80 protein-coding genes and 5 pseudogenes (2 of these 85 running past the window's edge) are annotated in these 115343 nt (G+C 72.3%); 40 read left to right on the top strand and 45 right to left on the bottom strand.

What is annotated here, in order from left to right; translation table 11 throughout:
- A protein-coding gene (locus ACFPIH_RS24560) for a hypothetical protein (RefSeq protein ID WP_381168788.1) crosses the window boundary here: on the top strand, positions 1–156 show its 3' portion. The gene continues 93 nt to the left of window position 1, outside the view; the window shows 156 of its 249 coding nt (coding positions 94–249); the start codon falls outside the window, past its left edge; its stop codon occupies positions 154–156.
- On the opposite strand, the gene ACFPIH_RS24565 is transcribed toward ACFPIH_RS24560, so the two are convergent.
- Positions 101–1450, bottom strand: a complete 1350-nt coding sequence (locus tag ACFPIH_RS24565; RefSeq protein WP_381168786.1) for an MFS transporter — start codon at positions 1448–1450, stop codon at positions 101–103. The two genes, ACFPIH_RS24560 and ACFPIH_RS24565, sit on opposite strands and share 56 nt — an antisense overlap.
- Positions 1447–2082: an ArsR/SmtB family transcription factor gene (locus tag ACFPIH_RS24570; RefSeq protein WP_381168784.1), complete on the bottom strand. Its 636-nt coding sequence runs from the start codon at positions 2080–2082 to the stop codon at positions 1447–1449. The genes ACFPIH_RS24565 and ACFPIH_RS24570 overlap by 4 nt, the downstream gene beginning before the upstream one ends.
- 174 nt (positions 2083–2256) lie before the next feature.
- On the opposite strand from ACFPIH_RS24570, the gene ACFPIH_RS24575 reads away from it, so the two are divergent.
- Positions 2257–3792, top strand: a complete 1536-nt coding sequence (locus tag ACFPIH_RS24575) for a multicopper oxidase family protein (RefSeq protein WP_381168782.1) — start codon at positions 2257–2259, stop codon at positions 3790–3792.
- Positions 3793–3874: 82 nt separating this feature from the next.
- Here the strand turns inward: ACFPIH_RS24575 and glpK are convergent, their stop codons facing one another.
- The 5 genes from glpK to ACFPIH_RS24600 all read right to left on the bottom strand — a co-directional run bounded on the left by glpK (position 3875) and on the right by ACFPIH_RS24600 (position 12307).
- A complete protein-coding gene (glpK, locus tag ACFPIH_RS24580) occupies positions 3875–5392 on the bottom strand; it encodes a glycerol kinase GlpK (RefSeq protein WP_381168780.1) in 1518 nt (505 codons plus the stop codon).
- A 27-nt stretch (positions 5393–5419) separates the two neighbouring features.
- The gene (locus ACFPIH_RS24585) at positions 5420–6265 is read right to left on the bottom strand and encodes an MIP/aquaporin family protein (protein WP_381168778.1); all 846 of its coding nucleotides are present in this window, start codon (positions 6263–6265) and stop codon (positions 5420–5422) included.
- A 115-nt stretch (positions 6266–6380) separates the two neighbouring features.
- Positions 6381–7874, bottom strand: a complete 1494-nt coding sequence (locus ACFPIH_RS24590) for a family 43 glycosylhydrolase (protein WP_381168776.1) — start codon at positions 7872–7874, stop codon at positions 6381–6383.
- The gene (locus tag ACFPIH_RS24595; protein ID WP_381168774.1) at positions 7871–11131 is read right to left on the bottom strand and encodes a discoidin domain-containing protein; all 3261 of its coding nucleotides are present in this window, start codon (positions 11129–11131) and stop codon (positions 7871–7873) included. The genes ACFPIH_RS24590 and ACFPIH_RS24595 overlap by 4 nt, the downstream gene beginning before the upstream one ends.
- Positions 11132–11278: 147 nt before the next feature.
- Positions 11279–12307, bottom strand: coding sequence for a LacI family DNA-binding transcriptional regulator (locus ACFPIH_RS24600; RefSeq protein WP_381168772.1), 1029 nt, complete (start codon positions 12305–12307; stop codon positions 11279–11281).
- A 169-nt stretch (positions 12308–12476) separates the two neighbouring features.
- Here ACFPIH_RS24600 and ACFPIH_RS24605 point away from each other — a divergent pair, with 169 nt between their 5' ends.
- Genes ACFPIH_RS24605 through ACFPIH_RS24625 form a run of 5 tightly spaced genes read left to right on the top strand, consistent with a single transcriptional unit; the run spans position 12477 to position 19621 of the window.
- A complete protein-coding gene (locus tag ACFPIH_RS24605) occupies positions 12477–13787 on the top strand; it encodes an ABC transporter substrate-binding protein (RefSeq protein WP_381168770.1) in 1311 nt (436 codons plus the stop codon).
- Positions 13788–13833: 46 nt separating this feature from the next.
- Positions 13834–14709 (top strand): carbohydrate ABC transporter permease, encoded by an 876-nt coding sequence (locus ACFPIH_RS24610; protein WP_381168768.1) that lies wholly within the window; start codon positions 13834–13836, stop codon positions 14707–14709.
- Between the two features lie 29 nt (positions 14710–14738).
- Positions 14739–15560, top strand: coding sequence for a carbohydrate ABC transporter permease (locus ACFPIH_RS24615; RefSeq protein WP_381169202.1), 822 nt, complete (start codon positions 14739–14741; stop codon positions 15558–15560).
- A gap of 4 nt (positions 15561–15564) precedes the next feature.
- Positions 15565–17493 carry a glycoside hydrolase family 127 protein gene (locus ACFPIH_RS24620; protein ID WP_381168766.1) on the top strand — a complete coding sequence of 643 codons (1929 nt, stop codon included), beginning with the start codon at positions 15565–15567 and terminating at the stop codon, positions 17491–17493.
- A gap of 13 nt (positions 17494–17506) precedes the next feature.
- Positions 17507–19621, top strand: a complete 2115-nt coding sequence (locus ACFPIH_RS24625) for a glycoside hydrolase family 127 protein (RefSeq protein WP_381168764.1) — start codon at positions 17507–17509, stop codon at positions 19619–19621.
- Between the two features lie 12 nt (positions 19622–19633).
- Here ACFPIH_RS24625 and ACFPIH_RS24630 read toward each other — a convergent pair whose 3' ends face one another.
- The 3 genes from ACFPIH_RS24630 to ACFPIH_RS24640 all read right to left on the bottom strand — a co-directional run bounded on the left by ACFPIH_RS24630 (position 19634) and on the right by ACFPIH_RS24640 (position 24658).
- Positions 19634–22843: a glycoside hydrolase gene (locus ACFPIH_RS24630; protein WP_381168762.1), complete on the bottom strand. Its 3210-nt coding sequence runs from the start codon at positions 22841–22843 to the stop codon at positions 19634–19636.
- An 86-nt stretch (positions 22844–22929) separates the two neighbouring features.
- The gene (locus ACFPIH_RS24635) at positions 22930–23736 is read right to left on the bottom strand and encodes an SAM-dependent methyltransferase (protein WP_381168760.1); all 807 of its coding nucleotides are present in this window, start codon (positions 23734–23736) and stop codon (positions 22930–22932) included.
- A 46-nt stretch (positions 23737–23782) separates the two neighbouring features.
- A complete protein-coding gene (locus ACFPIH_RS24640; protein ID WP_381168758.1) occupies positions 23783–24658 on the bottom strand; it encodes a helix-turn-helix domain-containing protein in 876 nt (291 codons plus the stop codon).
- Positions 24659–24972: 314 nt separating this feature from the next.
- Here ACFPIH_RS24640 and ACFPIH_RS24645 point away from each other — a divergent pair, with 314 nt between their 5' ends.
- Positions 24973–25413, top strand: coding sequence for an ATP-binding protein (locus tag ACFPIH_RS24645; RefSeq protein WP_381168756.1), 441 nt, complete (start codon positions 24973–24975; stop codon positions 25411–25413).
- 61 nt (positions 25414–25474) lie between these two features.
- Here the strand turns inward: ACFPIH_RS24645 and ACFPIH_RS24650 are convergent, their stop codons facing one another.
- The 8 genes and pseudogenes from ACFPIH_RS24650 to ACFPIH_RS24685 form a co-directional block, all read right to left on the bottom strand.
- Positions 25475–26878 carry a PP2C family protein-serine/threonine phosphatase gene (locus tag ACFPIH_RS24650; protein WP_381168754.1) on the bottom strand — a complete coding sequence of 468 codons (1404 nt, stop codon included), beginning with the start codon at positions 26876–26878 and terminating at the stop codon, positions 25475–25477.
- A 127-nt stretch (positions 26879–27005) separates the two neighbouring features.
- Entirely contained in the window at positions 27006–28703 is a 1698-nt protein-coding gene (locus ACFPIH_RS24655; protein ID WP_381168752.1) for a SulP family inorganic anion transporter, read from the bottom strand.
- A 47-nt stretch (positions 28704–28750) separates the two neighbouring features.
- A complete protein-coding gene (dacB, locus tag ACFPIH_RS24660; protein ID WP_381168750.1) occupies positions 28751–30130 on the bottom strand; it encodes a D-alanyl-D-alanine carboxypeptidase/D-alanyl-D-alanine endopeptidase in 1380 nt (459 codons plus the stop codon).
- Positions 30131–30318: 188 nt separating this feature from the next.
- Positions 30319–32790 carry a carbohydrate-binding protein gene (locus ACFPIH_RS24665; RefSeq protein ID WP_381169200.1) on the bottom strand — a complete coding sequence of 824 codons (2472 nt, stop codon included), beginning with the start codon at positions 32788–32790 and terminating at the stop codon, positions 30319–30321.
- Positions 32785–33786: pseudogene (locus ACFPIH_RS24670) on the bottom strand (LacI family DNA-binding transcriptional regulator); the annotation flags it as partial. The pseudogene ACFPIH_RS24670 and the gene ACFPIH_RS24665, both read right to left, overlap by 6 nt.
- A 120-nt stretch (positions 33787–33906) precedes the next feature.
- Positions 33907–34482, bottom strand: coding sequence for an AMIN-like domain-containing (lipo)protein (locus tag ACFPIH_RS24675; RefSeq protein WP_381168748.1), 576 nt, complete (start codon positions 34480–34482; stop codon positions 33907–33909).
- A 91-nt stretch (positions 34483–34573) separates the two neighbouring features.
- Positions 34574–36139 carry a hypothetical protein gene (locus ACFPIH_RS24680; RefSeq protein ID WP_381168746.1) on the bottom strand — a complete coding sequence of 522 codons (1566 nt, stop codon included), beginning with the start codon at positions 36137–36139 and terminating at the stop codon, positions 34574–34576.
- 102 nt (positions 36140–36241) lie between these two features.
- Positions 36242–36661 (bottom strand): MarR family winged helix-turn-helix transcriptional regulator, encoded by a 420-nt coding sequence (locus ACFPIH_RS24685; protein ID WP_381169198.1) that lies wholly within the window; start codon positions 36659–36661, stop codon positions 36242–36244.
- A gap of 233 nt (positions 36662–36894) precedes the next feature.
- Between ACFPIH_RS24685 and ACFPIH_RS24690 the strand changes: the two genes are divergently transcribed.
- Positions 36895–37857, top strand: coding sequence for an alpha/beta hydrolase (locus tag ACFPIH_RS24690; protein WP_381168744.1), 963 nt, complete (start codon positions 36895–36897; stop codon positions 37855–37857).
- A gap of 10 nt (positions 37858–37867) precedes the next feature.
- On the opposite strand, the gene ACFPIH_RS24695 is transcribed toward ACFPIH_RS24690, so the two are convergent.
- Complete coding sequence (locus ACFPIH_RS24695; protein ID WP_381168742.1) at positions 37868–38662, bottom strand: AraC family transcriptional regulator; 795 nt, start codon at positions 38660–38662, stop codon at positions 37868–37870.
- A 55-nt stretch (positions 38663–38717) separates the two neighbouring features.
- Here ACFPIH_RS24695 and ACFPIH_RS24700 point away from each other — a divergent pair, with 55 nt between their 5' ends.
- Positions 38718–39287, top strand: coding sequence for a class I SAM-dependent methyltransferase (locus tag ACFPIH_RS24700; protein ID WP_381168740.1), 570 nt, complete (start codon positions 38718–38720; stop codon positions 39285–39287).
- 1 nt (position 39288) lies between these two features.
- On the opposite strand, the gene ACFPIH_RS24705 is transcribed toward ACFPIH_RS24700, so the two are convergent.
- The gene (locus ACFPIH_RS24705) at positions 39289–41445 is read right to left on the bottom strand and encodes a GH92 family glycosyl hydrolase (protein ID WP_381168738.1); all 2157 of its coding nucleotides are present in this window, start codon (positions 41443–41445) and stop codon (positions 39289–39291) included.
- Positions 41446–41745: 300 nt separating this feature from the next.
- Between ACFPIH_RS24705 and ACFPIH_RS24710 the strand changes: the two genes are divergently transcribed.
- From ACFPIH_RS24710 to ACFPIH_RS24720, 3 genes are all read left to right on the top strand, one after another.
- A complete protein-coding gene (locus tag ACFPIH_RS24710) occupies positions 41746–44538 on the top strand; it encodes an AfsR/SARP family transcriptional regulator (RefSeq protein ID WP_381168736.1) in 2793 nt (930 codons plus the stop codon).
- Positions 44528–46648, top strand: coding sequence for an AfsR/SARP family transcriptional regulator (locus ACFPIH_RS24715; protein WP_385877492.1), 2121 nt, complete (start codon positions 44528–44530; stop codon positions 46646–46648). The genes ACFPIH_RS24710 and ACFPIH_RS24715 overlap by 11 nt, the downstream gene beginning before the upstream one ends.
- A gap of 90 nt (positions 46649–46738) precedes the next feature.
- Positions 46739–47611 carry a helix-turn-helix transcriptional regulator gene (locus ACFPIH_RS24720; RefSeq protein ID WP_381168732.1) on the top strand — a complete coding sequence of 291 codons (873 nt, stop codon included), beginning with the start codon at positions 46739–46741 and terminating at the stop codon, positions 47609–47611.
- On the opposite strand, the gene ACFPIH_RS24725 is transcribed toward ACFPIH_RS24720, so the two are convergent.
- The 4 genes from ACFPIH_RS24725 to ACFPIH_RS24740 are packed head-to-tail and all read right to left on the bottom strand — an operon-like array spanning position 47608 to position 51446.
- A complete protein-coding gene (locus tag ACFPIH_RS24725; protein ID WP_381168730.1) occupies positions 47608–48339 on the bottom strand; it encodes a YoaK family protein in 732 nt (243 codons plus the stop codon). The two genes, ACFPIH_RS24720 and ACFPIH_RS24725, sit on opposite strands and share 4 nt — an antisense overlap.
- Positions 48320–48844, bottom strand: a complete 525-nt coding sequence (locus tag ACFPIH_RS24730) for a DoxX family protein (RefSeq protein WP_381169196.1) — start codon at positions 48842–48844, stop codon at positions 48320–48322. Before ACFPIH_RS24730 ends, ACFPIH_RS24725 begins: the two co-directional genes overlap by 20 nt.
- A gap of 18 nt (positions 48845–48862) precedes the next feature.
- Positions 48863–49525, bottom strand: coding sequence for a hydrolase (locus ACFPIH_RS24735; protein ID WP_381168728.1), 663 nt, complete (start codon positions 49523–49525; stop codon positions 48863–48865).
- A gap of 58 nt (positions 49526–49583) precedes the next feature.
- Complete coding sequence (locus ACFPIH_RS24740; protein ID WP_381169194.1) at positions 49584–51446, bottom strand: amidohydrolase; 1863 nt, start codon at positions 51444–51446, stop codon at positions 49584–49586.
- Between the two features lie 230 nt (positions 51447–51676).
- Here ACFPIH_RS24740 and ACFPIH_RS24745 point away from each other — a divergent pair, with 230 nt between their 5' ends.
- Positions 51677–52648: an alpha/beta hydrolase gene (locus ACFPIH_RS24745; RefSeq protein ID WP_381168726.1), complete on the top strand. Its 972-nt coding sequence runs from the start codon at positions 51677–51679 to the stop codon at positions 52646–52648.
- Positions 52649–52668: 20 nt separating this feature from the next.
- A complete protein-coding gene (locus ACFPIH_RS24750) occupies positions 52669–53388 on the top strand; it encodes an alpha/beta fold hydrolase (RefSeq protein ID WP_381168724.1) in 720 nt (239 codons plus the stop codon).
- A gap of 63 nt (positions 53389–53451) precedes the next feature.
- Here ACFPIH_RS24750 and ACFPIH_RS24755 read toward each other — a convergent pair whose 3' ends face one another.
- Entirely contained in the window at positions 53452–54684 is a 1233-nt protein-coding gene (locus ACFPIH_RS24755; RefSeq protein WP_381168722.1) for a cytochrome P450, read from the bottom strand.
- 75 nt (positions 54685–54759) lie between these two features.
- Between ACFPIH_RS24755 and ACFPIH_RS24760 the strand changes: the two are divergent.
- Positions 54760–55179, top strand: a pseudogene (locus ACFPIH_RS24760) (IS200/IS605 family accessory protein TnpB-related protein); the annotation flags it as partial.
- Between the two features lie 222 nt (positions 55180–55401).
- Here the strand turns inward: ACFPIH_RS24760 and ACFPIH_RS24765 are convergent.
- Both ACFPIH_RS24765 and ACFPIH_RS24770 read right to left on the bottom strand, forming a co-directional pair.
- Positions 55402–56355 carry a TIGR01777 family oxidoreductase gene (locus ACFPIH_RS24765; protein ID WP_381168720.1) on the bottom strand — a complete coding sequence of 318 codons (954 nt, stop codon included), beginning with the start codon at positions 56353–56355 and terminating at the stop codon, positions 55402–55404.
- Positions 56356–56439: 84 nt separating this feature from the next.
- A complete protein-coding gene (locus ACFPIH_RS24770) occupies positions 56440–58440 on the bottom strand; it encodes a flavin monoamine oxidase family protein (RefSeq protein ID WP_381168718.1) in 2001 nt (666 codons plus the stop codon).
- 285 nt (positions 58441–58725) lie between these two features.
- Here ACFPIH_RS24770 and ACFPIH_RS24775 point away from each other — a divergent pair, with 285 nt between their 5' ends.
- The 6 genes from ACFPIH_RS24775 to ACFPIH_RS24800 all read left to right on the top strand — a co-directional run bounded on the left by ACFPIH_RS24775 (position 58726) and on the right by ACFPIH_RS24800 (position 65628).
- Positions 58726–60780, top strand: coding sequence for a galactose-binding domain-containing protein (locus ACFPIH_RS24775; protein ID WP_381168716.1), 2055 nt, complete (start codon positions 58726–58728; stop codon positions 60778–60780).
- A 22-nt stretch (positions 60781–60802) separates the two neighbouring features.
- Positions 60803–61399 carry a TetR/AcrR family transcriptional regulator gene (locus ACFPIH_RS24780; RefSeq protein ID WP_381168714.1) on the top strand — a complete coding sequence of 199 codons (597 nt, stop codon included), beginning with the start codon at positions 60803–60805 and terminating at the stop codon, positions 61397–61399.
- A gap of 72 nt (positions 61400–61471) precedes the next feature.
- Positions 61472–62230, top strand: a complete 759-nt coding sequence (locus ACFPIH_RS24785) for an IclR family transcriptional regulator (protein WP_381168712.1) — start codon at positions 61472–61474, stop codon at positions 62228–62230.
- Between the two features lie 144 nt (positions 62231–62374).
- Positions 62375–63463, top strand: coding sequence for a PP2C family protein-serine/threonine phosphatase (locus tag ACFPIH_RS24790; RefSeq protein ID WP_381169192.1), 1089 nt, complete (start codon positions 62375–62377; stop codon positions 63461–63463).
- Between the two features lie 30 nt (positions 63464–63493).
- Positions 63494–64279 (top strand): hypothetical protein, encoded by a 786-nt coding sequence (locus ACFPIH_RS24795; RefSeq protein ID WP_381168710.1) that lies wholly within the window; start codon positions 63494–63496, stop codon positions 64277–64279.
- Positions 64276–65628: an alpha/beta hydrolase gene (locus ACFPIH_RS24800; protein WP_381168708.1), complete on the top strand. Its 1353-nt coding sequence runs from the start codon at positions 64276–64278 to the stop codon at positions 65626–65628. Before ACFPIH_RS24795 ends, ACFPIH_RS24800 begins: the two co-directional genes overlap by 4 nt.
- Positions 65629–65649: 21 nt before the next feature.
- Here the strand turns inward: ACFPIH_RS24800 and ACFPIH_RS24805 are convergent, their stop codons facing one another.
- From ACFPIH_RS24805 to ACFPIH_RS24835, 7 genes are read right to left on the bottom strand one after another with little or no spacing between them, the layout of a single operon-like run.
- Positions 65650–66984 carry a protein phosphatase 2C domain-containing protein gene (locus ACFPIH_RS24805; protein WP_381168706.1) on the bottom strand — a complete coding sequence of 445 codons (1335 nt, stop codon included), beginning with the start codon at positions 66982–66984 and terminating at the stop codon, positions 65650–65652.
- Positions 66981–67850, bottom strand: coding sequence for a hypothetical protein (locus ACFPIH_RS24810; protein WP_381168704.1), 870 nt, complete (start codon positions 67848–67850; stop codon positions 66981–66983). Before ACFPIH_RS24810 ends, ACFPIH_RS24805 begins: the two co-directional genes overlap by 4 nt.
- Complete coding sequence (locus ACFPIH_RS24815) at positions 67843–69918, bottom strand: hypothetical protein (RefSeq protein WP_381168702.1); 2076 nt, start codon at positions 69916–69918, stop codon at positions 67843–67845. The genes ACFPIH_RS24810 and ACFPIH_RS24815 overlap by 8 nt, the downstream gene beginning before the upstream one ends.
- Positions 69918–73715: a hypothetical protein gene (locus tag ACFPIH_RS24820; RefSeq protein ID WP_381168700.1), complete on the bottom strand. Its 3798-nt coding sequence runs from the start codon at positions 73713–73715 to the stop codon at positions 69918–69920. The genes ACFPIH_RS24815 and ACFPIH_RS24820 overlap by 1 nt, the downstream gene beginning before the upstream one ends.
- Positions 73712–76339 (bottom strand): dynamin family protein, encoded by a 2628-nt coding sequence (locus ACFPIH_RS24825; RefSeq protein WP_381168698.1) that lies wholly within the window; start codon positions 76337–76339, stop codon positions 73712–73714. Before ACFPIH_RS24825 ends, ACFPIH_RS24820 begins: the two co-directional genes overlap by 4 nt.
- Positions 76340–76365: 26 nt before the next feature.
- Positions 76366–76905, bottom strand: coding sequence for a hypothetical protein (locus ACFPIH_RS24830; protein WP_381168696.1), 540 nt, complete (start codon positions 76903–76905; stop codon positions 76366–76368).
- Positions 76902–78917 carry a hypothetical protein gene (locus ACFPIH_RS24835; RefSeq protein ID WP_381168694.1) on the bottom strand — a complete coding sequence of 672 codons (2016 nt, stop codon included), beginning with the start codon at positions 78915–78917 and terminating at the stop codon, positions 76902–76904. The genes ACFPIH_RS24830 and ACFPIH_RS24835 overlap by 4 nt, the downstream gene beginning before the upstream one ends.
- A gap of 169 nt (positions 78918–79086) precedes the next feature.
- Between ACFPIH_RS24835 and ACFPIH_RS24840 the strand changes: the two genes are divergently transcribed.
- Positions 79087–80403 (top strand): hypothetical protein, encoded by a 1317-nt coding sequence (locus tag ACFPIH_RS24840; RefSeq protein WP_381168692.1) that lies wholly within the window; start codon positions 79087–79089, stop codon positions 80401–80403.
- 5 nt (positions 80404–80408) lie between these two features.
- On the opposite strand, the gene ACFPIH_RS24845 is transcribed toward ACFPIH_RS24840, so the two are convergent.
- The 4 genes from ACFPIH_RS24845 to ACFPIH_RS24860 all read right to left on the bottom strand — a co-directional run bounded on the left by ACFPIH_RS24845 (position 80409) and on the right by ACFPIH_RS24860 (position 85467).
- A complete protein-coding gene (locus tag ACFPIH_RS24845; RefSeq protein WP_381168690.1) occupies positions 80409–80768 on the bottom strand; it encodes an HIT family protein in 360 nt (119 codons plus the stop codon).
- Between the two features lie 608 nt (positions 80769–81376).
- Positions 81377–82651, bottom strand: a complete 1275-nt coding sequence (locus ACFPIH_RS24850) for a helix-turn-helix domain-containing protein (protein ID WP_381168688.1) — start codon at positions 82649–82651, stop codon at positions 81377–81379.
- A 244-nt stretch (positions 82652–82895) separates the two neighbouring features.
- Entirely contained in the window at positions 82896–84602 is a 1707-nt protein-coding gene (locus tag ACFPIH_RS24855; RefSeq protein WP_381168686.1) for an acyltransferase, read from the bottom strand.
- Between the two features lie 19 nt (positions 84603–84621).
- Positions 84622–85467, bottom strand: coding sequence for a helix-turn-helix transcriptional regulator (locus ACFPIH_RS24860; protein ID WP_381168684.1), 846 nt, complete (start codon positions 85465–85467; stop codon positions 84622–84624).
- A 101-nt stretch (positions 85468–85568) separates the two neighbouring features.
- Here ACFPIH_RS24860 and ACFPIH_RS24865 point away from each other — a divergent pair, with 101 nt between their 5' ends.
- Positions 85569–86321, top strand: a complete 753-nt coding sequence (locus ACFPIH_RS24865) for an SDR family oxidoreductase (RefSeq protein ID WP_381168682.1) — start codon at positions 85569–85571, stop codon at positions 86319–86321.
- A gap of 33 nt (positions 86322–86354) precedes the next feature.
- Here the strand turns inward: ACFPIH_RS24865 and ACFPIH_RS24870 are convergent, their stop codons facing one another.
- Entirely contained in the window at positions 86355–87548 is a 1194-nt protein-coding gene (locus ACFPIH_RS24870) for a hypothetical protein (RefSeq protein ID WP_381168680.1), read from the bottom strand.
- 140 nt (positions 87549–87688) lie between these two features.
- On the opposite strand from ACFPIH_RS24870, the gene ACFPIH_RS24875 reads away from it, so the two are divergent.
- Positions 87689–88192 (top strand): hypothetical protein, encoded by a 504-nt coding sequence (locus ACFPIH_RS24875; protein ID WP_381168678.1) that lies wholly within the window; start codon positions 87689–87691, stop codon positions 88190–88192.
- Positions 88193–88238: 46 nt separating this feature from the next.
- Here the strand turns inward: ACFPIH_RS24875 and ACFPIH_RS24880 are convergent, their stop codons facing one another.
- Positions 88239–88859: a TetR/AcrR family transcriptional regulator gene (locus ACFPIH_RS24880; RefSeq protein WP_381168676.1), complete on the bottom strand. Its 621-nt coding sequence runs from the start codon at positions 88857–88859 to the stop codon at positions 88239–88241.
- Positions 88860–88943: 84 nt separating this feature from the next.
- On the opposite strand from ACFPIH_RS24880, the gene ACFPIH_RS24885 reads away from it, so the two are divergent.
- Entirely contained in the window at positions 88944–89612 is a 669-nt protein-coding gene (locus ACFPIH_RS24885) for an O-methyltransferase (protein WP_381168674.1), read from the top strand.
- A gap of 55 nt (positions 89613–89667) precedes the next feature.
- Positions 89668–92076, top strand: coding sequence for a SpoIIE family protein phosphatase (locus tag ACFPIH_RS24890; RefSeq protein ID WP_381168672.1), 2409 nt, complete (start codon positions 89668–89670; stop codon positions 92074–92076).
- Between the two features lie 12 nt (positions 92077–92088).
- On the opposite strand, the pseudogene ACFPIH_RS24895 reads toward ACFPIH_RS24890, so the two are convergent.
- Positions 92089–92643: pseudogene (locus ACFPIH_RS24895) on the bottom strand (response regulator transcription factor); the annotation flags it as partial.
- Between the two features lie 177 nt (positions 92644–92820).
- Here ACFPIH_RS24895 and ACFPIH_RS24900 point away from each other — a divergent pair.
- From ACFPIH_RS24900 to ACFPIH_RS24950, 11 genes and pseudogenes are all read left to right on the top strand, one after another.
- Positions 92821–94002, top strand: coding sequence for an ROK family protein (locus ACFPIH_RS24900; protein WP_381168670.1), 1182 nt, complete (start codon positions 92821–92823; stop codon positions 94000–94002).
- An 81-nt stretch (positions 94003–94083) separates the two neighbouring features.
- Entirely contained in the window at positions 94084–95613 is a 1530-nt protein-coding gene (locus ACFPIH_RS24905; protein WP_381168668.1) for a sugar ABC transporter ATP-binding protein, read from the top strand.
- Positions 95610–96632 carry an ABC transporter permease gene (locus ACFPIH_RS24910; RefSeq protein ID WP_381168666.1) on the top strand — a complete coding sequence of 341 codons (1023 nt, stop codon included), beginning with the start codon at positions 95610–95612 and terminating at the stop codon, positions 96630–96632. The genes ACFPIH_RS24905 and ACFPIH_RS24910 overlap by 4 nt, the downstream gene beginning before the upstream one ends.
- Positions 96633–96649: 17 nt before the next feature.
- On the top strand, positions 96650–97687 hold the full coding sequence (locus tag ACFPIH_RS24915; RefSeq protein WP_381168664.1) for a substrate-binding domain-containing protein: 1038 nt from the start codon (positions 96650–96652) through the stop codon (positions 97685–97687).
- A 52-nt stretch (positions 97688–97739) separates the two neighbouring features.
- On the top strand, positions 97740–98903 hold the full coding sequence (locus ACFPIH_RS24920) for a Gfo/Idh/MocA family protein (protein WP_381168662.1): 1164 nt from the start codon (positions 97740–97742) through the stop codon (positions 98901–98903).
- Positions 98904–98917: 14 nt separating this feature from the next.
- Complete coding sequence (locus tag ACFPIH_RS24925; RefSeq protein WP_381168660.1) at positions 98918–99916, top strand: sugar phosphate isomerase/epimerase family protein; 999 nt, start codon at positions 98918–98920, stop codon at positions 99914–99916.
- A 19-nt stretch (positions 99917–99935) separates the two neighbouring features.
- Positions 99936–101063 (top strand): annotated as a pseudogene (locus tag ACFPIH_RS24930) (sugar phosphate isomerase/epimerase family protein).
- A 67-nt stretch (positions 101064–101130) separates the two neighbouring features.
- On the top strand, positions 101131–101514 hold the full coding sequence (locus ACFPIH_RS24935) for a DUF2795 domain-containing protein (protein WP_381168658.1): 384 nt from the start codon (positions 101131–101133) through the stop codon (positions 101512–101514).
- A gap of 85 nt (positions 101515–101599) precedes the next feature.
- Positions 101600–102145 (top strand): type 1 glutamine amidotransferase domain-containing protein, encoded by a 546-nt coding sequence (locus tag ACFPIH_RS24940; RefSeq protein ID WP_381168656.1) that lies wholly within the window; start codon positions 101600–101602, stop codon positions 102143–102145.
- A pseudogene (locus ACFPIH_RS24945) lies at positions 102142–103790 on the top strand (catalase). The gene ACFPIH_RS24940 and the pseudogene ACFPIH_RS24945 overlap by 4 nt, the downstream one beginning before the upstream one ends.
- A 69-nt stretch (positions 103791–103859) precedes the next feature.
- Complete coding sequence (locus ACFPIH_RS24950) at positions 103860–105134, top strand: MFS transporter (RefSeq protein ID WP_381168654.1); 1275 nt, start codon at positions 103860–103862, stop codon at positions 105132–105134.
- A gap of 38 nt (positions 105135–105172) precedes the next feature.
- On the opposite strand, the gene ACFPIH_RS24955 is transcribed toward ACFPIH_RS24950, so the two are convergent.
- Positions 105173–107038 carry a transketolase gene (locus tag ACFPIH_RS24955; protein WP_381168652.1) on the bottom strand — a complete coding sequence of 622 codons (1866 nt, stop codon included), beginning with the start codon at positions 107036–107038 and terminating at the stop codon, positions 105173–105175.
- 4 nt (positions 107039–107042) lie between these two features.
- The gene (locus ACFPIH_RS24960) at positions 107043–108482 is read right to left on the bottom strand and encodes an NAD(P)/FAD-dependent oxidoreductase (RefSeq protein ID WP_381168650.1); all 1440 of its coding nucleotides are present in this window, start codon (positions 108480–108482) and stop codon (positions 107043–107045) included.
- Between the two features lie 148 nt (positions 108483–108630).
- Here ACFPIH_RS24960 and ACFPIH_RS24965 point away from each other — a divergent pair, with 148 nt between their 5' ends.
- Entirely contained in the window at positions 108631–109125 is a 495-nt protein-coding gene (locus tag ACFPIH_RS24965; RefSeq protein WP_381168648.1) for a VOC family protein, read from the top strand.
- Positions 109126–109128: 3 nt separating this feature from the next.
- On the opposite strand, the gene ACFPIH_RS24970 is transcribed toward ACFPIH_RS24965, so the two are convergent.
- Positions 109129–110562, bottom strand: a complete 1434-nt coding sequence (locus ACFPIH_RS24970; RefSeq protein WP_381168646.1) for a phytoene desaturase family protein — start codon at positions 110560–110562, stop codon at positions 109129–109131.
- A 4-nt stretch (positions 110563–110566) separates the two neighbouring features.
- Positions 110567–113791, bottom strand: a complete 3225-nt coding sequence (icmF, locus tag ACFPIH_RS24975; protein WP_381168644.1) for a fused isobutyryl-CoA mutase/GTPase IcmF — start codon at positions 113789–113791, stop codon at positions 110567–110569.
- A 631-nt stretch (positions 113792–114422) separates the two neighbouring features.
- Between icmF and ACFPIH_RS24980 the strand changes: the two genes are divergently transcribed.
- Positions 114423–115343 carry the 5' portion of a purple acid phosphatase family protein gene (locus ACFPIH_RS24980; protein WP_381168642.1) on the top strand. 690 nt of this gene lie beyond the right edge of the window, so only the first 921 of its 1611 coding nucleotides appear in the window; it begins with the start codon at positions 114423–114425; its stop codon lies beyond the right edge, outside the window.

Genomic DNA, 115343 nt, shown 5'->3' on the forward strand with positions numbered 1-115343 from the left:
GCCTGGTTCACGCTCCTGATCCTGGGCACCGAGCGGCTGCGAGCGCTGCTGCGGCGCCTGCGGGTGGACCGGCGAACGGCGCGGCGGTCCCTGGACGCGGTCACCGGAACGGTTCTGATCGGCTTTGGTCTGGAACTGGCGCTGTCCGAGCGGTAATGACCGCCGTCCGGCCGGGTCGACGCGTCCACAGCAGGGCCCCCGCCAGCAGTACGGCCCCTCCCAGCAGCCAGGGCGCCGGGCCGGGCGGAAGGGGGCCGATGGCCAGGCCGGTCAGGGCCGCGGTCAGTTGCAGGGCGAGGGACTGGACGGACAGCACGGTGGCCCGGCCCGAGCTCGGGACTCGGCGGTGCAGCAGGGCGTTCTCGCTCGGGCCCGCCGCGCCGAGCCCGAGGTAGACCAGGCAGTAGCCGAGGACCGCCAGGACCAGAGGGGCCGTGCCATGGGCGGCGGCGGTGGCTCCCAGCAGGAGCAGGCCGCTCGCGCCGGTGCCGAGACCCACCAGGACCGCGCGCTCGGTGCCGCCCGTGAGCCGGGCGGTGAGCGGTGCGAGGTGGCTGCCCACGGCCGAGCAGACGAATCCCGCGCAGGCGAGTGCGGAGAACAGCACCGCGCCCGACTCCGCGGCGCCGGTGAGGGAGGCGGCCCGGCCCGGTGTGAGCAGCTCCATCGCGGCCAGGGCGCCACCCGCGGCCCCCGCGCCGAGCAGCACCCGGCGGACCAGCGCGTCCCGCCCTCCCACACGCACTCCGTCGACGATCGTGGCCGGGATGCCGCGAAGGACGGCGCCCAGGGTGGCCGACGGCCGGGGCGGCTCGGGCAGGGCTGTCAGGACGTAGAGGACGAAGGCGGTTTCGACCGCCGCGCCCAGGAGCAGCGGGACGGACAGCGGCAGGACCAGTCCGGACGTCGATGCGCTCAGCCGGGCGCCGGGGTCCGGGCCGGACCCCAGCAGCCAGGGCAGGGCGCCGCCGAGCAGGGTTCCCGCGGCGAGTGCGGCGGAGGTCGCGGCGGAACCGCGGGCCAGCCCGGTGTGCAGGTCGGCTTCGGGGCCCTGGCGTGCCTGGACGGTGTCGACGTACCAGGCCTCGGCGGGACCGCTGGACAGGGCGCGGCCCGCCCCCATCAGACCCATACCGAGGCCCAGCACCCAGGCGGTGGTGCCCAGACCGACCAGGACCAGTGCGGCGAGATCCAGCAGACCTGCGGCGGCGAGGACGGCGCGGCGGCCGAGGACGTCGGACAGACCTCCGGTGGGCAGTTCCAGCGCGGCGGCGGTGAGGGAGTGCGCGGCGAAGAAACCGGTGATCGCGACCATGGAGACACCGCGCTCGGTGAACAGCAGGACCAGCGGGGCGAGGCTCAGCCCCAGCGGGAACCAGAAGAGAGCGCATACCGTGACGTAGCGGCGGCGTGCGGCGCGTAAGTCCAGGACGTCCGAAGCCTGCGTCATCCCCTGGCCTCGTCCCGGTCGGCGTCGCGCGGTGCCAGCGGCAGCCCCGCCGCGACGAACACGACCTGCCTGGCGCGCGGGTCTCCCGCGTCCCGGGCGGCCAGTTCCGCCACCTTCCGCTCGATCGTCTCCTGGAGTTCGGTGAGCGACTCGGGGGTGAGCGAGGGCAGCATGTCGTCGATCCCGGACGCCTCCACCCACTCCCGACCCAGCCGTCCCTCGGCCATGTCGGCCTCGTGCCGCAGCAGCGAGGCCTCCAGGTGCTCGATCTGCGTTCTGCGCGCCAGCCCGACGAAGGCGTGGCTGTCCGGGGACGCCTCCATCGCCTTGTTGCTCCAGGACGTCACGGAGTGCACCGCCCGCCAGCGCCGCTCGCGCCCGTCGCGGTGCTCGGCCTCGGCGATGAACGCGTACTTCGCCAGAACCCGCAGGTGATAGCTGGTGGCGGCGGACGACTCCCCGGTCCTGACCGCGAGTTCACTGGCGGTGGCCGGCCCGTCCTGCCGCAGCATCCCGAGCAGACGGATCCGCAGGGGGTGCGTGAGGGCCTTGAGGGCCGCCGCGTCCTGCTCCGGGTCGAGTACACGCCTCTGCCCTTCGTCTCGCTCGTCGTTCTGCTCGTCGTCCGCCATGAGCGGGAGCGTAGGGGGAGCCGAGGGCTTTCCAAAAGTATTTTTGCAGAACTATTTTTGCAGAACTTCTCTTGGGGATCTGTCCGGAGTCGGTGCCCCGACTGTGTGGTTACGCCACGTACACTGCCGCCACGTTCCGTAATGGGCTGGTTTGGATGGTTATGGAGGCGTTGTATGTCGGCTCTGCACCGTCGTGGGGTTCTGAAGGGGCTGCCCGTCGCCGCCGGGGTGGCCGTGGCGGGGCTGGCCGCGGGGCCGCGTGCGGTGGCGCGCAGCGGAAACGATCCGGCGTTTCCGCAGCCCGAGAAACGGGCGTCTCTGCCGGACACGGGCCGGCTGCGGACCCGGCTGACCGTGGCGTTCACCGAACAGGTGCTCCCGGGCGTCGGCAAGGTGCTCACCCGTACCTACGAGGGCACGATCCCCGGGCCGACGCTGCGGGTGCGGCCGGGGGACACCATGGAGATCACGCATGTCAACGCGTTGCCGCCGAACACCGGGGCGATGCACGAGGACATGAACATCCCGCACCACTTCAACACCTTCAACCTGCACACCCACGGTATGCACGTGGATCCGACCGGTGAGAGCGACAACGTCTTCCGTGCCTTCGAACCGGCCGAGACGGCGGGCGCCGTCACGGTCTACCGCAGCACCGTCGTCGTCCCGGAGAACCATCCGGCCGGCACTTTCTGGTACCACCCGCACCACCACGGATCCACCGCGACCCAGCTGCTCGGCGGCATGGGCGGAGTGGTCGTCGTCGAGGGCGACATCGACCGGGTCCCCGAGATCGCCGCCGCCAAGGACGTCGTCGTCTGCGTCAACGAACTGAAGCTGTCCGACGGCCGGGTCCCGGACCTGACCTCGGCGGACGTCTACGACCGCATCACCTCGACCTTCCTGGTCAACGGCGCGACGAACCCCGTACTGACCATCGCCCCCGGCGAGGTCCAGCGCTGGCGGGTGGTGAACGGCGGAGCCATCACCGCCCTCTTCCTGAGCCTGGGCGGGCACGAGATGCACCAGATCGCCCGCGACGGCATCACCCTCATGAGCCCCGTAGCCACCACCGGCGGCGTGAACCTGCCGATGGGCGGCCGGGTCGACCTCCTGATCCGCGGCGGGAAACCCGGCGTCTACCGGCTGACCGGGGGCGGCGCCGGCGCCCGGCCCCTGATGACGATGGTCGTCACCGGTGACGCCCGCCCGATGGACCTGCCCACCAGCCTGCCCGGCAGGCCCACCACCCTGCCCGAGCCCACCCGCACCCGGTCCCTCACGTTCCGCAGCTACGAGAACGTCTTCTCAGGCGATTTCCGCAACGCCTACCGCATCCTCGGCGAGGGCGAGACCCCGTACGCCGACGCGAAGGCCGGGCAGAGCGACCTCGCCTGGGGCCGCCTCAGCGCCGACTACGTGAACCACCGGGTCCGGCTCGACGAGGTCGAGGAGTGGACCGTGGCCAACGACTCCCGCACCCACAACCACCACCCCATCCACCTCCACACCAACCACTTCCTCCTCACCGCCGTCAACAGCCGGCCCCTCGCCACTCCCGTCTGGCACGACACCGTCGGTCTGCCCCTGCGCGGCACGGTCACCTTCCGGCTGCGCGCCGAGGACTTCACCGGCCGCACCATGCTCCACTGCCACCAGCTCCAGCACGGGGACGAGGGCATGATGCAGATCGTCGACAACGTACGGTGACCATGCGGGCGGACATACGACGACCGGCGGTCCGCCGCAGAACGGCCGACCGCCGGTCGCCTCCCACTTTCCCCGGCCAGGTCTACTCGACCTTGACCCAGCCGAGCGTGCGTTCCACCGCCATCTTCCAGCCCGCGTACCCCTCCGCCCGCCGGTCCTCGGACCACTGGGGCTCCCAGCGCTTGGACTCCTGCCAGTGGGTGCGCAGTTCGTCGGTGTCCCGCCAGAAACCGGTGGCCAGCCCGGCCGCGTAGGCGGCGCCGAGCGCGGTGGTCTCGGCGACGACCGGACGGCTCACCGGGACGCCGAGCACATCGGCCTGGATCTGCATGCACAGATCGTTGGCCGTGACGCCGCCGTCCACCTTCAGTACGTCGAGGTGGACACCGGAGTCCTGCTCCATGGCCTCGACGACGTCACGGCTCTGGTAGCAGATCGACTCCAGGGTCGCCCGCGCCAGATGGCCGTTGTCGTTGTACCGCGCGAGGCCGACGATCGCGCCGCGGGCGTCGGAGCGCCAGTACGGGGCGAACAGTCCGGAGAAGGCCGGTACGAAGTACATACCGCCGTTGTCCTCGACGGTACGCGCCAGCGTCTCGCTCTCCGCCGCGTTGGTGATGACCTTCAGCTGGTCCCGCAGCCACTGCACCGCGGACCCGGTCACCGCGATCGAGCCCTCCAGGGCGTAGACCGCGGGGCTGTCGCCGAACTGGTACGCCACCGTGGTGAGCAGCCCGTGCTGCGAACGGACCAGCTCCGTACCGGTGTTGAGCACCAGGAAGTTGCCGGTGCCGTAGGTGTTCTTCGCCTCGCCGGGCGCGTAGCAGACCTGTCCGACCGTGGCCGCCTGCTGGTCGCCGAGCATGCCGGCGATCGGGACGGCCTCGCGCAGCGGCCGGGAGGTACGGGTCGTGCCGTACGCCTCCGCGTGCGACGACGGGTTGATCTTCGGGAGCATCGCGCGGGGGATGTTGAAGAACCCCAGCAGCTCGTCGTCCCAGTCGAGGGTCTCCAGGTCCATCAGCATGGTCCGGCTGGCGTTGGTCACGTCGGTGGCGTGGATGCCGCCGTCGGGACCGCCGGTCAGGTTCCACAGGACCCAGGCGTCCGTGTTGCCGAACAGGGCGTGACCCTGCTCCGCGGCCTCGCGGACGCCGTCGACGTTCTCCAGGATCCACTGGATCTTGCCCCCGGAGAAGTACGTCGCCGGCGGCAGCCCCGCCTTGCGGCGGATGACGTCGCCCTTGCCCTCGCGCTCCAGCGCGGCGGCGATGGAGTCGGTGCGGGTGTCCTGCCAGACGATGGCGTTGTAGTACGGCCGCCCGCTGCGCGGGTCCCACACCACGGTGGTCTCCCGCTGGTTGGTGATGCCGATCGCCGCCAGGTCGGTCGGCGCCAGGTTGCCGTGCCGCAGGGTGTTCTGGATCACTGAGTTGGTGCGTTCCCAGATCTCCACCGGGTCGTGCTCGACCCATCCCGACTTCGGCAGGATCTGGGCGTGCTCCAGCTGGTGCTTCGCCACCTCGTTGCCGGAGTGGTCGAAGATCATGAAACGGGTGCTGGTGGTGCCTTGGTCCACCGCGCCGACGAAGTCCGCCATGGGATGCCGCCTCCTGTCTCGGTGGGGTCATTCCTCGGGGGCGGGGACCCGCCCGGGAGGCTCCGGCTCCGCCGTCGGGAGGAACCAGCCGACGAAGAACTTGTAGATGGCCGCGCCGATCAGGCCGCCGATCAGTGGCGCGACGATCGGCACCCAGAAGTAGAGATCTCCGTACTGATCTCGCCAGGCCGTGCCGTACCCCGTGATGAAGCTGGCCAGCCGGGGCCCGAAGTCACGCGCCGGGTTGATCGCGTAGCCCGCGTTGGTGCCCCAGGCCATGCCGATCCCCACGACGATCAGGCCGACGATGAACGGGGCCAGATTCGCGCCGGGCGGGGTGTTCAGCAGGTCCGTGACGGCGAAGATCAGCAGCACCAGAATGGCGGTGCCGATGATCTGGTCGCGGAACGCGCCCCAGTCGTGGACCGGCAGGTTGGGGTTGCCGTTGGCGGGGAGCGTGGAGAACACGCCCTGTGTCTTGATCGTGTGCCCGGGGTCGGCCTTCGCCAGCGCCTCGGTGTAGTTCCAGCGCACGATCAGGGCCGCGACGAACGCGCCGGCCGTCTGGGCCACCGCGTAGGGCGCCACCTTCTTCCACGGGAACCCCTTGAACGCGGCCAGCGCGAGCGTGACCGCGGGGTTGAGATGCGCGCCGCTCAGCCGTGCCGCCACATAGACACCCAGCGTGACGCCGATGCCCCAGGCCCAGGCGATGCTGTCGTGGTTGCCGAGGCCGCCCGGCGGTGTCGTGAGCGCTCCACCGGCGACCACCTGGGCCACCACGCCACAGCCGAAGAGGATGAGGATCATGGTTCCGGCGAACTCGGCCGACAATTCGCCGACCAAGCCCCGCCTTTTCAGTCGCTCAGCCATGGAAACTCGATTCCCGCCGGCCCAGGACCGGCCGTCCATTGCCCGAGTCTGTCTGGATCAGAATAGGACGATCAAGCGATATGTGCATATAGAGCACATAAAGCCAGGCTATGGACTATTCGCCCGACGGTGCCGGCAGGCTGACGCCGAGGGACACGGGGGTGCCGAAGTTCGGGGTGCCGTCGGCGTTCCAGGTGAACTTCTGCGCCCGGGTCGTACGGTTCATGTCGCAGCCTCCGCTCGTGGAGCTGTTGGCGTGGTAGACGATCCAGTCCTCGGTGCCGTCCGGAGACTTGAAGAAGCCGTTGTGGCCGGGGCCGTACACCCCGTTCGCGTTCGACCGCTGGAACACCGGGTTCGGCGACTTCGCCCAGGAGGACGAGTTCAGCGGGTCGCCGCCGTTGTACGTCAGCATGCCCAGCTTGTAGTCGGGTGTGGAGCAGTGGCTGGCCGAGTAGACGATGAACGTCTTCCCGTCGCGCTGGAGCACCTCGGCGCCCTCGTTCACCGCGCCGCCCACCGTCTCCCAGCTGTACGTCGGGGTCGACAGCACCCGGCGGGTACCGCTCGCGGTCCACGGGTTGGACAGCGGCCGGATGAACATGGGCTGGGAGCCGTTGTAGTACGTGCCGAGGAGATACAGGTTCCCGTTGAGTTGCAGGATGCCCGGGTCCAGCTCCCAGGTGTTGTCCTGGGCCGGGTCGAGCAGGTCGGCCTTGAAGCTGTAGGGGCCCATCGGGTCGAGCCCGGCGCTCTCCAGGACATGGATCCGCTGGGTGCCCAGGTCGTACGGCTCCCGTCCGGCCGTGTAGTAGAAGTACCACCGCTTCCCCGTAGGACCGTCGAGCAGATGGAACTCCGGCGCCCACATCGTGCCCGCCCCGTTGGGCCGGGTCAGATTGAAGATCACCTGGTCGGTGGCCGTGGCGAGCCCGGCCAGGGTGCTCGCCTTCCGCATCGTGACCGTCGAGTTCCACGTGGTGGTGGCGAGGTAGTAGAAGCCGTCGTAGTACGTCAGCCAGGGGTCGGGCCCGTGCTGCGAGAGCGGGTTGGTGAAGGTGTGCGGGGTGGTGCCGCCGCCGGTGAACCCGGGCAGCCGCCACACCCTGCCGTTCGCGGCGGCGCACGGCAGCTGCACCAGGTTGGTGTTCGAGGCCGACGAGCCCCCGCTCGGCGTGACGCACTTCCCGGAGCCGACGGAGACCAGGTTGAAGGTCTTGTCCGTCCCGGAGACCGTCACGGGGACGAGCCGCCACTGCTGGTTGGCCCCACCGTGACAGGGCCACTGGATCACCGCCGCGTTGTCCGCCGTCGACGCGCCGTAGACGTCGACGCACTGCCCGGACTGCGTGGTGACCGTGTACGTGTCGCTCGTCCCCGCGACCAGCGTGTAGCCGAAGCTCTGGTTGGCGCCCGAGGAGCAGGAGAACGCGCGCAGTTGAGCACCCGCGGTCGTCGAACTGCCGGGCAGGTCCAGGCAGTTGCCGCCGTTCTGGTTCACCCCCGGCGAGCTGAACGCGACGGCGGCGGACGCGGGCGGCGCCGTCAGGAGGGCGACCGGAGCGACGATCAGGGCGAGCAGCGCGGAGAGGCATCTGGACCGGGTCACGGGCTGTACACCTTCGCTTCGAGGAGGCCGACGGAGTTGGTGCCGTTGCCGGTGAGCAGCACCCGCAGCCGGGTGGTGCTCGTGGCGGTGAAGGTGACGGTGTTGTACTGGTTCCTCGCCAGCGGATAGCCACTCGCGCCGGGGACGTCGACGTAGGAACCGCCGTTCCAGTACTGCACCTTCCAGGAGGCCGGCATGTCGATGCCCTGGTCGTCGTCGAAGAAGTACACCTCGGCCCTGTCCAGGGTCTTCGCGGCCGGCCAGGTCAGTTCCGCCCACTGCTGTCCGGTCTCCGGCCAGGTGCCCCAGCGCGGGTTCGCGGTGTCGTTGGAGGACGACGGGTCGATGCCGTCGTTGACGGCGGTGACGCTCTCCCAGGGAGAGGTGTACGACGCCGAAGGGGTCGCGGTGTTCGCCTGGTTGGCGGGTGGCTGGACCCCGCCCCGGTTGAAGACCTTCACCTCGGTCAGGCCCGTCTTCGCCCCGGAGGCGTTGGTGGCCAGTACACGTACCCGCTGGGCGGTGACCGCCGGGAACCTCACCAGGTTGTAGTTGGCGCGCGGCACCGCCGGACTCTTCGTCTGGCTCGGCATGTCCACCCATGAACTGCCGTTGTGGTACTGGATGGTGTACGCGGACGGCGCCCGGTACGTCGCGCTCGCCGGGCGGCTGTCCTTGAAGTACAGCCGGACCTCGTTGAGCTGGCGGGCGGTGCCGAAGTTCAGCTCGTACCAGTCCTGGGCGCCCGGGGAGCCGCCCGCGCCCCAGAACGGCTCGTTGGTCGGATAGCCGTCCACCGCGCCGGAGGCGGCGGCGTCGGAACCGGTGTGGGAGGCGGACACGGTCGCCCCGGCGGCGAGGTTGGTCAGGTCGGCGGTCAGGTCCACGCCGGCCTTGGCGAGCATGTCGGTCATCCGGGGGCTGTCCTGCACCACCTGGTTCGGCGCCCGGAGACCGGGGACGGCCGTGTGGTAGCCGACCGTGCCGCTCGTCGTCACCTCACCCGTGGCCGGGTCCCAGGTGAACGGCACCAGCGAGTTCACGGTCGCGGCCCGGCTGCCGTTGACGTAGATCGAGTAGCCCTCCGGCACGCCCGGATAGCGCACCACCCCGTCGGACGGATCGTCCCAGACGACCGACAGATCGGCGCCCCGGTAACGGAGGTTGTTGACCGTGAAGTGGCTCCAGCCGATGTCGATCGGGGACAGCTCGACCTTGGCGTCGTTGCGCGGACGCAGCCCGGCCACGTCCTCGATCACCGTCCAGTTGCTGCTGCCCAGGATGTTGTGGTGGATCCAGGAGCGGTAGGTGATCGCGCTGCCGTTCCAGTCCGCCCAGAACTCGTTCGCGTCGGGCCACTGGGTGTTGCCGCCGACGTACTGCGCCCATGTGTTCCAGTAGAGGAGCTTCTTGTAATCGGTCGCGCTCATCCAGGAGTTGGGGTAGTTGCGCAGCACCGAGGAGTAGAGCCGGAACTGGACCGTGGAGTTGATGGTCGAGAAGTTGTTGGAACCCGGCTCCCCGGCGTCGGCCGCCGCCTGCTTGTCGACCTGGTTCGCCGTGTAGAAGGGGAACACGGGGTACTGGGCCGGGTCGTCGTACAGCCGCAGAGCCTGCCTGTACGTCGCGGTGTCGGGGACCGCGCCGACCGAGAACGGGTAGTAGTTGTTGATCTCCTTCCAAGGCACCCATTCGTTGGTCGACTTGAGCCGGTGCTCGAACAACTGCCGGCTGGGATTCCACAGTACGTTGACGATCGCGTCCTTGATCTGGGTCGCGAGCGTGCGCATCTCGGTGGCCTTGGCGGTGTTGCCGGTCGCCTCGTAGGCCTGGGCGGCGGCGAGCGCGCCGCTGTACTGGTAGGCGGACTCGGCACGGTCCATGTTCCCGGGCTTCCAGTGGAAGGACACCGCGTCGGCGTCGTTGCCGGTCAGCGCGCCCCAGTCGTACTCGATCAGCTTGTTGTCGTCGTGGTCGTAGTAGGCGAGCTGGCCCTTCACATCGCCCTCGGCGTAGTGGGCCAGGTTTCCCGCGACGGCCGGCTGCCCGCCGTGGATCTGGTAACTGCGCCACGCCGCCTCGGCGATGTACTGCGTGTAGCTGTTGGACCAGTTCTCCGGGTCGCCCGGGTTGTCGAGGAACCGGCCGCCCTTGGAGACCTGCCCGGCGCTCAGCCAGTCCCCGTACGCGTAGGACGGGTCCCGCAGGTACTTCAGGTCGTCGATGTGCATCGGCTGGGTGAGCGCGATGGCGTTGTTGTAGCCGAGCACGCCCTCGGTCGACGTCGGGAACTGGAAGGTCTGCCCGGGGATGTCGGCGTCCAGGTTGTTGAAGCGCATCAGCCACCAGCGGTAGTAGACGTTCTTCTTGATCGCCGGTTCCGGTACGTCGATGTAGGGCACGTTCTTCGCCCACCACAGGTTGTAGGCCCGCACATGGGTGGCGAACGCGGTGGCGCTGGAGTACCCCGCGTAGGCGTTGTAGTCGGTGAGCGACTCCGGGATCTCGTCGGTGACGAAGCCCATCACCACCTTGGCGGTCACCGTGGCCCCGGCCGCGACCGTCACCGACCGGTTCAGCCCGCCGCCGGAGACGGCGAACCCGTCCCCCGTGAGCCGGGGGCGGATGGCGGTGAGGTTGTTGTAGGCGTTCACCTGACCCGTCAGCTCGCTGCCGGACCCCGTGGTGGCGTACGGCGAGGTGGCCCGCAGTTGCAGGGTCGTGGCGGCGCTGCCGTTGTTCCTGATCGACAGGTTGGTCACGGCGACGTTGTTGTCGGTGATGAACTTGGTCTGGGTGACCGCGACCGACCCGGCCGTGTGCACGCTCTTCCAGTAACTGGGCGCCTGCCAGCGCTGCGACACCTGCTCGGTGAAGGTGCCCGGCGTGATCGCGACCGTGTAGGCGTTGTTGTTGCTGATGCTCTCCCAGTAGGCGACCTGGCCGCCGAAACCGAGCACCGACGGGTTGTGGGTCTTCATGAAGAGCGCGCGTCCGCGGCTCATCAGCCAGGGCCCGGCCGGATCGTCACCGGCGCGGGCCAGCAGGCGGTCCATCCAGAAATCGGTTCCGGAACTCTCCGCGTCGTAGATGCTCCGCATCATGTCGCCCGGCGTGTAGGCGACCGGCGGGGCCGGGACAGCGGGCCCGCTGAACGTGGGGAACCCGATGGTCTGCGCGGCATGCGCCGACGGCGCGGCGAGCAGCGAGGCGAGCATCAGCACCAGGGCGACGAACAAGGCGTGCGGTCTTCTCATCGGAGGCTCCCTGAGTGGGGGTGACGAGAGGCACGGAAAGGGCACCTGAAAGGTTTTCGCAACGTAGGAGCGAGCTGACGCAGTGTCAAGACAGCTGGGCGAGAACGGTGTTCACTTCACGGAGCTCAGTCCGGGGCGGTGCTCACTTCAGGACAGCGGAGCCGTCGATCCCCTGATCACGACCCGGCAGCGCACGGTCTCCACCCCAGAGCGCCACGCCCCGGAGATCGCCGTGAACAACGCCTGCGCCGCCGCCCGGCCGACCTGCTCCAGGTTCATGTCGACGCTGGTCAGCGGCGGACGGGAGGCGTCGGTCAGTACGTGCCAGTTGTCGAAGCCCATCACCGACACGTCCTCCGGCACCCGGAGGCCGCGCTCCCGCAGCACCTCCATCACCCCGCGGGCGATCTGGTCGCTGCCGCACAACACCGCGTCGACCTCCGGATGCCGGTCGAGCAGCAGCGCGGTCGCCGCCCGGCCCCACCCCTCCGACCAGGCACCGAAGCGGGGTTCGCCGACCGGCGAGAGCCCGGCGTCCGCGAGCGCGGCGCGGGCCCCCGCCACCCGGTCGTGCGCCGCCGCGTACCCGGGGTCGCCGGTGATGTGCGCGATCCGGGTGCGTCCGCAGGCGAGCAGGTGCTCCACCGCGATCCGGCCGGCGTCCACACTGTCCGGGACGATCGACAGATCCTGCGGGTCGTCCGACGGCGCGTACGCGTACACCACCGGAACGGACAGCCCACGGCCCAGGGAGGGGCGCGGATCGGTCCTGCTGCCCACCACGATCAGGCCGTCGACCCGGCGCCCGAGCAGCGCACGCACATGGTGCTGCTCACGGATCGCGTCGCCGCGCGCGTCGCACAGGAACACCGCGACCTCGCCCGCGCCGAAGGCGTCCTCGGCGCCCATGAGGATCGGGATGCTGAACCGGCCCTCGAGGTCGCTGGTGAGCAGCCCCACCGTGCCGGTCTGGCCGGACAGCAGACCACGGGCCAGCTGGTTGGGCCGGAACGACAGCCGCTCGGCCGCCTCGATCACCCGCTGCCGGGTCTCGGCGCGTACCTGACTGCGGCCGTTGAGGGCCTTGGACGCGGTCGCGAGGGACACACCCGCGAGCCGGGCGACATCGCCCAGCGTGGCCGGATGCGAACGTGAGGGGCCGGTGGCCTGTGCCATGGGGGTACTCCTGTCGCGCGTCGCGTGCGTAAACGGTACGCGAGAAGTTTCGGCAAGCCGTCGGTTTCCGGTGCGAAAACCGTTTCGTGCACGGGGGATTGACGGGTTGTCAGCATGGTTCTAGCTTTCAGAAAACCTTTTCGGTTCATTTCTGTCGAGGGGGATCGTCATGGGGAGCACGACCGGACCACGTGGACGGCTGCACAGGCTCGTTACCGGCACCATCGCGCTCCTCGCCACCGCCGGCCTCGTCACGGCCTGCGGCTCGGGAGGCGGAGACGACACCCGCAGCGGCGGGGTGGCGGACGCCAAGGGCGTCGACGACGGCACCACGCTGACGATGTGGACCCGGGCCGCGACCCGCCCGCAGAGCGAGGCGCTGGTCAAGGCGTACAACGCGAGCCACAAGAACAAGGTCGAGCTGACCGTCGTCCCCACCGACGACTACCAGGCGAAGGTCGGCGCCGCCGCCGGATCCCGCGACCTGCCCGACCTCTTCGCCTCCGACGTGGTGTTCGTGCCGAACTACACCACCAGCCGGCTCTTCGCCGACCTCACCGACCGCATCGACGCGCTGCCCTTCGCCAAGGACCTGGCCCAGTCGCACATCAAGGCCGGCACCTACGACGGGAAGAAGTACGTCGTCCCGCACACCCTCGACCTGTCGGTGCTCTTCTACAACAAGGAGCTGTACCGCAAGGCGAAGCTCGACCCCGAGAAGCCGCCCACCACACTTGCCGAGTGGGACGAGCAGGCGCGGGCCGTGGACGCGCTCGGCGGAGACGTCAACGGCACCTTCTTCGGCGGCAACTGCGGCGGCTGCGGCGTCTTCACCTGGTGGCCGTCCATCTGGGCCGCGGGCGAGGAGGTCCTCGACAAGGACGGCACCGAGGCCAACCTGGCCTCCGCCACCGCCAGGAAGGTCTACGACACCTACCGCGGCTGGGTGCGCGACGACATCGTGGCCCCCGGCGCGAAGGACGAGACGGGCACGACGTGGACCGGCCTCTTCCCCAAGGGCACGGTCGGGGTGATGCCGATGCCGTCCACCACCCTGGGCCTGATGCCCAAGGACCTCGACCTCGGTGTCGCGCCCATCCCCGGGCCGGACGGCGGCAGTTCCACCTTCGTCGGCGGCGACGCCGTCGGTATCGCCGCCACCAGCAAGTCGGCCGACCAGGCCTGGAACTTCCTCGCCTGGTCACTGGGCGACGAGGCACAGGTCGACGTGGTCGCCGCGCACAAGGACGTGGTGGCCCGCACCGACCTCGCCGCCAACAAGTACTCCGCCGCCGACCCGCGCCTGGTCACCGTCAACAAACTGGTCGCGCGGGGCCGCACCCCGTACGCGCTGAAGTTCGGGCAGACCTTCAACGACCCCAACGGACCCTGGCTGTCCCTGATGCGCGACGCCGTGTTCGGCGACGGAACGTCCGTCGACAAGGACAACAAGGCGGTCTCCGCGTCCCTGGCCGACTGACGCGTCCTCGCCGACCGACGCGTCCTCGCGGACTGAGAGGAGAGCCATGTGGCACTCCCGTCGGCTCCAGGGGCTCGGCTACGCCGCCCCCACCGCCGTCTTCGTCACCGTCTTCTTCCTCCTCCCCCTGCTGCTCGTCGGCCGGATGTCCCTCAGCGACTGGCCGCTGCTCGCCGGCGACCAGGGCGGCAACGCCCCCGAGAACTACACCGACGTCACCGACGGCACCCTCTTCTGGCCCGCCGTCCGCTTCACCCTCCTCTACACCGTGGTCGTCACCGTCGTCCTCCTCGGCCTCGCCCTCCTCCTCGCCCTGCTCGTGCAGGAGTCCCGCCCCGGCGCCGGCTTCTTCCGCACGGTCTACTTCCTGCCCGGAGCCGTCGGCCTGGCCTCCGCCTCCCTCCTCTTCTGGGGCCTGTACAGCCCCACCACCGGCCCCCTCAGCAGCACCCTGGAGCGCCTCGGACTCGTCGACGAACCGGTGTCCTTCCTCGGCACCCCGACCGCCGCCCTGCTCTCCACGGTGTTCCTGGTCGTCTGGAAGTTCGCCGGCTTCTACATGCTGATCCTGCTCGTCGGCCTCCAGCGCATCCCCCACGAGGTGTACGAGGCGGCCCGTATGGACGGCGCGAGCCGCGGCCAGATCTTCCGCCGGATCACCCTGCCGCTGCTGCGCCCGTCGATCGCCCTGTCCCTGCTGCTCTGTGTGACCGGATCACTGCTCGCCTTCGACCAGTTCTTCGTCCTCACCAAGGGCGGACCCGACAACAGCACTGTCACGGTCGTGCAGTTGATCTACCGCGAGGCCTTCCAGCGTCTCGACCTCGGTACCGCGGCGGCCCTGTCGATCGTCGTCCTCGCCGCGCTGCTCCTGCTCAACGTCCTGCAGTTCCGCGGCCTGCGCCACGCCGACGAGTCATGACCCGCACACCGGGCAGAAGGGACACCACGGTGCTCACCCGCGCCCTCGGCCGGACCCCGCACTACGTCGTCGCCGGCGGCCTCGCCGTCATCTTCCTCTTCCCGCTGGTGTGGAACGCCTGGGCCTCGGTCAGCGCCCAGCCCGGCACCGCCCAGGAATCCGGCTACGGCCTCGGGAACTACCGCACACTCCTCGACTACGACGCCGGCCTGTGGCGCTACCTCCTCAACAGCACCCTCGTCTCCGCCCTCACCGTCGCGCTCACCCTCGGGGTGTCCCTGCTCGGCGGCTACGCCTTCGCCCGCTTCGAGTTCCCCGGCCGGAACCTGCTGTTCCTGCTGACGCTGGCCATTCTCATGGTCCCGTACGCCACTCTCCTCATCCCGCTCTACGTCCTCCTCGGCAACCTCCACCTGCAGAACTCGCTGCTCGGACTGAGCCTCGTCCTCGCCGTGTTCCAACTCCCGTTCGCCACCTTCATGATGAGGATCTCCTTCGAGGCGGTGCCGCGCGAACTCGAGGAGTCGGCGCTGGTCGACGGCTGCGGATCGGCGGGCGCGCTGCGCCGGGTCCTCCTTCCGGCGGTGCGCCCGGGCCTGATCACCGTGGGGCTGTTCGCCTTCCTCGCGGCCTGGAACGACTTCATCGCCCCCCTGATCCTCATCTCGGACAGCGCGAAGGCACCCCTGCCGCTGGCCGTCGCGAACCTGCGCCAGCAGAGCATGGGCGCCGTGGACTACGGCGCCACCGAGGCGGGCGTGGTGGTCCTCGCCGTGCCCTGCCTCCTGCTCTTCCTGCTCCTGCAACGGCACTACGTAAGGGGCTTCATGTCCGGTGCGCTGAAGGGATGATGCGGTGAAGCGGAACTCAGCGGGGGTACCCGTGCTGCCGGTGGCACCCACCCGCGGCCGGCTGCGGCCCCTCGGCCTCGGCGAGGTCAGGATCACCGGCGGCTTCTGGGCCCGGCGGCGCCACGTCAACGCGACCGCCACCCTCGACCACTGCCGCGACTGGATGGAACGCGTCGGCTGGACCGGCAACTTCCGGGCCGCCGTCGAGGGCCGGATCGACCGCGACCGGCGCGGCCGCGAGTTCGCCGACTCCGACGTCTACAAACTCCTCGAGGCCATGGCCTGGGAGAGCGGCCACAGCGTCGACACCTCCCTCGTCGAGACCATCGCCGCCGCCCAGGAACCCGACGGCTACCTCAACACCGCCTTCGGCCGCCCCGGCCAGCAGCCCCGCTACAGCGACCTCGAATGGGGCCACGAGCTGTACTGCTACGGCCACTTGATCCAGGCGGGCGTGGCCCAGCTCCGGGCCCGGGGCGACGGCGAGTTGGCGAAGATCGCCCGCCGGGCCGCCGACCACGTGTGCGCCGCCTTCGGCCCGAACGGCGACCAGGGCGTCTGCGGACACCCCGTGATCGAGACCGCCCTCGTCGAACTGGCCCGGGCGACCGGCGAGCAGAACTACCTCGACCAGGCAGCCCTGTTCATCGCCCGAAGGGGCCGAGGCAGCCTCGCCGACTCGGAGTTCGGCCGCGCCTACTACCAGGACGACCTGCCCGTCCGCGAGGCCGGCGTCCTGCGCGGACACGCCGTCCGCGCCCTCTACCTCGCGTCCGGCGCCGTCGACGTCGCCGTGGAGACCGGGGACGAGGACCTGCTCGCAGCCGTCGTACGGCAGTGGGAGGCCACCGTCGCCCGGCGCACCCATCTCACCGGCGGCATGGGTTCGCACCACCGCGACGAGTCCTTCGGCGACGACTTCGTCCTCCCGCCCGACCGCGCCTACGCGGAGACCTGCGCCGGAGTCGCCTCCGTGATGCTCAGCTGGCGCCTGCTCCTGGCCACCGGCGAACCGCGCTTCGCCGACCTGGCCGAACGCACCCTGTTCAACGTCGTCGCGACCTCCCCGTCCGAGGACGGCCGGGCCTTCTTCTACGCCAACACCCTGCATCGGCGCCGCCGCGGCACCCCACCGGCCACGGACGTGGACAGCCCACGCGCCGAATCCGGCCTGCGCGCCCCCTGGTTCGCCGTCTCCTGCTGCCCCACCAACGTGGCCCGCACCCTCGCCCAACTCCCCGCGTACCTGGCGACAGTCGACGACCACGGCCTCCAACTCCACCAGTACGCAGACGCGGAGATCTCCACCGACGGCCTCGCACTGAGCGTGCGCACCGACTACCCCCACGGCGGGAGCGTCACCGTACGCGTCGACCGCACCCCGGACCACCCGTGGACCCTCTCCCTGCGCGTCCCCGACTGGACGCGGGGCGACACCGCGTGGCTGACCGCCCCCGAAGGGCCCCGCCGTGCCGTCACCCCGGGCACGGCCACGGTCACCCGCGTCTTCCGGCCCGGCGACGAGATCCGGCTCGACCTGCCCGTACGGCCCCGCTGGACCGCGCCCGACCCGCGCATCGACGCCGTACGCGGCACCCTGGCGGTCCAGCGCGGTCCCCTGGTGTACTGCGCCGAGTCGGTGGACCTCCCGGACGGCCACGAGGTCGACGCGATCCGCGTGGACGCGTCCGCCGCACCGCAGGACGGACCTGGCCAGGCCGTGGTGGCCGTGGGGGAGGTGACCGCTCACGACGCACAGCCCGCCGAACCCTGGCCGTACCGTCCGCTCGACACCCCGACCCGTCCGCCGGCCGCCGAGCGCGCGGGGATCGTCCTGGTCCCGTACCACTCCTGGGCGAACCGCGGCCCCTCGACGATGCGGGTGTGGCTGCCGACCCACGGCCCACGGCCGGGAAGCACCGACGACCGATGATCGGAGTCCGAGCATGTCCCCACAACCCCCCACTCGCCGCCGCGTGTTGAAGCTCACCGCCGGGGCCGCGGTGGTCGGACCGTTCGCCGCGACGGCCACCGAGGCCCACGCCGCACCGAACCCGCCCAGCTGGCCGGTCCACCCCTTCCCCCTCGGCCAAGTCACCCTCGGCGACGGCGTGTTCCGCCGCAAGCGGGACCTGATGCTCGGCTACGCCCGCGCCTACCCGGCCGACCGCATCCTGGCCGTCTTCCGCGCCAACGCGGGCCTCGACACCCGGGGCGCCCGGCCGCCCGGCGGCTGGGAGACCGCCGACGGCAACCTGCGCGGCCACTACGCGGGCCACTTCCTCACCCTCGTGGCCCAGGCGTACGCCGACACCCGCGAGGCCGCCCTCAAGGCCAAGCTCGACCACCTCGTCGCCGAACTCGCCGCGTGCCAGCAGGCGTTCGCCGACCACGGCTCCCCGAAGCCCAGCCACCCCGGCTATCTGGCGGCCTACCCGGAGACCCAGTTCATCCTGCTGGAGAGCTACACCACCTACCCCACCATCTGGGCCCCGTACTACACCTGCCACAAGATCATGCGCGGGCTGCTCGACGCGCACACCCTGACCGGCAACGCCCAGGCCCTGACCGTCGCCTCGAAGATGGGCGACTGGGTGCACAGCAGGCTCGGCCACCTCCCGCGGGCACAGCTGGAGCGCATGTGGTCGATCTACATCGCCGGTGAGTACGGGGGGATGAACGAGGTCCTCGCGGACCTGTACGCCCTCACCGGCCGGGCCGAACACCTCGCCGCCGCCCGCTGTTTCGACAACACCGCACTGCTCGACGCCTGCGCCGAGAACCGCGACGTCCTCGACGGCCGCCACGCCAACCAGCACATCCCGCAGTTCACCGGCTACCTGCGGCTGTACGACCACACGGGCGACGAGGACTACGCCGCAGCGGCCCGCAACTTCTGGGGCATGGTCGTCGGCCCCCGGACGTACAGCCTGGGCGGTACCGGCCAGGGGGAGATGTTCCGGGCCCGGGGGGCCGTCGCGGCCACCCTGGGCGACAACAACGCGGAGACCTGCGCGACGTACAACATGCTGAAGCTGAGCAGACAGCTGTTCTTCCGGGAACCCGACGCCGTCCACATGGACTACTACGAGCGGGGCCTGACCAACCACATCCTGGCCTCCCGCCGGGACGCGGCGAGCACGGACAGCCCGGAGGTCACCTACTTCGTGGGCATGGGGCCGGGCGTCGTGCGCGAGTACGGCAACACCGGCACCTGCTGCGGCGGCACCGGCATGGAGAACCACACCAAGTACCAGGACTCGGTGTACTTCCGCTCCGCCGACGGCACGGCGCTGTACGTCAACCTGTACCTCGCCTCCACCCTGCGCTGGCCGGAGCGGGGCTTCGTCGTCGAGCAGACGAGCACCTTCCCGGCCGAGGGCGTCCGCACGCTCACCTTCCGCGAGGGCGAGGGCAGCCTCGACCTCAGACTGCGGATCCCGTCCTGGGCCACGGCAGGCGTGACCGTCACCGTCAACGGCGTCGCCCAACCCGGGGCGGCGGTCCCCGGCACCTACCTCACCCTGACCAGGTACTGGCGGCCCGGCGACCGCGTCGAACTCTCCATGCCCTACCGGCTGCGGATCGAGCGGGCCCTGGACGACCCCACCGTCCAGTCGCTGTTCCACGGCCCGGTGCTGCTGGTCGCACAGAGCCCGGCAACCGGTTACCGCCCGCTGTCCCTCTACAGGGACTTCACCCTGCGGGGCGATCTCGCGTCCGCCGTCAGACCCGAGGGCCGGCCGCAGTACTTCACCACCAACGGCCTCACCCTCGCGCCCTTCTTCGTCGCGGACACCACCCGCTACCACGCCTACTTCCGGCGGACCGAGCCCGTCGTGGTGTTCGGCACGGCCGACTCGGGCGTCCCCAACCGCGCCCGCGCCGACGGGCTGACCTTCCTCGACGTCCTCTGGGCCCGGGCGCCCTTCGCCACCCAGACCCAGTTCGTGACGGCGGTACGCACCCTCGCGGACGGCTGGCTGACGGAGGGCGGATTCACCCGGACCGAACGGGACGCGGTGGTCGCCGCCGCGGTCCGGGCGAATCTCAGAAACTGACCGACGGCGGGCTCATCGCCGTACGAGTCGGATCCGGTACAGCGTCGTCCGTGACCCGTCCTCGGCGGTCACGGCGACGACCGCGAAGTTCCGGCCGGAGGCGCGGGTCCGCTCGACCTCAACGGTCGCGTAGGGGTCGCGGGCCGTCGCCGTGACCGTGGCCCGGGCCGGATCGCGGGTCACCACGCGGTAGTCGGTCGTGCCGGGGTCGAAGGACGCGACCGGGACCCCGGCCACCTCGACCGACGCGGCGGCGGCGTCCGAGGAGACGCCCGGGGTCCTGGCGTACACCTCGATCTCGCTCATGGTGAGGTAGCCACCCGATCGCGCGGTCATGACGACGCGCACCCCGGTGACCGGTTCCGTCCCCTCGATCGGCACGTCCACCACGGGCGTGCCCTCGCTGCCGACCGCGATCTCCCCGCTCGCGTCGGCCCACACCCCGTCGGCGGCCCTGCGGACCTGCGCCCTGAGGCTCGCGGGGAAGGAGAGCCCGGACCCGTCGCGGTAGAAGTGCGCCACGACCCGGTTCAGGTCGCGGGCCGCCGGCAGGGTGAAGGTGACGGTGTCGGACGGGTTCTTGGTGTTCCCGGGTTTCCAGTTGGACCACGCTTTCTCCGCCGTGTCGCCGTTGCGCAGGCGCTCGGCGGAGTAACCGCTCTCCGTGAAGCTCGCCGCGACCGAGACACCGGCGTCGGGCGCGATGTTGGCCTCCGCCGGCTCGCTGACCTGGACACGTACGGTCGCGTCGACCGCGCTGCCGTCCACGACCCGCGCGGTGCCGTGCAGCGTCACGACGCCCGTCGTGTCGTACGCCCCCTCGGACGCCGGATCCCAGGTCACCGGAAGACCGGTCCGGCCGCCGTGCGCGCCCACGCCGACGACCGTTTCCGGGAGTTGCGGGGTGCCGCCGGCGTAGGTCTTGGCCCGGCCGGGCACGGTCGTGGCGATCGTGTCGACGGTGACGACCGCCCTCGCGGGGATCTCCCGGCCGAGCGGATCGGTCGCCCGGCCCGTGACCCGTACGGTCCCGGGTTTCCGCCAGCTGTGGTCCGACGGCGGGTCCCACACCACCGGCAGGGCGCCGCGGGCGCCGTCCCGGTACACCGGCGTCACGGTCGCCGGGAGCCTCGGCGGCCTCCCGGGTACGGTGAACACCTCGGCTGCCTCGGTGCGTTGCACGGTCTCGTCGATGACCGTCCAGCGCTGGTTCGCCGCCGAGGTCGGGGTGTACGTCGACACCTTGGCACCGTCCGCCGTGGACTGCCCGGTGACGTCGAGCAGCCGGCCCGTGGCCGCGTTCACGAAGGTCCAACTTCCGTCGCCGGTCGTCGACATGATCCACTGGGCGGCTTCGTCGGGAGCGCTGTCGGCCGGGTCCTCCAGGACTGCCTGGTTGTCGCGCACCGCGAGTCGCCTGCCGGTCGTGGCGCCGACGACCGCGTAGCGCTCGCGGTTGCCGGTGCCGGGCGTCAACTGCCGTACGGTCCACAGCTGTTCGGCGACGGACGGGTCGGTCGTACGGATCACGGCGCCGTCGGCCGATGGGGCGAGGGACTTGCCGCTCTGCGTGCCCTGGAGCCGGTAGACATGGCCGGGCCGCACCAGGGCGGCGTCCTTCGCCACGCCGCTGACGCCGTCGACCAGGAAGGTGGTGACGGACTTCGCGGGGACGGTGAGTGTGGCCGACCGGTCGGCGATCCGGACCGGGGCGCCCCGGACGAGGGCGCCGTCCGCGCTGGTCACGACCGGGGTGACGGTGGCGTGCGGGGCGATCCTGGCGAAGCGGGAGAGGTCGAGGCCGACGGAGCGCGCGGACGTGCCGCCGTTCACATGGACCACGGTCGCCCCCCGGCCGGAGGCAGGGACAGCGGCGACGCTGGAGGTGTCGTCGACCTTCACGAAGTGGTCGCCGGGGCGGATGTAGTGGGTGAAGTTGCGGATGGTGTGGAACTTGGAGTTGGTGCGGACCGGGCAGGTCTCCAGGGTGTCCGATGCCGTGCAGTTGAAGGGCACGTGGATGCTGCCCCAGTTCTTGCCCGCCGCCGCCTGCGGGATCGCGTCCTCGACCGGCTGCCAGAACACCCAGGCGGAGGGCTCCAGTTCGCGCATGTCGTCGACCATCCGGGTGGCGATGCCGAGCCCCGGTTCCATGCCGGTGAAGTCGGTGCCGGTGCCCCAGGTGCCCTCGACCTCGCTCATCCACAGCCTGTTGTCCGCGCCCTTGGCGATGTCCCGGGCGCTGGTACGCATGCCGGTGCCGTAGGTGTGCACGTTGAGCTGGTCGACGGCGGCGCGGGCGGCCGTTTCGTAGGCGTTCCAGTTCTGGGTGAAGATCGTGGGGTTGGTCTCGTCCATCGCCGAGACCTTCGCGTCGGTCGTCGCGCCCTCAAGTGCCTTGTCCAGGGCGAGGATCACCTTCTGCTGGAGGGCCGGACCCGCGTGCGCGCCCTCCTGACGGCCGCCCGTGGGCTGGCCGTCGGCGTCCAACTGGGTCCCCCAGTAGGTGGTGTTGGGCTCGTTGAGCGGGTCGACGGTGTCGAACTCGATGCCGTGCTCCCGCTCCAGGCGTTCGGTGACGCGCACGAGGTAGGCGGCGAAGTCGTCGACGCGGTCCGCGCGGATCTGGTCGGCGCCGGAGTCGAGGCCGCCGGAGACATAGCCGCTGACCGTCTGGAACCAGGGCGGCGAGTTGCTGAACGCCTCCCACGCCGTGACCTTGTCCTTGATCTGGTCCACCCACCAGCGCTGGCCCGCGTCGGCGTCCCAGTTCCAGTGGTCCGGGTCGTTCGGGTCCCACCAGTCCGTGTCCGTACGGGTGGTGCCCTCGGGGGCCTTCCAGAAGCCCTCCATGGTCGCGCCGGCCTTCATGTAGTCCGTGCGGACGTCGGGGGCGTTGCCGCCGCCGATGTTGTAGCGCGCGATGTTGAGGCGGAGCCCGTCGTCGCCGAACAGCAGGTCGGCCAGGCGTCTTCGGACGGGCTCCGGATAGCCGCCGGTGGCGTTGGCGAACCAGACCAGGCTCGTCCCCCAGCCCTCGAACTCCTGCTGCCGGTACGACGGGTCGACGCGCACCGTGACCCCGCTCGCCGCCGGGCCGTCGGCGACGGAGGCGACAGACGCGTCGGCGGCGGGGGCCGTGACCAGACCCGCGCCGAGCACCAGGGGGACGGCCGGGGCCAGTGCCCGGGTGAGACGAGGGCGATGTCGACGAGTGGACACGGAACCCCTTCCAAGACGGAGGTAATGAACACGTCAAGGTCATGGAAAGGGCTTTCCGTCCTCCTTCGCAAGAGGCAGAGCCTCCGCTACGGCTTGATGCCCACCCCCGTCCAGAGGCTGACCTCCGCGTCCGTGGCCTCCACGGCGCCGTCCGGACGCCAGCGGTGGCCGACGGTGACACCGGGGTCGAGCAGCTCCAGGCCGTCGAAGAAGCGGGCGACGTCCTCCCGCGAGCGGAACCGCACCGGCGTACCGGCGCCCGTGTAGATGTCGGTGACCTTCTGCCAGGTGTCCGGGTCGAAGTCGGGCGTGCAGTGGCTGAGCGCCAGCGCGCTGCCCGAGGGGAGCGCGGCCAGCAGCCGGCTCACGATGCCGTACGGGTCCTGGGCATCCGTCACGAAGTGCATCAGGGCGTTCAGGGAGAGCGCCACGGGCCGGTCCAGGTCGAGGACCTCGGCCAGCGCGGGCGCCGCCAGCAGGGCGTCCGGGGCGTTGACGTCCGCCTCGATGTAGGTGGTGCGGCCCTCGGGAGTGCTGTGCATCAGGCGCTCGGCGTACTTGAGGACGAGCGGGTCGTTGTCGGCGTACACCACCCGCGCCTCGGGGACCACGGACTGGGCGACCTGGTGGAGGTTGGGCTCCGTGGGGATGCCGGTGCCGATGTCCAGCCACTGCCGTATGCCGTGTTCCCGGGCGAGGACACGCGTGGCGCGGTGCATGAAGGCCCGGTTCTCCCGGGCGCACACGAATATGCCCGGGTAGGCCGCGGCGACGGTCTGGGCCGCCTTCTCGTCGGCCTCGAAGTGGTCCTTGCCGCCGAGGTAGTAGTCGTACATGCGGGCGGAGTGCGGCCTGCTGGTGTCGAGGTCGCGCGGAGCCTGCGAGCTGGTCATGCTGTGCCTTTCGCCTGGGACGTGGTGGAGGGGGGCGTGGGGGAGGTCACGAGTAGTGCTTGCGCATCCGTTCCAGCAGGGCTCTGCTGTCCGCGTCAGAGGTCAGCAGCGACATACGGTTGTGCGCCTCCAGATGGGCGGCGACGTCGGAGCGCTGGTCCAGGTACACACCGCCGGAGAGGAACTCGCTGTAGACGACGTCGGGCAGTTCCCGCTCCTCGAACCGGAAGTAGGTGAACGGCGCGCAGGCCCTGGTGTGCGCCCCGACGGCGGACGGCAGCACGTCGACGCTCACATGCGCCAGCTCCGAGACCTCCAGGAGCCGCTCGAGCTGCTCCCGCATCACCTCGGGGCCGCCCACCGCCCGGTGCAGCACGGCCTCCTCCAGCACCACCCACAGCGTGGGGCCGCCGGGCCGCTCCAGCAGGCTCTGGCGGCGCAGCCGCAGATCCACCCGCCGCAGCAGGCCCTCCTCGCCGTCGTGCGGGAAACCGCCGCGCAGGACGGCGCGGGCGTAGCGGGGGGTCTGGAGCAGCCCCGTGACGTACTGCGGCTCGTAGGTGCGCAGGGTCCTGGCGCCGTTCTCCAGGCTCACATAGGCGCTGAACCAGCCGGGCAGCACATCGCGGTACGTATGCCACCAGCCGGGCTGGTTGGCCCGCTCGGCGAGGGCGACGAACTCCTCGATCTCCTGCCGGCCGGCCCCGTAGGTCTCCAGCAGCTTCTCCACGTACAGCGGTTTGAGGGCGACCTCCGCCTTCTCCAGGCGGCGGATGGTCAGCGGCTTCACCCGCAGGGCCCGCGCCGCGTCCGCCAGCGAGGCACCCGCCTCCAGGCGGCGCTCCTGCAGCCGGCGGCCCAGGATCATGCGCAGCACCGTGGGCGCGCTGGTGCTGCCCGTACCCGAACGGCCTTCGCTCAACGCTCCGCCTCCTGAGGGAATGTCACCCACACGCCACCGACCGTTACTTGGAAATGCGGTCGGCCGGATTCCGGCTTGCTGAAATTATCAGGCAGTCGGTTGCAGCCTGAACTTCGGTGCGAGCATAGTGATGCATGTGAACCGCTTACTGCCGATCGTGAGCGTTCCCCCGGCAATCTCCGCCGCCATCAACGGAGTTGGAAACCATGGGCGAACACGGCGCAGGGCTCCTACGGCACACCCCCCGGCCGTGGCCCGACGCTCACCTTCCCCTGTCGTCGGCATGCCCACGCCCCCCACGGAAGGCGACCACCGTGTTCCCCGACACGACTTCCTCCCCCCAGTCCCTGGCCGCCTGGAGTCCCGGCCGCACGCACTGGCTCGAACTGCCCGCCCACCGCTCCAGCGTCTCGATCGCCCGCCGCTCGGTGAACGCCTGGCTCACCGCGTGGCGGCTGCCGGGCGAGCTGTGCGCGGACGCCGTCCTGCTCGTGTCCGAGCTGGCCACCAACGCCATCCGGCACACCCTCAGCCCCCGGGTCCTGTGCGGGGCCGGACTGCTCCCGGGCCGGGGGCTGCGCCTGGAGGTGCACGACCACGACCGCACGGAACCCCAGCTGTCCCGCCGTACGCCGGGCCCCGACGACGAGTGCGGACGCGGGCTGCTCCTGGTGGAGGAACTGGCCGACACCTGGGGTGTCGACCGCTCCTCCCTCACCGGCGGCAACGCGGTGTGGGTGACGCTCCTCGTGTGAATCATGTGAATCGTGTGAATTCGAGTGAGATCGCGTGAACCGGAAGGCCGCGAGCGGCGGTTCAGCAGGCGGCGGGCGTCAGTTCGGCCAGCAGCAGGGTGCGGTCGTCGGCGCCGGCCGCACCGGAGGACGAGTGCAGCAGACGTTCGCACAGGGCGGGCAGCGCGCTCAGGTCGTCGTCCGCCGCCTCGTCCAGGGCGCGGGCGAGGCGGGTGATCTCCTGGTCGATGTCGGCGTCGCGGGACTCGACCAGGCCGTCGCTGTACAGCGCGAGCAGGACCGGCTCGGTCAGGGTCAGCACGGTCGGCTCGTAGCTGCCCGCGCCGAGCCCGAGCGGCAGCCCGGAGCCGTTGAGCGCGACCGGAGAGGTCCGGCCGTCCGGACCGCGCAGCAGCGGGGGCGGATGGCCCGCGCCCACCAGGGTGCAGGTGCGCTGCCGGGCGTCCCACTCCGCGTACACGCAGGTCGCGAAGGACGCGCCCGGGGTGTCGCTGGCGAGCGCGTCGAGCCGCCGTATGAGGTCCGCCGGAGAGATGTCCAGGCCGGCCAGGGTGCGGACGGCGGTGCGGAGCTGGATCATCGCCACGGCGGACTCCGGACCGTGCCCCATCGCGTCCCCGACGATCAGGCTGACCCGGTCGCCCGGCCGGCGCAGCACGTCGTACCAGTCGCCGCCGACGACACTGCCCCTCCCGGCGGGCAGACAGCCGTGGGCGATCCGGCAGCCCTCGAACCGCTGCACCGGCCCCGGCGGCAGACCGTCCCGGATGGCCAGCGCGGTGCGCCGCTCTCGCTCGTAGCGGCGCGCGTTGTCCAGCGCTACGGCGGCCCGCGCCGCCAGCGACTCCACGGCCGCCACGTCAGCCGGCCGGAACGGCTCCCGGCCCGCCCCGCGCGTGCAGGTGACGAACCCGATCGGTACGTCCCGCAGCCGCACCGGCACGACGAGGAAGGAGGCCACCCGCAGCAGGTCGCCGAAGCGGGCCTCGCCGCTTCCCGAAGCCGTCAGCCGCTCCGCCATGTACGGGTCCACCGAGTCGAGCACCTGCGCGTGTCCGGCGACGAGGGCGCGGGCGTACGGCGTGTCGCGGGGGAAGGAGACCATCTCGCCGACCGGCAGCGTGCCCTCCCAGTCCTCCAGCGCGTCCTGGCCCATGACCCGCAGCGCCAGCCGGCGCACCTCGATCCGGGGCGGGTCGGCGGGGGTGTGCGCGTCCTCCTCGCGCCGCCAGCGTTCCAGCAGGTACACCGATGCGGCGTCGCAGAAGCCGGGGGTCAGCGCGTGCACGACATGGCTGCCGGTGAGCCGCAGATCGAGCTCCGAGCCGATGACGTCGGCCGCGGGGGAGAACGCCGACCGTCGTGGGGAGGACAGCGGGTCGGGTGTGTCGGTGGTGCGGCCGCGCGGGTCGTTCCGCAGGGTCTTGCCTTTCCGGTGGGGGGACTGCCCGCGCGACAGAGACAACAGACAACGGATCGCCGCGCGTTAGTCCGCAACTATATGATGACGCGTCAAGTCATACGGGATGGACGGCAGTTGCGGTGTGTCGCAACGCGCGTCCACCACTCGTTCCGTGACAACCGTCCGCCGCTCAGTTTTTTTCGCTCCACACCCGGTAGGCGGCCACGGCGGTCGGCAGGGTGGGGAAGATCAGCTGCTCGCCGACCGACTCCGTCAGGCCGTAGGTGTCGAGGTCGTGCCGCAGGTCCTGCTTCACCCGGGCCAGCGCGAACACCACCTCGCGCCGGGCGAGCTCGCGGCGCAGCTCGTCGACCGCGTCCAGCGCGGTGATGTCGACCTCCACATTGGCCTCGGCGTTGAGGACGAACCACCGTACCGGGGCGTCCTGTTCGTCGACCGCGGCCAGCGCCCGCCGGCGGAAGTCCTCCGCGTTGGCGAAGAACAGCGGGGAGTCGTAGCGGTACACCACCAGCCCCGGGACCGTCCGCGCCTGCGGATAGTCGTCGACGTCGTGCATGCCGGCCAGACCGGGCACCAGCCCCTCTACCGCGTCGTGCGGGCGGGCCACCCGGGTGAGCAGCTCGGCCACCGACAGGCCGACGGCGACCAGCACGCCGTAGAGGATGTCCAGGGCCAGCACACCGGCCAGACAGCCGAGCGCCAGCAGCAGTTCGCGGCGGCGGAAGGAGGCGAGCCGGCGGAAGCCCGCCAGGTCGATCATGCGCAGGGCGGCGTACACGACGAGCGCGCCCAGGACCGCCGTCGGGGTGTGCGTGAGCAGCGGACCGAGGAAGAGCAGTACGGCGAGCACCACCGCGCCCGCGACCAGCGAGTACGCCTGACTGCGGGCGCCCGCCGAGGAGGCGAGGGCGGTACGGCTGGCGCTGCTGCTGACCGGGAAGCCGTGCAGTACGCCCGCGCCGAGGTTGGCCGCGCCCAGGGCGAGGAACTCCTGGTCGGCCTCCAGACCCGGGCCGTCGTCGTCGGGGGCGTCGAAGGCCCGCGCGGTGAGGACGAAGTCGGTGTAGGCGACCAGGAGGACACCCACCGCGGGCAGCACCAGCTGCGGGAAGTCGGACAGGTCCGGCAGGGCCAGGGAGGGCAGCCCCGAGGGGATCTCGCCGACCACCTTGAGGTCGTGGCGGTCGTCCAGGCCGAAGACGGCCACCACGGCGGTGGCGAGGACCACGGCGACCAGCGGTCCGGGCACCGCGCGCAGCCACCGCCCCAGGGCGAGGAGCAGCGCGAGGGCGAAAACGGAGAACAGGAGGGTGGCGGGATGGATGTCGGGCAAGTTCCCCAGGAAGGACCACAGTTGGGGGAAGAACCCGGAGCCCGAGGTGTCCACCCCGGTCAGCTTGGGCAGCTGATCCACCATCATGATCAGTGCCACGCCCGTCAGATAACCGATCAGGACGGGACGCGACAGCAGATCCGCGACGAAGCCGAGGCGCAGCGCCCGGGCCGCCAGACACAGCAGGCCCACCGTCACGGCCAGGGCCGCGGCGAGGGTGGCGTACCGGCCCGGGTCACCGGCGGCGAGCGGGCCGACCACGGTGGCCGTCATCAGCGCGGTCGTGGACTCCGGGCCCACCGACAGCAGCCGGGAGGAACCGAACAGGGCGTAGAGGCCGAGCGCGGGCAGGATCGCCCACAGCCCGGCCACCGGCGGCAGCCCCGCCACACCCGCGTACGCCATCACCTGCGGTACGAGATACGCGGCCACCGTCACACCGGCGAGCAGGTCCCCGCGCAGCCAGCCGCGCCGGTACCCGGCGAGCACGGTGAGCCCGGGCAGCGACCGCAGCCGCCGTGGGTCGAGCGCCATGGACCTCCTCACGGCGCTCGGCTACGGCGCCGCACTTCGCCGCGAGGTCAGGCCCAGCAGCCGTTCACCGTCGCGGCGAGGCCGTCCATCGCGTCCTTGATGTCGTTCGGATTGGCCGTGGAGTTGTTCTCGATGAAGGAGAACACCTTCCACTTGCCGTCCTTGCCCTGCGTCAGGCCGCTGAGCGCGATGGCCCCGGTGAGGGTACCGGTCTTCGCGTGCACCTTGCCCACGGCGCACTTGGAGTTCGCGTCGTCGAACCGGCCCCACTCCGGGCCGAGCGTGCTGCCGGCCTCGCCGGAGACGGGCAGACCGTCGAGGATGGAGCCGAGGGTGCTCGCGTAGCGGGGCTGGGTCAGCAGTTCCAGGATCTCCGCGAGCGTCGCCGCCGGGATGCGGTCGGCGCGGGACAGGCCGCTGCCGTCGTACATCTCGAAGTTGGCGAGGGACACGCCGTAGCGCGTGCTCAGCACCTGGCGCACAACCTCGGTGCCGCCGTCGAAGGTGGCCGGGCGGCCCGCGCCGAGGGCGGTCATCCGCAGCAGGGTCTCGGCGATGTTGTTGTCGCTCGTCTTGAGCATCGTGTGCACGATGTCCGACAGCGGCGCCGAGGTGTGCCGGGCCACGGGTACGTCGGTGCGGCTCGCCGTGGCGCGGGTGACGTCGCCGGCGACCGTGATGCCGTCCGTGAGGAGCTGCTTGGCGAAGACCTGCCCGGCGTCCAGGGAGGTGTCGTCCACCAGGTGCCCGTCGACGACGAGGGCGCGCACGGGGGAGACGGAATCCGGGTAGTAGCCGGTGTTCCAGCCGTTCGCCAGGGTCGGCTCGGGGAACAGGCTGTCGTCCACGGCGACCTTCACCGAGGTCAGCCCGGCCGCCTTGAGCCCGGCGACCGCGGTCTTCGCCAGCTCGGCCAGGTCGGCGGTGGTGAGCGTGCGGTCGCCGCCGCCGATCAGGGTGAGCGTGCCGTGTCCGTACACGACCTTGGTGGTGAACCGGTGGTCCGGGCCGAGGACGGTGAGGGCGGCGGTCGAGGTGGCGAGCTTGACGTTGGAGGCGGGCATCAGCGCGGTGGCGGCGTTGTGGCCCCACAGGGTGGCGTCCGACTCGGCGTCGAGCACCACACCGCTCACGTCGGAGCCCAGCCGCTGGTCCAGGACACGGGTTTCGAGGTTGGTGACCATCTGCTGGTCGTCCGCGTCGAGTCCGGTGGCCTGATCGGCGGTGGTGTCCTTGGCCGTCGTGCCGATGCCCTTGTCGGCGGCGAAGGCCGACGGGCCGGTGAGGGCGACCGACACGACGGGCACGGCCATGGCGAGCACCATCGCCCGCCGCATTCCGTTCCCGCCCTGCTTGGCCCTGCGGTGCCGGCGCCGGCCGCCCGGTACGAAGGAGGCGGCGGGAGTTTCTTCGTTTATGTCGTTCATGGGGGGTTTCAAGGACTTTCTTGTGGGGCTCTCCGCGACGGAATTCGGCCGCACTTTATCACCGGCACATGCCACTCACAGGAAACGCAATACGTGTGTCGCGAGCGGGAATTGACTGCTATTCAGGCAAGGGGAATTCTTTACCTGTCCAGGGCGAGAATTTTTGGTGAAACCGGGGGCGCGTGCGGTCAGCCGATGATCCTGCCCAACTCGATCCGGGCGATGTACGGCGCCGGGCCGTCCGGGTTCGCGAACGTCACGGTGTTCCCGCCCCGCCCCAGGTCCACGGGGACCGCCAGCGTCCAGTAGTCGTCCCTGCTCCAGGTGTTCTTGAAGGTCACCCGCACCGGGGCCGCCGCGCCCGCCGTGATGTCCGCCGTACGGGACACGATGTCCGTGTTGTAGGCGTGCCCGTTGTCGCGCCGGTCGTCGTGCGCGTAGTGGACGACCAGCAGATGACGGCCGGGGATCGCCACGTCCACCGTGAACTCGGCCTTCGCGGCGGGGGAGCCGCCGATCCCCGCGACACAGGAGCCGTCGGCGGCGTACGCGGAGGCGATCAGCTCGGCCCCGCCGGAGAGGGTCGCGGAGGCGGCCCCGCAGGAGAGCACGCCGGTGTCCGAGCCGTCGCCGGAGACGTCGAGGGAGCGCAGGGACGCGTGTCCGGCGGTCACCGTGACGCGGTTGTTGCCCGCCGCGAGGTACAGCCGCAGGGGACGCCCGGGTTCCGCCGTCACCGACGCGCCGTGCAGGGCGAGTTCGACCGGCGCCGAGGCGCGTGCCACCACCGTGAAGTAGCCGTCGCGGGGCGCGTACACGTCGAAGACAGCCCGGTCGCCCGTGCCCAGCACGAGCGCGCCCGTGCCGGTCCCGGCCGACGAGGAGTAGTCGAACGCCGGGTTCCCGCCGATGTCCGAGAGTGTCGCCTCGTACACGGCGGAGGCGGGTCCGCCGCGGGCGGTGAGGTCGATACGGTCGAGGGTGACCTCGGCGTCGCCCTTGGCGAGGGTCAGGACGTGGACGCCGGCCGGCAGTTCGACGCGGAGTTCCTTCCTGGCCCGGTGGGACGAGTTCTGGGTGGAGGGGTAGGTCACCGTGACCGGGGCTCCGCCGTCGACCGACAGCAGCTGGGTGGCGGGGGCGCCGGACTCGTTGCCGTACAGGACCGCCATGTCGTAGGTGCCGTCCGCCGGCACCGTCACCGTGAAGTCGACCTTGCTGGCAGGGGTGTTGAGCGAGGCCACGTCCTTGGTCCCGGACGCCGCGTAGCCGTTGGCGTCGCTCACCGTGCCCAGGGTCCGCACCACACCGCCGGTGACGGCCGCGTCCTCCGCCTCGTACGACGCCGACCAGGGGACCGCCGGGACGTCCGGGGTGCCGGAGCCCGCGGGGGTGAGGACGATCCGGTACGCCGACATCGCGCGCAGTCCGCGCAGCGGCACGGTCACCGAACCGTCGGCGGCCACCCGCAGCGTCGTCCGGGCGAGGACCCGGGGCGTCGGGTGCGCCCCCTCGTAGCCGGACCAGGCGGTCTCCGCGACGGTCGCGGTGACCGTACGGCCGAACCCCGAGATGCCGGCCTCCTCGACATGGCGTACGACGACGTCGGCGTCGCCGGGGGAGCCGCCGAGCAGCACCTGGGCCTGGCGGCGGGCGGGGTCGAGGGAAGCGAGTCCCTGGAGGGTGTCGACCGTGTGGGGCCGCGGCGGGGTCACGGCGACGGTGTCGCCGGTCAGGCCCGCGTACCAACGGAAGAACCACCAGCCGCCGTTGGGAAGGTTCGTGCGCACCACGTTGCCACTGAGGTCGCCGGCGGCGTCCCAGTAGGCCTGGTTGGCGTACACCTTGTTCCGCTCGAACATCGCGACCCACTGCACGAGTTGCCCCGGCACGGAGAGATCGCGGCGGCAACCGTACTCGTCGATGTTGACCGTCAGCGGCGGGATGCCCAACTCCCGCTCGATGGCACGGTATTCGTCGTGGTGGGCCTGGAAGTCGCGCAGGGACGCGGAGTCCAGCTCGTGCCAGGTCATCACCTGGGGCAGGACGTCCTCCCGCCGGGCGAACGCGAGGAAGTCGGTCAACAGCCGGGTGTGGAAGGCGGCTTCGTTGGGCCCGGCGATCCGTGCGTCCGGGGCGATGGCGCGGATGCGCCGGTACACCGTCCGCCAGTCCCGGAGGAACCGGTCGCGATCGATCTCGTACCGCGCCTGGTCGGCGACGTCGAGGTGGTACCAGATCTGGTCGGGCTCGTTGAACGGGATGAACACGAACCGGCCGGCGTCCGGGGCGGCCGACACCTCCCGGACGATCCGGTCGGCCCTGGTCAGATAGTCGTCGATGCCGAGATCCTCGTACGGCCACCTCGCGTAGGTGTCCTGCATCATCACGTAGATCTCGCCCCCGCCGTTGCGGAGGAACGACCGCGAGACGGTGAGCGCGTCCCCGTTCGGGTGCTGGGCGCCGCCCTCCGGCTTCTGCGAGACGCTGGTGAGCTTCAGGGGCGCGAGCACGGCGTCGCCGGGCACCCCGTCGTCGCTCAGCCCGTACAGCGCGCCGTTCGCGCCGAGCAGCACCGGGCCCTCGGAAACCGCGAGATCGACGGTGAGCCGCTGCGGACCGGGAAGCGCGGGCGGTGGTCCCGAGCTCTCCCGCACCACCAGCTCCGGCACCGAGACGGGATGCGGGGCGATCCGCGCGGACTCCTCCAGCGCCGAGTGCAGCAGGGCGAACGCGGCCTGCCCCAGGCCGGTGAAGTCGAGGCGCACGGTGGTCAGGGACGGGGTGAGAAAGGCGGCGTGCGGGGCGTCGTCGAACCCGGCCACGCTGACCTCGCCCGGGACGGACCGGCCGGCCTCGTGCAGAGCACGCACCACCCCGAGCGCGAGGTCGTCGTTGCCGCACAGGATCGCGGTCACGGCCGGATCCCGGGCCAGCCGCACCCCCGCCGCATAGCCTCCCGCGGGTCCCCAACCGCCTTGCAGGGGACGGGGTTCCCGCGCGCCGGCCTCGCGCAGCGCCTGCCGCCAGCCGGTGGTGCGAGCGCCGGTGCGCCGGGTGCCGGACGGGATGGCGACGTAGTGCACGGTCTCGTGGCCGAGGGCGAGCAGATGGCGGGTCACCTCGCGGGCCGCCTCGCGGTCGTCGGTCCACACCCACGGACGGTCGCCCCCCGGCGGCCTCGCCGGTGTCTCGACCACGCCGACGACGGGCAGTTCGGGCGGCACGGCCTCCAACGCCCTTACCCCGGCCGGGTCGTAGGCGACCACGATCAGCCCGCCGCCCGCGTCCGCCGCGCGTCGCACCTCGGCGGCGACGGCGGGCTCCTCCGCCGACTCCAGGACCCGGATCCCGAGCGAGTACGACGCGGCCCGCGCCGCCTCCTCGATGCCCTGGAGGACCGAGGCATAGCCGTAGTGGGTGGTGTCGGCGGTGAGCACGGTCACCGAGCTGCTCCGCCCGCTGGCCAGGGCGAGCGCGGTGGCGTTGCGCCGGAAGCCCAGCTCGTCGACCGCGGCGAGCACCCGCTCCCGGGTCTCCGGCCGGACGCTGGGGTGACCGTTGATCACCCGGGAGACGGTCTGGTAGGAGACCCCGGCGGCGCCGGCGACGTCCCGGATGCTCGCCGGACGCCTTGGCTGACCGGTCGGATTCATGCCAAGATTGTGACCGGTCACATGGAGAACGTCAAGATCACGGGGACGGGACGCGTACGCCTGCTGTGGTGCTGGTCAGGCTCACGGCGCAGGCGTACGCGGCGGTTCAGCGGGGGTGGCTCACCAGGTGTGGGCCACGTCGACCACGAGGTGGCCGTCCAGTTGCAGTACCCGGAACGGGAGCCGGGCGCGCACGCCGAGCCCGAACTGGGTCTGGCCCTCGAAGCTGACCGCGTACCGGGTGTCCCGGAACGTCTGGTAGCCGGTGAGGTTCACGCCCGGCAGCGGTTGTGCGAACACGCCGGGGTAGGTGCGCGTGCCGGTGTTCGGGTTGTAGGCGGGCGCGTGCACCCGGATGTCCAGGATGGCGCCGCCGTTGACCGGGATGGTCTTGCCGGACGCGTCGGCGACGAGTTCGCTGACGTATCCGACCGAGTAGCCGAGTTCGCCGGCGGTCGCGCCGGGAACGTCGACGACGAACCGGTCGTAGCAGTCGTGCCGACCGGTCCGGGCGTTGGTGATGGACTCCCCGTTGGTCATCGCGAAGTCGTACTTGTCGAGACTGCCCCAGCCGGTGGCGCAGGCGGCGACCGCCGGCGTCGCGGCGGCCGGGGCGGCCATGGCCGGGACCGCCGCCGCGCCGAGTGTCGCGGCGGCCAGTGCGGTGGCCGCCCAGACTGTTCCCATTCGTGCCATGTGTTCCCCCAAGAGCGCGAGTGCGTCGAATGAACGCGAGTGCGTCGTATGGGTGAGACGTCCGGGTCGGCCCGAAGGTTGTACGCCCTTTCTAGCTCAGGCTCCGGGTGGTGTACGCGCACTCCGTGTAGATGTAGCCGGACTCCAGCTTGGCGGTGTCCGAGGCGGGCGTGGAGAGGCTGTCGCTCTTCGGCTTGTGCAGGAAGTACGTGGTGCCCACCGGCAGGCTGATGGTCTTCTGCGGGTAGTTCTTGCCGCTGCTGCACGGCTTGAAGCCCGACAGGATGGTGCTGGTGAAGGAGTACGCCGTGCAGCTGCCGCAGGCCTTGAGGGTGAAGCTGCCGGTGACCGGGCCGGTGTACATGACCGTGATGTCGTCCGGGCTGTCGTTCTGGACGGTGACCTGGATGCTGCCGCCGCTGCGGTTCGTGGGCAGCTTCTTGCCGGCGGCCGGGACCGTCTGGGCGATCTCCGCCGCGATCGCGATCTTCCGCGCCAGGCCGGCGTTCCCGGCGGTCTTGTGGGTCGAGACATAGCTCTGCATGGTGCTCTGCGCGGCGTCGAAGTCGCCGTCCTTGTACTGGTCCACACCGCAGTTGTACGTGCCCGAACTGGCGCTGTTCGTGGCCTTGTCGGAGTCCTTGCCGAGCGCGTCGGAGACGCTCGCGTCCTCGGCCTGGATACCGTCGATGCTGGTGCCGAGGGTCTTCAGACGCTCGACCGCCGCGCACGGGTCGCCGCTGCTGAGCTGCTTGGCCCAGGCGGAGACCGCCGAGCCCACTGCGGGCTCGACCTGCCCGGCCGGGTCCGAGTCGGGGAAGGTGGTGAGCAGCTCGCCGAACTGGTCCGCCCAGGTGGAGGTGCCCGCCAGGAGTCCGTCCGAGCCGCACTCGTACAGCGAGGTGGCCAGCCGGTCGTCGGGCCACTTCTCCAGCGACCCCAGGTCGGTCTCGGGCATCTTCTTCGGGACCGTGCGCAGGTACGTCAGCGGCGCGATCGCGTTGCAGTAGTCCTTCTGCTCGAACGAGGAGCCGACGGTCGTGTAGTACGTCCGCATCCGGCCCGGCACCTTGGCGGCGGCCCGGGAGTCGGGGTGGTCCGCGCTGAGCGCCTCGTAGATCGCCAGCGCGCTGCGGTAGTCGGACTCGGCCGAGCTGAACGGATCGTCCCCGGCCGACTCCACCAGCTGGTCCGCGTTGTCCAGCCGGTCGAGGAGCATCTGCTGGGTCGCCTCGTCCCTCGCGCGGTCGTACAGCACGACGCCGCCGGCCGGTACGACGAGAACGACGAACGCCAGGACGAGCGCGAGCGGCGCGGGGGCGGGCCAGGCGAGCCGGGTGCGCAGTCCGACTACGGCGCCGTGCGCCGCCACCGCGAGAAGGAACACGAAGTACAGGACGATCGCGAACCCCGGGACGCCGTCCGGATCGGCGGGCAGCGCCACCAGCAATAGGCCCGCCGTCGCCACCAGACAGAGCAGCATCAGCAGCCAGCGGCGCACCAGCGCGTAACCGAGGCCCAGGCCACTGAGGTTGAGGACGGCCACCGCGACCGCCCGGACACCGTCCGCCGGGGCGGGCGGCGGTGCCGGCGGCATCGGCGGCACCGGGTAATTGTGGAAAGTCTGGTCGTATCTGCCGTACTGGTCCCCCGACATGGCGGCCACCCCCGTCAACTGCATCCGCGTATCTGTGATTTGTCAGTCTATCGGCGGAAGTGGAGTCAACGACAGTGGGAAATGGGCTTCGGCAGACAAGGCTCAGGCGTCCGAGACGTTCGCCGTCACCTGCCGGAGGAGCCGCTTGGCCGTCGCGTCCTCCTCCGCCGTGAGGCCCATGGCGTCGCCGATGGCGAGGGGCACGGTGGTCGCGCGGTCGCGGAGCCGGGCGCCGGCGTCCGTGAGGCGCAGGGCGACCGAGCGTTCGTCGTCCGGACGGCGTTCGCGGCGCAGGAGACCGTTCGCCTCCAGTCGCTTGAGGAGCGGGGAGAGGGTGCTGGACTCCAGCTGGAGCGCGGCGCCCAGCTCCCGTACCGAGATCGAGTCCTGCTCCCACAGTACGAGCATCACCAGGTACTGCGGGTAGGTCAGGCCCAGCGCGTCCAGCAGTGGCCGGTAGCGGGCGGTGACCGCACGGGACGCCGCGTACAGCGCGAAGCACAGCTGGTCGTCCAGGAGCAGCGACCTGTCGGTCGGTTCGGTGCCGGCCACCGGCTTCACCACCCTGTTTTCGTCTTGGTCGTCGTTGTTGTTGCCGTCGTTCGAGTCCACTCGATTCTATCGCTCTCCAAGTGATCGAGAGCTAATTAGTTGTGCACGACTTAGTCGCGCGCTATCGTTCTGGATGTGCCGCCGGTCCCGACCGGGACTACCGTCAGGAACCTGTCCGCGGCACCCCGACTCAGGAGGTCGTCATGACCGACACCACCCGCCCGGTACTCGAACCCGAGGCAGCGGCGTTTGCCGAGGCGACCGCGAATCCGCCGTATCTGTTCGATCTGGCGCCGGCGGAGGGGCGTAAGGCGGTCGACGAGGTGCAGTCGGGTGAGATCGACATGCCGGCCGTGGACGAGGAGTGGGTCACGGTGTCGGGTGGTCCGACGGGGAGTGTCCGGGCTCGGATCGTGAGGCCGGCGGGTGTCGGCGGCGCGCTGCCGGTGGTCGTCTACATCCATGGTGCGGGCTGGGTGTTCGGCAATGCGCACACGCATGACCGTCTGGTGCGTGAGCTCGCCGTGGGTGTGGGTGCGGCGGTGGTGTTCCCGGAGTACGACCTGTCGCCGGAGGCGCGGTATCCGGTGGCGATCGAGCAGAACTTCGCGGTGGCGCGGTGGGTGGTGGCGGAGGGTGCGTCGAAGGGTCTGGACGCCTCGCGGTTGGCGGTGGCGGGTGACTCGGTCGGCGGCAACATGACCGCGGCGCTGACGCTGATGGCGAAGGAGCGTGGCGGTGTTCCGTTGGTGCAGCAGGTGTTGTTCTACCCGGTGACGGACGCCGCCTTCGACACGGCGTCGTACCACCAGTTCGCGGAGGGGTATTTCCTGCGGCGGGACGGGATGCAGTGGTTCTGGGACCAGTACACGACGGATGAGGGTGAGCGGGCCCAGATCACGGCTTCGCCGCTGCGTGCGACGACGGAGCAGCTGGCCGGTCTGCCGCCGGCGTTGGTGATCACGGGTGAGGCGGATGTCCTGCGGGATGAGGGTGAGGCGTATGCGAACAAGCTGCGCGCGGCCGGTGTTCCGGTCACGGCGGTGCGTTTCCAGGGCATCATCCACGACTTCGTGATGCTCAACGCGCTGCGCTCGACGCATGCCGCCGAGGCCGCGATCAACCTCGCCGTCACCACCCTGCGGACGGCGCTGGGCACCGCCTGAGCCGTGTCCCTCAGCTTCCCACCGGGAAGTACTGCCTCGGTGTGACCCCCACCAGCCGGTGGAACGCGGCCGTGAAGGAACTGGCCGTGGCGTAGCCGACCCGGTGGGCCACCGCCTCGATCGGCAGGCCCGCGGCGAGGTACGGCATCGCGGCCTGCATCCGCAGCCGTTCCCGCCACTGGCCGAACGCGAGGCCCGTCTCCGCGACGAAGAGACGGGCCAGCGTACGGCCGCTCGCGCCGACCTCGATGCCCCACTCCGCCAGGGTCCGCGCGTCGGCGGGGCGCGCTCCGAGCGCCTCGGCCAGCGCGCGGGCCCTTGGATCGCGGGGCACGGGCGCGGAGACGCTGGTGATCGGCACCGGGCGGAGTTCGTCGAGCAGCACCGCCTCGGCCCGCACACGGACGTCGTGGGCCAGGTCGGTCCGGACCAGGTGGTCGATCAGCGCCCGGAGCAGGGGCGTGACGGCGACGACGGTCGGCTCCCGCCAGTCGACATGCGGACACGCCGCCGGATCGACAAAGGCACTGCGCATCACGACGTCGCCCGCCGACTCCGTCGTGTGCGCGAGGCCCTCGGGAATCCACAGCGCGAGCGACGGCGGCAGCAGCCACACGCCCTGCTCGCTGCGCACCCGCAGCAACCCCTTCGCTGCCCAGGCGAGTTGGTGCAAGGGATGCCAGTGCGCGGTGAAGGTGAGACCGCGTGGCATGGCGAAGTGGCCGACGACGATGCCGGTGGCGGTGGAGCGCGGGCGGAAGACCGAGGGGCCGTCCCCGCCGTCGTGCTGTCCGTTTCGCGACACGAGTCGGCAGCCTAGCCCGTCGTGGACACGGAACGGCCGGCTTAGCGTCGACGGTATGCCGATGAACCGAGCCCACCGCAAGCTGTGCAGCTCCGAGGAGTGGGCACAGACCACCAAGGACGTCATCCTGCCCTGGTCTCTGGAGGACGTGGACCTCGGCGAGGACGTCCTGGAGATCGGCCCCGGCTATGGCGCGAACCTCCGCGTCCTCGTGGAGCGGGTGCCCCGGCTGACGGCCGCCGAGATCGACGCGGACACCGTCGCCCTGCTCAAGGGCCAGTGGGGCGACAGGGCCACCGTCCTGCACGCGGACGGAGCCGAACTGCCTCTGCCGGACGCCTCGTTCGACTCCGTCGTCTGTTTCACGATGCTGCACCACGTGCCCACCGACGCCCACCAGGACCGTATCTTCGCCGAGGCCTTCCGGGTCCTGCGCCCGGGCGGCACCTTCGCCGGCAGCGACAGCCTCTCCAGTGTCCGCTTCCGGGTCCTGCACCTGAGGGACACCCGCAACACCGTGGACCCGGCCGCCCTGCCCGACCGCCTGCGGGCGGCCGGATTCACGGAGGTCGCGGTGGACAGTCACCCGCGGCGCAACCGGGTGCGCTTCCGCGCCCGACGGTGAACTACCGGGTGACGGGCCGATGGACGAGGACCCCGCCCGTCGCGGGGAACGAGTCCGGCAGCCAAGGGGCTGCGAGCCGACGGCCGTTGAGGAATGTCTCCCGCACGCGGGTGTCCGTCTCCGACGTGTGCGGGGCCACCACGGTGATCCGCACGCCGTTGCCCCGGTGGATCGTGGCGGCAGTGAACAGCGGGTCTGACAGGGCCAGTTGGGAGCTGCCGGGGATCTGCGGGTACAGGCCGATGCTCGCCCAGACGGCCCAGGAGGACATGGCGCCGAGGTCGTCGTTGCCGACCAGTCCGTCCGGACCGTCGCTGAACAAGCTGGTGAGGATGCGCCGTACGGTGTCCTGGGTGCGGTCGGGGCGGCCCAAGTAGCCGTACGCCCAAGGGGTGTTGAAGGACGGTTCGTTGCCGAGGTAGGCGTACGGCTCGTCACCGCCCGCGTTGAGCTTGGTGAAGAAGGAGTCCAGGCGGGTGGTGACGGCGGCGGCGTCGCCCATCGCGTCGAGCAGGCCGGGGAAGTCGTGCGGGACCATCCAGGTGTACTGCGCCGCGTTGCCCTCGACGTACTCCTTGCGCTGGGCCGGACTGAAGGCGGGCCAGGTGCCGTCGGCGCGGCGGGGCTGGAGGTAGCGGCTGTCGGGATTCAGCAGGTTGCGCCAGTTGCCCGCGGCGCGCAGAAGGGCGGCCTGGGTGTCCGACTCGCCCAGCCGTCCGGCGAGTTGGGCGAGGGCGGCGTCGGCGACTGCGTACTCCAGCGTGGTGGACGCGCTGCCCCACACACCCTTCGTGCCGGCCGGGATCCAGCCGAGGGTGTCGTAGTACGTGTGCCCGGGGCGCTGCCGGTCGTTCCCGCGCCCCGCGACGGCGGCGCGCAGCAGCTCACCCGCCTCGAAGTCCGTGCCGCCGAAGGCGTGGACGGAGGCGGCCATGGCGGGCAGCGGGTCGCCCACCATCACGCCGGTGCCGCCGTTCGCCACCGTCCACCGGTCGAAGTGGCCTGCCTGGCGGCCCTGTTCGAGGATGGACTGGGCGACGTCGGACGCCTCGCGCGGGGCGAGCAGCGCCAGCAGCTGGATCTGCGAGCGGTAGACGTCCCAGCCGGAGAAGTTCGCGTACTGCACATGCCCCGGCCGGGTGCGGTGGATCAGCCCGTCCATACCCGGATAGCGGCCGTCGGTGTCGCTGAGGGCGCCCGGGTGCAGCAGCGAGTGGTAAAGAGCGGTGTAGAACATCCGGCGCCGGGAGTCGCTGCCGCCGTGCACACCGATCCGGCCGAGCCAGTCGTTCCAGGTCCGACGCGTGCCCCGGCGTACCGCGTCGAAGGAGCGGTCGCGCTGCTCCACCTGCGCGTTCTGCCGCGCGGCTTCCTCGCTCACGAAGGAGACGCCGACCCGTACCGTCACCTTGCGAGTCCCGGGCGCGAAGGACACATACGCTCCGGACGCCTTCCCGTCCAGCGGCTCGGAGTAGGCGAAGGGCCGGTCGAACACGGCGTGGAAGTAGAGACGGTAGCGGTTGCGCGTGCCGCAGAAGCCCCCGCTCTCCGTCGACCCGGAGAGCGTGCGGGCGCCGACGGCGACCGTGCCGGTGGCCCGGTTGAAGGCGCGTCCGGCGTCGACGGTGAGCCCCGCGGGCCGCCCGTCGTCCGCCGGATAGCTCAGCCGGGCGATGCCCGAGCGCTGCGTCGCGGCGAGTTCCGTACGGATCCCGTTGTCGAAGTCCACCCGGTAACTTCCCGGCGCGGCCTCCTCGTTGGCGTGCGAGAACGTGGCGTGACGGGCGGCCGGGTCCGTCGCCGGACGGCCGGTGAGCGGCATGAACGGTACGTTCCCGTAGTCGTCGCAGCCCGCGCCCGAGAGATGGGTGAGGCTGAAGCCGCGGATGCGCCGGTCGGCGTACGCGTAGCCGCCGTGCTGCGGGGTGACCGTGTCGGGGCTCCACTGGATGCCGCCCAGCGGCGCCGTCGCGCCGGGGAAGGTGTTGCCGGCGCCGCCTCCGTGGCCGAAGTCCGCCCCGCCCGGCGCCGTGCCGACGAACGGGTTGACGTAACGGGCCGGGTCGTCGACCTCCGCCACCGGGGTGACGTCGGCCCGTGCGGGCGGGGCCAGCAGCACGACCGCCGCCAGCGCGGCCCCGAAGGGTGACAGGCGCACGGGGATCTCCTTGCGTCGCGGGGAGCCGGCACCCGATGGAGGAACGCACGGCGTGGGGGCCGCCGAGGAGGGGCCTCCCCGGAGGAAGTGCCCACTCTCACCGGCCCCGGCGGCACCCGCCGAGCCGCCGTGCCGTGCGTCGCCCGGATTCAGGCGCACGGCGCAAAGCAACCGGACGGCGCAAAGCAACCGGACGGCGCCACGACTGAACAATGCGGACCAGAGATCCGTAACTCTGGGTAACTCTCCGTCTGGCGTACAGTCGAAGCCGGGGGCAGGACCATCGGAAAGGGGGACGGCGTGCCGCAGGAGCCGGTGCGGTTCACCGTGCTCGGGGCCGTCCGGGTGCGGCGTGGGGAGACCGAGCTGGAGCCCGGCGGGCCGCAGGAGCGTACGTTTCTGGCACTTCTGCTGGTCAGGGCGGGACAACCGGTCGCGGTGAGCGAGATCGTGGACGTGCTGTGGGGCACCGATCCACCACGCAGCGCGCTCAACGTCGTACGACGGCACGTGGGTTCTCTGCGCCGGCTCCTCGAGCCCGTCCTCGCCGCCCGCGCGGAGGGCCGCTGGCTGGTGCGGGACGCCGGCGGATACCGACTGGTGACCGACGGTGACACCAGCGACCTCCTCCGGTTCCGTGCCCTGCGTGACACGGCCCGGCGGACCGCCGACGCCCCGCGTGCGCTCGAACTCCTCACCGAGGCACTGGCGTTGTGGCACGGACCGGTCGCCGCCGGGATCCCCGAACCGGCCCGCGCGCACGCGGCGTTCACCGCCGTGGAACGCGAACTGCTCGCCGCCGCTCGGGAAGCGGCCGACGCGGCCCTGGGCGCCGGCGTACCGGAGACGGCCCTGCCGCATCTGCGCCGGGCCGCCGCCGACCAACCGCTGGACGAACCCGTCCACGCCGCACTCGTCCGCCTGCTCACCGCGGCCGGCCACCGCGCCGAGGCGCTGGCCGCGTACGACGCCGTACGGGCGCGGCTGGCCGAGGAGTTGGGCATCGACCCGGGCGCCGAACTGCGCGACGCCGTGCCTCGGGAGCGGCCGGTCCGCGTGCCGTCCCAACTTCCTTCCGACCTTCCCGTGTTCACCGGTCGGCGCGCCGAACTGGACGAGGTGCTCGAGCTGTTCGGCGCGGAGATGGCGCAGCCCGGCACCGTGGTGATAGGCGCGGTCGGCGGCATGGCGGGCGTCGGGAAGACGACCCTCGCCGTGCACTGGGCGCACCGGATCGCCGACCGGTTCCCCGACGGACAGCTCTACGTCAACCTGCGCGGCTTCGACCCCTCCGGCACGACGACCGAGCCGGGCGAGGTCGTGCGCGGCTTCCTGGACGCGCTCGGAGTGCCCGCCGACCGCGTCCCGCACGGACTCGACGCGCAGACCGCGCTCTACCGCAGCACCCTGGCCGGCCGGCGGGTCCTCGTCGTCCTGGACAACGCCCGGGACGCCGAGCACGTCAGACCGCTGCTGCCCGGCTCGGCCGGCTGCCTCACCATCGTCACCAGCCGCGACGAACTGTCCGGTCTGGTCGCCGCGCACGGCGCGCACACCCTCACTCTGCGCCCCTTCGACGAGGACCAGACCCGGGCGTTCCTCGTGCGGCGCCTGGGCGCCGAGCGGATCGCCGCCGAGCCGCGGGCCGCCGCCGAGATCGGCGACCTGTGCGCCGGACTGCCCCTCGCCCTCGCCTGTGTCGCCGCCCGCGCCGCAGCCCACCCCCACTTCCCCCTCGCGGCCGTCGCCGCCGAACTGCGCGAGACACACGGCAGCCTCGACGCCTTCGCCCGCTCCGACGCCTCCGTCGACGTCGGCACGGTGTTCTCCTGGTCCCTGCGCGCCGTCTCGGCCGACGCGGCCCGGCTGTTCCGGCTGCTGGCCCTGCACCCCGGCCCCGACCTCACCCTCCCGGCCGCCGCCGCGCTCGCCGGTCTGCCGGTCCGCCGCACCCGCCCGCTGCTGGCCGAACTGACCGCCCGGCACCTGGTCACCGAACACAGCCCCGCCCGCTACGCCTTCCACGACCTGCTGCGCGCCCACGCGGGCGAACTCGTCCACGAGCACCACACCGGGCCGGAGCGGCAGTCCGCCCTGCGCCGGCTCCACCACCACTACCTGCACACCGCGCACACCGCCGACCGGCTGCTCGCCCCCGGCGCCGACCCGCTGCACCCGCCGCCCGCGCCCGAGGGCGCCCACCCCGAACCGCTCGCCGACGGGGACCGCGCCCTCGCCTGGCTGACCGCCGAACACGCCGTACTGCTCGCCGTCGTGGCCGTCGCCGCCGCGTCCGGGGAGCCGGAGCAGGAACGAATCTCCTGCCAACTGGCCTGGTCCCTGGAGCCGTTCTTCGACCGGCGCGGCCACTGGCACGACGGGCTGACCGTCCAGCGCACCGCCCTCGACACCGCCCGGCGGCTCGCCGACTCCGCGCTCATCGCCCGGGGCCTGCGCGGACTCGCCCGTGTGGAGGGCCGCCTCGGCCTGCACACCCGCGCCGTCCCCCGCCTGGAGCAGGCCCTGCGCCTCTTCACCGAGCTGGGCGACGACACCGGCCGGGCCAACACCCACCGCAGCCTCGGCTGGGAGAGCGAACAACTCGGCGACCTGCCCGGCGCCCTGCGCCACAACCAGCTCGCTCTGGCCCACTTCCGCACCCTCGGCGACCGTGCCGCGCAGGCCAGCGTCCTGAACTCGGTCGGCTGGTACCACGCACTGCTCGGCGAGTACCGCCACGCCCTGAAACACTGCTTCGAGGCCCTGACCATGCTCCAGGAACTCGGCGACCGGTACGGCCAGGCCGTCACCTGGGACAGCATCGCCTACGCCCACCACCAGCTCGGCCGCCACTCGCACGCGCTGCTCGGCTACCGCAACGCCCTCACCCTGCTGCGTGACCTGGGCGTGCCCTACCTCGAGGCCGACACCCTCGTCCGCGTCGGCGACAGCCACCGCGCCATGGGCGACGACACCGCCGCCCGAGCCGCCTGGGCGGAGGCCCTCGACCTCCTCATCACCCTCGACCACCCCGACGCCGAGCGGGTCGCGGCCCGACTGACGGGCGCCGAGGACCGCACCGATGCGGGCTGAGACACCGATGCGGGCTGAGACACCGGGACGCGCGGAGGCGCTGGGGTGCGCGGAGGTGCTGGGATCGGTGCGGGGCGAGGGGCCGGGTGTCGAGGCGCGGAGATTGGTGCAGGTGGAGGTGTCGGGTATGGAGGCGCTTGGGCCGGTGGCGGCTGAGGGGCCGGGCGTCGAGGTGTCGGGATCGGTGCGGGGCGCGGAGCCGGGCGTCGAGGTGTCGGGATCGGTGCGGGGCGCGGAGGCGCTGGGGTGCGCGGAGGTGCGGGGATCGGTGCAGGCGGAGGTGTCGGGTATGGAGGCGCTCGGGCCGGTGGGGGCCGAGGCGCTGCGCTTTCAGGTGCTGGGGCCCGTAAGGGTGTGGCGGGACGGAGTCGAGCTCGATCTGGGGTTTCCGCAGCAGCGCGCCCTGCTCGCCCTTCTCCTCGCCTGCGCGGGGCGGCCCGTGCCGACCGGTGAGATCCTCGACGTGCTGTGGGCCGAACGCCCGCCCGCCAGCGCCGTACACGTGACCCGCCGTTACGCCGGCGCCCTGCGCCGTCTGCTGGAACCCGGGCTGCCGCCCCGCGCCCCCGGCCGCCGCCTGCTGCGCCGCACCGGCGGCTACCTCCTGGCGGCCGAGACCGACGAGGTCGACCTGCTGCGGTTCCGCGAACTCACCCGGCGGGGCAGCCGGGCCGCGGCCACCGGACGCCCGGACACGGCGGCCGGGCACTTCGCGCGGGCACTCGCGGAGTGGCGCGGCCCGGTGGCCATGGGCATCCCGGCGTCCGTCCGCGCACACGTCCAGTTCACCGCCGTGCAGCGCGAACTGATCGGCACGGCCCGCCTGGCGGCCGACGCGGCACTGCTGAGCGGCCGGGCCGAACAGATCCTGCCCGCCCTGCGCCGCGCCACCGCCCAGGAACCCCTCGACGAACCCCTGCACGCCCGGCTGGTCCTGGTCCTGGCCGCCTGCGGGCTCCAGGCGGAGGCCCTGCGGACCTACGACGACATCCGCCACCGTCTCGCCACCGACCTGTCCCTCACCCCCGGCCCCGAACTCACCGCCGCCCACACCCGGGTACTGCGCCAGGAGCTACGACGACCGAGGGCATCCGTGCCCGCAGTCGGCCAACTGCCGCCCGAACCCGCCGCGTTCGCCGGACGGCAGGCCGAGTCGCAGCAGCTGACCCGGCTCGCCGACGAGAGCGCCGTACTGGTCTGCGGAATGCCGGGCGTCGGCAAGACGACCCTCGCGGTGGCCTGGGCGCACGGGGCCGCCGACCGTTTCCCCGACGGACGGCTCCACATCGACCTGCGCGGCTCCGACCCGGTCCGGGACCCCGTACCGCCCGCCGACGCCCTGCGCGAGCTGCTCACGGCACTGGAAGTCCCCGCCCACCGCATGCCCGACGGAAGGGCAGCCCTGGCCGGTCTCTACCGCACCCTGCTCGCGGAACGCCGCGTCCTCGTCGTACTGGACGACGCCGCGGACACCGAGCAACTCCGCCCGCTGCTGCCCACCGCCCCCGGCTCGCTGGCGCTCGTCACCAGCCGCAACGCCCTCCCCGGCCTCGTCGCCACCGGCGCCCGCCCCCTGACACTCGAGCCGCCGTCCACCGAGGACGCACGAGCGATCCTGACGGAGCAACTCCGCACCAGGCAGTCCACCGCCGCGCCCGCCCCGAGCGTCACCCACGAGATCGTCACCCACTGTGGGCAGCTGCCCCTGGCTCTCTCCGCCGTCGCCGACCGCATCGCAGCCGCCCCCGGTCCTCCCCTCACCGCGGTGGTCGCCGAACTGCGGGACGCCCACGGAGGCCTCGACGCCCTGAGCGCGCTGCGCGCCCCCTTCCTGGCCTCCTACCGGCGTCTCCCGGCCGACAGCGCACGTCTGTTCCTGCTCATGCCCCGGCACCCCGGACGGTCCCACCTCACCCCGGAGACGGTCGCGCCGCTCGCCGGTCTGCCCGTCCGCCGTGCCCGGCTGCTGCTCGCCCAGCTCGCCGAAGCCCACCTCCTCCGCGAAACCGAGCCGGGCCGTTACGCCCTGCACGACCTGCTGCGGGCCTTCGCCACGGAACTGGCCGCGGCGGCCGCGGCGGACACAACGAACCCAACGGACACGAGCTGAAGGCGTCGTCACTCCACCGTCACTCTTTTTTCACATCCGGCGGCCTACCGTCCGAGCACCGAACGACACCCCCGGAGGCAGCGGCGGAACATGCCCACCACCACGACCGGCACCGGCCGCACCGGCACACCCGTCAGGATCCTCACCGATGAGGAGACCCCCGACCGGCTGCCGGGGGAGGGCCGGCCGCACCCCGCGCACCGGCTGCTCGCCCGGGACACCGGCGAGTACCTCTTCGTCGGCCTGCGCGGCGGCACCGGCGGTCCGCCCGACACCCGGCCGGCCGCCCTCCACCTCGCCCCCGGCGACATCTGTTTCTACGACGTCCAGCACACCCCCGCCCTCGACTTCCCCGAGCGGTTCCGGGCCACGGTGTTCCTCGTCCCGGTCGATCTGCTGGGCCTCGCCGCGCCCGACGTACAGCGGATCGCGTGCACGCCGGTCACCCGCTCCTCCCGGCTGGGCACCCTGCTCTCGCCGCTGCTGAGCGACCTCGCCCGTACCGCCGCCGAGGCCCGGCCGCCGGTCGGCGACATGCTGGCCTGGAACGCGGCGAACCTCCTCGCGACCCTGGCCGCCGAGCAGCTCGGCTCACCGGGCCCCGGTCCGCAGGGCGGGAAGCCACCCGTGCTGGAGCGGATCCTGGAGTACGTCGAACTCCACCTGACCGACCCGGACCTGTCACCGGAGGTGATCGCCCGCGCCCACCACATCTCCGTCCGCTACCTGCACAAGCTGTTCAAGGACGAGGGCAGCACCGTAGGGCGCTGGATCCTGCGCCGCAGGCTCGACGAGTGCCGGCGCGACCTGATGCGGTACGGGCGCGGCAGCCGCACCATCGCGGCCGTCGCCGCCCGCTGGGGCTTTCTCAGCGCCACCCACTTCAGCCGGGTCTTCCGGGCCGCCTACGGCATGTCCCCACGGGAGTGGCGCGACACCGCCGGCCGCGACAGGACCCGCTAGAGACGGGCCCAGGACGCGTCCGGTGTCGACAGCCGGTGCGTGGTCACCGAGGTGGCCACGAGCAGCAGCAGGGCCAGTGCCAGGGCGAGGACCAGATGACCGTGCAGGATCAGAAGGGCGCCGGCCAGGGCGCCCGTGAACATCGCCAGCACGGACAGGATCCGCCGGCCGGGGCGCGGCGCCGCGCCTCCGGCGGGCGCGGAGTCGGCGGCCAGGCCCGTCAGGGTGAGGGTCAGCACCGTCGTCGTCAGGTCCGGGACGCCCAGCCTGCGGGCGACCGCGTTCTGCAGACCCATGGCGAGCCCCAGCAGCACGATCAGCGTGTACTGGACGCCCGTGCCGACCCGGCCGTCCGTCACCGCGGCGACGGCCACCGTGACCGCGACCAGCGCCGTCTGCACGGCCGTCGCCGCACGCAGCAGATGCCCCCGGTGCGCCGCGAACCGGGTGCCGAACCCGCCGCCCGCCAGCGCCCCCGTGAGGAAGGACGCCAGCGAGACGACGGAGGCGGTCGCGGAGAGGTTCGCGGCGCCGGCCAGCGCGAAGCCGAGGAAGACGACGTTGCCGGTCATGTTGGCCACGAACACATGCCCGAGCGCCAGATAACTCACCGCGTCCACCAGCCCGGTGACCACGGTCAGCGTCAGCATCAGCGGCGGCAGCGGCCCGTGCCGCTCCTCCCCGGCCGGAACGAGGGTCCGCAGCGCGTCAGTCAGCAAGCCGCGCATGACGCGTCCCCTCCGGTACCGGTTCCGGTGTGTGCAGTACGAGCCGGGTGAGCAGCCCGCTCGCCGGTCCGGCCACGATCGCCGCCCCGACCAGCCAGCCCGGCCAGGGGGTGAGACCCAGCACCCGGTCCAGCGACCAGTCGCCCGGCCCGGTCAGGGCGAGGGACGCGGACACCACGACGAGGACGAGCGGATACTCGTAACCGTCGTTCTGCACCCACAGCCCCTTGGGCCGCTTCACCGTGCCGGCGACCGTCATCACGCCCATCGCCGCCATCGCGGCCGGCGGGGTGAGCAGCCCGGCGGCCAGGAAAAGACCGGCGCCGAGCTGGCTGCCGCCCGCCGCGAGCGCAGTCAGCCGACCGCCCCGGAAACCGTCGCGGCGGAACTCCTCGGTGCCGCCCGCGAGGCCCTGACCTCCGAGGAGGAAACTCACCTTCTGTACCCCGTGTCCGGCGATGAGGAGCCCCACCACCACCCGGAGAACGAACAATCCCGCGTCCATCGTGCTCACCCGACTTCGTCAGCCCGCCGCGTGCGCGCCGATGACGGCCTGCGCGTAGACGATGCCGAGCCCGTAGGCCCCGCCGTGCTCCTTCACGACCCCCGTCGTGGCGCCGTACGTCTCCGCCCGCGCCCAGTCCCGCTGGAGTTCCAGCAGCACCTGCACCCAGGTGACCGGGACCGCGCCGCCCTGCACCATGCGCTGCACGGCGTGCTCGTGGGCCTGCGGGGTGACCCCGCCGCACGCGTCGGTGACCACGTACACCTCGTAGCCCTGGGCGAGCGCGGAGAGCGTGGGCATGACGACACAGACCTCGGTCCACAGACCGGCGATGACCAGCTTCTTGCGGCCGGTGGCCTTGACCGCGTCGACGAAGGCCAGGTCCTCCCAGGCGTTCATCGTCGTCCGGTCGATGATCTTCTGCTCGGGGAAGACGTCCGCGAGCTGCGGCAGCAGCGGCCCGGAGAACGACTCGGCGGCCACGGTGCTCAGCACCACCGGCACCTCGAACGTCCTGGCCGCCTTCGCCAGACCCACCGTCGCGTTGATGATCGCGGTGCGGTCGCCGCTGCCGGTGCCGAAGAACATCTGCGGCTGGTGGTCCACGAAGAGCACCGCGCAGTTGCCGGGGGTGAGCAGATCGGCGCTGGGGGAGGCCGTGACCTCGTTGATGTCGACCATGGCTGAACCTTTCTCGTAGGGGATCAAACAAAGGGGTGTTGGTCAGAAGGGGTACGGGTCAGAGGGAGAAGCAGGGGTCGAACGGCGTCACCGTGCCGTCGTCGGCGAGCCCGCGCCCGACCCGCCACCGCCGCTGCTGTTCCGACTCGGCGACGGCCTCGCCGATCAGCTCGGCCTGGCGGGCGCCGCCCGACCGCTGGTAGCCGCCGTGGTGCGCGACCGGACTCCACTGCGGGGAAAGCGGGGGCAGTTCCTCGTCGAGGCCCTCGTACTCGCCGGCCGCGTACACGATCCGGCCGCCGACGACCGTCAGCAGCGACTCCAGGTGCGGGATGTCCGCCTCCGGCACGGTGAAGTAGTCCTCGGACAGGATCGCCAGATCGGCGTAACACCCCGGCCGCAGCACGCCCTTGACGTCGTCCTCGCCGGTCAGCGTGGCACCGGCGCGGGTGAACAGCCGCAGCGCGGTGTGCCGGTCGACGCGGTTCGACGGCGGGCGCACCACCAGATCGCCGACCGTCCGCCCGCTGACCAGCCAGTGCAGCGCGACCCACGGGTTGTACGACGAGACCCGGGTGGCGTCCGTGCCGGCGGCGACGGTCAGCCCGCGCCTCAGCATGGCGGCGATCGGCGGGGCGTCGGCGGCGTCTCCGGGGCCGTAGCGCCGTAGGAACGCCTCGCCCTGGAAGGAGAGGCGGTTCTGTACGGACATCGCGCCGCCGAGCGCGGCGATCCGGTCCAGGCTCTCGGGCGAGACCGTCTCCGCGTGGTCGAACAGCCAGCGGCCGTCGCCCGGGAAGAGCCCCTCGGCGGCCAGCTTCTCGAACACCGCGAGATCGCGGCGGATCGTCTCGTCGTAGGTGGCGTGCAGCCGGAATCCCCAGCCGTTCTCCAGCAGCAGCCGGACCGCCTTCTCGAATTCCGGCTCGTAATCGTCGAGTTCCGGCCGGGGCTGGGCGAAGTTCTCGAAATCGGCCGCCGCCCAGGTGAGGTTCTCACCCGCCCCGTTGAGCCGCAACCACGCGTCGCCGTCCTCGGGACGGGCCATTTCGATCCACCGGGTGAGATCCTCGATCTCCTGTCCGGCGGTCTGCGGGAAAAGATGATAGGCGATACGCAGTGACAACTGGCCCGATTTCGCCAGCTCCACGACCGTCGAGTAGTTGTCGGGGAAGTTCTGGAATCCGCCGGCCGCGTCGATCGCCGACGTCAGCCCGAACCGGTTGAGTTCGCGCAGGAAATGACGGGTCGAGATCCTCTTGTCCGTATCCGACAGCGTCGGCGCCTTGGCCAGCGTCGAGTACAGGACCAGCGCGCTCGGCGCGGCCAGCAGCATCCCCGTGGGCTCCCCGTCCCGCCCCCGCACGATCTGACCGCCCTTCGGATCCGGGGTGGTGCGGTCGTACCCGGCGGCCCTGAGCGCGGCCCGGTTGAGCACCGCGGACTGGTAGAGGTGCAGCACGAACACCGGCGTGTCCGGCGCCGCCGCGTTCAGCTCCGCGACCGTCGGCAGCCGCCGCTCGGCGAACTGCTCCGCCGACCAGCCCCCGACCACCCGCACCCACTGGCCCTTCGGTGTGCGCTCGGCCTGCGCGCGCAGCATCGCCAGGCCCTCACGCAGGGTGCGCACCCCGTCCCAGCGCAGCTCCAGCACATAGTTCAGACCGCCGCGGATCACATGCAGATGCGCGTCGTTGAGCCCGGGCACCACACGCCTGCCCATCGCGTCGACGACCCGCGTGTCCGGACCGATGTGCCCGGCCACGTCCCGGTCTTCCCCCACGACCGTCACGACACCGTCGCGCACGGCGAGCGCCCCGGCCTGCGGGCGCCGCTCGTCCTGTGTGTGGATCCGCGCATTGCGTACGACGAGTTCCGCGGCGTTCTCGGCGGCCCGGGGAACCAGTCCGCCGACCGGCATTGCAGACACGGTGCGACACCCTCCAGTAATCGGGGAATTGCTGTGCTCCCACACAACCCGCCCCGGCCTGACACGGGTGTTCTGTCCGCGCATCGAATACGGCCCATCAGCGCACCGCCACTGTGCGCTGTGAGGCCAGTCGCGGTGCACGCGTGGGCAGTTCCCGGCAGCCCGGCGGAATTAGCGTGGAGGAGCACGTCAACGCACATCGAGAACAGCTGGAGAAACCCATGTCCGACGTCGTACAGCCGGTCGTACCGGTACTTGAACCCGAGGCAGCGGCGTTTGCCGAGGCGACCGCGAATCCGCCGTATCTGTTCGATCTGGCGCCGGCGGAGGGGCGTAAGGCGGTCGACGAGGTGCAGTCGGGTGAGATCGACATGCCGGCCGTGGACGAGGAGTGGGTCACGGTGTCGGGTGGTCCGACGGGGAGTGTCCGGGCTCGGATCGTGAGGCCGGCGGGTGTCGGCGGCGCGCTGCCGGTGATCGTCTACATCCATGGTGCGGGCTGGGTGTTCGGTAATGCGCACACGCATGACCGTCTGGTGCGTGAGCTCGCCGTGGGTGTGGGTGCGGCGGTGGTGTTCCCGGAGTACGACCTGTCGCCGGAGGCGCGGTATCCGGTGGCGATCGAGCAGAACTTCGCGGTGGCGCGGTGGGTGGTGGCGGAGGGTGCGTCGAAGGGTCTGGACGCCTCGCGGTTGGCGGTGGCGGGTGACTCGGTCGGCGGCAACATGACCGCGGCGCTGACGCTGATGGCGAAGGAGCGTGGCGGTGTTCCGTTGGTGCAGCAGGTGTTGTTCTACCCGGTGACGGACGCGGCGTTCGACACGGGGTCGTACCGCCAGTTCGCGGAGGGGTATTTCCTGCGGCGGGACGGGATGCAGTGGTTCTGGGACCAGTACACGACGGATGAGGGTGAGCGGGCCCAGATCACGGCTTCGCCGCTGCGTGCGACGACGGAGCAGCTGGCCGGTCTGCCGCCGGCGTTGGTGATCACGGGTGAGGCGGATGTCCTGCGGGATGAGGGTGAGGCGTATGCGAACAAGCTGCGCGCGGCCGGTGTCCCGGTCACGGCGGTCCGCTTCCAGGGCATCATCCACGACTTCGTGATGCTCAACGCGCTGCGCTCGACGCATGCCGCCGAGGCCGCGATCAACCTCGCCGTCACCACCCTGCGCAGCGCCCTGCACACCGTCTGAACCCAGGAGACAGCACACCCATGAGCACCACCACGCCCACCGTCGTCCTGGTCCACGGCGCGTTCGCCGACGCCGCCAGCTGGTCCGGCGTCATCGCCGAACTGCAGGGCCACGGCATCCCGGTGATCGCCCCGCCGAACCCGCTGCGCGGCCTCGCCTCCGACGCGGCGTACGTCGCCTCGGTCGCCGCGCAGATCGACGGACCCGTGATCCTCGTCGGCCACTCCTACGGCGGCGCCCTGATCACGGTCGCCGGCGTCACCGAGAACGTCGTCGGCCTCGTCTACGTCGCCGCGTACGTCCTGGAGGAGGGCGAGAGCCTCGGCGAGCTGCAGGGCCGCTTCCCGCTGTCGCCGCTGGGCAGCAACCTCAAGGAGCGGACGTACCCGGCGCCCGGCGGCGAGTCGGCCGTCGAGTTCACCATCGCCGAGGACGCCTTCCCGTGGGTGTTCGCCGCCGACGTGCCCGCGGACGTCACCAAGGTGCTCGCCGCCGCCCAGCGTCCGCTGGCCGCCGCCGCGTTCGAGGAGACCGCCGCCGCGGCGGGCTGGAAGACCAAGCCGTCCTGGGCGCTGGTCGCCGCCGCCGACGAGGCCATCAACCCCGAGGTGGAGCGCTTCGGCGCCAAGCGCGCCGGGGCGACGACCGTCGAGATCGAGGGCGCCTCGCACGCCGTCGCGGTCTCCCAGCCGAAGGCGGTCGCGGACCTGATCCGTGACGCGGTGAGCGCAACGGCCTGACCCGCCGCAGAAGTCGGCCGCGCGGACCTGTTCGGGTCCGCGCGGCTTCTGCTGTCGTGCGCGCTACCAGGTCACCGGCAGCTCGTACACGCCGTACACGATTCCGTCGTCCTTGAACGGGATCGTGTCCAGCGGTGCCGCGACCCGCAGTTGGGGGATACGGCGGAACAACGTGCCGTAGACCACCTGGAGTTCGATGCGGGCCAGGGGCTGGCCGAGGCACTGGTGGATGCCGAAGCCGAAGGCCATGTGGCGGCGGGCGTCACGGCGTACGTCGAGACGGCCGGGCTCGGGGAAGTGCTCGGGGCTCCAGTTGCCGCTGGCGCCCGGGATGATGACGCCCTCCCCGGCGCGGACGCGCTGCCCGCCGATCTCCAGGTCCTCCAGTGCGAGGCGCCGCTGGCCGCTGTGCACGACGGTCAGATAGCGCAGCAGTTCCTCCACCGCGCCGGCCAGCACCTTCGGGTCGTCACCGGCACGGACGACGGCCAGTTGCCCGGGATGCTCCAGCAGCGCCAGCACGCCCAGGGAGATCATGTTCGCGGTGGTCTCGTGCCCCGCGCCCAGCAGCAGCACGCCCAGCATCGCGGCCTCGTGCCGGGCCAGTTCGCCGGCGGCCATCCGGGCCGCCAGGTCGGAGAGCATGTCGTCGGCCGGGGTGGCCAGCTTCGCGTCGAGGAGCTTCTCCAGATACTGGTAGAGGGCGATGTTGGCGGCGCGGGACTCCTCCGCCGTGGAGTTCCGGCTCACCCCTATCTTGCTGTGCCGCTGGAAGAAGTCGTGGTCCTCGTAGGGCACGCCCAGCAGTTCGCAGATCACCAGCGAGGGCAGCGGCAGCGCGAGCGCCTCGACCAGGTCGACCGGGTTCGGTCCGGCCAGCATCGCGTCGATGAGGTCGTCGGTGATGCGCTGGACGGCGGGCCGCAGCGCCTCCATCCGCTTGATGGTGAACGGCGCGGTGACCATCCGGCGGATCCGCGCGTGCTCGGGGTCGTCCATGTTGAGGAACGACGGCGGGGTCTTCCCGGCGGTCTCCTTGAAGCCCCGGCTCAGGTACGGGAAGCCGGGCCGTGTGACGTCGACACTGAGCCGCTGGTCGCCGTACAGGGCGCGCTGGTCGTCGTAGCGGGTGACGAGCCAGTGCGTACTGCCGTCCCACAGCCGGACCTTGGCGACCGGCCGCTCGTCGTGCAGCCGCATCATCTCCGGGGGCGGGGCGAACGGACAGGCCGCGTCCCGGGGCATCGGGAACTCGGGGACGGACTCGGAAGGGTCGTGCGCAACGATGGAGGTCATGGCACTCCTTGTGGGGGTTGCGAGTTGCTGGCGGTTGACTGCGCGCGGGCGTGTTGTGGGGCGGACGAGTGAGTACTGGGCATGCTCGCGTCGCGGGATCCGAAGGCCCGCCGCGCGGCGGGGCTGGAGCACGACGGCGAACGGTGGGCCGAGCGCAAGCGCGCCCTCACCCTGGAGTCCTCTTCCCGCTGGGCCGGGTCGGTCACGAAGGCCGGCCACGATCAGTGGGCGCTCGCCCGGCGCGGGCCGCTCGCGCACATCCAGAGCCTGGAAGCGGGTGTGCGCACGATCGCGCACCGGCCGTCCCTCCCGGTCGGGGAGAAGGGCACCGAGCGCGCTCCGGGCGGCTACCGCAGCAAGCGGGAGTGGCATGCCAAGACCCGGCGCCCGCACGCGCTCACCGGCCGGCTGGAGGCGGCACGCGCCGACCGTGAGGCCGGGCGCGTGTGTGTGGTGCGCGGCGGGAAGCGGCTGCTGAACAACCGGCACACCCTTCAGGCCGTGCCGCCCGGACGCGGAGCGAACGCGGTGGACCAGAACACCCGACACCGTTCGGGGCGTTCGGCTGAGCACGAGTTCCGGCAACAGGACTCACTCCCGCTCAGTGTCTGGGAACGGTCATGGCACTCCTGGTGGGGGAGCGTCCAGCGCCATGGAACCGCAGCTTCCTGACAGCTCCCCGTCAGAAACCTGACGCGGACCCGTACGTGACCCACGTCACGGCCGCCGGCGGCTCTCGCGCGCACGTCGTACGAGAGCGTCCGCCGCCTCCGGCCACTGCGGGTGGTCGAAGGCGAAGCCCGCGGCGAGCAGACGGCCGGGGACGACCCGGCGGCTCTTCAGGAGCAGTTCGGTGTCCGAGCGCAGGGCGAGGGCGCCGAGTTCGGCCATCCACTTCGTCGCGGGCAGCCCCACCGGGACGCCCCACGCGGAGCGCAGCGCGCGCATGAACGTGCGCTGGGGGAGGGGTTCGGGGGCGGCGAGGTTGACCGGTCCGGCGAGGTCGTCGCGCGCGACGAGGAACTCCACCGCGCGCACGAAGTCCCGGTCGTGGATCCAGGACACATACTGCGCGCCGCCCGCGACCGGACCGCCGAGGCCCAGCCGGGCCAGCCGCGACAGGACGTCGAACACCCCGCCCCGGTCCGGGCTCATCACCATCGCGGAGCGCAGGGCCACCTTGCGGGTGTGCGGGGTGTCGGCCTTCTCCAGCTCGGCCTCCCAGGCCGTGGCGATGTCGACGCTGTAGCCCCAGTAGCCCGGCACGTCCGGCTCGGCGCCGCCGATCACCCCGGTGTCCTCGTCGTTCGGGGCGTCGTGGCGGTGGGCGTAGACGGTCGCCGTGCTCATCTGCAGCCACACCTTCGGCGGCCGTACGGCGACGCCGATCGCCTCGCCCACCACCCGCGCCGACTCCACCCGGGAGTCCATCATGGCCTTGAGGTTGGCGGGGGTGTACCGGCAGCTGACGCTGCGGCCCGCCAGGTTGATCACGACGTCGCTGCCGTCCAGCTCACCGGCCCAGGCGCCCGGGGTCCGGCCGTCCCAGCCGACCTCACCCGGTCCCGACGGGCGACGGCTCAGGACGACGACCTCGTGTCCTGCGGCGGTCAGCGCCCGGCGCAGCACCGTCCCCACCTGCCCGGTACCCCCGGGTATGACGATCTTCATCAGTAGGCTCCCCTTCGTGTGAAGGGGAGCCTACTCCTACTTTTGAACACGTTCAAAACACGTGCTCGCGCTCAAGGTGTCCGGTCAGGCGTGATGGACCTCCAGCGCCGCCCGCACCCCCGACTCCAGCGCCCCCTCGATCCATGACGGCTTGACCGAGGTGTGGTCGCCGGCGAAGTGCAGCGGGCCCTCCTGGGTACGGATCGCCGCCAGCAGCTCGGTGTGCTGGCCGGGCAGCAGGACGGACGCCTCGCCGTACGCGTAGGGGTCGCGCAGCCAGCTCTGGGTGCGCCCGGCACCCGTGTAGAAGACCTCGACCCGCCGGCCGTAGACCTGCTGGAGCCCGCGCAGGGCGTGCGGGTAGCGGGCGTCGTCGTCGAGGGAGTCCCAGCGGGACGCGTCGTCGGCCCAGCTGTAGGAGGCGAGGACGACACCGCCCTTGCTGCCGTCCATCGGGTGCGACGGATTGATCATGAACCGGTTGGAGTTGTCGGAGATCGAACCGCCGCCGACGATGTGCGCCGCCTCCGGCTGGTCCCGCCCGGCCCAGTAGTGGGCGGCGTAGTGCACCCGCTGCCCGGCGGTGATGTGCCCCGGCGGCACGGACGGATGCGCGCCCAGCAGACTCCCGTCGGCCGGTGCCTTCCCGGCCCGGTAGTCCTCGTACAACCCCGGCCGTACGGCGTTGAGTTCGCGCTTCCAGTCCGCCTCGGCGAACTCCCACCAGCGCCGGGAGAACTCCAGCAGCACCTTGGTCGCGCTGTCGTAGTGCAGCTCCGCGACCGCCCGCCGCTTCTTGTACGACATCAGCGGGCTGACCTGGACCTGCCGCAGCCCCGAGAACGGCACCGTGACGATCGCCAGGTCGGCGGTGAACTGCTCGCGCACGACCTTGCCGTCGCGGCCCTCGGAGACGGTGTCGATCCAGACGTGCGGTCCGTCGGCGCGGACATGTGAGGTGCCGTCGCCCGAGCCGTGCCGGTCCGGCGTCCAGTACTCGATGTGCGTCGCCCGCCGGTCGAGCCGCAGCACGTCGGAGACCTCCTTCAGCAGCGCGTCCGGAAGCGTCGCCGTACCGCCGACGAGCTCCCAGAACTCGGTGTCCGGGCTGATGAGGGAGGCGCTGATGAAGCTGTGGATGAAGGAGAGGGGGAGACGGGAGGTGAGGTTCTCCAGGGTGCCGATCAGATCGATCGTGCGCTCGTCGAGGCCGGCCTCCTCGGTCAGGAAGCGGTACATCGACCAGTCGCCGTACTTCTGCACGACCCGCGCCCACCCCTGCACCCGCTCGGGCAGCGGCTTGTCGACCCGCTTGCCGTCGGCGCCGAGCGTGCTGAACTCGTCGCGCACGGGGTCCAGGGCCTGACGCAGGATGGTCCCGGAAGGGGTGTCCCAGTGGGCGTGGGGTACGCCGAAGGAGCGGTTGATCCGGCGCGGTGACCTCGCGTACGCGGAGCGGCGCACCCGGACGCCGTTGACGTGCAGCCAGGCGTTGTTGACCGGCTTGCCGCCCGCGTCCACGTCCACCAGGTGGAACCGGCGCTTCTCGACGCCGAGCTGGTCGATCAGGCTCATCACCAGCGGATGGCTGCCGGGGAGCCGCATCGCGCCCGCCTCCGCGTACTGCAACGGATCGGCGAAGGCCTGTTCGGCGTGCTCGTGGCCGCCCGTACGGAACGTCTTGATGCGGCCGCCGACGCGGTTGCCGTTGGCCTCCACGAGCGTGACGTCGTGCCCGGCCCGCTTCAGCAGCCAGGCGGCCACCAGGCCGGCCGGTCCCGCGCCGACCACCAGCACCTTCTTCGCGGTCCCCGTCCCGACCCGGGGCAGGCCTCCGTCCAGGACCTTCCGGTAACCCGGCACCAGTGGCCGGTCGTCCTCGTCGACCACCAGCAGGGCGCGGGCGACGGCCAGGCAGGTCGCCCAGTCGGCGGTGGACCTGGGCGAGGTCCGCTCGGGGAGAGCCGTGGCGGCAGGGGCGGCGACGGTGAGCGCGGCGGCGGCTGCGGTGGCCGTGGCCGTGGCCGCCGTGAAGCGCCGACGGGAGAGCCGGACGGGATCGGCAGAAGCGGGAGAATTGTCCATATGCCCTGGATAGGGGGCGCGTGGGGCGTGTTCGCCATGGTCGGGTGGATCATCACCTGAACGTGTAGGCGCACCTTCTGAACGCGTGCAACTGTCCGACGGGCGGGGGTGGTTTACTCGTGGCACCCCGACTTATCAGGTCAAGCGTCCCGGACTCTTGACTCGGAAAGCGTCACTGGCGATCCTCATCGCATTATCTTGCGTCGGTCATGACAATCTCATGGGTAGTCAAAACACCCTCGTCGACCGCGCCTTCCCGCCGACCGAGGGACGTGGGCTGTGACCATGACCGGACGCCCTGACCGCAGACGCCGAGACGTCACTCTCGTCTCGCTGCTCCTCCTCGTGCTCGCCACGATCCTCAGCCCCACGCCGAGTTCGGCGGCCGGCGCGGACTGGTGGACACCGACCGCCAGGCCGACGCCGGATTCCCAGATCAACGTCACCGGCGAGCCGTTCACCGGTACCAACTCGGCAGGGGAGGTACGGGGGTTCATCGACGCCCACAACCACCTGTTCTCCAACGAGGCCTTCGGCGGGCGGCTGATCTGCGGCAAGGTCTTCTCCGCTGCGGGCGTCGCCGACGCGCTCAAGGACTGTCCCGAGCACTACCCCGACGGCAGCCTCGCGCTCTTCGACTACATCACCCACGGCGGCGACGGGAAGCACGACCCGGCCGGCTGGCCGACCTTCGCGGACTGGCCTGCGTACGACTCGATGACCCACCAGGCGAACTACTACGCCTGGGTCGAGCGGGCCTGGCGCGGCGGGCAGCGGGTGCTGGTCAACGACCTCGTCACCAACGGCATGATCTGCTCCATCTACCCCTTCAAGGACCGCAGTTGTGACGAGATGACGTCCATCCGCCTCCAGGCGAAGCTGACGTACGACCTCCAGACGTACATCGACGCCATGTACGGCGGCACCGGCAAGGGCTGGTTCCGGATCGTCACCGACAGCGCGCAGGCCCGTCAGGTCATCCAGCAGGGCAAGCTGGCGGTCGTCCTGGGCGTGGAGACCTCCGAACCCTTCGGCTGCAAGCAGATCTTCGACATCGCGCAGTGCAGCAAGTCCGACATCGACAAGGGTCTCGACGAGCTGTACGCGCTGGGCGTGCGCAGCATGTTCCTGTGCCACAAGTTCGACAACGCGCTGTGCGGCGTCCGCTTCGACGAGGGCGGCCTCGGCACCGCCATCAACGTCGGCCAGTTCCTGTCCACCGGCACCTTCTGGCAGACCGAGAAGTGCACCACCGCGATGCACGACAACCCCATCGGCACCGCCGCCTCCGACGCCGAGGCCGACCTGCCCGCCGGCACCGAGGTACCCGAGTACGACGAGAACGCCCAGTGCAACACACGCGGGCTCACCGACCTCGGCGAGTACGCCGTGCGCGGCATGATGAAGCGCAAGATGATGCTGGAGATCGACCACATGAGCGTCAAGGCCACCGGCCAGGCGCTGGACATCTTCGAGGCCGCCTCCTACCCGGGCGTCCTCTCCTCGCACAGCTGGATGGACCTGAACTGGACCGAGCGGGTCTACTCCGTCGGCGGTTTCGTCGCCCAGTACATGCACGGCTCCGAGGAGTTCAGCGAGGAGGCCGAGCGTACGGAGGCGCTGCGCGACAAGTACGGCGTCGGATACGGCTACGGCACCGACTTCAACGGCATCGGCGACCACCCCGCCCCGCGCGGCGCCGACGCCGCGAACAAGGTGACGTACCCCTTCAGGAGCGTCGACGGCGGTTCGGTCGTCGACAGGCAGACCAGCGGCTCGCGCACCTTCGACATCAACACCGACGGCGCCGCTCACGTCGGGATGATCCCCGACTGGATCGAGGACATCCGGCTCGTCGGCGGCCAGGGCGTGGTGGACGACCTCTTCCGGGGCGCCGAGTCCTACCTCGACACCTGGGGGACGACCGAACAGCACCAGGCGTCCGTCAACCTTGCCAAGGGGCGTACCGCCACGGCGAGTTCGTCCGAGTCCAACCCGTTCACCAGCTACCAGCCGGGGCAGGCCGTGGACGGCGACGACTCCACCCGCTGGGCCAGTGACTGGAGCGACGACCAGTCGTGGCAGGTCGACCTCGGCTCCACCAACCTCGTCTCCCGGGTCACCCTCGACTGGGAGCGCGCGTACGGGAAGTCGTACCGGATCGAGCTCTCCACGGACGGAAGCACCTGGCAGACCGTCTGGTCCACCACCTCCGGCGACGGCGGCCTGGACACGGCCCGCTTCACCGGTGTCCCGGCCCGCTACGTCCGGGTCCACGGCCTCGACCGGGGCACGGACTGGGGATACTCGCTGTACGAAGTGGGCGTGCACAGCGCCTGACGTACGACACCGGGGGACATCCATGGCACGCATGCCGTCGGCCGAGCGGCGCAGACAGCTGACGGAAGCGGCGATCAGGGCGATGGCCCGGGACGGCGTCCCCAGGACGACCACCCGGTCCATCGCCGCCGAGGCCGGGGTGTCCCTGAGCGTCTTCCACTACTGCTTCGACTCCAAGGAAGCCCTGGTCGAGTCGGTCATCACGACGCTCACCGACCACTCGGTGAGCGTCGTGAAGGAGGCGATCCGGCCCAGGGCCACCCTGGAGGAGACGGTCCGGGCCGGCTTCCAGGCGTACTGGGACCATGTCCGGGCCCACCCCGACGAGCACATGCTCACCTACGAACTCACCCAGTACGCCCTGCGCCAGCCCGGGTTCGAGCATCTGGCCCGCCGCCAGTACGAGCTGTACGGCGAGGCGTACGCACAGCTCGTGGAGGAGCTGTGCGCGAACATGGGCATCACACTCGCCGTACCCGTCGGCGTCCTGGCCCGCTATCTGGCCGCCATGACCGACGGGCTGACCCTGAGCTACCTGGTCCTCGGCGACGAGGCGGCCTGGACGGCCATCCTCGACACGGTCACGTCCCATGTCGCCGGGCTGGTGCGCACCCCCTGAAGCCCGACCGGCACAATCCGTGACGAACCCACACCTCTTGCCCCCGCCCGAAGCCCGGCGCACGCTGTTCCTATGGGAGCGCAGGACGGTCCTACGCTCATCTCGTCCGTGCAGCGGGCCTTCCGGCTGCTGGAGGCGGTGAGCGCGCACGAGAACGGTGCGCCGGCGAAGCAGCTGGCGCGGGAGGCCGGGCTGCCGCTGGCCACCGCCTACCACCTGCTGCGCACCCTCGTCCACGACGGCTACCTGCGCAAACTCGAGGACGGCGGATTCGTCCTCGGCGACAAGCTGCGCACGCTGCACACCGCCGGGCGGGGGCAGACCCTGCTCAGCCGGGTCCGGCCCACGCTGGCCGCGCTGCGCGACGAGCTGACGACCGCCGCCTACCTCACCTTCTACGAGGAGGGCGAGATCCGCGTCGCCGAGATCGTCGACGGCCCCCGGACCCCCCGGGTCGACCTGTGGGTGGGGTTCGAGGACGCGGGACACGCCACCGCGCTCGGCAAGTCCGTGCTGCGGGAACTCGACGACGACGCCCGCAACGACTACCTCTCCCGCCACCACCTCTCCGACCTCACCCCGAAGACCATCACCAGCGCCCTCGAGCTCCTCCGCAGGCTGGACGCCTCCCCCGTGGCCCCGGCCGTCACGGACCTGGAGGAGTACACCCTCGGCACGGTCTGTGTCGCCGTGCCCGTCTACAGCGGCGAGATCCTGGGCTCGCTCGGCGTCTCGCTGCCGGTCGACAAGCTCTCCCGGGTGCCGGAGATCAGGGCCCGGCTGCTGCCGACCGCGGACCGGGTGACCAGAAGCCTGTCGCTCACCATTTGAAATCCCGCTCCTTGTGGTATCCGGTCCGGACCCGCTTTCCTGGATGAAACGGACATTCGACACACAGGTGAGGACTGCGGACGCGATATGAGTCAGGCCCGACACCGTGGCGGCGACCACGGGCAGACGTACCTGGTCAAAGCCATGTCCGCGGGCCCGGCGCTACCCGTCCTCGCGGTACTCGTCGTCGCGCTGGTCACTCTGGTCGGCGGCGCCGGGCCCGTCTGGCTGCACCTCCTCGCGGTCGGGCCCGCGCTCGCCGCCACCACTGACGGCCCGCGCGGAGTACTGGGCGTCGGGCTGCTGGCCGCCGCTCTCGGCGTGGTGCTCGGCGTCCACTACGGCGTCCCCTCCGGCGAGCTCACGGCCGTACTGTCCGCCCTGGTCGCGGTCACCCTGGCCAGCGGCCTGGCCGGCGCGCTGCGCGGGCGCCGGGAGCGGGTGCTCGCGGCGGTCCGGTCGGTCGCGGAGGCCGCCCAGCACGCCCTCCTGCTGCCCGTGCCGGACGTGGTCGGACCCTTCCAGGTGGCCGTCCGCTACAGCGCCGCCGCGGCGGAGGCCCGCATCGGCGGCGACCTCTACGCCCTCGTCCCCACCCCGTACGGCGTCCGGCTGATCGTCGGCGACGTGCGCGGCAAGGGCCTCCCGGCCGTCGGCACCGCCGCCCTCGTGCTCGGTGTCTTCCGCGAGGCCGCCTACGACGAGCCCGACCTCCTCACCGTCGTCGACCGCATCGAACGCAGCCTGGCGCGCAACCTCGGCCACGACGACTTCGTGACCGCCGTCGTCGCCGGCCACTCGGAGCCCGGACGGCTGCACCTGGTGAACTGCGGACACGCCCCACCCCTGCTGGCCCGCGCCTCCGGAGCCGTCACACCGGTCGAGCCCACCCGCCCGGCACCGCCCCTGGGACTGCGCGCCCTCACCGACGAGACCCCCACCCTCCAGGTGCTGCCCTTCGCCGACGGCGACCAGCTCCTGCTCTACACCGACGGGGTGACCGAGGCCCGCGACCACGGCCGCGCCTTCTACCCGCTCCAGGACGGCCTGGCCCGCCATCTGACCGACGAACCCGCGCGCACCCTCGACGCCCTGCACGACGAACTCCTCGCACACGTCGGCGGCCGGCTCCACGACGACGCGGCCCTGCTGCTCGTCCGTAAGCCCGCCCCCGCCCGGGTGCACCGCCAACTCGCCGGGCCCGGGCTGCTGTTGGGGGACCAGACTGTGTGACCGCTGTGACGGGTGTTGCAGACTGTCCGCATGACACCCATGCGGAAGATCGCCGCCGCGCTGCTGGCCACCTCGGCCGCGCTGCTGGCGACACCCCCCACCGCCTCGGCCTCCGTCCCGCACCCGACACCCGCCCCCCTGTTCCGGGAGACCTTCGACCGACTCCCGCTCGGCCCGGTCACCGAGGGCCGCGGCTGGACCACCGACACCTCCCACGGCTCCCTCACCGTCGAACCGAGCACCACCGGCCACGGCCGCGAACTGCGGTTGCGCACGGACGGCAACGGCCGCGCCTTCATGGTTCTCGACGACCTCGCACCCGCCGGCAACAGCTACTGGGCCCGGCTGCGGCTGCGCGTCGACCAGTTCCCCACCGCGCCCGACTGGGCCCACTGGACGATCGCCGAGGCCTCCGGCTCCGACACCCCCACCCTCGTACGCCCGCTGGGCGGCCAGTACGTCCCCACCGAGCAGGCCAACTTCTGGGGCGTCGGCTCCGACCTCGGCCCCACCGGCGACTGGACCGCCTGGAAGACCACCGCCCCCGCCACAGCGGGCGGTTGGAGCTGCGTCGAGTTCCACCTGGACGCCACCGACAACCGGGTCACCGTCTACCTCGACGGGGTCGAGCAGTCCGACCTGACCGTGTCCACCGAGCAACACGGCGGCACCGCCGACGACTTCGTCTTCCCGCGCTTCGACCGGCTCAAGCTGGGCTGGCAGTTGTACCAGGCCGACCCCACCCCGGCCTCGTACGACCTCCGCATGGACGACGTGGCGCTCGGCACGAAGCGCGTCGGGGGGTGTGCCGCATGAGCTCAGGAATCTCGCGCAGGGCGGTACTGGGCGGAATCGCCGGCGGCGTCGCCCTGGCCTCCGGGGTGACAGCGGGTCCGGCCGCCGCTCGCGACCGGGAGCCGTACGTCGCCCTGAACGTCGGCACCGGAGGCGGTCCGGCGGGAAGCGACCGGGTGCACGTGCTCAAGGTCGGCCCCGACTCCGCGCACACCGCGCTGGTCCTCGTCCCCGGCATGTTCGGCGCCGCGAACGACTTCCGGCTGCTGGCCCGGGACCTCGTCGCGGCCCTGCCCGGCGTGCAGGTGTGGGCCTTCGACCGGCGCGAGGAGAACCTGGCCGACCGCTCCGGATTCACCGGCCCCGACCCGCTCGCGTACTACCTCGACGGCCGCTACCGCGCGCAGGACCCCGCCGCCTCCGCCTTCGCCGCCGGCTGGGGCCTCACCCGCACCCTGGAGGACCTGCGGACGGTCGTACGGGCCGCGGCCTGCGACGGCCGGCGCCGGGTCGTGCTCGGCGGGCACTCCTGGGGCGCCACCACCGCGATGGCCTACGCCGCCTGGGACTTCGACGGCCGCCCCGGACACCGGGACCTCACCGGCCTCGTACTCGTGGACGGCGGGGTGCGCGGGGCCTTCGACGGCACGGGACAGGACGTGGCCGACTCGCCGGAGGAGATACGGCAGCGGCTCGCCGCGATCGACGGGGGAGCCGTCTTCGACCTCACCCTCAGCGCCGTCGGCCTCGGCGACCGGCCCGAGAGCACCCAGATCTGGTACCAGCTCGCGGGCCACTACGCGCACCACGACCCGGACAGCCGCTCGGTCCTCCAGCCCCGCATGCCCGACGCCCTGCGCCCGCAGGTCCCGGTCACCAACGCCGCCCTCCTCGGCATCCTGGTCGACGCCGGATTCGGCTGGCCGAACGACATCAGCGTCCACTCGGGAACGCTCGCCGACAGCGGCGAGACACGCGGCTGGACCGACACCGGCATCACCCCGATCGCCCGCGTCGCCGAGGCCTACGCGGGCGGCCCCGCGCCGGCCGTGTGGGAGTGGTACTGGCCGGCCCGGCTGTCGGTCGACCTCGACGTCACCGACGCCTACGCCGACACCGGCCTGGCCCGCTCGCTCGGCCTGCGGCTGCGCCACGCCGCCGGCCTCGCCGTCCCGCTCTACGCCTTCCAGACGAGCTACGCCAAGGGCACCATCGTGTCGGCCGCCCAGCGGGTCGTGGCCGGCTCCCGGATCCCGTACGCGACGTACGAGACCGACAACGGGATGAACCACCTCGACCCGCTGTTCGCCGCCACCGGCCACAACACCCTCACGCGCACCCTCGCCCCCTTCCTCGCCGGGCTGCGCTGACGACCGCCGGGCCCGCCGCCGTCACGACCACGTGGCGGCGGTGTGCCCGTGGTCCCACAGGCACACCACGCTGCGGTCGCCCCCGCCGTCCCGGATGTTGGCGTTGACGTCCGAGAGGAACGTGGTCAGGAAGGGCTGCCGGCCGTACCAGCGGCGGACGTACCAGTCGGCCACGTCCTGCCGGTCGAGCAGCTGCGCCATCGGCCCCGACGCGAGGACCAGCACATCGCCGGGCCGGGTCGACACCCGCTGCCACACCACGTCCGAGCCGTCCTCGGCGACGTCCGGGAGACGGCGTACGGACGACTCCGCGTCCGGGGTCACCAGCGGCGTCCACCGGGGCGCGTCGTCCGCCGGGTCGTCCTCGGCGCGCAGCCGCAGCAGCCGGGCGGCGCCCACTCCGAAGACGAGGTGCTGCCGCTCCCTGCGGTCCCCCAGCTGGGACAGCAGCCCGTACAGCGAGGTCGCCACCTGCGCGTCCTCACCCCCGCTCACCACCCCCGCGGTGTTCGCCCGGCCCACCAGACGCACCGAGTTGGCGACCCCCGCCAGGACGGCCCGCAGAGCCGAGGTGACCGACGCGTCGTCGCCCGCGCCGAACGGGCCGTCCCCGAACGGCGAGGCCCCGGAGGAGAGTTGGGTGACCAGGGCACGGCAGGCCGCGGTCGCCCCCGACTGGGACAGCGGCGCACCGGGCACCCCGGCCGCCACCGCGCTCAGCAGCACCGGCGCTCCCGCGCCGTCCACCAGCCTCAACTGCACCGCGTCCCTGCGGTGTTGACGGTCCTCGCGATGACGTGCGCCCCGCACGGACGCCGCCCGCACCACCAACGGGCCCAGATCCGCCCCGTCCACGACGCTGTCGGCCGCCGCGTCCCGGCCCAGGGGCAGTTCACGGGGCACCGCCGGGGTCGAAGCCTCAGCGGCCGGCGGGACGGCGTCCTCCCACTCCTCCAGACGGCTCCTGAGCCGGCGGATCTCCGCCTCGGCGGCTGCCCGAGCCGCCCGCGTCACGGTCAACTCCTCCTCCGTCGCGGCCTGTTCGGCGGTCACCTGACCGGCCCTGGCCTCGGCGGCCTCCTGGGCGGCGCGGGCGTGCTCCAGACCGCTCCCGCTCTCGCCCACCGCGCCCAGCAGGCCCGCCCGTTCGTTCTGCCACTCCGCCAACTGCCGAGTGCGTTCCGTCTGCCACTGCTGCGCCTGCCGCGCCCGCTCGGCCTCGACGCCAGCGAGTTCGGCGGCGCGTGCCGCCTGGGCCTCGCGCCGCACTCTGCGGTCCCGGGTACACAGCCGCAGCAGCAGCGCGTTGCCCAGCACGCTCACCGTCAGGAGGATCCCGAGCACCAGCGCCGTCATGCGACTTCTCCGTCTCGTCCGTTGCTTCCGTCCGTCGGGCGCGGTGTGCCGTCCGGGAAGCCGTTCAGCAGCCGCAGCAGTCGGCGGGCCGCCGGTCCGCCGGCCCGCCCCTGGAGCCGCAGCCAGGCGTCGGCGGGCCCGGTCCCGGCCTCGGCGGTCACGTCCCGGGCGGCCTCGCCGATCAGCCGCAGCGCCCGCGCCAGCCGCACCCGCACCAACTCCGCCACCAGGACGTGCCGTTGCTCCACCGCCGGGACCAACTCCTCGTCCATCAGCCGGCCGAGCTCCCCCGGGGGTACGACCGCCCGCACGGCGCAGGCCCGCCACGGCTCGGGCCACTCCCAGAGCCGGTCGCGGTTCCAGCCCGCCACCGAGTCCAGGCCGAGCCCGCCCCAGTCGTCCTCGGCGACCACGACGACACACGCCCTGGGCGCCCCGGGCCGTACGAGCAACGCGGTCAGGTCCCGGCCCGGGGCCTCCGGATCGCCCGGGTGCGCGGGCGTACGCCGGTCGCCGACGGCGTAGAGCAGCAGATGGCAGTCCGCGGGCCGCGAGCCCAGCCGTACGGCGTCGGCGGGCAGGCCCCGGCGCAGGGGCGCCGTCAGCCGGCGCACGGCCGGTGCCGTCCCGCCGAGGGCGACGCGCAGCCGTGGGGTGTCGCCCGCGGCCAGGGCCGTGAGGTCGTTCGCCAGCGCGGGGCCAAGACCACAGGCCCGCGCCAGCGGCAGCTCGGCCAGGGCGGCGATCCCGGCTTCCGCTCCACTGGTCGGGCCGTGAGGTGTCGTTGTTCGGCCACGGGACCGTTGCGGCTGGTCGCGCAGTTCCCCGCGCCCCTTTGGGACGCTCCGCTCGTCCGGCTCAGCCACGGCCCACTCCGCGGATGATGCGGCCCTTGCGCAGACAGCGGGGGGTGCTCGACTGGTCGGTTGCGACCAGGGGTGGTGAGGCGAGCCACTGGATCGGTGGGCTGACGCGGTCGCAGATGTCCGGCTGCTCGAAGTAGTCCTTGGCCTTGGTCCCGGTGAACAGGCGGGTCAGCTCGTCCGGGTCGACGACGGCCCGCCGCCCGGCCCATCCGGCGGGGTGCACCAGCTCCTCGACCAGGGCCAGGCGCCAGCTCCACCACCAGCTGCCCCGCAGGGCCGGGGCCCGGTGGTGGAAACCCAGCACGGCGTCCAGGGAGTGCAGCCAGGTGACCGCCGTCTGCGCGTCCTCCGGCTTGGCCCAGCGCCAGCCCTCCACCGGCTCCGGATACACGCTGGCGAGCAGGGCGAGCTGATGGACCGCCTGCTTGCGGAACTCCTCGCGGTCCCAGGGCACCCACTTCCGCTTCCAGCCGTCCGGCCAGCGGCCGAGCGCGGGATCGAGCGCCAGCAGCCGGTCCGCCTGCCAGATCCGCAGCAGGACCGTGAGCAGCAGGTCGCCCTCCGGGGGAGTGGGCAGCAGGGCCGCGAGCCGCTCCTCGGACCGGCCCTCCGCCTCGGCCTTCGCCGTGTCCAACAGCGCGCTGACCTCGGCCCGTTCGTCGTCCGTGAGGTCGGGCCACCGGGGGGCGTCGGTGGTCAGCCGCAGCTCCTGGACGTCGTATCCGGAACAACCGGACAGCGAGGGCACGGCGACGACGGTAGGCGCGGCGCCCGTGGGCTCCGGTTCCCCGGGCAGGATCTCGCCCGGTTCCAGCCCGCCCTCCCGGGCCAGCGCCGCGAGCCGCGCGGCCCCCTGCCGCCGGTCCGGCGCAGGCAGCCTCAGCAGCGCGACATGGGCGCGGGTCCACAGCGAGGCGGCGTCCTGCCCGGCGGGCGGCTTCTCGGTGCCGAAGGCGAACGCACGCTCGCGGTGGATCTCCCAGATGTCGTTCACCGCCTCCTCCAGCCTGGCGGGGAACCGCGCGCGTCGGGCCCGCTCCTCCCGCTCCCTGGCCTGGGCCGTCGCCGTCCGGGTCGCCGCCAGCTCGCGCTCCACCTCGTCGGCCTCCGTCTCGGCCGCCACGCGGCGCGCCCGTTCGAGTTCGACGTCCGTCCTCGCCCGCTCCCTGCGCCGCTCGGCCGTCTCGCGCGACTCCCGCTGCCCGGCGGCCTCCCGCTCCAGGGTCTCCGCCTCCGCCTCGACCCGCGCGGTCTCCGCGGCGTCCGCCGCCTCCCCGGCCGTCCGCGCCCTGTCCTGCTGCCGCCGTACGTCGTCCCGCGCGTCCTCCGCCCGCTTCTCGGCCCGCTCCGCCGCCAGCCGCGCGACCCCGGCCAGCTCCTCCGCCTCCCGGGCCTCGCCCAGCGCGCTGCGCTCCCGTTCCCGGGCCTGGACGGCCTGCTCCCGCGCGGTACGGGCGTCCGCCAGGGCTACCCGGGCCGTCGCGTCGGCGGCGCGTGCCGATTCCCCGGCGGACCGCGCCTCCTCCAGCGCCGTGGCCGTGACCTCCTTCGCCGCCTCCGCGTCCTGCCGTGCCGCGTACAACTCCGCCTGCGCGGCGCCCAGTTCGGCGACCGCCGCCGTCTTCGCCTCCCAGGCCAGCTGTGCGGACCGCCAGGCGTGCGCCCTCGCGGCCGCCGCCTCCTGCGCCGCATCGGCGGCCTCCCGGGCGTGCCGTACGGCCTCCAGCGCGTCGTCGGGGACCGGGGGCAGGCCCGGGGCGGGGGCCGTCGTGCCGCTCGCCCCGGTGGCCGCGCCGCCCGCGACGACGGCTTTGCTGAGGTCGATGCGCAGGCTCCGGACGACCGCCGCCGTCCGGTCGTCCAGCCGGGGCAGTTCGGCGCCCAACTGCTCCGTCAGCCGGAGGAGACCCTCCAGCAGGGGGCCGGCCGCGCGGGATCCGGGGGACAGCGCCTCCGCCGCCTTCTCCGCGAAGTCGGCGAACTTCCGGCGGGCCTCAGCGAGTTGCTCCTCGGATCCGGGGGCCCCGGATCCGGCGGCCCCGGGATCGTGTTCGGTTCCGTTCGCCATCAGTGTTCTCCGCTGTCGGGGTCCCAGCCGGCCTGGTATTCGCGCGCGGTGATCTCCATGGGCACCCGGTGCACCCAGCCCGGCCGCTGCTCGGCCTCGACGAAACTCCCCACCTCGGGCGTCCGCAGAGCACCGCGGTGCAGCCGGAGTTCGCCACGGGCGTCCAGGGTGACGCGGACCGGACTCGACAGGGCGTGGGGGTTGGCGGCGGGCACCCGCAGCTTGCCGAGGTGGACCGGGTCGCCGCCCTGGGGATCGCGGACGTAGAAGTGCAGGAACTCGGCTTTCTCGTCCTGCTGCGCGAGGTGGAGTTCGGCGATCCGCCCGGGCGTGGGCTCGACCAGCGGATCGGGATCCGCGCCCACATGGAACAGGTCCGGGAAGTAGACGAGCAGCGGTTTGCCCGCCTCGCTCCTGTCGCCCGGGAACACCTCCTGCGGGGCGAACCCGGGGCTGCCCCACTCCTGCGTCGCGGCGCAGATCTCGCCCGGCACCCGTACGGTCGGCTGGTGCGGGGCGAACCGCAGCCCCGCCCGGTTGTTCAGCGGGAGCGACTCGCGCCGGTCGGCGCCGTGCTCGTCGGGGATCCAGTAGTGCTGCCGGGGTCCGTGCCGGAACTCGGCCGTGAGATTGAGCCGTTCGTCCACGCAGATGCGGAACCGCATCTCGGCGCCCCGGTCGAAGTCCCAGGCGGGCGAGGACATGTCGCACCCGGCACGGCGGGCCCGGTTCTCCACCTCCAGGATCCCCCAGGGGATGGGGCTGCTGCCCGCCCGGGGACGGATCACGCTCGGCGTACGGACCACCTGGCGCCAGGGACTGGCCAGCCCCAGCGAGGTGTCGGCGCCCAGCTGCTCGAACGGTGTGCCGGACGAGAACAGTTCCCGCGCGCCGGCCGCGAGACCCTGAAGGGAGAAGTCGCAGGGCAGACAGCTGAACAACCCCTGGGTGACGACCGACAGCTCCGAGTGGATCATGCCCCCGGAGTCCCCGCGAAAGGCACCGACCCGGCCCCGCACCCGGTTCAGCCAGGCCGCGCCGAGGGACGTCGCCTGCTTGGCGAGGAACCCCGTCTCCACCTCCAGGCGTTCGGGGTTCCACGCCACCTTCCGGGTGACCCGGCCATGCTGGTAGTCGGTCTTCCGCAGCGCCTGGTGCAGCGCCCTGCCCACCGCCGCCATCGTGCTGCTGCGCCCCGCGAGCACCACCCGGTCCAGATACGGCGCCGCGTCGGCGGCCCCGCCCCGCGCGTTCGCCCCGCCCGCCTCGCCGGGCCCGGCGCTCATCCGCCGGAAGGCGTCGGAGACGAGCCCCGCCGCCATCTCGGCCGCCTGCCGGACGAAGGGTTCGACGAGGATGCGGAACTCGTCCTGTGAGAACACCACCGGCCCGGCGAGGTTCTGCAGCGGTTCGAACCGCTGGCGCAGGTCGTCGAGTTCGCCGTCGGTGAGGCGGGCGTCGCCGTTCTCCTCGCCGAGCGCCCGCTTGACCCGCTCGGCCAGCCGCCACAGCGTGCTGAACCGGGCCTCCCGCAGCCGGACCTCCTCCGCGTCCTCCAGCTCGCGCCCGTACTCGTGCCAGTGGGTGGGCAGCGCTGCCCGCAGCACCTCGCGCACCTCGGGGCTCACCAGGGACTCCCGGTTGCCCTCGGCCTGCCGCGCGACCCGCGCCGAGAGCCGTTCACCGCTCCGCTCCTGGTCGCCCGTGCCGACGTGGTCGAGCAGCGCGGCCTTGATCCAGTACAGGACGAGCAGGGTGAGCAGGTCGCCGCCGAGCTGGCCGTGCCCGATCGTGCCGAGGATCCGCGGCTCCAGCAGGTAGGCGCGGCCCGACGTGAAGCGCACCGACGGTTCCAGGGCCGGGGTCAGGTCCCGCAGGATCAGGTCGAGCAGCGCGATGTCCGTGGTGCCGCCGCCGATGTCGACGACCAGCATGACGGTCCGCCAGGAGTCCGGCTCACCCGGCACGGGCCGGGACGAGGCGCGCAGCGTCTCCAGGCCCAGGTCCAGGTTCGCGGTGAGGTCCCGCATCACGAAGTAGAGACCGGCCGCCAGGCCCTCGTCGGTGAGCAGTTCCACGTTGGCGACCGACAGCCCGTCGCGCACCAGGTCCTGCAACTGGCGCCGGGCCACCGGCGTGGCGGAGGTGGGGTAGGTGAGCAGCAGCGTGCTCAGCCGCCCGGGCTGCCCCGGCTCGTTGCCGTGCGCGGACCGCTCCGCCCGGTCCACCAGGAGGTGGTAGACGTGCTGGGCGAGGTGCACCGGGGTCGAACCCTGGTCGGGGCCGCCGTCCACGGGCGTGGTCAGGAGCTTCCGCTTGATCCCGGTGATGCCCTCGGTCTCCTCCGGGGTGAGCTCGTAGGCGAGCCCCCGGCCCCGGGACACACCCGCACGGTCCTGGTTTCCCTCCACCTCGCGCAACGAGGTGGCCGGGGCGCGGGTGGAGGTGCCCTCGCCGTAGTGGAAGTCCACCGGTTCCAGCTCGTGCAGGTCGAGCGCCGGGGTGCGCACGGTCGCGCTGGTCAGCGCGTGCAACTGCTCGACCAGCCAGTGCCGCAGCTCCGGGTCGTCGGTCCCGAACCGGGTCTCCTCGGCCCACAGCAGGACCCTGGTGGCCACGGCCAGGTTGTCCAGCTGCGTCAGCGCCTCGGCGCCGCCCGGCGCGCGGCCCAGCGGCCCGCCGATCTCCAACTGCCCGGCCCGCAGGGTCTCCAGGGCGCTCTTCCAGGCGCGCGGGGCGTCGTCCGGCGGGGCCGTCAGCGCGGCCAGCCGCTCGGCGAGGGTGGCGGCCTGGTGGGCGTCGACGTGCTTGCCCGTGTGGTGGCGGCCCAGCAGGGTGACCGTGGACGCGGTGGTGCCGAAGTCGACGGCCGCCGCCAGGCCTTCGACCGTACGTCCGGGCCGGCGCAGCACCAGGTGGTCGGCGGCGGGCGTACGCGGCGTGGGCGCGGGCCGTCCCGGCGGCCACAGCAGCAGGACGACGTCCGCGTGCGCGGCGCCCCCGGCCGTGGGGTCGGCCCCGGTGTACTGCACCCGCCAGCCGACCGTGAGCCGCAGGGGCCGCGCGTCCCGCACCGGGGCCGCGGCCGAGGACTGGGGATGGACCGCGAACAGCGCGAGCCGCGCCCCGTGCGAGATCCGCCGTGGTCCCTCCACCGAGAACGCGCCGTGCCCGCCGGCCGACCAGGCCTTGGCGAGGGCGTTGGTGAGAAGGGCCGGCAGCCGCTCGCCCTCCGGGTGCCGGACCCGTACCTCGGCCGGCAGATGCGCCGTCAGATGGGCGGGGGAGCCGACGTGTTCGAGGAGCACGTCCGGCAGGAGATAGCCGTCGGCGTCGGGGACCAGCACGTAGGACGCGGAGCCGTCGGGGATGACCTGCGCGGCCGGCTGCGCGGTCGGCTGCGGGGTCGCCGGGTTCGCCGGGGGCGGCGGCGCTTCCGGGTACGGCGGGGAGGGATGGGGGGCGCCGGGTGCGCCGTAGCCGTGAGGGGCGCCGGGTGTGCCGTAGCCATGGGGCGGGCCGTCCAGCGGCTGGCCCGGCTGCAACGGGACACGCGGCCCCGGGCCGGGGCTCCCACCGGGGCCCGGGAACCGGTCCGCCGGGGCCGGCCCGGGGCGGGCGTCCTCCGGCGGTACGGGGTGGGCGTACTCCGGCCGTACGGGTGTCTCGGCCCACTCCGTCGCCCGCTGCCGCGCCGACCCGAGCGCCTCCCGGCTCTCCTCGGACAGCGCGCCCGGGTCGGGCAGCTCGCCCCCGTCCGGAACCGTGAACGTGACGCGCAGTGCGCTGTTGCTCATACGTCTCCCCCGCTTCCCCGCTCACCCTTGAGCCACTTGCGGATCAGGTCGTCGATGGTGGTGGCCCGCTCCCCGGCATCCGGCTCCCCGGCATCCGGCTCCCCGGCGTCCGGCTCCGCCACCGCGGAGCTCTCCTCCGCCCGGCCCGGTGTCCGACGGCTCACCGCGGGCCGGAAGGCGTCCTGGTCGAGCAGCGACTCACGGACGTCGTCGAAGGTGTCCCGGAACACCTGGAGCACCCGGCGCAGCAGCCCGTGCAACTGGGCGCCGACCCGGTCCGCCGCCGCGTCCGCGATCGCCGCCCGCATCTGCAGCACGGCCAGCGGATGCCGGTGACGTTCGTCGGCCTCCCTGGCGCCGTTGTCGCTCTCGGCGTGCCAGGGCAGGGCGTGACCAGGTTGCAGCGGGAACGCGTGGCCCGGTTCCACGGCCGTCGACTCCAGGAACGCCGGTGCCCGCTCGGCGACCTGCCCGACCAGGGCGTCCACGTCGAGGCCGTCGAGCAGTTCGCCGAGGATCTCCGGATCGTGCATCCGCCGGGTGTACAGCTCGGGCAGCAGCAGCGCCGACTCCTCGTCGGAGGCCAGCCACTCACGGAACGGGGCTATCTCGTCGGACCAGTAGCCGCGCCAGTCCTCCAGCCACGCCTCCAGATGCTGGAGGTCCTGGGCGCGCTGGTCGGTCAGGACCCGTTCGAACAGCTGCTGGAAGACGGTGGTGTCGTCGACGATGGGCCGCGGCCGGGGGCGCCTGCCGAAGGACAGCGGGTCCCTTTCCACCGGCTGGCCGTGCGGCACCAGGTGGTCCGGACTGCGCAGGGCCCGCTGGAACAGCTGCTCCCACCAGTGCGCGCCGTACACGGCGGCCCGGACCTCGGCCCGGCTGCTGTCGACGTCCGGCGGCGCGGGGGCCTCGGGCAGCCTCGACAGGTCGGTCTCGTCGAGCAGTTCGACGTCCTTCAGGATCCGTCCGACGAGCTGCCCCAGCTCCCGGAAACGGGCGCCGGCCTCCCGGTACGCCTCCGCCTCCGGGGGCTCGTCGCGCGGGGCGGCCCGCCGGTAGGCCCGCAGCGCCTGGTCGACCTCGCGCTGGGCGGCCCGGGCCCGCTCCAGCCGGTGGGCGTCCCCGTGCCGGACGAGGTGCCGCTGGACCCCCTCGCGGATCGAGCCGAGGCCGCCGTCCTCCTCGTAGGCCCGCAGCCGGCCCGCCCAGCGGCTGCCGGGCTCTTCCTCCTCCAGCCGGGCCGCGAACTCGTGCCAGGTGGGCCGGTGGATGTCGGTCAGCCGGTCGGCGACGCTGCGGATCACGTCCTGTGTCTGGTGCGAGGCCTCCTCCCAGGGCTGCTGTTCCAGCAGCAGACCGGTGACGGCGGAGGCGAGGAAGATCTGGTCGCGGTTGTCGCCCTGTCCGATGATCTTCGGCGCGAACGCGGCCAGGCTGTTGAGGGAGTCCACCCGGCCGAGCCCGCCGCCGCCCGGCTGCCCGGCAGCCGGCGACGGTACGACGATCCGGTCGAACTGGTTGGCGGCCAGCAGCGCGGCCGTCCCCAGGGCCTCCTGACTGCGGCCGTCGGCGGCCAGCATCTGCCAGAAGTCGAGGGCGATGTCCGAGGGCAGATGATGGGCCGGCAGCACCAGCAGGATCGAGTGGATGTCCTGCAGGGCCTGCCGGCTGAGGTTGCGGTCCCGCCCGAAGGAGCCGACGGCACCGACCCCGGGGAAGTCCAGGATCTGCACGTCCCGCCCGTCCAGCAGGTCGCCGAGCGGCCAGTACTCCGGGTCCACCCCGACGACCTGCTCGACCCGCTCCACCAGCGGGAAGCAGTCCGCGAGCGCGGTACCGCCCTCCTCCACGCTCTCCCGGGTGATGGTGAGCTTGCGCGGCGCCAGCGGGGTGTCCGGGGTGACGGAGGCAACCGGCAGTTCGAGCACCCTGCGTACGACGCCGGTGCCCAGCCGCACCGGCCCGGAGCCGAGCAGACCCTGCTGGCCCTGTTCGGCGTCCCGGATCCGGAGCAGTTCGAGCGCGGCGTCCCGGAACCGCGACGAGATCAGTTCGGCGGCGACGTACTGCAGTCCCGGCGTCTGCCGGCCCCACAGGCACCGGTACCAGCCGAGGAACGGGGCCCAGCCCTGCGGTCCGGCCACCAGGTCGACACCGCCCAGCACCTGACCCGCCTTCAGCTCCGGTACCTGCTCGTCGAGCAGCCGCACCAGTTCCCGGGTGATCTCCCGGACGCAGGAGGCCAGCCGGTCCCGGGTCATGAAGTGGATCTCCGAGGTCTTCTCCAGCTCGGTGCCCTGCCCGGCCTCGCCCTGCCGCAGCCGCAGCACCGTGATGTTGCCGGTCGCGGGGCGCTCCTCCACCGGCAGCAGGTCAGGGCGGCCGAGGAGCGCGCCCAGCAGCAGGGACTTGCCGACGGTGTACTCACCGACGACGGCGAGCGAGATGGGCGCCGCGGTCCGCGCCCTCAGTTTCGCTGCGGCCCGCGCGAGCTTGTCCCGGGCGGCGGCCTCCTCCTTCTTCTCCTCCTGCTCCGACGCGGGCGGGTCGAGCGCGTCGAGGAAGGCCTCGACGTCATGGACGTACTCCTCGAGTTGACTGAGCGACAGCTGGCGTGCCAACGGGTCCCCCTGCGGTGGGCGGTGAGCTAGGTGCGAACGAAGAAGAGTTCGAGACGGATGGTGTTCCGGGCGCCGCCGCCGTCGTGATACGGGCGGATCAGCTTGGGATCGTTCTGGGGGAAGAACGCCGGTGCGTATGTGTGCACGCGCGGCGCGATCTCGTCGGCGAGGCGCTGGCTGCGGGAGAGGACGATGTCACGGCAGTCGCGGCAGGACGCGGCTGCCCCCCACACCAGCACGAGCGCGGCGTGCCGCCCCTCGAACCGCTCTGTCTGCCGCCGCACTTCACGCGTCACGTACGCCAGGGCCTCGGGCTCGCGCCCCAGCACGCCGTCGACGTCGACGTTCCGCACGGTGACCGACTCACTGTGCGGATCGAGGCCGGGAGGGGCGGTGCGGGTGGGGGTTGGGGAAGGGGTTGGTGGGGAGGGGGTTGGTGGGGGCGTCGGCTCGTCCCCGAGGTCCGACACCTGGCCGCCCAGGACGACGATGACGAGCATCAGCAGCAGGTCGGCGAAGAGCCACCCCGACGCCTGCCCGAGCGACAGCCCGCGCGGCCCCCTCACGCGGACCTCGGGGGGCGCGCGTCGGCGACTGGTACGGCGTCGGCGATCGGTGGATGGACCACTGTCGCGTCCTGGGGGGCGGTGTCCGCCGCCGACCGGTGCTCCGCCCACGCGCCGAGGAGTCTCTCCTGGCGCTCGTGCAGCCGGTCGAGCAGGGCCAGTTCCTCGCGGAGGGCTTCCGCGCGCAGCCGGTGGTCCTGCTGGGCGCGCACCCGTACGGCCTCCTCGTGCCGCGCCAGTCCCTCCAGCCGTGCCGCGAAGTCCTCGACGCGCTGCAACAGGTCGACGAGGACGGTCCGGGACTCCGCGGCCGAGGCCAGCAGCCGCTGCTCGGAGGCGAGATGCCGTTCCTGTGCGGTTCGGTCGGCCTCGGCGGCCCGCGTCGCGAGTGCCTCCCCCGCCTGCCGCACCTCCGCCTGGAGGGAGGCGGCGAGCGCGGTCACCGCGGTCTCGTAGGCGAGCCCGATGTGGTCGGCCCCGGACCCGGCCGCCTCGCCGATCGCCGTCGGCAGCACCGCGATGGCCTCCGGCAGGCCCGCCACGCTCCGGTCGAGCCCGGACGCCGACGCGCGCAACTCCTGTGCGGCAGCCGCCAGCGCGTCGCGCCCCTCCAGCAGAACCGCGCGGGTCTCGGCGGCCTGCCGGGCGGCCTGCGCCTCCTGCCCGACGGCCGCCTCCGCCACCACCTGCCCGAACCGCTCGACCGCGACGTCCGCAGCCCTGGCGAACCCCTCCGCCGCCGTGTCCGCGGCGCCCGAGAACCGGTCCGCCGCCGTGTCCGCGGCGCCCGAGAACCGGTCCGCCGCCGTGTCCGTGGCCCCCGAGAACCGGTCCGCCGCCGTGTCCGTGGCCCCCGAGAACCGGTCCGCCGCCGTGTCCGTGGCCCCCGAGAACCGGTCCGCCGCCGTGTCCGTGGCCCCCGCGAAACGCTCGGCGGCCCCTACCGAAGCCGCCCCGAGCCGTTCGGCCGCGGCATCGGTGGCCGACACGAACCGCCCGGCCGCACCGTCCGACGCGGATGCGAACCGCTCCGCCGCCATGTCCGAGGCTGATGCGAGGCGGCCCGCGGCTGTTGTCACCGCCTCGACGATGTGCTGGGCCGCTTCCTGCGCGGCGGTCACCATGCCGGTGGTGAGGGTGGCCGTCGAGGTCTGGACGGCCTCGCCGAAGTCGTCGGCGCCGCGGGTGAGGTGTTCGGCAGCCGTGGCCGCCTCCCGTGAGGCGGTGGCGATCGAGGCGACCGCCTCACGCAGGGCGGCGGCCGAGGCGTCCATGACGCGGGTCGCCGAGACGGCCTCGGTGGAGGCGGCGACGGCCTGCCCCAGCAGCTCCTGGGAGAGCTCGCCGGCCCGGTCCGACAGCCGCAGCAGCAACCGCAGTTCGGCGGCGGCACCCTGCAACTCCTCGGTGAACTGCCGGGGTTCGGTGTGGGCGGCGGCGACGGCCGCGGCCTCGACGCGGGCCAGGGCGTGAGCCAGCCGCCGCAGCAGCCGGCGGTCCTGCTCGTCCGCCCGGTTCTGCGCGCTCCGCCAGGCCAGGGTGACGGCCACCACCAGCACCAGCAGCGTGATCGTGTACCAGACCAGCTGGTCGAAGCGGAGAAAGCCGGACAGGTGTCCCGCGAAGCCCTGCTGCCACATCTCCAGGAAGGAACCCCGCAACCGCGCCGAACGGTCCTGCCGCGCCTCGTGGTACGCGTACATGGCCAGCCCGAGCCCCGACCAGGTGAGGACCAGCGGGGCGTACACCATCACGGCGGTGGCGGAGCCAAGTCGCCGTGCCCAGACGGCCGTCCGCGCCGTACCGGGGGCGAGGGCGCCCTCGCCCGCGTACGCGGCGACCAGCCCGCCGCCGGACCAGGCCGAGAGCCCCTCCCCGCGCTCGACGGCCCCCGCCAGCTCCTCCAAGGTGGCCTGCTGGAAAGCGAGTTGCGGTTCGGCCGCGAGCTTCCTCAGCTCGTGGCCGAGACCGGACCCCGCCGTCTCCGTCGCAGGCTCCGCTTCCACGGACATCGGCATCCCCCCGGAAACCCACGAAACGAACACACCCTCCATACCTGTCTTTTCTACCTCTTCACCCGCCAAGTGTGTTGTTGTGCCGTGAAGTTCGGATGCGTTGCGGTGTTGCCCGTTACGCTGTGGACCCATCGCCACAGCCCGGGAGGCGGCCCTGGACGCCCGGATGACCTGTTTCGCACCGGCCACCGACGGCGGCCAGGACCTGCTGGACCACCATGTCGCCCCGATCTGCGCGGCCCTGGACATCGCCCTGCGCGTGGTGCGCCCGCCCGCGAACCGCGCCACCGGTCTGCGCGCCAAGCTCGACGGCTCGGCCTTCGTCCTGTGGGACGGCTCCCTGGAGGACGAGCGCGGCATCTACGACGCCCTCACCCTGTGGGCCAAGCTCGACCGGTCCAACATCATCGTCAGCCGGACGCCCCTGCCGCAGAACGTGCTCACCTGGAACCAGTTCGCCCCGCCGCACGGCGGCACCCTCGACAACGCCCGCATCGGCGCCTGGCTGCACACCCACCTCGCGGCCCGCCTCGGCAGACCCGCACCGCCCGCCGCCCCCACGACCACGACGGAGGCCGCCGCCCACTACTGGATGTACGAGCGTCCGGCACGGTACTTCCTCAGCCACCGCGGCACCCACCACCAGGCCGTGGCCCAGTGGCGTACGGCGTTCGAGCGCGAGCGCGGCCGGACCGTACGGGTCGTACCGGCCCAGGAGTTCTCGTACCCCACCGAGGTGGTGACGCGCGCCCAGATGTGGGAGGGCGTCGCCCGGCTGTTCCGTGAGATCGCGGTGACCGGCCGCATGCTGGTCTATCTCACCGCCGACTACTTCGACTCCTTCTGGTGCGCGAGCGAGCTGCTCGGCGCGACCGAACTCGCCCGGAACCAGGGCCTCCTGGGAGTGGTTGGACGCGGAAGGAACACCCCGCCCCCGGTCGAACTGGCCCTCCCCGGACGGCCGGACACCACCCCGTTCGCCCCCGTGGCCGAGAAGCTCGGGCTGCGCCCGCCGGACCGCGAGGAACTCCGGCGATTCCGGCGGCTGTTGGCCAACTGCGACCCGCTCTCCTGCGCACCCGAGACCGTCCACGCCCCGCGCGGCGCCGGCCGGCTGATCGCCGCACTGGTCAAGCCGTTCGGCTTCTACGACGCCGAGGTCGTCCGAGAGGACTTCTGGAGCGTGGTGCGGGTGCCGTGCCCCGGCTGCGCGCCCCGGCACCGGTCCGCCGACCGCGTCGACTGGCAGGCCCATGTCGCGGCCCCGCCGCCCACCGGCACGGACGCCTTCGGCTACTTCCCCGCCGCGGAATCGGATCTCGCCCGGGGCGTCCTCACCTGCCCGACCTGCGCGACCCGCTGCCGTCTGGTCAACCGCCGTGGGGCGCGCGTTCTGTGGACCCCGGTGATGTCCACCGAGGCCGACCAGAACCGTCCGGTGGTCCGGCGGATACCGCTGTGGGAGGTGCTACCGCCGGGCTGAGCCGCTCACCGCCCCGGGTGGCTCCACGGCAGCAGCAGCCGGTCCCCCTCGTGCCTGGGGACCACGTGGAGGTGCAGATGCGGCACGGTCTGGGTGGCGGCGGGACCCCGGCTGGTGATCACGTTGCAGGCGTCCATCCCGGCCGCGAGTTCGGCGGCGGCCCGCATCGTGGTCGCCGCGGTGTCCGGGTCCGCGCCGGCGTCCGTGACATGGCGCCGCGACAGCACCAGCAGATGTCCGGCGATCACAGGACGTACCGGCACGACGGCGAGGGCCTGCGGCCACACCCGTACCACCCGCGCCCGCTCGGTCCCGGCGACGATCCGGCAGAACACACAGTCCGCCGCCGGTCTCACCCCGCTCACGGAGGTACGCCGACGACGACGGACACACGCATCGGCCCCCCCCGCTCGCTCCGCCCCGGGCGGCCGGACCGGGCTGCCCCGACGCGGAGGACGTGCGTGGCTCCCCGGCACGCCCGCCCTCCGCCCCGACACCAAGTCTCCCGGGCCCCCGCCGATTCCGGCCGCGTTGCCCCGTTGCCTATGGCCCCCCGCAAGCCGAGCCCCGCTCCGCCCGGCCCGCTCCGCTCCGCCCGGCCCGGCCCGCTCCGCCCGGCCCGCTCCGCTCCGCCCGGCCCGGCCCGCTCCGCCCGGCCCGGCCCGGCGAGCCGAGCCTCGCTCCGCGCCGCTCCGCCTGGCCCCGCGAGCCGAGCCCCGCTGCGGAGCGGCCCTGCTCCGGCCCACCTACTGCGGCCCGGCCCGGCCCGGCCCCGCCCCGCGAGCCGAGCGCCGCTCTGCCCTGCCTGGCTGCGGCCCGGCCCCGCGAGCCGAGGCCCGCTACGGCATACCTACCGCGGCCCCACCCCCCGCCCGCAAGCCGAGTCCCACCCCCCGCCCCGCAAGCCGAGCCCCGCATCACGCATTCCGAGGCGGACTCCACGCCACGCATTCCAGGTCGGGCGCCGCCCGTTCTACCGGCCCCCGTCACCGTCCAGGTCCGCCAACAGCTCCCGGGTCCGGTCCGCGAAGTCCGCCGCCGGCCGGTGTCGCGGGGCCTCCTCGATACGGCCGACCAGGGTCCGCAGTTCGCCGGAGGCCGTCGCGGAGCGGGTCGCCGCCACCGCCCGCAGGGCCCGGCGGCCCACCTCCACACCCTGTTGCAGCTCGCCCGCCTCCACGTAGGCGCGGGCCAGCCGGGCGCCGAACAGGCCCCGGCCGCGCCGGGACTGGGCGGACCGGGTCCGGCCGACCGCCACCGCGAGCTCCTCGGCCGCCCGGCCGGGCCGCCCCAGGTCCACCCAGCACCAGCCGCTCACGAAGGGGCCGGGATTGCCCAGCGACTCGGGGCCGAAGTCCAGCCCCTCGCCCCGGACTTCCGCCGATCCCGCCCACAGCTCCTCCGCCCGCCCCAACTCCCGCAGGCACGACGCCTGGTCCCCGCGGAGCGCGTAGCCCTGGCCCGCCCGGTGGGCGGCGAGCGCCCGCACCCGGGGGTGGACGTGTTCGTCGGAACCGGCACGGTGCGCCAGCTCCAGAACCAGGTCCGGTCGGCCCGCGTAGAGTTCGAGCTCGGCCCGGCGCACCCAGGTGTAGGCGCGCAGGTCCCGGTGCGCGGCCCGCGCGGCCAGTTCCGCCGCCGCCCCGGTCCACCGCCGGGCCTCGGCCGCGTCCCCGGCCTCCTGCGCCATCCAGCCGGCGTACTCCGCGGTGCGCGCCGCCTGCCGCAGCAGCCTCCGGTCCGGCCGGGGCACCCCGGAGGTGAGCGTCGACAGCGCGCGGAACTGCCCGTCCAGCGCGGGCAGTACGACACCGGGCGGCAACTCGCGTCCGATGGTGCGCAGTTGGGCGAGCGACGCCTGGAACGCGGCGACCGCCAGCGCCGATTCGCGCTCGTCCGCGACCCAGCCGGGCCGAACGGCGGCGCCGCGCGGCCGGTTGGAGGAAGGCAGGTCCGGGGACGGCAGGTCCGGGGACGGCAGATCCGAGGGTGGCCGGTCCGCGGGAGCCCGGTCCGAGGGTGGCCGAACGGCGCCCGGCAGCAGCGCCGCCGCCAGCTTGCCGTCCGCGCCCGTCGCCAGGTCGTACAGCTCGACCAGACGGCGACCGGGCGGACTCATCCCGCGCTCCACACGGCTCAAGTGCCCCTTGTCGTAACTGATTTCACGGGCCAGCGAGCGCAGCGTCAGCCCGGCTGCCTCGCGTCTTCTGCGCAGCTCTGCCCCGAGCCCGCTCCCGCCGTCGGTCATCGACCGCCCCCTCGCGAATCCCCATCGCCATTGTTTCGGCCATTCGCGCTCCGAGGCAACGCTCCCGCCCGCCCCGAGCAGGTCGAACATCCGCTCGGGGCGGCAGTCGCCCCTCCTCTCGCCGGCGGGCGGGGCCGGTTCGCCGAGTGGGCGTCGTGGCTCAAGGGCATGGCGGGCTCTCCATGGGACGCGCGGCGCCTTCGCCGCGCTCAGGGAAGCAGGAAGCGCCCCTCGCCGTCGCCGACTACCGCCTCACCGCCGGGGCACCACCACCGGCAACGCCCGTTCCCTGGCGTACCGGTTCGGGGCGGTGTACGCCGCGCGGGCGGTAGCCGAGTTCGGCGGAGCGGCCGAGCAGGTCGGCGAGGTACCAGACGATGGTCAGCCACATCTCGGTGCCCTGGAGCCCGGGTTCAGCGCCGGGTCCCGCGTCGCCCGGACCGAAGCCGAAACCCCGGCCGTCCTGCCAGCGGGGCAGCGCCAGGGCCAGCTGCCGCTCCGCCCAGGCACCGATCTCCGCCGAGCGGTAGCCGTCACCCCCGGCTCCCGCCCGGAGCTGCCGGGAGCACAGCCACAGGGGGTGGACGACGTCCAGCACATTGCACGCGTTCTCCTGCCCGGCACCGAAGTGACGCGGATCGCGGGAGTGGTCCAGGACGGCGTCCACGACCCGCTCCGGATACGGCACGGGCACCCCGAACTGGGCGAACGAGCCACGGGTGAGCCGGTAGTAGCCGTTGACCACCTGGAGACGCCCGGCCTCGGGGCTCGGGCTTCCCCACATCCCGGACCACGGATCGACGTGCGTCAGCAGCCAGCCGAACAGTGTGTCCAACGCACCCGTATCGTCGTCCTCCCGCCGCAGGTTCCAATGGGCGGCCGTCGCCCAGGCGTCGATCCACGCCCCGGCCCCCCACGCCCCGGTACGCCACGGCAACCCGGCCAGCCGCATGACCAGTTGACGTGCCGTCATATCGCTTACCCCGCGCACCGGATGAGGAAAGGCGGCGCCGAGCAGGTCGAGCGCGTAGCCGACGGACAGGATGTGGTAGACGGCCGAGCCCTCACCGACGAAGCCGTCCTCCGCCACGGCCGGCAGCGGTTCGCCGAACTCCGGTACCAGACCGGTGCCGGGATCCTGCGCGTCGGCCAGCCGCCGGATGTGCTCGTCGGGGCCCAGCTGCGGGGGAGCGGTACCGAGCAGCAGATCGGCGATCTCCACCGCGTCGCAGTGCGCCCGCACCGTCGGAGCCGCACCGGCCCGGTCGGCGTACCGGTGGCCGTCCCAGTGCCGGGCGAGGAGGTCCGGAGCCTGCGCGCGAGCCGTGTCGGCGAACCGGGCCGGATCACCGGTGCCCCGGCCCGGACGGGGTCCGGCGCCCGTGTCACGGCGGTCGCGCAACGGCCGCGCGGGGTTTCCGGCCGCGACCGTCCAGTCCGGAAGGTCCCTGGTGACGACCGCACCGGCGCCGATCACACAGTGGTCGCCGATGGTCACCCCGTCCACGACCACCACGTGCGAACCGATCCACACGTCGTCGCCGACCGTGATCCCCCGCTGGATGAGCGGCTGCCGGAACACCGGCCGGTCCGGGGACATGGAGTGGTTGAAGCCGAGCAGCGAGGTGTGCGCCCCGATCCGTACCCCGTCACCCAGCGCGACGGCACCCCGCACCGTCGTGAACGGGTTCAGCGTGCAGTGCGGGCCCGTGGTCAACTCCCCGGTGACATAGGCGTGCGCGGCGATGTACGAGTCGTCGCCCAGCCGGAGCCGGTCCGGGAACACCGCGGCGGACTCGGCGACGTAGCACCGCTCGCCGATCTCGGTGTCGCCGCCGACCGCACGCTGCCGTACGAGCTGGGCGGCGCGCTGCTCCTCGGTCGCGTCCCCCGCGAACAGCCAAGGACAGTGATCGAAGTGCCTTACGGACTGCTCCTGTCGGTGATCCATGCGGGAAGGGTAGGCACCGTCACCCCTGGGGCGCCGGTTCGTCGAGGGACTGGGTGCCCAGGACCGCCAGCAGCTCCAGGCGTTCGGCGTCCGGGCTGCCGGGCTCGGCCGTGTAGATCATGATGCGCAGGTCGCTGCCCCCGACGCTCAGTACGTCGCAGTCGAGCGTCACCGGCCCCACCTGGGGGTGATCGATGGTCTTGCGGGACGACTGGTGGTGCCCCACGGCCCCGGAGTCCCACAGCTCGGCGAACCGCTCGCTGCGCGCGCGCAGTTCCGCGATCAGTTCGCGCAGCCGCCGGTCCGCCGGATACCGGCTCGCCGCGGCCCGCAGATCGCCGACGACCGCGGCCTCCAGCGCCGCCTGGGACTGCGAGGTGTGGCGGACCCGGCCGTTCGAACAGAGGAAGGTCCGGTACGCGCCGTTGCGGTCCCGGCCGTGCCGCTCGCCCATCAGCGCCGTGTACAGCGGGTTGGTGAGCAGGAGTGTCCACGACGCGTCGGAGACCGCCACCGGGGTCGTGGTCAGCCGGTCCAGCATCCGGTGCACACTCGGTGGGATGTGCGCGGGTACCGTGCCCCGGCCCGGCGGCACCAGACCCGCCACGTGGAACAGGTGCTCGCGCTCCACCGCCGACACCCGCAGCGCCCGCCCGAGCGCCTCGACGACCTGCTCCGAGGGATTGGCCGCCCGTCCCTGCTCGAGCCGGGTCACGTAGTCGACCGAGATCCCCGCCAGCATCGCCAGTTCCTCCCGGCGCAGCCCGGGCGCACGCCGGTGGCCGCCCTGGAGCACCCCCGCCGCCTCCGGGGAGACGCGGTCCCGCCACCGCCGTACCGTACGCCCGAACTCCGTGCTCGCCATGCCACCACTGTGCACCCGCGAGCCCGGGTCTTCCTGGTACCCGCAGTCCCAGGAAGCCGGGGGACCTGGCTGGCGCCCACGGGCCGCCGCAGCCTGGAGCCATGACCACCAACTCCATGACCACCAACGCCATGACCACCACGGCCACGACCACCACACTGATCACCGGTTCGAACAAGGGCCTCGGCTTCGAGACCGCCCGCCGGCTCGTCGAAGCGGGCCACACCGTCTATGTCGGCGCCCGCGACACCGAACGCGGCCGGCTGGCCGCCGAGCGGCTGGGCGCCCGCTTCGTCCGGCTCGACGTCACCGACGACGACTCCGTCCGCGCCGCGGTCAAGACCATCGAGGCCGACGGCGGTCTGGACGTCCTGGTCAACAACGCGGGCATCGAGGCCCGCGGCCCCGGCAACAGCATCATCGGCGCGGAGGACGTGACCGCCGACGACCTGCGCGAGGTGTTCGAGACGAACGTCTTCGGCGTCGTCCGCGTCACGCATGCCTTCCTGCCGCTGCTGCGCCGCTCGGCCGCGCCGGTCGTCGTCAACGTCAGCAGCGGGCTGGCCTCGCTGGCCCGGGTCTCCGACCCCGACGACGTGGCGTACGCCTACCCCGGCGTCGGGTACCCGACCTCGAAGACCGCCGTCAACATGATCACCGTGCAGTTCGCCAAGGCCTTCCCCGGCATGCGGATCAACGCGGTGGAGCCCGGCTACACCAAGACCGACCTGAACGGCAACACCGGCGTCCAGACCGTGGAGGAGGGCGCCGAGATCATCGTCCGCATGGCACAGGTGGGGCCCGACGGCCCCACCGGTACCTTCACCGACGCGACGGGCGCCCTGCCGTGGTGACCCGCCGTACCGGCATCACCCGCATCACCCGCATTACCGGCAGAGCGGCACGTCCGGCAGCCGGTTCTCCGGCGAGCTGACGTAGATGTTGGTGATGTAGCCGCCGTACAGCGGCAGATACGCCCACCAGTCGTTGACGTACGGCGGCACCTCGACCCGCTGGCCCTGCTTCTGGCAGCCGATCAGCACCTCCACCCCGGCGGGCAGCCGGGTCAGCACGGTCGAGGAGGTGTCCGTACCCGCCCGGACGCGGACGTCCGTCCCCCAGGTGCCGAACCAGGTGCCGGCCGGACGCACGCTCCCGGGCACGTTCAGCGACCGCACCAGCCGGTTGAGGTCGGTGTAGGCGGCGCCGAACGTGGTGCTCGTCGGCTGGAGGGTGTACACGGCGACGATCGAACGGTCCCCGGCCCCCACCGTGCCGGTGCTGTGCAGCGCCCGCTGCGTCAGGTCCACGTCAGCCACCCCGACGTCCGGCGTGGTGTCCGGCGTGACGTCCGACGCGGTGCTCGCCCCGGTGCCGGAGCAGGTGGAGTTCGCGCCGAAGCCCGACCACCCCTGCTTCACGGCCCACGGCCGCTCGAACGACGCCGGGATGCCGAACCGCTGGTCGAAACCGTCGGTGCCGCACCGCGTGGACTGCCGCAGATTGTCCATGATCAGGTCACGGGCGGCGGCGGGTGCGGTGTCCAGGACGTACCGGTAGATCCGTACGGTGTCGGCCGCCGACAGAGCCGTGTAGCCCCAGGCGCCCGGATAGCCGGCGGGCGGCCCCGCGGTGTCGGCCAGGCCGAGCCGGGAGACCATCCGGTCGACGATCGCACTGCCACCGTTCTGCGACCAGTAGGACGAGGCGCTGTCGTCGTCGCTGGAGCGCAGCATCAGGTCGAACCGGGCGCGGTCGTCCGTGGACAGGCTGTAGCCGGGGCCCTTGTTCCACAGGTGGTCGAGCGCGATGAGCAGCTTGACGACCGACGCGGACCGGAACCGCATCCGCGGATTGAGCTGCTCGGTGAACGTCCCGGTCTGCCGGTCGAAGACCGCGACCCCCGCGGTCACCCCGGCCGGCACGGTGACGGCGGGCGCCGCGGCCGGTGCGTCGCGGGCCCGGCCGGCCGGGGACCCGGCCGCGTACGCCGGGCCCGCCGCCGCGCACAGCAGCAGCACCGCCAGAACACACCACCGCACGACCGCCACGAGGCCGTTTCTCGCCCGTTCGACACCCATCGCCCGTCCTCCCCCTGCGTCGACTGTGCTTCCAGGAGAAGTGAAAGCTGCCACCGCCCACCCGTGAACCTCAGACATACGAGGGTCACCCCGGCCGGAACCCGGGTGTGGTGCCGCGCCGCCGCGTGATGGGATGCGGCATGAGCGAGACACCGCGCGCCCGCATCGCGCAGTACTACGCCACCGTGCCGCTGCTGTTCGCCGACAGCGAGGACTTCGGTTCGCTACGGCTGTTCGTGCCCAGGGTGCCGGGCGCGGTGTACTACGGCGGCCCCAGCCACGCCCAACCCACCGCCGACGACCTCGACCGAGTGCGGGCCCGGCAGCGTGACCTCGGAGTGCCGGAGGCGTTCGAGTGGCTCGCCGAGGCGGCGCCGGCGCTGCGGGCCACCGTCGAGGCCGCCGGACTGCCCGTCGCGGAACGGCCGTTGATGACTCTGGACCCGCCTGGGGTTTCGCCCCGCCGGCACCACCCTGCTGATCGCCAACCAGCCGGCCCGGTCGTAGCGCAGGGCACCCGCGGGCCGCACCGGTCGGCCGCGCGTACCGGCAGCAGCCTGCCCGCGCCGGGTCGGTCGGAGGCGGTGGGCCTCAGCGGCCGGCCGGGGGCGCGCGCCCGCCGCTTCATACCCGACGGCTGGTGACCGACGCCCCCGGGTGCCTCGGGTGCCCAGTGGGGGCGCTGGGCAGTCAGGAACCCGGCCGGGCCGCCTGTCCGTGGTGGTGGAGGAACGCCTCGGCCAGGCTGTCCGTGAACGCGTGGGCGATCGGCTCGCCGGTCACCAGTGCGCGGTAGTAGACCGGGCCCACCAGTCGGTCGGTCTCGGCCGGCACGTCGAGGCCGGCGGGCAACTGCCCGGCCCGCACGGCTCGTTCCAGCGGCAGACGGTCACGGGCGCGCTGTACGTCCAGACAGCGGGTCCGGAACTCCGCGGCGAACGCCGGATCGTGCTGGGCCTGGGCGATCAGCGCCCTGAAGACCGCGCCGGAGTCGGTCTCGCCCAGGAACCACGCCAGCCGGCGCAGATACTCGCTCAGGTCGCGCGCGACGTCGCCGGAGTCGGGCGGGGTCAGGTCCTCGGTCGCGTCCTGGAGGAAGGCGTCCATCAGGATGTCGGTCTTGGTGCTCCACCAGCGGTAGATGGTCTGCTTGGCCACCCCCGCCCGCGCCGCGATGCCCTCCATGGTGACACCGGCGAAACCCTTCTCGACGAGCAGGTCGTCGGCCGCCTCCAGCACCGCCTGCCGGGCCTCCTCACTGCGGCCGTGCCGGTTTCCGTGGTGCCGCCGTGCTGGTGTCGCAGCTGTCATCTCACCCCTCCTCGGCTCGGCCCAGATTAATCCCCGCCCCCATCCCGCTAGAATTGACGCAACGTTGCGTCTACTCTACGGCTCATGACATCGACACCGACACACACCCTCGCCGCCCCCCAGGTCGGGGCAGCCATCGACCATCTGTTCGAGCAGGCCGGCCGGGACGACGCCGTGGCCGCACGCGTGAGCGCGGAGCTGCCGGGCGGGTTCGGGCACCTGTCGCCGCAGGCGCGCGCCGACGCCGCGGCGGAGATCTACATGCCGATCTCCGCCGCGGGCGGGGAACTGCTCTACAGCCTGGTCCGCGCCGTCCGCCCGGCCACCGTCGTCGAGTTCGGCACGTCCTACGGGATCTCCACGCTGTACCTGGCGGCGGCCGTACGGGACAACGGCTCCGGGCGCGTCGTCACCACGGAGCTCAGCAAGGAGAAGATCGCGGCGGCGCGCCGGACCTTCGCCGAGGCCGGCCTGGACGACCTGGTCACCGTGCTGGAGGGAGACGCCCGCGACACCCTGGGCGCCCTCGACGTCCCGGCCGACTTCGTGCTCCTCGACGGCTGGAAGGACCTGTGCCTGCCGGTCCTGCGCCTGCTCGAACCCCGGCTGCGGCCCGGCACCCTCGTCGTGGCCGACGATATCGACCTCAGTGATCTCCGGCCGTACCTCGACTACGTACGCGACCCGGAGAACGGCTACCGGAGCGTCGCCTTCCCGGTCGAGGACGGCATGGAGATCAGTTGCCGCCTGTAGGCGGATAATGGGTAGGAGTGCGTCAAAAGCCGCATTCCGCTTCGTGAGGTGTCCTATGGCAGACGAGGTCGCGGTCGCCCTCCTCGACGACGAGGACGTCGTCCGGCGCTGGTCCCGTGCGGCCACGGACCTGCTGGGCCACACGGCCGAGCAGGCCTGCGGTCGGCCGGTCGCCTCGCTGCTCGTCGATCCGGGGGAGTGGGGCGGTGGCGCGCGGAGCCTCCGGTTCCGGACCTCGTCCGGGCAGCCCGTCGAGCTCGCCGTCGACCTGGTCGACGTGGACGGCGCCTCCAGGGCCGTACTCCTGTCGGCTCCCCGGATCGCGGGGAACGCGGGGAACGCGGACGAGCAGAGCGCGTCCCTGCTGCGGGCGCTGCTCGCCCAGGACCAGATCGGGGTCGCCCTCTTCGACGCCGCACTGACCGTCGTACGCACCAACAGCCCCGACAGCAGCACCGGCATGGACGGATGGCCCACCCTGCGGGCAGGTCACCGGCTGGCGGACGTCGTCGTCCCGGACGACGCGGACGCGGCCGAGGCCCTGCTGCGCCGGGTGCTGGAGACCGGCGTACCGCTGGTCGCGGGGGAGCAGCGGGCGCGGGCGCGGGAAACGCCCCGGCTGGAGCGGTATCTGTCCGTCTCCGCGGTCCGCCTCGAGGACGCGGGGGGCCGTCCGGCGGGGGTCCTGGCGCTCTACACCGACAGCACGGAACAGTGGCGGGCCCGGCGCCGCACGGAGATGAGCCACGAGGCCTCCGGGCGGATCGGCCGGACGCTGGACGTGGCCGGCACCGCCCAGGAGATCGCGGACGTCCTCGTGCCGGCCCTGGCCGACATGGCGACCGTGGAGATCGTCGAGGCCGTGCTCGAAGGCGAGGAGCCACCCGGCGGGATCATCCCCGGCGCCTGGTGGAACCTGCGCCGGGTGGCCGTGGCCTCGGCCGTCGGACCCTGGCCCGCCGATCTCATCCCGGTCGGCGGGGTGCTCCCGCGCTTCCCGGACGTCCCGCAGGTCCGGCAGACGCTCCTGCACGGCGACACGGTCTTCAACACGACGCGCCAGGAGATGGTGGACATCCTCCGGGACCCGGAGCTGATCCGGACGACGATGCCCGAGAAGGGACACTCGGCCATCGTGTCCCCGCTGTACGCGCGCGGACTGCTGCTCGGCTTCGTCACGGTGTGGCGCAGCGAGCAGCCCGAGGCGTTCCGGCAGGAGGACGCGGATCTGCTGTTCGACATCTCCTCCCGCTCCGCCCTGAGCGTGGACAACGCCCGCCGCTACACCCGGGAGCACCGGGCGGCGGTCGCGCTCCAGCAGCGGCTGCTGCCCAAGACCACCACCCGGACCACGGCCGCCGAGTCGGCCGGCCGCTACGTCCCCGCGGGCGGCGGGGCGGACATCAGCGGCGACTGGTTCGACGTCATCCCGCTGCCGTCGCTGCGGGTGGCGTTCGTCGTGGGCGACGTCATCGGCCACGGGCTGCACGCCGCGGCGACCATGGGACGCCTGAGGACCGCCATCCGCACCCTCGCCGACCTGGAACTCGCACCCGGCGAACTCCTCATCCACCTCGACGACCTCGTCCAGCAGCTCGCCGACGAGGCCGACCCGCAGGTACGGGACACCATCGGCGCCACCTGCCTCTACGCGCTCTACGACCCGGTCAGCGGAGCCTGTTCGATGGCCGACGCGGGACACCCGCCGCCGGTGGTGATCCGGCCCGACGGCACCGGGCGGATCGTCGAGGTCTCCCCGGGGCCGCCCCTCGGCGTGGGCGGGATGCCCTTCGAGGTCACCACGGTCGACCTGGAGCCCGGCAGCACGCTCGCGCTCTACACGGACGGCTTGGTGGAGGCCGGCTCCGGCGGTGACACGGACCGGGGCATCCGCGACCTCCTGGACACCCTTTCGGCGCTGTGCGGCCCCGACCGGACGCTGAAGGACCTCGGCCGGACGGTGATGTCGGGGGTCACCGCGTCGCCGCCCCGGGACGACATGGCGCTGCTGCTCGCCCGCACCCGCAGGATCCCGCCCGCCGACATCGCGCACTGGCGCTTCCCCGACGATCCCGCGGTCGTGGCCGACGCGCGCAAGGCCGTCGCCCGGCAGCTGACCGTGTGGGGGCTCGACGAACTCGCCTTCACCACCGAACTGATCGTCAGCGAGCTGGTCACCAACGCCATCCGGCACGCCGGCGGCACGGTCGGCCTGCGGCTCTTCCACGACGGCTCCACGCTGGTCTGCGAGGTCACGGACCCCAGCAACACCCAGCCCCGGCTGCGGCGCGCCCGGGCCGGGGACGAAGGGGGCCGCGGTCTCTTCCTGGTGGCCCAGCTGTCCGACCGGTGGGGCAGCAGGTACCACCACACCGGCAAGACCATCTGGGCGGAACAGTCGACGGGCGCCGCCCCCGAGCCGGAGGCCGACCTGTCGGCCGTATGGGAGAGCGCGGCGCTGTAGGCCGCGGCCGTGTCACGAGGCGGACGGCCGCACGGCCCTCTCGGGCCGGACCACCAGCCGGAAGCCGACCCCGCGTACGGCCTCGATGCACACCGCGTCGCCCAGCTTGTGCCGCAGGCCCGAGACCTGCGTGTCCAGGGTCTTCGTGGAGCCGAACCAGTTGCTGTCCCAGACGGACGCCATGATGTCCTCCCTGGTCGCCACCGCGTCCAGCCGGTCGGTGAGATACGCCAGCAGGGCGTACTCCTTCGGGCTCAGGGTGACCTCGGCACCGTCGAGGAACGTACGGTGCGCCCGGCGGTCGATCGACACCCGGCCGTAGCGGTCGCACGGACGCAGGGGCACGGGCAGCCCGATCACGACACCGGGTACGCCGGGGCCGGAGGACTCCCGCTCGACGGCGGCCGGGCCGGGCGCCTGCCGGCGGCGCTGCACGGCCCGCATCCGCGCTACCAGCTCGCGCACGGTGGACGGTTTCACGATGTAGTCGTCGGCGCCGAGTTCGAGACCGACGACCTTGTCCGTCTCGGTGCCGCGCGCGCTGATCATGATGAGGGAGACATCGCTGCAGACAGCTCCGGGCCCGCCGGCAGGGGCGCCGCCCGCAGGGCTTTGTCCTGCGAGTGGAGAAAGTTCGAGCAACCCGTGGCACAGGTTCTTCCAAGGAGGGACGACGGCTGCTACGTTCCCCTCGAAAGAACGCCGCAGTCGGCCGAATCCTGGCGGGAGGGGCTCGTGAGACGTATGACGGCACGACCTGCGAACGCCCATCAGGCCCGGCTGCTGAAGCTGCTGCGCGACGGCGGCCCCGACTCCCGTGCCCGTCTCGGCGACCAGGTCGAACTCTCGCGGTCCAAGCTGGCCGTCGAGGTGGACCGGCTGCTGGAGACGGGCCTGGTGGTGGCCGACGGACTCGCCGCCTCGCGCGGCGGGCGTCGCTCCCACAACGTCCGGCTCAACCCCGACCTCAGATTCCTCGGCGTCGACATCGGCGCCACGTCCATCGATGTCGCCGTCACCAACGCCGAGCTGGAGATCCTCGGTCACCTCAACCAGCCGATGGACGTCCGGGAGGGACCCGTCGCGGTCTTCGAGCAAGTCCTGGACGTGGCAGGGAAGTTGAAGGCGTCCGGGCTCGCCGCCGGTTTCGACGGCGCGGGGATCGGCGTCCCCGGACCGGTCCGCTTCCCCGAGGGCGTGCCCGTCGCCCCGCCGATCATGCCGGGCTGGGACGGCTTCCCCGTGCGGGAGGCACTCAGCCAGGAACTCGGCTGTCCGGTCATGGTCGACAACGATGTGAACCTCATGGCGATGGGGGAACAGCACGCCGGAGTCGCCCGGCGGGTCGCCGACCTGCTCTGTGTGAAGATCGGCACCGGGATCGGCTGCGGCATCGTCGTCGGCGGACAGGTCTACCGCGGTGCCACCGGCAGCGCGGGCGACATCGGCCACATCCAGGCCGTCCCCGACGGCCGTCCCTGCCCCTGCGGCAACCGGGGCTGCCTGGAAGCCCACTTCGGCGGTGCCGCGCTGGCCCGCGACGCGACGGAGGCGGCCGTACAGGGCCGGTCGGCCGAACTGGCGGCCCGGCTGGAGACCCACGGCATCCTCACCGCCGTCGACGTCGCCGCGGCGGCCGCCGCCGGTGACGCCACCGCACTCGACCTGATCCGCGAGGGCGGCACCCGGGTCGGCCAGGTCATCGCCGGCCTGGTCTCCTTCTTCAACCCAGGGCTTGTGGTGATCGGCGGCGGCGTGACCGGCCTCGGCCACACCCTGCTCGCCGCCATCCGCACCCAGGTCTACCGCCAGTCGCTGCCGCTGGCGACCGGCAACCTGCCCATCGTCCTGAGCGAGTTGGGCCCGGCCGCCGGCGTGACCGGTGCCGCCCGGCTGATCAGCGACCACCTCTTCGCACCCGCCTAACGGCCCACCCCGGCCGCACCCTCATCCCACACCTGCGCACCGGGCCCGACTTCGGCCTGCGCTTTTGCCGAGGGGATCCACATGGCACCCGAACCACCCCTGCTCAGCATGTCCGCGATCACCAAGTCGTTCCCCGGAGTCCGTGCCCTGGACGGCGTCGACCTCGACGTCCAGGCCGGTGAGGTGCACTGTCTGCTCGGCCAGAACGGCGCCGGGAAGTCCACCCTCATCAAGATCCTGGCCGGCGCGCACCAGCCGGACGGCGGCACCATCCGCTGGCGCGGCGAACGCGTCGCCCTGCCCTCACCCATCGCCGCCATGCGCCTGGGCATCGCCACCATCTACCAGGAACTCGACCTGATGGAACACCAGTCGGTGGCGGAGAACGTCCACCTCGGCCATGAGCCGACGGCGGCCGGATTCGTCGTACGACGCAAGGCTGCGCAGGCCTCGACAGCCGCGCTGCTCAAGCGACTCGGGCACCCGGAGATCGATCCGTCCCGCCCCGTGGGGGAGTTGCCGGCCGCGCAGCGGCAGATCGTCTCCATGGCCCGAGCCCTCTCCCACGACGTACGCCTCATCGTGATGGACGAGCCGTCCGCCGCCCTCGACCCCGACGAGGTCGACAACCTCTTCCGCATCGTCGGCGGCCTCACCGCCGACGGCGTCGCCGTCGTCTACATCTCCCACCGGCTGGAGGAGATCCGGCGCATCGGTGACCGGGTGACCGTGCTCAAGGACGGCCGGGGCGTCGCGGCGGGACTCCCCGCCAGGACCACTCCGGCCCGGGAGGTCATCGCCCTGATGACCGGCCGCGACGTCGAGTACGTCTTCCCCGGCAGACCGGCGGAGGCCCCCGCGGGCGAGTCCGTGCTCCAGGTGCGCGGGCTCGCCCGCGACGTCGAGTTCGCGCCGCTCGACCTCGACCTGCGGCCCGGGGAGATCGTCGGCCTCGCCGGCCTGGTCGGCTCCGGGCGCTCCGAGATCCTGGAGACCATCTACGGGGCACGCAAGCCCTCGGCGGGCCAAGTCACTGTCGACGGGAGGAAGTTACGGACCGGCAGCGTGCGCGCGGCGGTCCGCGCCGGACTCGGTCTCGCGCCCGAGGAACGCAAGGCGCAGGCACTGCTGATGCTGGAGTCCGTCACCCGCAACGTCTCGGTCTCCTCCCTCTCCCGCTTCTCCCGCGCCGGCTGGATCGACCGCAACGCCGAGCGCGCCGCCGCCCGCGACTCGATCCGCGAGCTGTCCCTGCGGCCCGACGACCCGGCCGTGCCCGTGCGCACCCTCTCCGGCGGCAACCAGCAGAAGGCCGTCCTCGCCCGCTGGCTGCTGCGCGGCTGCCGGGTGCTGCTGCTCGACGAACCCACCCGCGGTGTCGACGTCGGCGCCCGTGCCGAGCTGTACGCGGTGATCCGCCGCCTCGCGGACGAGGGACTCGCCGTCCTCCTCGTCTCCAGCGAGGTGCCCGAGGTCCTCGGCCTCGCGGACCGCGTCCTGGTGCTCCGCGAGGGCCGGGTCGTGCACACCGCCCCCGCCGGGGAGCTCGACGAACACCGTGTCCTCGACCTGGTCATGCAAGGAAGCACGGAAGGAAGCCCGGCGTCATGACGCAGCATGGGTCCCCTCCCGTCGACAGTACCGACAGCACCGGCCGTACGGACAAGGTGACGGTGACCGGCCGTCCCGCGCCCCGGTGGGCCGACGTCCGGGTCCTGTCCCTGATCGGGGTGCTCGCCGTGCTCGTCGTCATCGGCGGCGTCACCCGGCCCGACGAGTTCCTCGACGTCCGCAACCTCCAACTCGTCCTCACCCAGGCCTCGGTGATCGGAGTCGTCACCGTCGGCATGACCTTCGTCATCACCTCCGGCGGCATCGACCTCTCCGTCGGCGCGATCGTCGCCCTCGCCTCGGTCTGGGCGACCACCGTCGCCACCCAGGAGTACGGCTTCGCCGGCATCCTCTTCACCGCGGTGATCGTCGGCCTCGGCTGCGGCCTGGTCAACGGACTGCTCGTCGCGTACGGCGGGTTGGTCCCCTTCATCGCCACCCTCGCCATGCTCGCCTCGGCGCGCGGCCTCGCCCTGCAGATCACCGGGGGCAGCACACAGATCGTCACCGTCGACGGCATCCTCCGGCTCGGCGACCGCGACTCCTACGTACTGGGCATCCCGCCACTCGTCCTCGTCTTCGCGAGTGTGACGGTCATCGGCTGGCTCCTGCTCAACCGCACCACCTTCGGCCGCCGTACCGCCGCCGTCGGCGGCAACGCGGAGGCCGCCCGGCTCGCCGGCATCGACGTCCGCCGCCAGCGGCTCTACCTCTACCTGCTGTCCGGCCTGTGCTGCGGCATCGCCGCCTTCCTGCTGATCGTCCTGTCCGGCTCCGGACAGAACACCAACGGCAACCTCTACGAACTCGACGCCATCGCCGCCGCGATCATCGGCGGCACCCTGCTCACCGGCGGGCGCGGCACCATCACCGGCTCCGTCCTCGGTGTCCTGATCTTCACCACGATCACCAACCTCTTCGCCCTGAACAACCTGCAGAGCGACGTCCAGCAGATCGCCAAGGGAGCGATCATCGTCGCCGCCGTGCTGGTCCAGCGCCGTACCGCGAGCACGACCTGAGGAAGGGTTGCACCGACATGTCACACCTCGCCAGTCGCAGAGGACTGCTGTTCGGCACCGCCGCGGTATCCGCGGGTGCCCTGCTCACCGGTTGCACGAGCAACGAATCCACCGACGACAAGACGGCGGGCGGCGCCGAGCCCGTGGCCGAGAAGTCCGGCAAGCACGTCACCATCGGCTTCGCCGGACCCCAGGCCGACCACGGCTGGCTCAACGCCATCAACGACAACGCCAAGAAGCGCGCGGGAACCTACTCCGACGTCTCCCTGGAGATCACCGAGGGCTCCAACGACATCGCCCAGCAGATCGGCCAGATCGAGACCCTCATCAACAAGAAGGTCGACGTCCTCGTCGTCCTGCCCGCCGACGGCAAGGCCCTCACCCAGGCCGGGCTCAAGGCGATGCGGGCCGGCATCCCGGTCGTCAACCTCGACCGGATCTTCAACTCCGCGCAGGCGTACCGCTGTTGGATCGGCGGCGACAACTACGGCATGGGTCTCAGCGCCGGCCGCTACATCGGCGAGAAACTCAAGGACAAGCCGGACGCCCGCGTGATCGAGCTGGCCGGCCTCGACAACCTGGAGCTGACCAAGCAGCGCACCCAGGGCTTCGACGACGCCCTGAAGAACTACCCCAACATCAGGAAGGTGGCCCGCCAGGCCGCCGAGTTCACCGTCGAGTCCGGCCAGGCCAAGATGGCCCAACTCCTCCAGGCACAGCCGACGTTCGACGCCCTGTGGAACCACGACGACGACCAGGGCGTGGGCGCGCTGCGCGCCGTCGAGCAGGCCGGGCGGGACGGCTTCCTGATGGTCGGCGGAGCCGGTGCCCTCTCCGCCTTCCAGGCCATCAAGCAGGACGACGGCGTCCTGAAGGCCACCGTCCTCTACCCGCCCACCATGGCCGCCTCCGCGATCGACCTCGCCCGCGCCCTCGGCCAGGGCAAGGGCGTCGGCGGCCTCGCCGAGTACGAGATCCCCGCGTCGGTCACCCTCTACTCCGCCGTCGTCGACAAGGACAACGTCGACCAGTACATGCCCACCGGCTTCCGGTGAGCCGCCCCGCTCACCCGGGTTCACCGCGAAACCACGAGAGGAGCACCACCGTATGGAACAGCAGGCTCAGCCCCCGCTGCGCGTCGGCATGGTCGGATACGCGTTCATGGGCGCCGCCCACTCACAGGGCTGGCGCACCGCGGGCCGCGTCTTCGACCTGCCCCGGCAGCCGGTCCTGGCCGTGATCTGCGGACGCGACCCGGCGGCCGTAAGCGCGGCGGCCGACCGGTACGGCTGGGCCGACACCGAGACCGACTGGCGCACCCTGGTCGCCCGGGACGACATCGACCTCGTCGACATCTGCACCCCCGGCGACAGCCACGCCGAGATCGCCCTCGCCGCGCTCGCCGCGGGCAAGCACGTCCTGTGCGAGAAGCCCCTCGCGAACACCGTCGAGGAGGCCGAGACCATGGCCCGCGCGGCCGAAACGGCGTACGCGCGCGACCAGTTGGCGATGGTCGGCTTCAACTACCGTCGGGTGCCCGCCACCTCGCTCGCCCGCCGGATGATCGCCGACGGCCGGCTCGGCACCCTCCGCCATGTGCGGGTGACGTGCCTTCAGGAGTGGCTGGTGGACCCGGAGTTCCCGCTGACCTGGCGGCTGCGCCGGGAGCAGGCCGGCTCCGGCTCGCTCGGCGACCTCGGCGCGCACATCGTCGACCTCGCCCAGTACCTGGCGGGGGAGAGGCTGGCCGGCGTCTCCGCCCTGACGGAGACCTTCGTCCGCGAACGCCCACTGACGGACGGCACGGAAGGGCGCCGCACAGGGGCGGTCACCGTGGACGACGCCGCCCTGTTCACCGGACGGTTCGCCTCCGGCGCGCTCGCCTCCTTCGAGGCCACCCGCTACGCCACCGGCCGCAAGAACGCCCTGCGCCTCGAACTCAACGGTGAGCGCGGCTCGTTGGCGTTCGACCTGGAGCGCCTCAACGAACTCTGGTTCCACGACGCGGGCCAGCCCGCCGCCGAGGCAGGCTTCCGCCGCATCCTCGTCACCGAACCCGACCACCCCTACCTGGACGCCTGGTGGCCGCCGGGCCACGGCCTCGGCTACGAGCACACCTTCGTCCACCAGGCCCGCGACCTCGTCCACGCCATCGCCGAGGGCCGCCGCCCCGAACCCTCCTTCGCCGACGGCCTCCAGATGCAGCGCGTCCTCGCGGCCGTCGAGGAGAGCGCCGCGAAGAACTCCGTCCACACCCCGACCTCGGACTGAGAAAGGCCCACCCCGTGCCGCGTCCCTTCACCCTCTTCACCGGCCAGTGGGCCGACCTGCCCATCGAGGAGGTCTGCCGGCTCGCCCGTGACTTCGGCTACGACGGCCTCGAACTCGCCTGCTGGGGCGACCACTTCGAGGTCGACAAGGCTCTCGTCGACCCCGACTACGTCAAGTCCCGCCACCGACTCCTCGACTCCTACGGCCTGAAGTGCTGGGCGATCTCCAACCACCTCGTCGGCCAGGCCGTCTGCGACGCCATCATCGACGAACGCCACCAGGCCATCCTGCCCGCGGCGATCTGGGCCGACGGCGACCCGGAGGGCGTACGGCAGCGGGCGGCGGCGCGGATGAAGGACACCGCCCGCGCCGCGGCGGCCTTCGGCGTCGACACCGTCGTCGGCTTCACCGGCTCCGCGATCTGGCACCTCGTCGCGATGTTCCCGCCCGCCCCGGAATCGATGATCGACCGCGGCTACGACGACTTCGCCGAACGCTGGAACCCGATCCTCGACGTCTTCGACACCGAGGGCGTGCGCTTCGCCCACGAGGTCCACCCCAGCGAGATCGCCTACGACTACTGGACCACGCGGCGCGCCCTCGAAGCGGTCGGCCACCGCCCCGCCTTCGGCCTCAACTTCGACCCCTCCCACTTCGTCTGGCAGGACCTCGACCCGGTCGGCTTCCTCTGGGACTTCCGCGACCGCATCTACCACGTCGACTGCAAGGAGGCCCGCAAACGCCTCGACGGCCGCAACGGCCGCCTCGGATCCCATCTGCCGTGGGGCGACCCGCGCCGCGGCTGGGACTTCGTCTCCGCCGGACACGGCGACGTCCCCTGGGAGGACGTCTTCCGCATGCTGCGCTCCATCGACTACCAGGGCCCCGTCTCCGTCGAGTGGGAGGACGCCGGCATGGACCGCCTCCAGGGCGCACCCGAGGCCCTGGCCCACCTCAAGTCCTACGACTTCGAGCCGCCGTCGGCCTCCTTCGACGCGGCCTTCTCCAGCTGACCCCCACCAGGAGGCAACCGTGAACCACACCGACGACCAGCTCCGCCGCAGTCTCGGCATCGGCCGCCGCCGCTTCCTCAGCACCTGCTCCGCCGTGGCCGCCGGCGCGATCGCCGCCCCGTCCTCGGCGCGGCCCCCGTCCAGGCCGCGCCCCACCGGCACGGCACCGGCCACGACCGCGCACTCGTCCCCGCGCACAAGCGGGGGATCATCCTCTACACCGTCCGCGACGCGATCGGCCGCGACCCGCTGTCCACCACCCTCCCCTCCGGCTTCCGCGCCGTCTTCGACAAACTGGCCCGCTTCGGCTACCACCAGGTCGAGTTCGCGGGCTACAACCAGCACGCGGGCGCACCCGGCGGGGCGAGCCTGGAGTCCGTCCAGGGCGCCCGGCTGCTGCGCCGCTGGCTGGACGACAACGGACTGCGAGCCCAGGGCAACCACGGCTTCATCCCCGCCTCCTGGCCGCTGACCACCCCCGACCGCGACACCTTCAAGAAGCACCTGGAGATCGCGAACATCCTCGGCATGCCCCACATGCACCGGAGCCGACCCCACCACCAGCTCCTACCGGGCCGACTGGGACCTGGCCGCCGACAAGTGGCACGCGCTCGGCGAACTCGCCCGGCGCGCCGGGATCCGCCTCTACACCCACAACGCACGACGCGGCCTACGACTTCCTCCTCGACCGGGGCCCGCTGGACGCCCAGGGCCGCCCGACCCGCAGCTCCGGCATCCGCAAACTGGAGTACTTCCTGTCCGTCACGGACCCGCGACTGGTCTCGCTGGAGTTGGACGTCTTCTGGGCGCACGTCGCGCAGTACAAGTTCCGCACCTACACGGCCAGCGACGGCTCCCCCCGCAGATCCGTCTTCGACCCGCGGGGCTGGTCACCCGCCACGACAGACGGTTTCCGCTGTTCCACGCCAAGGACGGCGCCGTCGACACCACCAACGGGCTGGGCTACGCCATGGTGCCCTTCGGCACCGGCGACATCGACTACCGGGCGTTCTTCTCCCGCGTCGGCCACCCCGACCGCCACAACCCCATGGTCGAACAGGACAACGCTCCGGGTACGGCCGACCCGGCACAGTCACTGGCCCACGCCGCCACCGGCTACCGCAGCCTCGCCGCACTGCGCCGCTGAGAGTCCGTGTCGGCTTCCTCCTCACGGGTACGCGGTGGGTCCGCCCCCGAAAGAGCTGGAGGGAGCCATGCAGCGAGGCAGTGGCCGGGTGAGTGCTCACCGGGACGACGAGATGAAGCACGAACTGCAGGGTCTGCTGCGATCCGGGCATCCGACACGGACCGAGGAGTGGCAGGACCCGGAGCCGCCCGCCGACGACGATCCCGAACTCTGGACCGGTCCGGTGGCACCCGGCGGCCCCTCCCGGCCGTCGCCCGCGACCCTACGGCTGGAGCTGGGCCGCATCCTGGGCCGCAGCGTCTTCCCCGCGGGCCCGAGCCAGCTCGCCAGGGCCCTGCGCCGCAGGAACGCGCCCGAAGCGCTGGTGGAGGCCGTACGGGACCTCCCGCACAAGGAGCGCTACGCCAACGCCCGCGAAGTGGCCGAGGCGCTGGTGGGGTCCGCCCGCTGAGCACGACAGCAAGCAGCACGACAGCAAGCAGCGCGCCGGCGGGCGGCACGGCCCGCCGGCGTGCCGGAAAGGACGTGGAAAGATCATGCGTATCGCGTTTCTGACAGCGCCCGAGGGCGTCGAGCAGATCGAGCTCACCGACCCCTGGCAGGCGGCCGTCGACGCGGGCCACGAACCCGTACTCGTGTCGACCGCGCCCGGTGAGATCCAGGCCTTCCACCACCTCGACAAGGCGGACACCTTCCCGGTGGACGAGGTCGTCGGCGAGAGCTCGGCGGAGTCCTTCGGCGGCCTTGTCCTGCCGGGCGGCGTCGCCAACCCCGACTTCCTGCGCACCGACGACAGGGCCGTGGCGTTCGTGGCGGCCTTCTTCGAGCACGGGCGGCCCGTCGCCGCGATCTGCCACGCGCCGTGGACGCTCGTCGAGGCGGACGTCGTACGCGGCCGGGTGCTGACCTCGTGGCCCAGCCTGCGCACCGACCTGCGCAACGCCGGCGCCACCTGGGTCGACGAGCAGGTGAAGATCTGCGACCACGGACCGAACAAGCTGATCACCAGCCGCAATCCGGACGACCTGAAGGCGTTCTGCGAGGCGTATCTCGACGTGTTCGCCGAGGAGGCCGCCCGATGAGCGGCACGCCCGGCCGCAAGGACGAACAGCTCAACGGCTTCCGCGCCGAGGACCCCGCCTCCGGACCGCTCACCACAGACCAGGGCGCGGCGGTCGACCACACCGACGACTCACTGTCCGCAGGTGAACGCGGTCCGACCCTGATGGAGGACTTCCACTTCCGGGAGAAGCTGACCCGCTTCGACCACGAGCGCATCCCGGAGAGGGTGGTGCACGCGCGGGGCGCGGGAGCCTACGGCTACCGGGAACAACTTCCCGGTGTTCTTCATCCAGGACGGCATCAAGTTCCCCGACTTCGTGCACGCGGTGAAGCCGGAGCCGCACAACGACATCCCGACCGGCGCCTCCGCGCACGACACCCTGTGGGACTTCGTGTCGCTCCAGCCGGAGACCCTGCACGCCATCATGCGGCTGATGTCGGACCGGGCGATCCCGCGCAGCTACCGCATGATGCAGGGCTTCGCAAGAGTGCCAGGGCAGTGATCCGGACTTCAACCGGCGCGACCTGTGGGACGCGATCGAGGCGGGCGAGTACCCGGAGTGGGAGCTCGGCGTCCAACTCGTGCCGGAGGAGGACGAGTTCTCCTTCGACTTCGACCTCCTCGACGCCACGAAGCTCATCCCCGAGGAGCAGGTGCCCGTCCGCCCGATCGGCCGGATGGTCCTCGACCGCAACCCGGAGAACTTCTTCGCGGAGACCGAGCAGGTCGCCTTCCACACCGCCAACGTCGTGCCCGGCATCGACTTCACCCACGACCCGCTGCTCCAGGCCCGCAACTTCTCCTAAGCGCGACGGCTTCCACCAGAGCACCGTCCACCGCGGCACGAACTACTTCCCCAACTCCCTCGGCGGCGGCTGCCCGGCCCACGCGGGCATGGACGGCACGGCGTTCACCCACTAAGCGGAACGGGTCGACGGCGCCAAGATCCGCCGCCGCAGGCGTTCCGCTTCGAGCTCGGCAAGATCGGGACCTGGGAGATACGGGCCCGTACGGTCGAGGAACTCGCCCGGGTGGACGGCGAGCTGGCCGCCCGGGTGGCGCGCGGCATCGGAGTGCCCGAACCCGCCGCGGGGGCGGACCCGGCGTCCAAGTCGTCGTCACCCGCGCTCAGCATCGAGTCGCAGCGCGGCGACGGCTCGATCCGCACCCGGCGGATCGCGGCGCTGGTCACCGACGGCGTGGACGGCCGGCAGGCGCAGTCGGTGCGGGACGAACTGGCCGCGCGGGGAGCCGTCGTGGAGACGCTCGCCGCGATGGACGGCACCGTGTCCTCGACCGACGGCGAACGGTATCCCGTGGACCGGGCGCTGCCGACCGTGGCGTCCGTGCTGTACGACGCGGTCCTGCTGCCCGGCGGCCCCACGGGCACCCCGCCGCTCACCGCCGACCCCGACGCGATGCGCTTCGTACGCGACGCCTACCGTCACGGCAAGCCCGTGGCGGCCCTGGGCTTTGGAGTGGGCGTCCTCGCGGCCCTGAAACCGGAGGGAGTGCGGCTGTCCGCCGAGTTCCACCGGGTGGTGACCGACCAGGGCGTGATCACGGACACCTCACCGGGCTCCGCCGACCCGGAGTTCGTCGAGGCGTTCGTGGCGGCCCTGGAAGCACACCGCCACTGGAACCGCCTCCCGACCCACTGCTGACGGCGCAACGGACACCGGCGGACTCGACCGGGCGGACTGACGGCACCCCCCGACGGGTACGGTCCGATCATGCCCCGCCTGGTCGACGTCCCCGGATACCCGCGCTTCTGGACCGCCTTCGCGGTGTCGGCGTTCGGCTCCCAGATCACGGGGCTCGCCCTGCAGATCCTCACCGCCGTCACGCTGAGCGCGTCCGCGACGGAGGTGGGCCTGGTCAACGCCGCCCGCTGGCTTCCCTACCTGCTCTTCGGACTCGTCGCCGGCGTCATGGTGGACCGCTGGCGGCGCAAGCCCGTGCTGGTCGCCACGGACCTCGCCCGGGCGGTCCTGCTCGCCGCGATACCCGTGCTGTACGCACTGGACCGGCTGAGCATCGCCACCCTGTGCGCGTTCACGTTCGCCTTCGGGGCGCTGAGCCTGCTGTTCGAGGCGGCCGGCCAGTCGTACATACCGCGACTGGTCCCGAAGGAACTCCTCAACGCGGGCTATGCCCGCACCGAGCAGGCAGGCGCGGTGGCCGGCTCGGCCGGACCCCTGGTCGCCGGAGCGCTGATCAGGCTCATGGGCGCCCCCTTCGCCGTACTCGTGGACGCCGTCACCTATCTCGTCTCCGGTCTGCTGCTCTCCTCGATCAGGGCCCATGACCCGCTTCCCGATCGCAGCGCGCGGCGCGGCCTGGGCAGCGAACTGCGCGAGGGAGTGGCCTGGGTCTACCGGCACCGGACACTGGCGCCCATCGCTCTGACCTCACACGCGATGCTCCTGTTCAACACCATGGTGACCACGGTGTTCGTCGTCTTCGCGCTGCGTGAGGTGCGGATCGGGGACTTCGGCCTCGCGGTCACCTACGCGTCCGCGGCCGTGGGCGCGGTGATCGGCGGCTCGTTCTCCGGGCGCGTGGTGCGCAGGCTCGACGTCGGCGCCACGCTGGTCGCCTTCCGTCTGCTCGCCGCCGTCGGCTGGCTGCCCGTGCTCCTCGCCGAGCGCGGACCGTGGGCGCTGCCCTTGGTGTCCCTGGCCTTCTTCCTGGTGTCCTTCGCCATCGCCGTCGAGAGCCCGGTGGAGCTGGGCTACCGGCAGTCCGTGACGCCCGACCGGCTGCGCGGGCGGATGAACGCCACGATCCGCTCCTTCAACTGGGGGATGGTGGCGGTCGGAGCGCCGCTCGGGGGAGTGCTGGCCGACCACGTCGGCTATCGCTTCGCCCTGTGGACCGGGCTGACCGGAGCCGTCGTCCAGGCACTCCTGCTGGCCTTCTCCCGCACCCGGCAGGCCCGCACCGCGGACGAACTCGATCCGGACGAACTCGATCCGGACGGGCTCGAACCCTCGGCGGCCGTCTGAGTGCACACCGAGGGTTCGAGGTCGGGGGAGGCGCGGCGTCAGGGCACGATGGCCGTCTCCACCAGCAGCCGCGCCGACGCCGCGATCGACTCCGCGTCGATGCCCGCCGCGTGCAGCTGCTGCTCCGGGGACGCCGAGCCCGGCATCGTACGGACGGCGAGCCGCGCCAGCCGGGGGACGGGGCGGCCGTCGGTGAAGGCGTCGAGGACGGCGTCGCCGAGGCCGCCCTCGGGATGGTGGTCCTCGACGGTCAGCAGGCAGCCGGTCTCCTCGGCGGCCAGCCGCAGTGTCGCCCGGTCGACGGGCTTGACCGAGTACAGGTCGATGACCCGGACCCGGATCCCCTCCCCGGCCAGCGCTTCGGCGGCCCGCAGCGCCTCCTGGACGGTGACCCCGGCCGCGACGAGCGTCAGCCGGTCCCCGTCGGAGGAGCGCAGCACCTTGCTGCCGCCGATCGGGAACTTCTCGCCGGGCCCGTAGATCACTGGGCCCGCGCCCCGCGAGGTGCGCAGATAGCGGACGCCGTCGAGACCGGCCATGGCGCCGACCAGCTGGGCGGTCTGGTTGGCGTCGCACGGGTACAGCACGGTCGAGCCGTGCACGGCCCGGAACATCGCCAGGTCCTCGAGACCCATCTGCGACGGACCGTCCTGCCCGATGGCCACCCCGGCGTGCGAACCGATCACATTGATCCCGGCCCCGCTGACCGCCGCCATCCGGACGAAGTCGTGCGCGCGGGTCAGGAAGGCCGCGAACGTGGAGGCGTACGGCACCCAGCCGCTCGCCGCCATCCCGACCGCCGCGGCGACGAGCTGTTGTTCGGCGATGTAGCACTCGAAGAAGCGGTCGGGGTGTTCCTTGGCGAAGTACTCGGCACGCGTGGAGTCGCTCACCTCGCCGTCGAGGGCGACGACGTCGGGGCGGGCGGTGCCGAGGGCGGCGAGCGCCTGCCCGTAGGCGTCCCGGGTCGCCACCTCCTCGGCGGAGTCCCCCGGCTCCCAGCGCGGGAGGTCCAGATGGCCGTCGGGGACGGAGTGCAGTGAGCGGACCGTGGGCGGGGCCTGCACCCGGACGCGCAGGTCACGGACGCCGCCCAGTTCCTCGATCGCCTCGTCCGCGTGGGGCAGCGGCTTGCCGTGCAGTCCCTCCCGGTCCTGGACGGAGGCGACGCCCCTGCCCTTGAGGGTGCGGGCGAGGATCACCGTGGGCCGGCCCCGGGTGGACTCCGCCTCGCCGAGGGCACGGTCCACGGCGTCCACGTCGTGGCCGTCGACCTTGACGGTGTGCCAGTCGAACGCCTGGAAGCGGCGGGCGTAGGCGTCCAGGTCGTGGCCGTGCCGGGTGGGACCGCGCTGGCCGAGCCGGTTGACGTCGACGATCGCCGTGAGGTTGTCCAGGTGTTCGTGGCCGGCGTGCTCGGCGGCCTCCCACACCGAGCCCTCTGCGAGCTCGCTGTCGCCGCACAGCACCCACACCCGGGGGACGGCGCCGTCATGCGGCCCCAGCCGCTTCCCGGCCAGCGCGATGCCGACGCCCACGGGCAGCCCCTGGCCCAGCGAGCCGGTGGCCGTCTCGACCCACGGCAGCCGTCGCGGTGTGGGATGGCCCTCCAGCCGGCTGCCGAACTCACGGAAGGTGAGCAGCTCGTCGTCGCCGATCGCACCGGCCGCCTTGTAGGCGGAGTAGAGCAGCGGGGAGGCGTGGCCCTTGGAGAGGACGAAGCGGTCGTTGGACGGGGCTTCGGGGCGGTCGAAGTCGTAGTGGAGGTGGTGCGCCAGCAGCACCGCCATCAGGTCGGCGGCCGACATCGAGGACGTCGGATGCCCGGATCCCGCGGCGGCGGAGGCGCGGACGCTGTCCACGCGCAACTGCTGTCCGAGTTCGATGAGTTCAGCGGTGTCCATCGGGTTACTGGCCTCCTTCGGAAGGGGTGTCGGGCCGCGGGTTCTTCGGCGTGCCGGTCGACGGCGCGACCAGCGGCGCGGAGCTGTTCCCGGTGTCCCCGGTATGGGCGGCGCCGGGCCCGGAGGACGCCGCCCTCCTGCCGCCCGGTACCCGCGCGAGCTCAGGCGACGCCGTGTCCAGCGGTACCGACCAGGACCGCACGAGCCCCAACTGCACGGACTGGCGCGGCAGTACGGCGTCGAGCAGCCAGTCGGCGGCGACGCGCACCCGGTTGCCCGGCATGGCGGCGAGATGGTAGCCGCGGGTGACGAGCCCGGCCGGGACCCCGGACAGCGGGATGCCCAGCGGATCGGCGGCGGCCTGCGCCCCGCCCAGGTCCACGACGAACCCCAGGTTTCTGTGCCGGTAGGGCCGCGGCTCGCCCCCGCCGAGCGACGCGGCCACGTTCCGACCGGCCACCTGCCCCTGCCGCCACGCGTGCTGCGCGGTCATCGGCGTGTACTGCCCGGGGTTCTCCAGATCGGGTACGGCCGCCGCGTCGCCGCACGCGAACACCTCCGGCCTGCCCGGGACCTGCAGCGTGGGACCGACGAGGAGCCGGCCGCGTTCCAGGGGCAGTCCGAGGGAGTCGACGAGCGGATCGGGCCGTACGCCGACGCACCAGACGAGGGTCCGGGTGTCGACGAACTCGCCGTCGGTGAGCAGGACTCCGTCAGGGGTGGCCTCCTTCACGGAGGTCTCCGTGCGCACCTCGACGCCCCGCTCGCGCAGCACCCGGTCGGCGGTGCGCGAGAGCCGTTCGTCCAGTTCCGGCAGGACGCGCGACGCGACGTCGAGGAGCAGCCAGCGCGGCCGGAGGTCCTTGAGCGAGGGCTGGGAGCGCGTCAGGGAGTCGGTGAACAGCTGCCCGTGCGCGGCGACTTCGGTGCCGGTGTAGCCGGCGCCGACCACGGCGAACGTACAACGCGCCACGCGCTCGGCCGCGTTGTCGGCGGAGGCCGCCAACTCCACCTGCCGGGTGATGTGATCGCGCAGATACAGCGCCTCGGGCAGCCCGCGGAAGCCATGGGCGTGCTCGGCCACCCCGGGGATGGGCAGCAGCTTGTTGACGCTGCCGGCGGCGAGCACCAGCCGGTCGTAGGACAGCGTGCCCGTGTCGTCCTCGGGGCCCGTGTAGTGGACGGTGCGCGCGTCGAGGTCGATCCGCCCGGCCTCGCCGAGGACGTGCCGTACCCCGCGCAGGGTGCCGGGCAGCGAGACGGTGACCCGGCGCGCTTCGAGGACCCCCGAGGCCACCTGGGGCAGCAGCGGCAGATACAGAAAGTAGTCGGTGGGGTTCAGCAGGGTGATGTCGGCCCGGCCGCGCGCCGCCCGCTCCAGCGTGCGGGCCGCGCGGAACCCGGCGAAACCGGCTCCGACGATCACGATGCGGGGTCGACTCACGATGCGCCTCCGGCGGGATGGGTGTCGTGGGCGGGGCGGTGCGAAAACCCCGAGGCCTCCGCGTCCCCCCGACCGGGAGGGCCAAACGTGCGCCCCGCACCCACCGCGGGCCCTTCGCGAAACGTTCCCTCGAACCTAAGCTGGACCGATGACCGACCAGCAGCAGGCCCATGAAGCGGAGCGGCAGCGCATCCGGGAGCAGCATCTGCGGCCGAGCGGCACCCGGCCCGCGTCGTCCGCCAGGGGGCTGCACCACACCGCGCTGATCAGCTCCGACGTCGAGCGGACCGTCCGCTTCTACCAGGACGTGCTGGAGTTCCCGCTGACCGAGCTCATCGAGAACCGCGACTACCCCGGCTCCTCGCACTTCTTCTTCGACATCGGCAACGGCAACCTGCTTGCCTTCTTCGACTTCCCCGGCCTGGACGTGGGCCCGTACGCCGAGGTCCTGGGCGGTCTGCACCACGTGGCGATCTCGGTCGCCCCCGACCGCTGGAGCCGCCTGGTCGACAACCTCACCGGCGCCGGCGTCGACCACGAGGTGCACAGCGAGGTCTCGGTCTACTTCCGCGACCCCGACGGCGCCCGCATCGAACTCATCTCCGACCCGCTCGGCGAGATGTACGGCAACGAAGTGCTGTGAGCCTCAGCTCCCGAAAGTCCCGGGAGACCCGAGATACCGCAGCGCGGAGGCCGCCGCGTGCGCGCCGCACATGCCGTGCGCGCCGGCACCCGGCGGGGTGGCCGCCGAGCACAGGAACATGCCCGGTACGCCCGTGCGGTACGGGTCGAGGGCGAGCCGGGGCCGGGCCACGAGCTGGAGGGCCGTGTTCGCGCCGGTGACGATGTCGCCGCCGACGAAGTTCGGGTTGTACTCGGCGAACGCCGTCGTGGAGCGCACCGCCCGGTCGAGGACGCGCTCGCGGAAGCCGGGCGCGAACCGCTCGATCTGCGCCACGATCGCCTCGGTCGCGTCGCCGTCGTAACCGTGCGGCACATGCGCGTACGTCCACACCGGGTGGACGTCGCCCCGGGAGCGCGTGGGGTCGGCCAGGTACTGCTGGCCGACGAGCACGAACGGGCGCTCCGGCATCCGCCCCGCGTGGACCGTGCGCTCGGCGTGCGCGACCTCCTCGAAGGCGCCTCCCAGATGGACGGTGCCCGCGCGCCGGGCCGCCTCGCTGCTCCAGGGGACACCGCCCTCGACGGCGAAGTCCACCTTGAAGGCGCCGGGCCCGTGCCGGAACCCGCGGTAGGCGCGTGCCACCCGGCCCGGCAGCCGGTCGCCGAGGATGTCGGCGACGGCCCCGGGCGCGAGGTCGAAGAGGACGACGTCGGCCGGCGGCAGCTCGGCGGCCGACCGCACCCGCACCCCGGTCTCGATCCGGCCCCCGGACGCGTCGAGCAGGGCGGCGAGGGCGTCGGTGATCGCCCGGGAACCACCCTCGGCCACCGGCCAGCCGTACCGGTGACCTGCGGCGATGATCGCGAGGCCGACGGCGGCGGTCGCCGGGCGGTGCAGCGGCCGGAAGGCGTGCGCCGCCACACCGCCGTACAGGGCGCGGGCGGTCCCGGTGCGCAGCGCCCGCGCCACGGCGGTCGCGGGCAGCAGCGCCGGCAGCCCGAACCTGGCGAGGCGCAACGGGTGCCGGGGCACGCGCAGGACAGGGCCCATGACGTCCTCGGCGAGAGCGTCGAACCCGGCGGCCACCGGCTCGAACGCGCGCCGCCACAGCCGTCCGTCGCGCGGGCCGAGCCCCGCCGCGGTCTCCCGCACCGACCGGTACAGGACACCGGCGTCGCCCGAGTCCAGCGGATGCGCGCAGTCGATCTCCGGAAGCAGCCAGCGCAGCCCGTACCGCTCCAGGCCGAGGGTCTTCAGGAACGGGGAGCCCACCGCCATCGGATGCGTGGCCGAGCAGTGGTCGTGCAGCAGGCCCGGGGTGAGTTCGCTGGTGCGGGTGCCGCCGCCGATCGTCTCGGCGGCCTCCAGGACGGTGACCTCCACACCGGCCCGGGCCAGGGCGACGGCGCCCGCGAGCCCGTTCGGACCACTGCCCACCACGACGGCTGTGCTCATGAGGTCATACGTTACGGCGGTACTGGCCCCCGACCTCGAAGAAGGCGTCGGTGATCTGCTGGAGCGTGCAGACCCGGGCCGCGTCCATCAGGACCGCGAACACGTTCTGGTCGCTCACCGCCGCCTCCTTGAGGGCGGCCAGCGCGGCATGCGCCTCGTCCCGGTGCCGGGACTGGTAGGTGTGGACCCGCTCCAGCTGGGAGTGCTTCTCCTCCTCGGTGGCGCGGGCGAGTTCGATGACGGCGGGCTCCGCCGTGTCGGCGTGCGGGTTGCGGAAGGTGTTGACGCCGATGAGGGGCAGCGTGCCGTCGTGCTTGCGCTGCTCGTAGAGCATCGACTCGTCCTGGATGCGGCCGCGCTGGTAGCCGGTCTCCATGGCGCCGAGCACCCCGCCGCGCTCGCTGATCCGCTCGAACTCCGTCAGGACCGCGTCCTCGACCAGGTCGGTGAGTTCGTCGATGATGTACGACCCCTGAAGGGGGTTCTCGTTCATCGCCAGGCCCCACTCCCGGTTGATGATCAGCTGGATGGCCAGGGCGCGGCGGACGGAGTCCTCGGTGGGGGTGGTGACGGCCTCGTCGTAGGCGTTGGTGTGCAGGCTGTTGCAGTTGTCGTAGATGGCGATGAGGGCCTGGAGGGTGGTGCGGATGTCGTTGAAGTCCATCTCCTGGGCGTGCAGGGAGCGTCCGGAGGTCTGGACGTGGTACTTCAGCTTCTGCGAGCGGTCGTTCGCGCCGTACTTCTCCTTCATCGCCACCGCCCAGATCCGGCGGGCGACGCGGCCGAGGACGGAGTACTCGGGGTCCATGCCGTTGGAGAAGAAGAAGGACAGGTTGGGCGCGAAGTCGTCGATGTGCATACCGCGCGCGAGGTAGGCCTCGACGTAGGTGAAGCCGTTGGCGAGGGTGAAGGCGAGCTGGCTGATGGGGTTCGCCCCGGCCTCGGCGATGTGGTAGCCGGAGATGGACACCGAGTAGAAGTTGCGGATCTTCTGCGCGATGAACCACTCCTGGACGTCGGCCATCATCCGCAGGCTGAACTCGGTGGAGAACAGGCAGGTGTTCTGGCCCTGGTCCTCCTTGAGGATGTCGGCCTGCACGGTGCCCCGCACGTTCGCCAGCGCGTGGGCGCGCAGCTCGGCCGTCTCCTCGGGGGAGGGGTCGCGGCCCTCGGCGGTCCGGAAGCTCTCGATCCGCTGGTCGATGGTGGTGTTGAGAAAGAACGCGAGGATCGTCGGCGCGGGTCCGTTGATCGTCATGGAGACCGAGGTGGTGGGGGCGACCAGGTCGAAGCCGTCGTAGAGCGCCTTCATGTCCTCCAGGGTGGCCACCGAGACACCGGAGGTGCCGACCTTGCCGTAGATGTCGGGGCGTTCGTCGGGGTCGCGGCCGTAGAGGGTGACGGAGTCGAAGGCGGTGGACAGCCGGGTGGCGGGCTGGCCCTCGGAGAGCAGCTTGAAACGGCGGTTGGTGCGGAACGGGTCGCCCTCGCCGGCGAACATCCGCGCCGGGTCCTCGCCGTCGCGTTTGAAGGGGAACACCCCGGCGGTGAAGGGGAAGTGGCCCGGCAGGTTCTCCCGCCGCCAGTACCGCACCAGCTCCCCGTGGTCGGTGAACCGGGGCAGGGCGACCCGGGGGATCCGGTTGCCGGAGAGGGACTCCCGGGTCAGCGCGGTGCGGATCTCCCGGTCCCGCACCTTCACCACCTGCTCGTCCCCGGAGTACGACGCCACCACGGCGGGCCAGTTCGCGAGCTGTTCGGTGACGTCGTGCGGCAGCCGCCCGCGGGCGTCCTCCAGCAGCGACCGTACGTTCCCGGCGTCGGAGCCCGCCTCGACCAGCTCGCCCTCGACCGCGGCCAGGCGCTGCACCCGCCGGGCCGCCTCCGCCAGCCGCTCGGTGCCGGCGTGGTACGTGCGGACGGCTTCGCCGACCTCGGCCAGATAGCGCACCCGCTCGGCCGGCACCACCTGCCGGATACCGGAGGAGTGACGTACGTCGACCGGCGCCAGCGTGCCCTCGGACAGCGGCAGCCCCCGCTCGGCCAGCATGGTCCTCAAGTGCTGGTAGAGCGCGGTGACTCCGTCGTCGTTGAAGGTGGCCGCCGAGGTGCCGTACACCGGCATGTCCTCGGGGCGGGTGCCGAACGCCTCGCGGTTGCGGACCAGTTGACGGCCCACGTCACGCAACGCGTCCTTGGCGCCGCGCCGTTCGAACTTGTTGATCGCCACCACGTCGGCGAAGTCGAGCATGTCGATCTTCTCCAGCTGCGAGGCGGCACCGAACTCAGGCGTCATCACATACAGCGAGGTGTCGACGAACGGCACGATCGCCGCGTCGCCCTGGCCGATGCCGGGCGTCTCCACGATCACCAGGTCGAACCCGGCCGCCTTCACGACGTCGATCACGTCCGCGAGGTGCTCGGGCAGTTCACGGCTGCCGCGTGTGGCGAGGCTGCGGAAGAACACCCTGTTCCCGTCGAGGGAGTTCATCCGGATGCGGTCGCCGAGCAGGGCGCCGCCGCCGCGCCGCCGGGTCGGGTCGACCGCGATCACCGCGATCCGCAGCTTGTCCTGCTGGTCGAGGCGGAAGCGGCGCACCAGCTCGTCGGTCAGCGACGACTTGCCCGAGCCGCCGGTGCCGGTGATGCCGAGCACCGGCACCGTCCGCGCCGTGGCCCGCAGCCGCTGAAGGAACTCCGGGGGCAGTTTGCCCAGTTCGGCGCCGGTGACGGCACGGGCGATCGCGAACCGGTCGCCCGCGAGCACGGCGTCCGCCTCGGCAGGCTTGCCGTCCCACAGGTCGAAGTCGCAGTCCTCGATCACCGAGTTGACCATCCCGGCCAGGCCCATCCGCTGGCCGTCCTCCGGGGAGAAGATGGTCACCCCGCTGCCGCGCAGCCGGGCGATCTCCTCGGGCACGATGACCCCGCCCCCGCCGCCCACCACGCGCACGTGATCCGCGCCCTGCGCGCGCAGCGACTCGACCAGGTACTCGAAGTACTCCACGTGTCCGCCCTGGTAGGACGACACGGCCACACCATGGGCGTCCTCCTCCAGCGCCGCGTCCACGACCTCCTGGACCGACCGGTTGTGCCCGAGGTGGATCACCTCGGCGCCCTGGGACTGGAAGATGCGCCGCATGATGTTGATCGACGCGTCGTGCCCGTCGAACAGCGCGGAGGCGGTGACCAGACGGACGGGGTGCACGGGGCGATGCAGATCACTCATGGGGGCCTTCCCGGACCGGACAGGGAAACGCTGACTGACGCCGACCCAGGAAATACTAGGACGTCCTACTAAATTACAGCAGTCCATCGCGATGTGAGCACAAGCACAGCGGGCGCGCCGTTGCTCGCCCGGACCGGGTCCATGCCGTACGCGGACATCGGCGGCACCCCGAGCGGTAGCAGGGGGTGAGCGCCAGCGGACGCGTACCTCAGCCTGCCCGCCGCCCAGGAAGGCATCGTCCCCGGAGTCGCCAACTTCCGGCTGACCCGGTACACGGGGCCGCGCCTGGCCCGCCGGATCCTCCTGGAGGGACGCAGGATCCGGGCGACCGACCCGGAGGCCCGGCTGCTCGTCGACGAGGTGCACACCCCGGACGAACTCGACCACGCCGTCGAACGCAGCCCAAGGTCGCCCGCCTCTCGGCCCGCGGCACGGCGTCTCGGCGGCCCTGACCCCTCGACGCGCGGTGCGGTCGTGTCAACGGCCGGGCGGCCACTGGCAAAGGCATGGACAAGGAACGCCCTCGCGGCCGTCGGGATGACCGACTGGCCACACGGCGTTCATTCGGGGGCCGCTGGAGCGGGCCAGGGTGCGGTCGTTGTCAGCTCAACTGCTCGTCAGGGAGGGCACCATGACCGCACAGGCGGAGACATCGGACGGGGTGGCGGAGACTTCCGAGGGGGTCAGCCGTCGTCACGCGCTGGGTCTCCTCGGTACCGCGGGGGCCGGCGCGGCCGTCACGCCGTTGCTGGGAGCGGGTACGGCGCAGGCCGCTCCGCTCGCCGCCCCGGCCGTGCATCTCACCGCGGACTCGGCGGGCGCGCCCCCGGTCCAGGGGCTGCACCTGACCTTCGGGGCGGACCCGCGCACCCAGATGACGGTGTCCTGGATCACCGACAGACCGGTGAAGAAACCCGTGGTCCACTACGGCACGCTGGAGCACGGTTTCGGCTCCAGCGCGAAGGCCCGGACCGCCAGCTATGTGGACGGCACCTCCAGCCGTACCGTCTACGTCCACCACGCCTCGCTGAACCGGCTCACGCCGGGCACCGACTACCTCTATCTCGCCACCCACGAGGGGACGACGCCCGACAGCGGCACCTTCCGCACGGCTCCGCGCGGGCGGATGCCGTTCACCTTCACCAGCTTCGGCGACCAGTCCGCTCCGCAGGTGACCTGGGCGGCCAACGGCACCGCGGCGCTCGACGCGAACTCCACCCCCGCGACGAAGGACATCGTCACCGGCATCGAGCAGGTCGCCCCGCTGTTCCATCTGCTCAACGGCGACCTGTGCTACGCCAACCTCGATGTCGACCGGGTGCGCACGTGGAACAACTTCTTCACCAACAACACCCGTTCCGCGCGCTTCCGCCCCTGGATGCCGGCGGCCGGCAACCACGAGATCGAGAAGGCCAACGGCCCGCTCGGACTCGGCGCCTACCAGACCTACTTCACCCTCCCCTCCACCGAGACCGACGCCGAACTCGCGGGCCTGTGGTACGCCTTCACGGTCGGCTCGGTCCGGGTGATCGTGCTGCAGAACGACGACAAC

The sequence above is a fragment of the Streptomyces vulcanius genome, assembly GCF_042653945.1.
Classification (GTDB): Bacteria; Actinomycetota; Actinomycetes; order Streptomycetales; family Streptomycetaceae; genus Streptomyces; species Streptomyces mangrovi.

Bases quoted from the DNA above. Each gene is read 5' to 3' on its own strand.
- ACFPIH_RS24870 (WP_381168680.1), bottom strand. From the start codon at position 87,548: ATGGGTGTCGAACGGGCGAGAAACGGCCTCGTGGCGGTCGTGCGGTGG.
- ACFPIH_RS24955 (WP_381168652.1), bottom strand. From the start codon at position 107,038: ATGGACACCGCTGAACTCATCGAACTCGGACAGCAGTTGCGCGTGGAC.
- ACFPIH_RS24585 (WP_381168778.1), bottom strand. From the start codon at position 6,265: ATGGCTGAGCGACTGAAAAGGCGGGGCTTGGTCGGCGAATTGTCGGCC.
- ACFPIH_RS24880 (WP_381168676.1), bottom strand. From the start codon at position 88,859: ATGACAGCTGCGACACCAGCACGGCGGCACCACGGAAACCGGCACGGC.
- ACFPIH_RS24655 (WP_381168752.1), bottom strand. From the start codon at position 28,703: ATGGCGCTCGACCCACGGCGGCTGCGGTCGCTGCCCGGGCTCACCGTG.
- ACFPIH_RS24730 (WP_381169196.1), bottom strand. From the start codon at position 48,844: ATGGACGCGGGATTGTTCGTTCTCCGGGTGGTGGTGGGGCTCCTCATC.
- icmF (WP_381168644.1), bottom strand. From the start codon at position 113,791: ATGAGTGATCTGCATCGCCCCGTGCACCCCGTCCGTCTGGTCACCGCC.
- ACFPIH_RS24970 (WP_381168646.1), bottom strand. From the start codon at position 110,562: ATGAGCACAGCCGTCGTGGTGGGCAGTGGTCCGAACGGGCTCGCGGGC.
- ACFPIH_RS24835 (WP_381168694.1), bottom strand. From the start codon at position 78,917: ATGTCCGTGGAAGCGGAGCCTGCGACGGAGACGGCGGGGTCCGGTCTC.
- ACFPIH_RS24840 (WP_381168692.1), top strand. From the start codon at position 79,087: ATGACCTGTTTCGCACCGGCCACCGACGGCGGCCAGGACCTGCTGGAC.
- glpK (WP_381168780.1), bottom strand. From the start codon at position 5,392: ATGGCGGACTTCGTCGGCGCGGTGGACCAAGGCACCACCAGCACCCGT.
- ACFPIH_RS24715 (WP_385877492.1), top strand. From the start codon at position 44,528: ATGCGGGCTGAGACACCGATGCGGGCTGAGACACCGGGACGCGCGGAG.
- ACFPIH_RS24910 (WP_381168666.1), top strand. From the start codon at position 95,610: ATGACGCAGCATGGGTCCCCTCCCGTCGACAGTACCGACAGCACCGGC.
- ACFPIH_RS24875 (WP_381168678.1), top strand. From the start codon at position 87,689: ATGAGCGAGACACCGCGCGCCCGCATCGCGCAGTACTACGCCACCGTG.
- ACFPIH_RS24750 (WP_381168724.1), top strand. From the start codon at position 52,669: ATGAGCACCACCACGCCCACCGTCGTCCTGGTCCACGGCGCGTTCGCC.
- ACFPIH_RS24855 (WP_381168686.1), bottom strand. From the start codon at position 84,602: ATGGATCACCGACAGGAGCAGTCCGTAAGGCACTTCGATCACTGTCCT.
- ACFPIH_RS24690 (WP_381168744.1), top strand. From the start codon at position 36,895: ATGACCGACACCACCCGCCCGGTACTCGAACCCGAGGCAGCGGCGTTT.
- ACFPIH_RS24900 (WP_381168670.1), top strand. From the start codon at position 92,821: ATGACGGCACGACCTGCGAACGCCCATCAGGCCCGGCTGCTGAAGCTG.
- ACFPIH_RS24735 (WP_381168728.1), bottom strand. From the start codon at position 49,525: ATGGTCGACATCAACGAGGTCACGGCCTCCCCCAGCGCCGATCTGCTC.
- ACFPIH_RS24700 (WP_381168740.1), top strand. From the start codon at position 38,718: ATGCCGATGAACCGAGCCCACCGCAAGCTGTGCAGCTCCGAGGAGTGG.
- ACFPIH_RS24865 (WP_381168682.1), top strand. From the start codon at position 85,569: ATGACCACCAACTCCATGACCACCAACGCCATGACCACCACGGCCACG.
- ACFPIH_RS24570 (WP_381168784.1), bottom strand. From the start codon at position 2,082: ATGGCGGACGACGAGCAGAACGACGAGCGAGACGAAGGGCAGAGGCGT.
- ACFPIH_RS24850 (WP_381168688.1), bottom strand. From the start codon at position 82,651: ATGACCGACGGCGGGAGCGGGCTCGGGGCAGAGCTGCGCAGAAGACGC.
- ACFPIH_RS24680 (WP_381168746.1), bottom strand. From the start codon at position 36,139: ATGTCGGGGGACCAGTACGGCAGATACGACCAGACTTTCCACAATTAC.
- dacB (WP_381168750.1), bottom strand. From the start codon at position 30,130: ATGAACGACATAAACGAAGAAACTCCCGCCGCCTCCTTCGTACCGGGC.
- ACFPIH_RS24885 (WP_381168674.1), top strand. From the start codon at position 88,944: ATGACATCGACACCGACACACACCCTCGCCGCCCCCCAGGTCGGGGCA.
- ACFPIH_RS24780 (WP_381168714.1), top strand. From the start codon at position 60,803: ATGGCACGCATGCCGTCGGCCGAGCGGCGCAGACAGCTGACGGAAGCG.
- ACFPIH_RS24965 (WP_381168648.1), top strand. From the start codon at position 108,631: ATGACCGACCAGCAGCAGGCCCATGAAGCGGAGCGGCAGCGCATCCGG.
- ACFPIH_RS24820 (WP_381168700.1), bottom strand. From the start codon at position 73,715: ATGAGCAACAGCGCACTGCGCGTCACGTTCACGGTTCCGGACGGGGGC.
- ACFPIH_RS24800 (WP_381168708.1), top strand. From the start codon at position 64,276: ATGAGCTCAGGAATCTCGCGCAGGGCGGTACTGGGCGGAATCGCCGGC.
- ACFPIH_RS24860 (WP_381168684.1), bottom strand. From the start codon at position 85,467: ATGGCGAGCACGGAGTTCGGGCGTACGGTACGGCGGTGGCGGGACCGC.
- ACFPIH_RS24675 (WP_381168748.1), bottom strand. From the start codon at position 34,482: ATGGCACGAATGGGAACAGTCTGGGCGGCCACCGCACTGGCCGCCGCG.
- ACFPIH_RS24890 (WP_381168672.1), top strand. From the start codon at position 89,668: ATGGCAGACGAGGTCGCGGTCGCCCTCCTCGACGACGAGGACGTCGTC.
- ACFPIH_RS24905 (WP_381168668.1), top strand. From the start codon at position 94,084: ATGGCACCCGAACCACCCCTGCTCAGCATGTCCGCGATCACCAAGTCG.
- ACFPIH_RS24575 (WP_381168782.1), top strand. From the start codon at position 2,257: ATGTCGGCTCTGCACCGTCGTGGGGTTCTGAAGGGGCTGCCCGTCGCC.
- ACFPIH_RS24795 (WP_381168710.1), top strand. From the start codon at position 63,494: ATGACACCCATGCGGAAGATCGCCGCCGCGCTGCTGGCCACCTCGGCC.
- ACFPIH_RS24770 (WP_381168718.1), bottom strand. From the start codon at position 58,440: ATGGACAATTCTCCCGCTTCTGCCGATCCCGTCCGGCTCTCCCGTCGG.
- ACFPIH_RS24815 (WP_381168702.1), bottom strand. From the start codon at position 69,918: ATGGCGAACGGAACCGAACACGATCCCGGGGCCGCCGGATCCGGGGCC.
- ACFPIH_RS24725 (WP_381168730.1), bottom strand. From the start codon at position 48,339: ATGCGCGGCTTGCTGACTGACGCGCTGCGGACCCTCGTTCCGGCCGGG.
- ACFPIH_RS24790 (WP_381169192.1), top strand. From the start codon at position 62,375: ATGTCCGCGGGCCCGGCGCTACCCGTCCTCGCGGTACTCGTCGTCGCG.
- ACFPIH_RS24805 (WP_381168706.1), bottom strand. From the start codon at position 66,984: ATGACGGCGCTGGTGCTCGGGATCCTCCTGACGGTGAGCGTGCTGGGC.
- ACFPIH_RS24755 (WP_381168722.1), bottom strand. From the start codon at position 54,684: ATGACCTCCATCGTTGCGCACGACCCTTCCGAGTCCGTCCCCGAGTTC.
- ACFPIH_RS24950 (WP_381168654.1), top strand. From the start codon at position 103,860: ATGCCCCGCCTGGTCGACGTCCCCGGATACCCGCGCTTCTGGACCGCC.
- ACFPIH_RS24740 (WP_381169194.1), bottom strand. From the start codon at position 51,446: ATGCCGGTCGGCGGACTGGTTCCCCGGGCCGCCGAGAACGCCGCGGAA.
- ACFPIH_RS24605 (WP_381168770.1), top strand. From the start codon at position 12,477: ATGGGGAGCACGACCGGACCACGTGGACGGCTGCACAGGCTCGTTACC.
- ACFPIH_RS24600 (WP_381168772.1), bottom strand. From the start codon at position 12,307: ATGGCACAGGCCACCGGCCCCTCACGTTCGCATCCGGCCACGCTGGGC.
- ACFPIH_RS24635 (WP_381168760.1), bottom strand. From the start codon at position 23,736: ATGACCAGCTCGCAGGCTCCGCGCGACCTCGACACCAGCAGGCCGCAC.
- ACFPIH_RS24565 (WP_381168786.1), bottom strand. From the start codon at position 1,450: ATGACGCAGGCTTCGGACGTCCTGGACTTACGCGCCGCACGCCGCCGC.
- ACFPIH_RS24940 (WP_381168656.1), top strand. From the start codon at position 101,600: ATGCGTATCGCGTTTCTGACAGCGCCCGAGGGCGTCGAGCAGATCGAG.
- ACFPIH_RS24595 (WP_381168774.1), bottom strand. From the start codon at position 11,131: ATGAGAAGACCGCACGCCTTGTTCGTCGCCCTGGTGCTGATGCTCGCC.
- ACFPIH_RS24920 (WP_381168662.1), top strand. From the start codon at position 97,740: ATGGAACAGCAGGCTCAGCCCCCGCTGCGCGTCGGCATGGTCGGATAC.
- ACFPIH_RS24935 (WP_381168658.1), top strand. From the start codon at position 101,131: ATGCAGCGAGGCAGTGGCCGGGTGAGTGCTCACCGGGACGACGAGATG.
- ACFPIH_RS24765 (WP_381168720.1), bottom strand. From the start codon at position 56,355: ATGAAGATCGTCATACCCGGGGGTACCGGGCAGGTGGGGACGGTGCTG.
- ACFPIH_RS24915 (WP_381168664.1), top strand. From the start codon at position 96,650: ATGTCACACCTCGCCAGTCGCAGAGGACTGCTGTTCGGCACCGCCGCG.
- ACFPIH_RS24785 (WP_381168712.1), top strand. From the start codon at position 61,472: ATGGGAGCGCAGGACGGTCCTACGCTCATCTCGTCCGTGCAGCGGGCC.
- ACFPIH_RS24625 (WP_381168764.1), top strand. From the start codon at position 17,507: ATGTCCCCACAACCCCCCACTCGCCGCCGCGTGTTGAAGCTCACCGCC.
- ACFPIH_RS24610 (WP_381168768.1), top strand. From the start codon at position 13,834: ATGTGGCACTCCCGTCGGCTCCAGGGGCTCGGCTACGCCGCCCCCACC.
- ACFPIH_RS24775 (WP_381168716.1), top strand. From the start codon at position 58,726: ATGACCGGACGCCCTGACCGCAGACGCCGAGACGTCACTCTCGTCTCG.
- ACFPIH_RS24745 (WP_381168726.1), top strand. From the start codon at position 51,677: ATGTCCGACGTCGTACAGCCGGTCGTACCGGTACTTGAACCCGAGGCA.
- ACFPIH_RS24720 (WP_381168732.1), top strand. From the start codon at position 46,739: ATGCCCACCACCACGACCGGCACCGGCCGCACCGGCACACCCGTCAGG.